The organism is Amycolatopsis sp. NPDC026612 (assembly GCF_040638285.1).
GTDB lineage: Bacteria > Actinomycetota > Actinomycetes > Mycobacteriales > Pseudonocardiaceae > Amycolatopsis.
Genome location: NZ_JBEZYB010000015.1, coordinates 1 through 115,343 on the forward strand (window position 1 = coordinate 1; position 115,343 = coordinate 115,343).

Genomic DNA, 115,343 nt, shown 5'->3' on the forward strand with positions numbered 1-115,343 from the left:
CCTGTGCCGGCGAAGCGACGGCGAACGTGGCCGTGCCGTCTTCGGTTCCCATGGGTCGGACTCCCGTCACAGTGCGGTCGCGTCGAGGGCGGTGTCCGGCGCGATGTCGGTCCGGAACAGGCCGCCGGGGTCGACCCGCGCGCGCACCCGGTCGACCGCCGCGCGGTCGGTCTCGCTCAGGTGGCCCTGCGGCTGGCGGTGGCTGTCCACGAAGGTGGGCACCGTCCGGCCGGTGTCCCACGGGCCGAGCGCGGCCCGCACCACCGCGCAGTGCGCGGTGATCGCCTCTTCGGTGACCGGCCCGGCCAGCGCCGCGGAGCCGGAGTAGGCGTAGTGGGCGGCGACGCGGTCGAACGCGCCACCGGCCCGGTCCGGGTCGGCGAGCGCGCCGCCGAGCTGCCGGAGCCCGGCCATCACCAGCGGCGACCCGGAGCCTTCGCCGAGCACCCGGACGAACTCGGTGACGCCCGCGTCGTCCAGTTCCCGCAGCAGCAGGTGGTCCCCCACGTACGGCAGGGGGTCGCTGGGGTCCATGTGCGTCTCCAGCACCGCACCGGCCGCGGTGACCTGCCAGTCGTCGATCAGCGGCTCCGCGACCGACCGCAGCGGCGCGAGCAGGTCCTCGGTCTGCCGCCGGGCCCGCTCGACGTCGCCGCCCGCGGCCAGCACCACTCCGTCCACCCCGACGACCGGACCGTCCCGCAACTGCGGCGGCACCTCCGGCACCGGCGGGAGGTTCAGGACCCGCAGCGACGTCGAGGCCTCGTTCGGCGCGTCGAGCGTCCACTTCTGCCAGGTCCGCAGGAGCGCCTCGGCGTGCGCCGCGGGCCAGAAGGTCGTTCCGGTGACGACCGTCGTGACCGGGAACAGCGCGACCTCGATCGCCGTGACCACCCCGAAACCGCCGCCACCGCCGCGCAGCGCCCAGAACAGGTCCGGGTCCCGGTCGGCGGACACGCGGTGGAACTCGCCGTCGGCGGTCACCAGCTCGATCGCGCGCACGCTGTTCGCGGCGACCCCCACGGCACGGCCGTAGAAGCTGATCCCGCCGCGCAGCAGGTAGCCCACGGCGCCGACGGTGGCCGCCGAGCCGTGCGGGGGCACCAGGCCGTGGGGTGCGGTGGCCGCGACCACCGCACCCCACCGGACGCCGGCGGGGATCCGCGCCACCCGCTCGTCCGCGTCGACCTCGACCGGCCCGGCGAAGGCGGTCCTGATCAACAGCGCCTCGTCCATCGGCGCGGCACTGCCCGCCGCGTGGCCGGTGCTGTGCACCCGCACCGGGAGGCCGCCGCTCCTCGCGTAGCGCAGCGCGGCGCGCACCTCCTCGACCGTCCGCGCCGTCACCGCGACGGTGGGCCGCGCGGGCGCGGCGAGGTTGAACACCCGCGTGGCCTCGTCGTAGGCCGGCTCCCCCGGCACGGCGACGGCAATGTTCATGACGCCCTTTCCCTCCTGCTGTCAGGCGGCGCGTGCGCCCGGCACGTCTTCTCCACCGGCCGCGGGCGGCGGAGTCGCCGGGGCGCCCGCGTTCGCGTTGCGGAAGACGCGGAGCATCGTGCTGGGCCGCATGATCGCGGTCGGCGGGTCGACCAGACCCGCGACCCGCATGAACCGCCGGGTCAGCTCGCCGTCGCGGGTGGCGGCGGCGTGCAGCTTGCCGAGGTAGGCGTTGCCGATCCGGATCTTCGCCGTGCGGACGCCCTCGACCGCGGGGTAGCCGAGGTCACCGCTGACCGCCATGTCCCAGCACACGTCGATGACCTTCGCGATCGCGCGGTGGAAGACCGCCGCGTCCGGCGCGCCGGACGCGAGGTGGTCCCGCAGCGTGATCGCCTCGATCGCGGCGACCGTCATGCCCTGCCCGTACAGGGGGTTGAAGCTGCAGGCGGCGTCGCCGAGCACGAGGAAGCCGCCGGGGAACCGCGCCAGCCGCTCGTAGCGGCGCCGGATGCTGGCCAGGTAGCGGTAGACGACCGGGTCGGTGAGCGGGTCCGCTTCCTGGAGCACGTCGTGGATGTCGGGCACGCGCAGCGACTTCGCGAACTCGAGGAACCCTTCGGGGTCGATCGGCGCCCGGTCGCCGAGCACGCCGTAGAGCGACACCGCCACCTTGCCGTCCTCGATGCGGGAGAGGAACGCACCCCGCGGCGCCTCGGGGACCGCCACCGGGTTGATCGACAGGTCACCGTTCATCGCGGACTCGTCACGCAGGCGGTAGATCCGCGACGTGTAGCTGACATTGATCTTGACGCTGTCCTCGGCGGGCCGCTCGTAGCCCAGCTCCTCGAGCCAGACCGGCGTCCGCGAGCCGCGGCCGGTGGCGTCGATGACGAGTTCGGCCTCGAGCTCCTCCGGGCCGTCCGCGCCGCGGCGGTGGATGCGCGCCCCGGTCACGTGGGTGGCGTCGCGGGACGTGGTGATGCCGACGATGTCGGTCTGCTCGACCAGCGTCACGTTGGGCAGCGCGGCCACCCTGGCCCGCACGTGCGACTCCAGCACCGGCCGGGTCGCCGACACGCAGATGAGCCCCGTGGTGGCCGGCTGCAGCCGTCCCGAGCCGAAGAACCAGCGGAGCTCGCCGAGGTCGCCGGTCGGGATGCCGGCGGCGATCGCGCCCGCGGTGAAGCTGGGGAACAGCTCCTCCAGGATCTGCTGACCGCGGGCCAGCAGACCGTGCACGTGCCTGCCCTGCGGCGCACCGCGCCGGGGCACGGTCACGCCGGTCAGCTCGTCGCGGTCGACGACCAGCACTTCGTCGAACGACTCGGCGAGCACCCTGGCCGCGAGCAGCCCGGCCATGCTTCCCCCGAGCACGATCGCGCGGCGTCCTACGTCGTGTCCCATCGGGGGACCTCCTCGCTGTCCGGGTGTCACAACTACCTGCACGAAATTCACGACGGGACGGCGGTGGGGGCCCAGCTTCACAGCCGGCCACCGCCGCCCGCATCTTCCGGAATGCCGGCGCCCGGGAGGCGCCGGCACGGTCATCGGCGCGGTTTGCGCGCCGAGACGATGACATAACCGATCTGGTCCTTGCGCGGAGCGAAGAAGCCGTGGTGCAGCCGGGAAAACTCGTCGACGGCGGCCGCGCCGAACTTGGCCGTCACCGTGTCGCGCACCTTCAGCGCGGCCTCCAGGTACTTGCCCTTCCGGCCGAAGACCCGCGCCCCGCACTCGGTGTGTTCCTCGATCTCGAAACCCGCGTCCCGCGCGTGCTCGAGCCACCTCGCCACGGTGGGCAGCCGCGGCAGCTTCAGGGTCTCCATGAAGGTGGCCAGGCGCGCCGGGTCGCCTTCGGCCCCGAGGCTGAAGTCGGAGAACGAGATCCGGCCACCCGGGCGCAGCACCCGGTAGAGCTCCGCGAGCACCGCGTCGAGGTCCGGCGCGTTCTGCAGCGACTCGAGGGCCAGCACGGCGTCGAACACACCGTCCGGATAGGACAGTGCGGTGAAGTCGCCGTACTCGAACGCGACCGCGTCCCCCGCTCCGCTGTCGAGCGCCCGCTTGCGCGCCCGCTCGATCTCGAACTCGCTGACGGTGATCCCGGTGACGCGCACCCCGAACCGGGTCGCGAGGTGGATCGCGGTCTCCCCCGGGCCGCAACCCGCGTCCAGGACGTGCTCACCCGCACGCAGGCCGAGGGTGTCGGTCACCTTGCGGGTCATCCGGTGGACGGCCTCGGTCAGTGACGCGTCGTCTTCACGGTCGTACCAGTACCACATGTGCAGCTGGCCGTCGCGCAACTCGTCGCCGATCGGCGAGCGCTTGTCGTAGTGCTCGCCGATCGTGGCTGGCTCAATCATGTACTCACCCGATTCCGGTGTCGACGGGAATCATCGTCACCGCCCGGCCGCGGTCGCCACGTCTTGCAGATTGCGCTGCCCCCGCCCGCGCATTCCCGAAGACGTCCCGCGCTCGTGCGGCGATGCACCATTCTTCTCGGCCATCCCCGCTTATCCGCCTTCACTGGGAGGAATCCCGTATGAGTGCCTCCGATACCGGCTCGACAGCCACCGGGCTGGTGCGTGCGTTCACCGCCGCACCCCCCGACGGCCTGGACGCGGCTTACCAGCAACTCGTCGGTGCGTTGTGGAGCGAGGGGAAAGCCACCGACCTCGCGCTCGACACGGTGCCCGCCGTGGTGGCCGCGCTCGACGAGACCGGTCCGGACCGTCAGGGGTACCTCGCGATCCTGCTCGGCCTGCTCGCCGAGACCGAGTACCCGCGTCTGGACGGCGAGCTCGCCACCGCGGTGCGCGCCGGGCTCGACCGCTACCTCGAGGTGGTGCGCGGTGGTGCGAGCGGGCAGCCATTGACCCTCGCGCTCATCTACCTGCTCGCCCACTTCCCCGGCGACCGCGACCGCATCCTCGCCGTCACCGGCGAGCTCGCCCTCTCCCCCGAGGAGCGGACGAGGCTGGAGCGCGGTCTCACCGAGCTCGACCCGGCGCACCCGGTGCTCGGCCAGGTGTGGCCGGCGCCGTCGGTGTGGACGATGGACGAGGAGAACGCGGCCCACGCCGAGGCCGCGGTGCGCGGGCTGTCCGCGGAGCAGATCCGCACCAACTGGGACAACGACACCCTGACGGTGTGGGCGTTCAGCGGTCACATCGCCTACTGGGCGGTGCGCAACGGTCCGCCCGCGCAGGTGCCGATCCCCGCCGTGCCCGACTGGACCATCGAGCACGGCGAAACCCGCCCGACCGAAGAACTGTTCGGTTCACGGGCCGCGCTGCTGCGCTGCCCGACCTGCCACGGCTCCATCGAGCTGCAGCACAGCGGCGCCCGGTGCACCCCGTGTGCGACCACCTACCCGAGCGCCAACGGCATCCTCGACCTGTCCGCCGGCGTCCGTGACGGCGCCGAGGCCCACGACGCCACGGCGGACCTGCTGCAGAAGCTCTCCGAGATGCCCAAGATGGGCCTGTACTACGAGACCTTCCTGCGCCCGAACTACCTGCGGCTCGCGGGCACCAACATCGGCCACGAGATCACCCCGGCCGACGAGGACGCCTATCTCCTGGAACACCTCCGCGACACCGAGGGCCCGGTCGTGGACCTGGCCGCGGGCGCGGGCCGCTGGACCGAAGTCGTGGCCAAGGCCGTCGGCGCGGAGCGGCTGACCGCCGTGGACATGCTGCTGCCGATGCTCAACGTGCTGCGCAGCAGGCTGCCCGAGGTGCCCGCGGTCATGGGCAGCGCGCTCAACCTGCCGTTCGCCGACGGCACCGTCGGCGCGCTCAACCTGTGGAACGCGCTGCAGGCGTTCCCCGACGACGCCGAGCAGGCCATCGCCGAGATCGGCCGGGTCCTGCGGCCGGGGGGCATCCTCACGATGATGACCTTCCGGTGGAGCGAGGACCCGATCGCCCGCTACCTCCAGGCTTCCCACTTCTTCCCCAGCCGCCCGGAAGGCCACCTGCTGTTCGAACTCGAGCAGCTGCGCCAGTGGCTCACCGCGGCGGGCCTGGAGGTGCGCGAAGAGAAGGTCGATACCGGGACCTTCGTGTTCGTGACGGCCGAGCGCACGGCCTGAGCTGTACTTCGACCACAGGAGCCGTCAGATGGACAACCGTTGCCCCGCCCTGGACCCGACCGGCCAGGACATCCACCGGCAAGCCGACGAGCTGCGCACCCAGGGTTCCGCCGTTCAGGTGGAACTGCCCGGTGGCGTGGTCGTCTGGTCGGTCAACAGCTACGAGGTCATCAAGAAGCTGCTGACCAACCCGAACGTCACCAAGAGCGCCCGCAACCACTGGCCCGCCTTCTTCAACGGCGAGCTGCGGCCGGACTGGGAACTGATCAGCTGGGTGGCGATGGACAACGTGTCCACCACCTACGGCCGCGACCACCACCGGCTGCGCCGGCTGATCGGCAAGGCGTTCACCTCGCGCCGCACCGAGGAGATCCGCCCCCACGTGGAGGGGCTGGCCACCATGCTGCTCGACGCGCTGGGCGCCACGCCTGCCGGCGAGGTGGTCGACCTCAAGGAGCGGTTCGCCTACCCGCTGCCCGGCATGCTCGTCGCGGACCTCATCGGCATGTCCGAGGAGGCCAGGATCGCCGCCGCGAAGGTCCTCGACGTCATGCTGGACACCACGATCACCCCGGAACAGGCGCAGGCGGTCCTGGTCGGGTGGCGCACCGCCATCTCCGACCTGGTCGCACTCAAGCGCGCCGAGCCGGGCACCGACATCACCAGCGACCTGATCGCCGCCCGCGACGAGGACGGTTCGCGCCTGTCCGAGCAGGAGCTCGCGGACACGATCTTCGCGATCCTCGGCGCCGGCTCGGAGACCACGATCAACTTCTTCGACAAGGCGATCACCGCGCTGCTGTCCAACCCCGAGCAGCTCGCGCTGGTGAAGTCGGGCGAGGCCGGCTGGGACGACGTCATCGACGAGGTGCTCCGGCTCGAGTCGCCGATCGCGAACCTGCCGCTGCGCTACGCCGTCGAGGACGTCGACCTCGGTGACGTGGTCATCCCGAAGGGCGACCCGATCCTGGTCAACTACGCCGCGATCGGCCGCGACCCGGCCCTGCACGGCGAGTCCCGCTGCACCTTCGACATCACCCGCGAGGACAAGGAGCACCTGTCGTTCGGCTTCGGCCCGCACTACTGCCTGGGCGCGGGTATCGCCCGGATGGTGGCCACGGTGGGCCTCTCCGCCCTCTTCGAGCGCTTCCCCGACCTGTCACTGGCCGTGCCGGCGGAGGAGCTGCAGCCACTGCCGACGTTCATCATGAACGGCCACCGGGGCCTCCCGGTCCGGCTGACCGCGGTCGAGGCCGCGGCGGCCGAAGCCGCCTGACCGTCACCGCACCCGGGTCCGCCAGGAACACACCCGACGTTTCGGGCGGACCCGGGTGCGGTACAGGCTCGGCGCTTTCCCCGTCCGCACGCACAGGATTCCGGCAGGAGGCACATTCGTGTAACCACGGGAAAGACAAGTGCCTTCTTCCGTCGCCGTGATCGTCGGCAGCACACGACCGGGCCGGATCGCCGGAAACGTGGCGGAATGGGTGCACCGGGTCGCTTCGAAGCGGCCGGAGGTCGAGTACGAGGTGGTCGATCTCGCCGAGTGGAACCTGCCCCTCTACGACGAAGAGATCCCCGCCGCGGTCGGGCAGTACGCGGGCGAGCACACCCGCCGGTGGGCGGAAAAGATCGCGTCCTTCGACGGTTTCGTCGTGGTGACGCCGGAATACAACCACGCACCGTCGGCCGCGGTGAAGAACGCGTTCGACTTCGTCTACGCCGAGTGGCGCGACAAGGCCATCGGTTTCGTCAGCTACGGCGGGGCAGGCGGGGTCCGCGCCGTCGAACAGCTGAAGCTGGTCGCGGTCGAGGTCGGCCTCGCCCCGGTGTCCGCGCAGCTGGCCCTGCCGATCGCCGCGGACTTCCCGGGCTACCCCGCGTTCACGCCGCAACCGTCCCGTGAGGACGAACTCACCCGCGTGCTGGACCAGGTCGAATCCTGGTCGCAGGCGCTCGCGACGGTGCGGGCCTGACCGGCGCACCCGGACGGCGTCCATCCCCCGCCGTCCGGGTGCTCCCTCCCCGCGCACCGGGCTCGTGGAGCCTGACCAGTGCGTGGGACACGTTGTCCCCGCGGCGGAGCCGTGTGATGCTGCCGGCTCCCCTGGGGAAAGGGAGCTCGATGGCAGCAGCAGGCCTGCCCGACGTCGATGCCGGGACGTGCGCGGCCTTCCGCACCGCGCTCGACCGCGTCGGCAGCAAGTGGGGCATCGCGATCATCGCGGTCACCGGCGACGGGCCGGTCCGGTTCGCGGACCTGCACCGCGCCGTGCCCGGGATCAGCAGGCGGATGCTGACCCTCACCTTGCGCACGCTCGAACGCGACGGGCTGCTGGTGCGCACGGTGTACCCGACGGTACCTCCGCAGGTCGAGTACGCGGCGACCGACCTGGCCAAGGACCTGTTCGCGTCCACGCGCGCGCTGTCGGACTGGGCCGAGCACAACCACGAACGCCTCGAGGCCGCCCGCCAGGCCTACGACACCGGCGAAATCACGCGCCCGTACCGATGACAGTGGCGTAGCGGGCCGGTTTCACCCGGCACGACCACGTTCGAGAAGAAGAATCAGGTCTTGAGGAATGCGGTGACCAGGGAAGCGAATTCGTCCTGCCGCTCGATCTGCACCCAATGGCCGCAGTCGCCGAACACGTGCAGCTGTGACGGCCTGATGAGGTGGTGGAGGCGCAGGGAGGTCTCGAGCGGGATGACCCGGTCGTCGCGTCCGTGCAGGATCAGGGTCGGGCGGGTCAGCGCGGCGATGTCCCGTTCGGCCACGGCGAGGGGCTCGGAGCCGCTCCTGGTGAGGGGCCGGGAACATGGCCGCGAAGGCCTCCTGGACTCCCGGCTGGGTTGCCGCGGCGAGCCGGAGATCGGCGAGGTCGTCGGTGACCCGCGTGCGGTCGTGGGCGAACAGATCTCGCATGTTCTTCAGCGGCGGCGTGAATCCCCAGACCTGTTCCAGCCCCGGCGATGCTTACGTACACCGAACTGTGTACGTAACGTACCCGACGCCGACAGGGGGATGCAAGCTAGGTACACCGATCAGTACCGAACGCCCTATACTGGAGGGATGACAGAGTTCGAGAAGGGCCCCCAGGGCCGGCGCCGCGGCCGGGGCGCCCGCGAGCGCATCCTCGGCGCGTCACAGCAGCTGTTCCGCGATCAGGGCATCAACAGCACCGGCATGGACCAGCTCTGCGCCGCGGCCCAGGTGTCCAAGCGCACGGCCTACCAGCACTTCACCAGCAAGGACGAGCTCGTCGCCGAATACCTGCGCCGCTTCGATCCCGACGTCATGCCCGGGGTGTTCGACCGCACCGACCTGACACCCCGCGAACGGCTCCTCGCCGCCTTCGAGATCCCCGCGTCCACGCCCCTGTGCCCCTACATCGGGGCAGCCGTCGAACTCCACGACCCCCAGCACCCCGCGTCGCAGTACGCCCGCGAGTACAAGACGGCCATCGCCGCGCGGCTCACCGAAACCGCCCGCGAAGCCGGCGCCACCGACCCCGAACAACTCGGCGAACAGCTGGCGCTGCTCATCGACGGCGCCTCGGCCCGCACCCGGGTCCTCAACCGCGACTCCTTCCCCACCGCCGCCGCCATCGCCGCCGTCCTCATCGACAACGCCATCCCCGCGTCCCCTCCACGGCAGCCCAGCGAATCTTTCGCCTGACCCGCCACGAAGCCCTGATCGCCCGGCCTGCGCCCACACCGCCACCCACGCGGCGGAACTACGGCTCGCCCGGGCGGAGCACGACCACTCGCATACAGACCCCTTCGATCTATTGTGTGATCCAACTCACACCTCTAACCTGGGTTGGCTCCCACCACCGAGCAGCAGCCCCCTGAGGAAGTGCCGCGATGTCGTGGTCACCGAATCACCCGGACTCCGTCGACGCCCTCTTCGAGCGCCGGAGGGCACCGGTGCTCGCCCTGGCCGACGACGCCAGGGCGGTCGCCGAGGCGTGCCACGGCATGGCCCGCCGCTTCCACCGCGGCGGCAAGCTCGTGGTGTTCGGCAACGGCGGGCCCAGCACCGACGCCCAGCACGTCGCGGTGGAGTTCGTCCACCCGGTGATCGTCGGCAAGCGCGCGCTGCCGGCGCTCTCACTGACCGCCGACGTCGCGACGGTCACCGGCATCGCCAACCGCGTGGGTCTGGAAGACGTCTTCGCCCACCAGCTGCGGATCATCGGCGAACCGGCCGACATCGCGCTGGGCATCTCCACCGACGGCGACTGCGCCAACGTCCGCCGCGCCCTCGAAACGGCTCGTGACCTGGGAATGCTCACCGTTGCGCTGACCGGTCGTAACGGTGGCGCGATTGCCGCGACTACTGGGCTGGACCACGTCTTCATCGCCCACTCGGATGACCCCCGGGTCGTCAAGGAGGTACACGTGACCACTTACCACGTGCTGTGGGAGCTGGTGCACGTCTTCCTGGAGCAACCGGGCCTGCTGACCCCGGAGGTGGCGTCGTGAACGCCGATGGCGCCGACAGACCGGCCGGCCCCGTCTGTCACGACGGGGTGTGCATCACCTGCTCCGACACCGCGGTCGAAGTGACCGTAGTCGAACTCCTGGACCTCGGGTTCGCCGTCGTGGATACCGGCTCGGGCCGGGAAGAGGTGAGCGTGGCGCTGGTCTCGGCCGGCGTCGGCGACCGAATCCTGGTGCACGCCGGGGAAGCCATCGCCCGTCTGGAGAATCCCTAGCCAAGGGAGTTGACGCGCCATGGCACGGGAACAGTCCCCCGTGGGCGCGGACGGTCTCGAAGCGCTGTACCCGTTCCTCTACGCGGGTGCCGGCGACGTCGACGCCGTCCTCGATCAGGTCGAACAGTCCACTGTGGACAAAGTGCGCGAGATCGTCGCCCTGCGCGGCGAGGTGCTCGCGGCCGACCGCGACCGGTTGTTCGCGTGCGCGCAGGATCTGGCGCGCGCGTTCGCCGGCGGCGGACGGCTGCTCGCGTTCGGCAACGGCGGGAGCTCGACCGACGCGCAGGACCTCGCCAGCCTGTTCCTCAGCCCGGCGGGCGATGCGAAGCCGTTGCCCGCCTTCGGGCTGACGAACGACATCGCCGTGGTGACCGCGCTGTCGAACGACATCGGGTTCGACGTCGTGTTCGCCCGGCAGATCGGCGCGTTCGGGCGGCCCGGCGACATCGCGGTCGGCCTGTCCACCAGCGGGAACTCCGCGAACCTGGTGCGCGCCTTCGACGAAGCCGCCCGGCGCGGCCTGGTGACCGTCGGCATCGCCGGCTACGACGGGGGGAAGATGGCCGAGCTGGACAGCATCGACCACCTCTTCGTCGTCCCGTCACCGTCCGTGCACCGCATCCAGGAAGCCCAGACGACCCTTTACCACGCGCTGTGGGAGCTGACCCTCGGCGCACTCGACGAATTCGGGGTTGATCAGCCGTGACGCATGCCGTGGAGCAAACCGAAGAACAGCCCATCCACATCCTCTGGATCAACGCGGGCCTGTCCTGTGACGGCGATTCCGTCGCACTGACCGCCGCCACGCAACCGAGCATCGAGGAAATCGTCCTCGGCGCTTTGCCCGGGCTACCCAAGATCGCGGTCCACTGGCCGTTGATCGACTTCGAATGCGGCCCCGACAAGGGCGCCGACACGTTCATCGAGTGGTTCTACAAAGCCGACCGCGGCGAACTGGAGCCGTTCGTGCTGGTCGTCGAGGGTTCGATCCCGAACGAGTCGATCAAGGAGGAGGGCTACTGGTGCGGCTTCGGGAACAACCCCGAGACCGGCCAGCCGATGACGACCAGCGAGTGGCTGGACCGCCTGACGCCCAAGGCCCTGGCGGTCATGGCCGTCGGCACCTGCGCCACCTACGGCGGCATCCACGCGATGGAGGGCAACCCGACCGGCGCCATGGGCGTGCCCGACTACCTGGGCTGGGACTGGAAGTCCGGCGCCGGCATCCCGATCGTCTGCGTGCCCGGCTGCCCGACCCACCCGGACAACCTGTCCGAGACCATCACCTACCTGCTCTACCAGGCCGCCGGGCAGGCGCCCATGATCCCGCTCGACGACCACCTGCGGCCGCAGTGGCTCTTCGGCGCGACCGTGCACGAGGGCTGCGACCGCGGCGGCTACTACGAACAGGGCCAGTTCGCCACCGAGTACGGCTCCCCGAAGTGCCTGGTGAAGCTGGGCTGCTGGGGCCCGGTCGTGAAGTGCAACGTGCCGAAGCGCGGCTGGATCAACGGCATCGGCGGCTGCCCGAACGTCGGCGGCATCTGCATCGGCTGCACCATGCCGGGCTTCCCGGACAAGTTCATGCCGTTCATGGACGAGCCGCCGGGCGCGCAGGTGTCGTCGCTGGCCAGCGGCGCGTACGGGTCGGTGATCCGGCGGCTGCGGAAGATCACCGAGCGCAAGCTCGACAAGGAGCCCAAGTGGCGGCACACGGGCAAGAAGCTCAACACCGGCTACAAGTCCTCGTGGCGCTGAAAGGGACCGGACGATGACGGACAAGGGTGTCAGCACCAAGGGCCGGACCGACCTCGTCGAGATGGCGTGGGACCCGATCACGCGGATCGTCGGCAGCCTCGGCATCTACACGAAGATCGACTGGGCCGCCAAGCGCGTCGTCGAGTGCCACAGCACTTCGTCGGTGTTCCGCGGCTACAGCATCTTCATGAAGGGCAAGGACCCGCGCGACGCGCACTTCATCACCAGCCGGATCTGCGGGATCTGCGGCGACAACCACGCGACGTGCTCGGTGTACGCGCAGAACATGGCCTACGGCGTCCGCCCGCCGCACCTCGGCGAGTGGATCCTCAACCTCGGCGAGGCCGCCGAGTACATGTTCGACCACAACATCTTCCAGGAGAACCTGGTCGGGGTCGACTACTGCGAGCGGATGGTCCGCGAGACCAACCCCGGCGTCCTGGAGCTGGCCAACCGCACCGAGGCGCCGCACGCGGGCGACCACGGCTACAGGACCATCGGCGACATCATGCGCTCGCTGAACCCGCTGGAAGGCGAGTTCTACCGCGAAGCCCTGCAGGTTTCCCGCAGCACGCGCGAGATGTTCTGCCTGATGGAGGGCAGGCACGTCCACCCGTCCACGTTGTACCCCGGCGGTGTCGGCACGGTCGCGACCGTGCAGCTGTTCACCGACTACCTGACCCGGCTGATGCGCTACGTCGAGTTCATGAAGCGCTGCCTGCCGATGCACGACGACCTGTTCGACTTCTTCTACGAAGCCCTGCCCGGTTACGAAGAAGTCGGGCGGCGGCGCGTCCTGCTCGGCTGCTGGGGCAGCCTCAACGACCCCGAGTACTGCGACTTCAGCTACGAGAACATGGAGTCCTGGGGCCGGAAGATGTTCGTGACACCGGGCATCGTCGTCGACGGCAAGCTCGTCACCACCAGCCTGCTCGACATCAACCTCGGCATCCGGATCCTGCTCGGCAGCTCGTTCTACGAAGACTGGGCCGACCAGCCGATGTTCGTCACGCACGACCCGCTGGGCAACCCGGTCGACCAGCGGCACCCGTGGAACCAGCACACCATCCCGCGGCCGGCCAAGCGCGACTTCGACGGCAAGTACTCGTGGACGATGTCGCCGCGCTGGTTCGACGGCAAGGACCACCTGGCCCTCGACACCGGCGGCGGCCCGATCGCCCGGCTGTGGGTGACGGCGCTCGCCGGGCTCGTCGACACGCCGTACGTCAAGTCGACCGGGCACAGCGTGACGATCACCCTGCCGCGCACGGCGACCAAACCCGAGGTCGCCTTCGAGTGGAAGATCCCGCAGTGGAGCAACGCGCTCGAGCGCAACCGCGCCCGGACGTACTTCCAGGCGTACGCGGCCGCGATGGCCCTGCACTTCGCCGAGCAGGCCCTGGGCGAGGTCCGCCAGGGCCGCACCAAGACGTGGGAGCCGTTCAAGGTCCCCGACGAGGGCGTGAGCTGCGGCTTCACCGAAGCGGTCCGCGGCGTGCTCTCGCACCACATGGTGATCAAGGGCGGCAAGATCGCGAACTACCACCCGTACCCGCCGACGCCGTGGAACGGCAGCGTGCGCGACAGCTTCGGCACGCCGGGGCCGTACGAGGACGCTGTGCAGAACACGCCGATCTTCGAGGAGAACACGCAGGAGAACTTCAAGGGCATCGACATCATGCGCGCGGTCCGCAGCTTCGACCCGTGCCTGCCCTGCGGCGTCCACATGTACACCGGCAACGGCAAGGTGATCGAACGGCTGCACACCCCGCACGCGTTCGGCGGGGAGATCGGCTGATGTCCGAGGTCGAGCGGGTCGGCGAGCGCATCGAGCAGCTGCTGGGCGAGTTCGGCGGCGCCGACGCCGAACTCGCCGAGGACCTCGTGCACACGCTGCTCGAGTTCTACGGCGCCGGCCTGGCCCGGATCGTGGAGATCGTCGGCCCGGACCGTGCCCTGCTCGACCGGCTCGCCGAAGACGACCACGTCCGCGGCCTGCTCGTGCTGCACGACCTGCACCCTCGGTCGACGCAGGAACGGGTCACCGAAGCGCTCGACAAGGTCCGGCCGTACCTGGGTTCGCACGCCGGCGACGTCGAGTTCGTCGAGATAGCCGACGGTGTCCTGCGGTTGCGCCTGCAGGGCACCTGCGACGGCTGCCCGTCGTCGACGGTCACCGCGAAGTACGCCATCGAGCGCGTGGTCCGGGAAGCGGCGCCGGAGATCTCCGACGTCGTCGTGGAAGGGGTCGTGCCGGAAGAGACCGGGCCCGGCGGGCGGCAGCTGCTGCCGCTGGTGCCGTGTCCCGTGGAGGTCCCGTGACGGGCGGCCTGCGCAGGTTCCGCACTCCCGCCCAGCGCGCCGCGCCGGGCGAGAAGTGCGAGATGTGCGCGGAACCGATCGGCGGCGAGCACGGGCACGTGATCGACCTCGAATCCCGGGGGATCCTGTGCACCTGCCGGGGCTGCTACCTGCTCTTCACCCACCGCGGGGCGGGCGGGAAGCGGCACCGGGCGGTGCCGGACCGCTTCCGGCACGCACCGCGGTTCGGGCCCGGCATGGCGCTGTGGGAGTCGGCCGGGATCCCGGTGAAGACGGCGTTCCTGTTCCGCAACTCGGTGCAGGAGCGCCCGGTCGCGTTCTACCCGAGCCCGGCGGGCGCGACCGAGTCCCTGCTGCCGCTCAGCACGTGGGCCGAGCTGCTGGCGGACACGCCCGCGTTCGCCGACATCGCCGACGACGTCGAAGCCCTGCTGCTGAACCAGCTCGACCTGGGCTTCGAGTGCTTCCTGGTGCCGATCGACGTCTGCTACGAGCTGGTCGGGCTCGTCCGGACGACGTGGCGCGGCTTCGACGGCGGCACCGAGGCGCACGAGGCGATCGACGGGTTCTTCGCACGCCTGCGGGAGCGCAGCGAGGTCGTGGCCGATGGCTGAGCTGACCTTCGACTGCATCGACGTCCGGCCGCTGAAGTACGCCGCGTCGCCGACGTTGGCGTTCAAGCTGCGGATCTCCGAGCTGACCGGGCAGCCCGTGCACGCCATGGTGCTGCGTGTCCAGATCCGCATCGAGCCGCAGCGCCGCCGGTACGCCGACGACGAGTCCGAGCTGCTCACCCACCTCTTCGGCGAGCGGTCCCGGTGGGGCGAGACGCTGAAGCCGTTCCAGTTCACGACGGTGTCGGTGGCCGTACCCGGCTTCACCGGCGCCACCGAGATCGACGTCGAGGTGCCGTGCACCTACGACCTCGAAGTCGCCGCCGGCAAGTACTTCCACGCGCTGTCCGAGGGTGTCGTGCCGATGGTGCTGCTCTTCAGCGGGACGGTGTTCGGCAAGGGCGGCCCGGGCTTCTGGGTCGAGCAGGTGCCGTGGCACACCCAGGCCGAGTGCCGGATGCCGGTGGCCGTCTGGGACGAGCTGATGTCCCGCTACTTCCCGAACGTCGCGTGGATCAAGCTGCCGCGCGAGACGGTGGACGCGCTGCTCAAGTACAAGGCGGCGAACGCCATCCCGACCTGGGAAGCGGCGATCGAGCAGCTGCTGGCCGGTGCGCCGTGAACGCCGGAGAGCAGGCCCGCGCGGTCGGCGACGCCGTGCTCTACGAGGGCTACCTCCTCTACCCCTACCGGGCGTCGGCGGGCAAGAACCGCGTGCGCTGGCAGTGGGGCGTGCTGATGCCGCCGTCGTACGCGTCGGCGGAGATCGGCGAGCACGCGTCCGCCCGCGTCGAGTGCCTCCTCGAACCGCCCGCGCACACGATCCTGCACGTCAAACTGCGGTTCCTGCAGACCAGGACGCAGGACTCCACGTGGGACGAAGCCGTCGAGCACGAGATCGACTTCGAGCTGCCCCTTGCGGACCTCCCGGCCGAGAGGCCGTTCCAGGTGCCGGGCGACGGGCAGCGGACGCACGAGCTGGCCGGCGTCGTCACCGTCCGGGCCGACCCGCTCGACGGGCCCTTCGGCGGCACCCGGCTGCGGCTCGACCTGCACAACACGACGTCGTGGCCCGCCGACGGCATCCGCGAGCACGCCCTGCGGCACGCGCTGCTCGCCGCCCACCTCGTGCTCAGCGTCGACACCGGGCACTTCCTGTCGATGCTGGACCCGCCGGAGTGGGCGAAACCGGCGGTCGAAGCCTGCCGGCAGGAGCGGCTGTGGCCGGTGCTGATCGGCGACACCGCGCGCAGCACGGTGGTGCTCGCGTCGCCGATCATCCTCTACGACGACCCGGCGATCGCGCCGGAAAGCCCGGGTGACCTCTTCGACGGCACCGAGATCGACGAGATCCTCACGCTGCGCACGATGACGCTGACCGACGAGGAGAAGCGCGAGGCCCGGGCCACCGACCCGCGTGCGGCAGCCATCGTCGACCGCGTCGACGCGATGCCGCCCGAACTGCTGGAGCGGCTGCACGGCGCGGTCCGGTCCCTGCGGCCGGTCAAGCCTTCGGTGCTCGTCGCCGGGGTGCGGGTCGCCGAAGGGTCGAAGGTGCGCTTGCGGCCGAACCTGCGTGGCGCCGACGCGCAGGACATGTTCCTCATCGGCAAGACCGCCACCGTCCGGGTCGTCCTGTCCGATGTGGATGGTGTCGAGTACGTCGCGGTGACCCTCGACGACGACCCCGGCGCCGACCTGCAGCACACGCACGGCCGCTACCGGTACTTCTCCCCCGACGAGATCGAACCCCTGGAGGTTCCGGAATGAGGCCACGAGTCCTGGTCGCCGGCATCGGCAACATCTTCCTGAGCGACGACGGCTTCGGCGTCGAGGTCATCAAGGAGCTGGAAGGCACCGACCTGCCGGAATGGGTGCAGATCGCCGACTACGGGATCGCCGGCATGCACCTCGCCTACGACCTGCTGGGCGGCTACGACACGACGATCCTGCTCGACGCGACCCCGCACGGCCGGCCGCCCGGCACGCTCTCGCTCATCGAGGCGGACACCGAAGACAACGCCGCTGTGACACAGATCGACGCGCACGGCATGCAGCCGGACGCGGTGTTCCGGCTGCTCAGGTTGCTCGGCGGCGACGCCGGGCGGGTCCTGCTCGTCGGCTGCGAACCGGCCTGCCTCGACGAAGGGATCGGACTGTCCCCCGAAGTCACAGCGGCCGTCCCGGCCGCGGTCCGCGCCGTCACCGAACTCGCGTGGGGCACCCGCCCCGAGCTGCCGGTCAAGGAAAAGACGGAGGTCTGAGCCATGTGCCTCGGCATACCGGGCGAGATCATCGAAATCAGTGAGGATCGGCCGGACCTCGCGAAGGTCTCGGTCAGCGGCGTCAAGCGGCTCATCAACATCGGCCTGCTCGAAGACGACCCGCCGAAGCCCGGCGAGTGGATCCTCATCCACGTCGGCTTCGCACTGTCCAAAATAGACGAAGCGGAGGCGGCAGCGGCGCTGGACTTCCTCGAAAGCATCGGGAAGGCGTACGAGGACGAGATGGCCGCACTGCTGCAATCGCAGATCGAGTAGAGGAGTCGTCATGCGTTTCGTCGACGAGTTCCGCGACGCGGAGAAGGCGCGGGCGCTGTCCGCGAAGATCACGTCGTTGTGCGAGCCGGGCCGCCACTACAAGTTCATGGAGGTCTGCGGCGGGCACACGCACACGATCTACAAGCACGGCCTCGAGGACTACCTGCCCGAGAGCATCACGCTGGTGCACGGGCCGGGCTGCCCGGTGTGCGTGATCCCGATGGGCCGCATCGACGACGCCATCCACATCGCCCGGCAGCCCGGCGTGCTCATGACGTCGTTCGGCGACATGATGCGCGTGCCCGGCTCCGGCGGGAACTTCTTCGACTCCAACGCCGAGGGCACCAACATCCGCATGGTGTATTCGCCGCTGGACTCGCTGAAGATCGCGCGGCAGAACCCGGACCTGCGCGTGGTGTTCATGGCGATCGGGTTCGAGACGACCACGCCGTCCACCGCGATGACGCTGCTGCGCGCGGCTTCCGAAGGCATCGAGAACTTCTCCGTGTTCGCCAACCACGTCACGATCATCCCGGCGATCAAGGCCATCCTCGACTCCCCCGACCTGCGGCTCGACGGCTTCATCGGGCCGGGACACGTCTCCACGGTGATCGGCTGCCGGCCGTACGAGTTCATCGCGCGCGACTACGGCAAGCCCGTCGTCGTCGCCGGGTTCGAGCCCCTGGACATCCTGCAGTCGATCTACCTGCTGATGGTCCAGCTCTCCGAGAAGCGGGCCGAGGTCGAGAACCAGTACTCCCGGGTCGTGCCGTGGAACGGCAATCTCGTCGCGCTGAAGGCCATCAACGAGGTGATGCAGCTGCGACCGTACTTCGAGTGGCGTGGCCTCGGGTTCATCACGCACTCGGCGATGGCGATCCGCGAGAAGTACGCGAAGTTCGACGCCGAACGGATCTTCGAGATCCCCGGCGTGCGCGTCGCCGACCCGAAGGCGTGCCAGTGCGGCGAGGTGCTCAAGGGCGTGCTGAAGCCGTGGGAGTGCAAGGTGTTCGGCACGGCGTGCACCCCGGAGACACCGATCGGGACGTGCATGGTCTCGCCCGAAGGCGCCTGCGCGGCGTACTACAACTTCGGCCGGTTCAGCCGCCAGCGCGTCCGGGAGGCGAGCCGCGCATGACGACCACCGAGCGCGAGCAGCAGGTCCTCGACCGCATCGAGCGGGCCCGGCGCCGGCGGGCGAAGGTGCGTGAAGAGCGCATCACGCTGTCGCACGGCGCGGGCGGCAAGTCGACACACACGCTCATCGAGGCCGTGTTCCTCGACGCGTTCCGCAACCCGCTGCTCGAGCCGCTGGAAGACGCGGCGTCGCTCACCATCGGCGACGCCCGCCTGGCTCTGACGACGGACTCCTACGTGGTCTCGCCGCTGTTCTTCCCCGGCGGGAACATCGGCGACCTGGCGGTCAACGGCACGGTGAACGACCTCGCCGTCTCCGGCGCGCGGCCGCTGTACCTGACCGCCGGGTTCATCCTCGAGGAGGGCTTTCCCGTCGAGGACCTGCTGAAGATCGTCGGGTCGATGAAGGCGGCCGCCGAAGCGGCCGGCGTCCAGATCGTCACCGGCGACACGAAGGTCGTGCAGCGCGGCAAGGCCGACGGCGTCTACATCAACACCGCCGGGGTCGGGGTCCTCACCCGCACCGGGCTCGGCGTCGCCACCGTGAAACCCGGAGACGCCGTCCTCGTCTCCGGGGCGATCGGCGACCACGGCGTCACGATCATGCTGGCCCGCGGCGAGCTGGACATCGACGCCGACCTCGAGTCCGACACCGCACCGGTGCACGACCTGGTGGCTGGGCTGCTGGCCGCGGTGCCCGGCGTGCGCGCGATGCGCGACGCGACCCGCGGCGGCGTCGCGACGATCCTCAACGAGATCGCGAAGGCCGCGGAGGTCGCCGTGGTCGTCGACGAGAAGGCCGTCCCGGTCCGCGACGAGGTCCGCGGCGCGTCGGAACTGCTGGGCATCGACCCGCTGTACGTCGCCTGCGAAGGCCGGATCGTGGTCGTCGTCGACGGCTCGCAGGTCGACGCCGCACTGGCCGCGTTGCGCGCGCACCCGCTCGGCGCGGACGCCGCGGTGATCGGGCGCATCGCCGAAGACCCGCCGGGGATCGTGCTGCTGAACACCGCGTTCGGCGGCACCCGGATCGTGGACCTGCTGGTCGGGGACCCGCTGCCGAGGATCTGCTAGTGCACGAAATGGCGATCACGCAGTCGGTCGTCGACGCGATCGTCGCCAAGCTGGGCGACGCGACGGTGACGAGCGTGCGGCTGGAGATCGGCCGGCTGTCCGGCGTGGTGCCGGACAGCGTCCGGTTCTGCTTCGACGTCCTCTGCACGGGGACGTCCCTCGAAGGCGCCCGGCTGGACATCGCCGAGCCGTCCGGGCGGGCGCGCTGCCGCGACTGCGGCGCCGAGTTCACCCTCGACGATTTCATCCTGCTGTGTCCCTGCGGCAGCGCCGACGTCGCGGTGCTCGCCGGGCGCGAACTGCGCATCACCTCGGTGGAGGTCAGCCATGTGTGACACCTGCGGTTGCTCGGACGCGGACGTCCGGATCACCGACCACGCCCGGACGGTGGTCATGGAACAGGACATCCTGGCGAAGAACGACGAACTCGCGGCGCACAACCGCGCGCACCTGCGCGAGGGGGGTGTCTTCGCGATCAACCTGATGAGCTCGCCCGGCGCCGGGAAGACGACGCTGCTGGAGCGGACCATCCGGGACCTCGACGGGCCCTGCGCGGTGATCGAGGGCGACCAGGAGACGCTGCTCGACGCCGAGCGGATCAAGGCCACCGGCGCGCCGGTGGTGCAGATCAACACCGGCGCCGGCTGTCACCTGGACGCGGCCATGCTGCACCGGGCACTGCATTCGCTGTCGCCCGCGCCCGGCTCGACGCTGTTCATCGAGAACGTCGGCAACCTGGTCTGCCCGGCGTTGTTCGACCTCGGCGAGGCGGCGCGGGTCGTGGTCCTGTCGGTGACCGAGGGGCCGGGGAAGCCGCTGAAGTACCCGCACATGTTCGCGGCGACGGACCTCGTGCTGCTGAACAAGGTCGACCTGCTGCCCTACGTCGACTTCGACGTTTCCGAGTTCGAGCGGGACGTCCGCCGGGTGAACCCGTCGGCGGCGCTGTTCCAGGTCAGCGCGACCCGCGGCGACGGCCTCACCGAGTGGTACGACTGGCTACGGCGACCTGACCGAAGCTGATCCCGCCGTCGTTCGTCGGCACGTTCCGGTGGGTCAGGACGCGAAAGCCGTGCTGCTCCAGGCCTTCCACGGTCCGGTCGAGCAGCAGGACGTTCTGGAAGACCCCGCCCGACAGCGCGACCGTGGTGCTGTGGTCCCTCAGCCGGTCGCAGGTGTCCGCGATCGCCGCGGCGACCCCGTTGTGGAACCGGGCGGCTCGCTTCGCCTTCGTGGCGGTGTCGTCCAGGAGCGCGGCGATGAGGTCCTCGCCGTGGACGACGTCGTCGACGCGGGCCCGGTAGGCGGACCGTTCGGTGGGATCGGCCAGCTGTTCCAGCTCGATGGCGGCCTGGCCTTCGTAGGTGATGGTGTCCCGGACACCGAGCAACGCGGCCGCGGCGTCGAAGAGCCGTCCGGCGCTGGACGTCAGGGGTGAGTTGAGGCCGCTGCGTTTCAGCTTCACGATGGTTTCGTCGGCGGGCCGCCCGAGTTCGTCCACATAGGACGCGCCCATCCGCCACGGCTGCTTGATGGCCATGGCGCCGCCGGGCATGGCGACCGGCCGCAGGTGGCTCAGCCGCTGATAGCTCGTCAGGTCGGCGAGGAGGAACTCGCCGCCCCAGATGGTGCCGTCGGGCCCGAAACCGGTGCCGTCGAAGGCGACGCCGAGGACCGGGCCGTCCTCGCCGTTGTCGGCCAGGCAAGCGGCGATGTGCGCGTGGTGGTGCTGCACCCCCAGCAGTTCGACGTCCTGTTCGAGCGCGTACTTCGTGGACAGGTACTCGGGGTGCAGGTCGTGCGCGACGAGCACCGGGTCGACGTCGAAGAGGTGCTTGAAGTGCTCGATCCCCTCGGTGAACGCCTTCAGCGTCTCGTAGTTCTCGAGGTCGCCGATGTGGTGCGAGACGAAGGCGTGGCGGCCCTTGGCGAGGCAGAACGTGTTCTTGAGCTCCGCGCCGCAGCCGAGGAGGTGCTTCTTCGTGTCGAGCCGGACCGGCTCGGGCGCGTAGCCGCGCGAACGCCGCTGAAGCTGCTTTCGCCCGCGGACGATGCGCACCACGGAGTCGTCGGTGCGAATGTGGATGGGCCGGTCGTGGGTGAGGAAGGCGTCGGCGATGTGCGCCAGCCGTCCGAGGTCTTCGTCGCGGTACACGATCGGCTCGTCGGAGACGTTCGCGCTGGTCAGCACGATCGGCCCGGTCTGTTCCAGCAGCAGGTGGTGCAGCGGGGTGTAGGGCAGCATGAGCCCGATCCGCCGGTTCCCGGGCGCGACGGCGGCCGCGAGGTCCGCCTTCTTCGGCAGCAGCACGATGGGCCGTCGCCTGCTGCCGAGTGCTTCTTCGGCCGCCGCGTCGACGTCGGCCAGCTCCCGGGCCTGCGCGAGGTCGGCGACCATGACGGCGAACGGCTTGTCCTCGCGGTGCTTGCGCTGCCGGAGCCGTCGCGCGGCTTCCTCGTGCCGGGCGCCGACGGCGAGGTGGTAGCCACCCAGCCCTTTCACGGCCACGATGGCGCCGTCGCGCAGGGCTTCGACGGTCGCCGGGAGCGGATCCCCGACACCGGGCTCGAACCGCAGCGTGGGCCCGCAGGCCGGACAGCAGACGGGCTGTGCGTGGAACCGCCGGTCGGCCGGGTCCTCGTACTCCCGCCGGCACCCGTCGCACATCGCGAAGGCGGCCATGGTGGTGAGCGGCCGGTCGTAGGGCACGCCCTGGACGATGGTGAACCGCGGGCCGCAGTTCGTGCAGTTCACGAAGGGGTACCGGAACCGCCGGTCCGCGGGATCCCCCAGTTCGCGAAGGCAGTCGTCACAGGTGGCGGAATCGGCGGAGACGAGCGTATCGGCGTCGCCACCCCGAGGACTTTCGACGATCCTGAACCCGGCCCCACCCGCGGCGGGAACCTCCCGCACCCGCACGGCATCGACCAGCGCCAAGGGCGGCGCTTCGGCCTCGAGCGCGGCGACGAAGCGGTCAACTCCCGACGGCGCCCCTTCGACCTCGGCGAAGACACCGTGCCCGTCGTTCCCGACGAACCCGCTGAGCCCGAGCCGCACCGCCAGCTGGTGGACGAAGGGCCGGAACCCCACGCCCTGCACCACCCCGACGACCCGGACCGCGACCCGCACCCGCCCAGTCTGCGCCCGAGTCACCCGGAGTCGCTACCGCAGGGGCCGGGCCCGCTGGCCGATCTCCGCGAACAGCTCGCCGACGCGTTCGTGCATCTCGGGGCCGCCGTCGCCGCCGGTCCAGTACCGGCGGACCACGCCGGCCAGCCGATAGCACTCGTCGACGGGCACGAGGAAGCAGTCCGTGCCGCGCTCACCCCCGCGGAACACGATCCCCTCGACGTCCGGCTCGGCCGTGGCCAGCAGCGGGTGCGCCGCGGCGAGCTCCGCCCAGAGGCCGGGGGGCAGGGTCGTCTCGGCCGCGCCGGCCGGTCCGGGCTGGAACGCGGTGACGCGGGTGCCGAAGTGGACGAAGAACGCGAAGCGGGCCGGGATCCCGAGCCCGCGCCACCCGAGGCGGGCGAGCGGGCGCCGGGGGTCCCACAGGTAGCGCTCCGGTACCGCCCGGTACCGCACTTCTCCCGTCGGGCACCGGGTGAACAGCAGGAAGCACGCACGGCACGAGCACAGCAGGCCACGGCGGCCGGTGTCGACCACGTGGCCGTGCCGCGCGGCCACCGGTGTCCCGCACAGCTCACACCGCTCCTGCCGCGCCGAGCGGCGGTCCCGGACGAACGCGAGATGCGTGGATCCGGGGTGGACACTCATGACGCTCTCCCTTCCGCTGCGGCGCCGGGTGGTCCCATCCCGATCTGGTACAGCGCCGGGACGGCTTCGGCGACGATCTCGACGCCGGTGATCTCCGGAGCGGCGTCCCGGACGGCGGCTTCGACCGTCGCCCGAGCCGTGCGCGCCGCGGACGAGCAGCCACGGCTCGCGCCCAGGCTCAGCCGGACCACGCCGTCGTCGGTGTCCAGGTACCCGACCGCACCCACCTGCGGGCGGATCCGGTCCAGAGCCCGCAGGATCCGCGCCTGCGCGTCGAGGGGGTGCAGGTCGTGGAGCATCAGCAGGCTTGCGACGACTTCGTCGGCGGCGATCGCCCCCACCGACGCCGGGGCGTGCTCGCGCAGGGTGCCGACGATCCGGGTCAGGCCTTCGCCGTGCAGGTCCGTCAGCTGCCGGACGATCTCTTCGGCGGGCCGCCGGTTCGGCCCGGCGAGCAGAGCGTCCAGAAGTGTCTCGAGGCGTTCTCCGGGGCTCGGGACAGCGGGGTCGCCGGGCACGCTCACCGGTCCGCCGCCGTCCGGATCTCGCGCAGGATGCGGATCGCGGACCCGGACACGCTGCTCGCCGCCGTCGGGCCGCCGGTGGCGGCCGGGTCCTCCATGAACGGCATGAACTTGTCCGGGAAGCCCGGCATCGTGCAGCCGATGCAGATGCCCCCGACGTTCGGGCACCCGCCGACGCCGTTGATCCAGCCCCGCTTGGGCACGTTGCACTTGACCACCTGGCCCCAGCAGCCCAGCTTGACCAGGCACTTGGGCGAACCGTGCTGATCGGCGAACTCGTCCTGCTCGTAGTACCCGGCCCGATCGCACCCTTCGTGGACGGTGTTGGAGAACAGCCACTTCGGACGCAAGGCCTCGTCGACGTCGATCTCCGGTGCCTGCCCGGCCACCTGGAACAGCAGGTGCAGGATGGTCTCCGAGAGGTTGTCCGGCTGGACCGGGCACCCCGGCACGCACACGATGGGCAGCCCGGCCCACGACCGCCAGTCCCGGCCCAGGTACTCGGGCACGCCCATCGCTCCGGTGGGGTTGCCGGCCATGGCGTGCACGCCGCCGTAGCTCGCGCAGGTGCCGACGGCCAGGATCGCCATCGCCTTGGGGGCCAGCCGGTCGAGCCACTCGCTCGCCGTCACGGGCTGGCCGGTCGCGGGGTCGGTGCCGAACCCGCACCAGTAGCCCTCGGCCTTGTTCGTCTCGTCGGCGATCGAACCCTCGACGATCAGGATGAACGGCTCGAGCTCGCCACGGTCCGCGCGGTGCCACCATTCGATGAAGCTGTCGGAACCCCCGTCGGGTCCGCTGTGGAAATCGAGGAACGGCCAGTGCATGGCCACCTCGGGCAGCCCGGGGAGACCGCCGAGAACGATCTCTTCGATACTGGGCTGAGTGGCCGCGGTCAGCGCGACCGATTCTCCGTCACAGCTCAGCCCGCCATTCATCCACAGAATATGGACAGTCGGTGGATTGTTCCCGGAGTCGGCCGCCGGGCCGTTGCCGGTCTGCGGGGCCCTGACCATCGATGACACCTTCCCTGCGGCCGCCGGCCGCGCGCGAGGTCGGCAGTTCCTCCTCGGAGACGGGCCGTCCCCCGGGATGACCGGCCCGAAGGACGCCTACCGTAGACCCGTCCGGCAGCAGCGGCAAGACTGACGTGCCGGCGTCCCGGACACAGCTGCGCCCGGCCGGCGGACAATACGGGCCGCCGGCACTTCCGCGTTCGGAGGGCAGCCGGAAATCGCGCGGACGACTACACTGGCCTCCCAGCGGAAGGGGTATTGATCGTGATGGAATCGGCGGGCCGGTCAGCCGGCAATTCGATCGAGGTCGTCCCGGTCGAAATCATCACGAAGATCTTTCCTGCCCGCCCGTCCGCCGTTCCGGGAATCCGGGAATTCGTCCAGGAGTGCCTCGCGGGTGCGCCGCTCGCCGAAGCCGAAGAGCGCGACGTGGGCAACACGATCCTCCGGGCCCTGCTGACCGCGGCCGGCCCGGCCGGCGTGCTCGAGGTCTCCTGCCGGAGATATCCCCAGCGCGTCGAGTTCGACGTGCTCCCGTCCCGCGACAAAGCGCCGCCCCCGGTGCCGCCGCAGCCGGCCGGACCGGACGCGTCCGCCGCCAGCTTCGCCGAGTGGCTGGCCGAAGCACTGCGCAGCCGCGGGATCACGAAGGAGACCGCTGCCGAAGAACTGGAGGTGTCCCCGAAAACGATGAACCGCTGGCTCGGCGGCCAGACCGAGCCCCGGCTACGCGATCTGCGCCGCATCGAAGACCGCTTCGGCGACGTCCGGTTGCACTGACGGACAGATGTGTCCGGCCGGACAGCTGACTCGCGGCTTTGCCGGAACCCGGCCCTACCGGGGCCGGCTCTTCCCCAGCTCCACACCCTGCTCGCTAGCGCCGGGCCGGGTGCGCCCCACCGGCGGGCCGTTCCCGCATGGCCAGCTCGATGGTGCAGCCGGCCGTGTCGGAGCTGACGTCGAGCCACTCGCAGATCTGGTCGGTCATCCACAACGTGGTGCCGGGACGGGCAGCAGCCCGGGGCCCGTAGAACGCCGGGCCGTCGACGGGCCGTTCGCTGTGCAGCGTGCACACCACCCGGCCCGCCGCCGGCCGCACCCACACGGCTGCCCGTTCGATGCCGTGCTCGAGCAGGTAGACCATGGCCTCGCCGACGGCGATGCCGAACAGCGTCGCGGTGTCCTCGGACCGCAGCAGGGCGCTCGCCCGCTCCAGCACGTAGCGCCGCACGGCGACCAGGTCGCCCTCGAAGCGGAAGAGGTCCTCGGCGGTGCGCGACGGCGTGGCCACCACGGGTCCGGCCGCCTCCTCGGGGGCCCTGAACTGCGCGGACGGCCGGATGTCGCCGTCCACGACGTACTCGGGATGCGTGCGGCGCGCCACCTCGGCCACCCCGGGACCGGTGGTCCTGGTGTCGTAGGGACAGATCATCCAGATCCGGGTACCCGTCAGCGCCACGTTGAACTCCGCCTCGGCCAGCTGCCAGGCGGCTTCGTCGCCGGAGCCGCCGGCCCGGGCAGATTCGGCGAGGATGCGGACCGCGCCGGTCGGCGCGGTGGTCCGGTGGCGGTCCCAGTAGCGGTGCAGCGCGCCGGCCAGCTGCGAGGGCCGCCGGCCGAAGTAGTCCGACTCCGCGAAGGCGATCCGGTCGGCCTTCGCGCCCATCACCTCGTGCAGCAGTTCGAGGTTGGCCGCCGTCGTGGTGACCAGCACCGGCTCACCCCGGCACAGCCCGTCCTCCGCGAACGGAACGGCCATCGCGAGGAACTCGGCGTCGCTGCCGTAGAGGCAGCCCTGGTGCCGGAAGACCGGCTTCACCGCTCTTTCCGGGGCGGCAACAGCTACTGGGGTGTTACGCACACCGAGCCTCCTGAGGATTTCTTCACCGGTTGTCCATTCGATCGCGTTTCCGCAGGGAACGCGTGCAGACCGCTGGGAGCGTACCCGCAAAAGCTCGGCTCAGCTATCACGCGATGAATCTATTGCACCCGTTCGGAGCATTTGCCACCCCCTGCCCCGCGGCAGACACAACCGTCACCGCAAGGACTGGTCAGGGCCAGCCGAAACCCGTGTGCCACAGGGATCTCGGGCCAGATGTGTCCGGCCCGCCAGCGTGGCCGACAGTACTGTCCGAACCTCGACGAAAGTGGCCGGGAACAATCTCGCGCCCCCGGCGAGGAAACAATTAGTCACCATTCCGGACGGGGTATGCGGATTGCCGGAAAGTCAGCGCCGCCGGGCGGTGGAACCGGCGAAAACGATCGTCGCAGCGGACGGCCGGAAACCCGGCGGATTCCTCGGGGCAGCTGGAGGCGCCCGTGGCTTTCTTGCTACCGCTCAGGCAAGCCGGAGCCGATGGAGTCCATCGCGCGGTCGAGCAGCCGGCCCAGGGCCGCCTTCGCCGCGTACGAAAAGCAGCTGCGGCCCTCTGTCGCGGACAACCAGGCGAAGGGCCGGCAAACCGCAGCGATGCTCGGCGGCGCGACCTGACCAGCACAGTCCCGACCCGGCCGGCTCGTCGGTAGAGTTCCCGGCGATGACCACGGGTGACGACGACCACAGCGAGGGCGATCCGGAGTTCGGCGCGCGGGTCGCGGCGTTCGACGACGCGGTGACCCGGAGCACGGAAGGCTCGCGCGAAGCCCTCGCCGAGGTCGTCGAACTCGGCGGGGTGCTGGTGGAGAGGTTCGCCGAAGAAGGCGACTCGACCGCTTTCGCGCACGTGCGCTACCTCCAGGGTCTTGCGCACCTCGACCTCTTCGAGCACGCGGCGGCCGCGGAAGGGCCGGTCGGCGACCACCACCGCGAGCAGGCCATCACCGCGTTCCGGGAGGTCCGGGCGCTGCCCGTCGACGAGGCCGTCGGCTCGGACGCCGCACTGCGCCTGGGCCTGCTCGCGTCCCACCGCATCCTGCAGAACGGCGCGTGGTCGTCGTCCGAGCTGGACGACGCGCTCGAGGCGCTGGCCACCGGAAGCCCCGCCGCCGCGGCGTCGGGGCCGGACCTCGAGCGGCTGACGTCCTTCCGGCACGGCCTGCTGCGGGCGGCCCGCTACCTGGGTGCCGGCGGTGACGCCGAGGACCACGCCGAAGCGGTGCGGGAGCTCACGGCGATCACGGAGGATCCGGCGGCCGCGACGAACGCGAAGGACGTCGCCCGGCTGTTCCTCGCCCAGCTCGCGCTGGGCGCCGCGCTCCCGCGGGAGCTGCGCACCGGGCCGGCGGGCGTCAGCCCCGAAGCCGTCGAGGCCGCCCGGTCCGACGGCGTGCACGCGGCGGTCGGTGAGCGGCTCGGCGTGGCGCTGGCGCACCTGGACGCGGTGTCGCCCGAAACGACGGCGGGACCGATGGCGACGCTCATCGGCGGGATGCGCGCGATGGCCAAGTTCAGCGGGGCTTCCGCCACCGTGACCGCCGACGAGGTCCGGGCGGCGACCGAGTTCCTGGCGGAAGCGCAGCAGGACGAAGCGCCCGATTCGGCGAGCTCGGCTCTGCTGTCGGCGACCGGCGCCGCCCTCGACGTCGTGCGCGACCGGCTGACCGGCGCGGACCCGGCGCCGGTCACCCCCGTCGACGAAATGCTCGACGCCCTCGGCCGGCTCACCGGGCACCCGGTGGCCCCGATGCTCCGGGACCTGATCGGCGAAATCGCGCCGGTGCAGTCGCGGGAGTCGTTGTCGTCCGGGGAGGACCTGGAGTCGACCATCGCGCGGCTGGAACGGGTGCTGGCCGAGCTGCCCGACCACCCGGCCCGGACACGCAATCTCTGCTCCCTCGCGGTCGCGGGGGTCCACCACGCCGTGCGGGAAAAGTCCATGACCGGCCTGCACCGCGTCCGGGACGTGCTGGAGCGGGCCAGGGACCGGCCGGCGGCCTCGCCGTCCGATGCGGGCGTGCTGTCCCTGATCTCGGCCTGGGTCGAAGCGGTGCAGGCCATCTCCGCCCACGACACCGCGCTGATGAACAGCGCCATCGCCCGCGTCCAGCAGGCCTCGGCCCAGCTGCCTCCGGACCACGAACTGCATCCCCTGCTGGCCCCGCAGATCGGCGCCCTGCTCGCGCAGCGCTACCTCATCACGCGCGATCTCGGCGACCTGGAGGCCCTGCAGCTCTTCGCGGGCGAAGCGGGACCGGAGGGCTCCCCGGCGGGTGACGTACCCCCGGCGACGGCCTGGATGGCGCGCATCACGAGCATCGTCGGCGCGCTCGCCGGCCAAACCGGCCTGACCGCCGGGAAGCTCGACGAGCTGCTGGACGAGCTCGACGAGGTCGTGGAGTCGATTCCGGCGGACCAGTGGCGGGTCTACGACTGGAGCCGGCTGCGGCCGGTCTTGACGATGGTGCGCAGCTCCCTGACGGGCAAGGAGCCCGGCTTCCCCACAAGAGGCCCGGCCCTGGACGCGTTCCGGGCCGCGGCCGACGCCGTCGGAGCCCCGGGCGACGAGAGCCTGTTCGGCTCGCGGTCCGAGGCGGCCATGGCCCACCTCGGCGTCGGCATCGCCGAACGGGACGAAACCCGGATCAGCGCGGCGATCGCGTTGCTGACCGAAGAGTGCCGGCAGCCCTCGGAGTTCCTCGGGGAACGGCTCATGCACCTCGGGTCGCTCGGTTTCGCCCTGCGGGTCCGGTACGCCTACTGGCGGCGGCCGCGGGACATCGACGACTCGATCGTCTGGCTCGAAGAAGGCCGGCTGCTCGCCCTCGGCGAACCGGGGCTGAGCGACACCGCCGCGCTGTACAACACGCTCGGCGAGAGCTACCACGCCCGCGGGGACCGCGCGCGCCGCGACCACGTCCGCGCCGTCGAAGCCGGCCTCGACGGGCTGCGCGCGCGGATGCAGGACGTGCTGGTCCAGACCACTACGGCGCACGCGCTCAACACCGCCCTGCGCGCCGAGGGCGAAGCCGTCGCGGTCGCCCGCTGGTGCCTCGCCGCGGGCGACGTCCCGGCCGCGGCCCACGCCCTCGAACTGGGGCGGGCCATGGTGCTGCACTCGGCGACCGTCGAGGCCGACACGGCCGCGCTGCTGCGGGAGGCCGGTCACCCGGAGCTGGCCGAGCGCTGGGCGGCCCAGCCGGGCGAGGATTCCGCCGCCGCCGCGTTCGCCGGCCCGGTGGCGGCCATGAGCGTCCCCGACACCTTGCGCCGCGAAGTGCTGCAGGCCGTCGAAGGCACCGAAACCGAGCGCCGCCTGCTGGCCCCGCCCACCGTCGCGGACATCTCCGCCGCACTCCGCGGCGTCGGCGCCGCCGCGCTGGTCTACCTCGTCCCGAGGGACGCGGGTACCGGCTACGCCGTGATCGTGCCGGACCGGGGGCCGGCCCGCGAACTCGCGCTGCCGCACCTCGCCGTCACCCGCAACGGGCCGGTCGAGCAGTTCGAACGCGCGCAACGGGCCCTGCAGCGGTTCGACCGCACCGACGTCACCGGGGAGCGCGCCCGGCGCCGGTGGGACGACGCCGCGGGCGAGCTCGCCGGGTGGGCGTGGCGGGCGGCGATCGGGCCGATCCTCGACGCCGTTCCCCCGTCCGGACGCCGGGGCGTGCTGCGCCTGATCCTCGCCCCGGTGGGACGGCTGGGCGGGGTGCCCTGGCACGCGGCGCGGCGTGCGGCCGGCGACGGTGTCCGCTACGCCTGCCAGGACGCGATCATCACCTACGCCGCGTCCGCGCGGCAATTCGTCGACGCGTGCCGGCGGGGACCGCGCCGCTGGTCCGAGGCGCCCGCGCTCGTCGCCGCGGCCGACGACCTGGAGTGGAGCCGGCAGGAAGTCCGGGAGCTGCGGAACTTCTACCCGGACGCCGACTTCGGCGACGGCGAGCCGCCCACTCCCGCCCAGGTGCTCGACCGGCTTCCGCGGGCCGGCTCCGCCGGCGCGTCGCTGCTGCACCTGAGCTGCCACGCCCGCCGGACCGACCCGCCGATCGACTCCTACCTCCAGCTCGCCGGCGGCGCGCAGCTGTCCGTGCGCCGGATCCTGCGCCAGGCGGCCGCCCGCCCGCCCGGCCGGCCCGGGGCCCTCGTCGTCCTCGCCGCCTGCGCGAGCGACCTGACGGGCAGTTCCCCGGACGAGGCGCTGACACTGGCGACCGCGTTCCTCGCCGGCGGCGCGGGGGGCGTGGTCGGGACCCGGTGGCCGGTCGAAGACCGCCGGACCGCGCTGTTCATGGTGGTGTTCCACCACTACCTCAACTCGGGCTACCCCGAGCCGTCCACCGCGTTGCGCGCGGCGCAGCTGTGGATGCTGGACCCGGGCCGGCGGCTGCCCCGGCGGATCACCGGGCTGCCGTCCGGTGAGGAGCGGCGGCCCGGCCATGAAACGATCGGCGCCTGGGCCGCGTTCACATACCAGGGCCTGTGACCGGAAAGGTGGCGGAATGCCGGTGGAGACGACGTTCGGGATCGACCTCGGCACCACGCATTCGTGCATCGCGTCGGTGGACGAAGCGGGGAAGGCCGTCGTCATCCGGAACTCCCTCGGCGACGAGACCACCCCGTCGGTGGTGTACTTCGAGCCCGGAAAGCGCGTCACGGTGGGAACTTCGGCGAAGCACGCGGCCGTGCTCACCCCGCACCTGGTCGCCCAGCTGACGAAACGGCTGATCGGCGTCAGCGACGTCGCCGGGACCTACCACGGCCAGACCTACTCGCCGGAGGAGGTCGGCGCGCTGGTCCTGCGGGAGCTGGTCCGGTCCGTGCAGGAGAACACCGGGCAGCGGGTCGAGGACGTCGTGATCACCGTCCCCGCGTACTTCGGGGTGGCGCAGAAGGAAGCGACCCGGCAGGCCGGCAAGATCGCCGGGCTGCGGGTGCTCGACGTCCTGCCCGAGCCGGTCGCCGCCGCGCTGCACTACCAGACCCTGCACACCGGCACCGGCGTCCGCCACCTGCTGGTCTGCGACCTCGGCGGCGGCACCTTCGACACTTCGGTCATCCGCCTCGACGGCGACGACGTGCGCACGGTGTGCACCGGCGGCGACGGCCGGCTCGGCGGGGCGGACTGGGACCAGCGCGTCCGCGCGCACCTGTTGTCCTGCTTCACCGACGAGCACCCGGACCTCGACCCCACCCAGGACGAGGCGTTCCTGCAGGACCTCGCGACCACCGCCGAAAAACTGAAGAAGGACCTGAGCAGCGCCGAAGCCCGCCGGGCGGCGCTGCGGTTCGGGGGCGCGGTCACCCGCGTCGAACTGACCCGGGCGAAGCTGGAGGAGCTCACCGCCGACCTGCTGGACCGCGTCGTGGACGTCACCGAGCAGACCGTCGCCACCGCGAAGGCCCACGGGGTGACGACGTTCGACGACGTCATCCTGGTCGGCGGCATGGCGAAGATGCCGGCGGTGGCGGACCGGCTCGAGCGGAGACTGGGCCTGCGCGGCCGGCTGCACGAGCCCGAGGTCGCGGTCGCGAAGGGCGCGGCCCTCTACGCCGTGCTGCGCCGGGTCCAGGACGGCGTGACCGCGCACCGCGTCGCCGACCAGCTCGGGCTGAGCACCGACCAGGTGGAGAGCCTGGCCACGAAGAAGGTGACGGGCGTGGTGCCGAAGGCGTTCGGCGTGATGGCGGTCGACGCGAGCGACCCGCGTGCCCTCACCGACCCGCTGCGGGCGCGCAAGATGATCGCGCACCTGTTGCCGGCCAACACCCCGCTGCCCGCGGACTCGGGCCCGTACCCGTTCGCGGTGGCGGTCGACAAGCAGCGGATGGTCGAGATCGAAGTCTGGGAACAGACCGGCGAGTTCGAGTCGGAGGAACTGTCGGAGAACGTCCGCATCGGCCGCGGCCGCCTGCGCAACCTCCCGCCCCGCCCGGCGGGCTCCCCGTTCGAGGTGACGTTCTTCATGTCGGAGACGGGAACCCTGACGGTGCACGCGGTCGAGCCGACCTCGGGCGCCGAGGTCCGCTTCGACCTCCAGATCGGCGGCATGGACGCGGCCGCGGTCCAGAAGGCCCGCACGGACATCGCGCGGCACGAGGTCCAGGGCTAGGCGGTCACCAGAAGGATTCGAGCTTGCCGTCCCCGCCGTGTTCCGGCCAGCGCAGGACCATGTCGACCTTGGCTCGCCGATCGAGGTAGTCGGACAGCTTCGCCCCCTTGTGCCGGTCGTCGGCGGTGGACTTCGGCATCGGAAAGCCGACCGCGCGGTAGAGTGCGGGCCGGTTCGTCAGGACCGCCACCTCGAGCACCTCGCAATAGTCGGCGGAAGCCCGGCAGATCTCCCGGTAGGCCCAGTGCGCGGCCAGCACGCAGACGGCCACCCAGCCCGCCTTGGCCGCCGTGCCGGGCAGGAAGAACGCCCAGGCCGCAGTCAGCAGGAACCACTCCCAAGCGTGCACCCGGCGAAGAACCGCCCCCGAGAGCGCCTCCAACTCGGCTCGCTTCTCCGTCGGCATGACCGCCAGCAACAACCACTGGCAGCTGTCCACACGCAGGCCGTGCCGCAGCCGGATCCGGTGCTGCACGGCCGCGAAGACATTGGCCAGCCGCGTCGACTCGAGCGGAACGTCGTCCAGCTGGGCGAGCGCGGCGAAGGCCTTGCCGTGGGGAACACCTTGCGGGTACCAGCGGACGCGATTCGGCCGTCCACCCTTGGCCAGATCGGCGTGGTGGGTCCGCGCGATCCGCTGGAACTTCCCACCCGGTCTTCGCCACCACCAACCCCGGCCGCACAGCAGCCCGAGCGTCCAGCGCGGGAAGGAGAGGATGACCGCCGAGACGAGGAGCACGCCACCGAAGAACAGCAAACCGGGCAGCAGCGCCGAGGACCAGTGTCCGGAAAGGACACCACACAGGTCGCGGCCACCGCTCGGGCAGGCCGGCATCGGCTGGGGGTGGCACCGCCAGAAGATCACCAGTCCCACGATCCAGAACACCGTCGAAGCCAGGGAAACGGCCGCCAGCAGCCGGCCGGCGAACGGGCTGAGCAACTCCGTGAGGAACTTGGTCATCGGCCCTCCTGCGGCCTGCGCAAGCCGCGACCGCCCGGACCGGCGTCGCGATCGGTCGGGAGAACGAGCCGCCGCCGCGGATGCGCCGGTGTCGTCTTCTTCGGGCAGATGCCGTCGCCGAGCGGCGCGTCCGGGTAGCCCCGTTCCCGGTGCTCGCAGTGCTCGTGCGGGCACATCCAGACGGTCGTGGGCAAGGGAGACGGCGGCGGAAACGGAATCGGCAACATCAGCCCTCCGTTCCCCGCCGCGCGGCTTTGGTGAGGCCCGTGGCCATCGAGGCGATGCCCGTGCGGATCGACTTCTCGTCCGCGATCAGCCGGCGCTCGTCCCGCTGTCCCGGGCAGGCCAGTACCGACAACGCCGACGTCGCTCCCGTTCCGAGCCCGCGCACGATGATCCGGACGCCCGCCGCGCACAGTGCGCGGGCCAGCTCCTTCGCCCGCTCGGGGTTGCCCACGTCTCCGTCGCCGAAGACGCACAGCACCCGGTCGCCCGGCAACGGGGCCAGGTCACGGCCGGCCAGTTCGAGGGTGGGCACCAGGTCCGTCCCGCCGTGCGAGAACGCCTCGCCGAGGCGGTCGGTCAACGCCGCCCGGGACGCGCCCGGCGGCACGTACCCGGCGACGTCGTGGTGCCACAGCACCAGCCCGCAGTCGTACCGGGCCGCGAAGGCCTCGGCCAGGAACTGCTCGCCACCCGCGATCGCCTCCGTCAGCCGGGAACCCGCCATCGAGCCGCTGACGTCGAGGCACAGCAGCACCGTCGACCGGTACTTCGCCTGCAGCGCCGCGAAATGCGGTCCCGGCGGCGATTGCGTCAGCCCGGCGCCCTCGAACCGCTTGCGGACCCATTCGCTCATCGCGTCCTCTCCTCCCCGGCCGTCATTGCCGGACGGTGAGAGCGCCGAGGGAACCGGCCAGCCGCCGGGTCGACTCGGCGTCGACCACACCGTCGATGTACGCCTCGAGTTCGAGCACCCGGCCGCTTCCCGGGTCCTTCGCGGTGACGCCGAGCAGCCCGTCCTCGTCGACCCGCAGGGTGACTTCGATCCGGGAACCGGCCGCCAGCGGCGGCAGGCCGGTGAGCTCGCCGTCGAGCACGCGGCGGTTGTCGGCCACCTCGGCCGACGGCAAGCCGCCCGCCTGCTCGTAAACCTGCACGCGCACGGCGTCCTGCTGGTCGGCCACCGTGCAGAAGGCGGCCGTCGCCGTCGCCGGCAACGGCGAGTTGCGGTGCACCACGTGGACCACCGCCTGCCGCGTGCCGCTCGGGTCGTGGCTGTCCTCGACCAGGATGCCGAAGCTGCGCGGCACCACCGACCGCGTCGCGCGGCGGGTCCGGGCGTCGCCGGCCAGCTCGGCGGCCCGGATCGCCGCCCCGCGGACGACGGCGTGGTCGGGGTCCACGAGCCGGGGCCGCCGGCCCAGCCGGGCCTCGATCGCCGCCGCGACGGCCGGCATCCGGCTCGAGCCGCCGACCAGCACGACCTCGTGGACGCGGAGGACTCCCTTGTCCGCGGCGGCGGACAGCACCCGCTCGACGATCGCGAGCGTGCGCTCGACCAGGTCGGCGCCGAGCCGTTCCAGCGCCGCCCGGTCGAACGGCACCGTCACCCGCCGCCCCGCGCAGCACAGGGAAACCGGCCGGGCCGTCCGCTCGCTCAGGTCCTTCTTGACCTGCTCGGCGGTCGCGCGCACCTCGTGCGGGAAATCGTCGTCGTCGTACGGGTCGATGCCGGGCGCCGCCTTGGTGAAGCTTTCGACGAGGAAGTCCGCGATCCGGTCGTCCCAGTCGGCGCCGCCGAGCCGGCTGTCCCCGTCGGTCACCACGACCTGGGCGCCGTCCCGGCCGACGCGCAGCACCGTCGTGTCGAACGTGCCGCCGCCGAGGTCGTACACGAGCACGACACTGCCGGGCCGCGCGGTGACGCCGTAGTGCAGCGCGGCCGCGACCGGTTCGCTGAGCAGCTCCAGCACTTCGATCCCGGCCAGCCGCGCCGCTTGGAAGGTCGCTTCCCGTTCCCGCGCCCCGAAGTAGGCCGGGACCGTGACGACCGCCCGGACCGCTTCGCCCGCCCCGACGCCCAAGTGGCGGCGCGCGTCCTGGACCAGGCTCCGCAGGATCAGCGCCGACACGGACTCCGGCGTGTGCGCGACGTCGTGGAAGAGCAGCTCGAACTCCTCGCCCATCCGCCGTTTGACGAGCGCCACCGCGTTGTCCGGGTCGGCCGCCCCGGTGGTGCGGGCCGTGGCGCCGACGAGCGCCTCGGTGGCCGAGGCGAAGTACACCACCGACGGCGTCGCCGGTTCGCCCAGCAGGTTCGGCAGCACTTCCGGTTGCCCGTCCGCGCCCACCGCGGCGACGGCCGAGAACGTGGTGCCGAGGTCGATTCCGAGGATCACACCGGACTCCACCCCAGGTCGGTCCAGGCCTGGCGCAGCCGCCCGGCCCAGGACAGCACTTCCTGCCACCACTCGGGGAACGCGCCGGCGACGAGCAGGGCCGTCACGGCGAGCAGCGCCAGCACGACCACGATCAGCACCACGCGATAGGTCGCGTAGGCGGGCGGCAACGCCTTGAACGCCTTCATACCGCTTCCTCCGGTTCCTTGTCCGGTTCGCCGCGAGGCGAGGCGTCCGCCGGGTCGGCCCACAGCCGGAGCCCGGCGCCGGCCGAGAGCCACGCGAGCGGCGCGGCCGGCGACCGCGGGTCGCCGGCCCGCAGGTCGGCGAGGGAGGCGACCAGGAAGTAGCGGACCTCGCGGAAATCGCGTTCGGCCGCGAGGACGAGGTTGTCCAGGCCGGCCCGCTCCAGCCAGGCCCGGACGCGGTCCGGGGTGAGGTCGTCCGCCGGGGGAAGGCCGGCCAGCAGGTCCGCCTTGACCACCGTCACGGCGAGCCGCTGCCGGCGGGTGTCCACCCGGTAGTCCTGGAGGCGTTTCGCCGTCAGGTGGTAGACGTACTCGGGCGCCTCGGCGGCCGGGTTCGCCTCGGCCAGCACGGACGAGCCGCCGTCGAGCTGGTCGCGCACCCACGGCAGGGAGAACGGGTCCACCACGAACACCAGGCCCTGCGCGTGGTCGAGGAACTCGAGTTCGGTGTTGTCGTCGCGGTCGGCGTAGAACTCCCCCGCAGCGTCGAACAGGTGCAGCAGCGCGCGCCGCCGTCCGGCGGTGTACCGGACGGTGACCGCCGGCGGCAGCTCCCCCGCCGGCGTCTTCACCGTGTCGCCGCCGGCACCGAGGAGCGACACCGCGTTGTCGAACGTCTGACGGCTGTCTTCGTCGACGAACTCGATCTCCCCGCCGTCCGCGGCAACCCGGTCGCGCACCGCGAGCAGACCGGTGTAGACGAGCCGGGTCTTGCCCGCCGAAACCGGCCCGAACACCGGCAGCCGGACGTCGGTGACCAACGCCGCCCCGTCACGCAGGAGCTCGAGGCAGCGCGGGCAACGCGGCGGGATCTTCCGCGCGGCGCGCACGACCGACGTCGGGAGCACGTGCCCGCAGCCGCACCGCCGCCAGAGCCCGCCCAGCCGGCCCGGCCGGACGTCGCGGTGGATCTCCCCGCAGCCCGGGCAGGCGAACACCGGCAGCTGGGTGACGTGGTAGCACGCCGGGCAGCTCCCGCTCGCCCCGCGCGCCCGGCGGACGAGCTGGTCGGCCGTGCGCAGCAGGCCCGTCGGCACCGCCCACAGGGCCCACAGGACGAACAGCAGCGCCACCCCCACCCCGACGATCACCGCGGTGGCGGCCAGCGCGCCCGCGCTCACGGCGAGCCATCCGGGGGCGAGGACGAACGCCACCGCCGCCCGGCCGGGCCACGAGCGCCGGAAGACGTCGCCGATCCAGCGCCAGCCGTCCGAGAGGAGGGTGGCGTCGGACCGCCAGACCTGCCCGAGGTCGGCGTGCGCCTGCGCGCTGAAGTACGCGGGCCACGCGCGGTCCCGCGCGAACGGGCTGTTCCCCCGGGGCCGGCGCAGGCGGGTCGCGCCGGCGGTGACGCGGTCCGGGGTGACGGTCTCGGGCGGCGTCCGCCGGCCGGTGAGCGTCAGCAGGGCCGAGCCGCACGCCAGCAGCGCCCCCGCCGCGGCGGCCACGGGCAGCACGATCGACAGGGCGGGCAGGAAGAACCACAGCAGGCCGGCGACGAGCAGCCACACCACGAAGTACAACGCGATGATCGCCGCGACGAACCCGAGGATGTACGGCACCGCTCACCGTCCCTTGTTGAAGCCGGGGAGCCGCCAGCCGGGCTTCGCCGGCCCGTCGTCTTCGGCCCGCTTTTCGGCGCGCTTTTCGGCCCGGGCGGCGCCGTCGCGCGCGGCCCGCTTGGCGCGTTCGGTCTGGCCGGTGCCGCCCCGGCCCCCGCGGCTGCCGAGCAGCTGGTGCCAGCGGGTGGCGTGGTCCTCGCCGGCCGCCCGCAGCACCTGCGCGATCCGCGGCTGCCGGTCCCGGCCGGCCCCGTTCAGCCAGCTCAGCAGCACCCGCTCGGCCTTGCCCGCCGCCGCGTCGGGTGTCGCGGACAGGCCGGTCGCGACGAAGCTGAGCGCCACGGCCACGTCGGCCCGGCGCGACCGCTCGCGGTCGTCCCAGTGCCGGGGCAGCTCCCGCAGCAGCACCTCCAGCAGGTCCGGGCCGGCTCGCTCGACGACGCCGGCCGCCTCGGCCGGCGGCACGCGGTCCAGCAGGACCGCCGCGATGTCCGCGGCCCGTGCGGTGAGCACCGGCCGGGTGACCTGCGCGAGAGCGTTCGGCCGCACCGGTTTCCCAGCGCCGAGCGCCGCCAGCCAACGGCGCACCCCCGCGTCCTCTTTGGACAGATCGGCCAGCCGGCTGCGGCCGGGCAGCGCGCTGCGGTCGTACACCTCGGCCAGGACATCCAGCTCGGCCGCGGTCGGGCGGTCCCCGACGATCCGGTCCAGCACCGCCGCGACGACGTCCTCGAGCTGCCCGGCCAGCGGGCCCGGCGGCAGGGTGCGCAGCAACGCTTTCAGTTCCTCGGCGGTCGGTGCCGACTCCCTGAACAGCGCGTGCCACGCCCACTCGCCGCGGTGCTCGGCGGGCAAGGCGGACGTCCGCACGAGCACCTCCGTGATCGTCTCGCGGCGGACGTCCCAGCTGCCGGACGCCACGGCCGCCGCGGTGACGGCGGCGTCCAGGTCGGCGGTCGGGTCCGTCGCCGCCGGCAGCAGCCGCCGCCACCAGTGCTCGCCGATGGCGGCCCGGCACTTCTCGGCGTCGGGCCCGTTCAAGCGCGCGGTGAGCTCGTCCCGCACCAGGTCGACCACATCACCGCCGCAGGACCACTGCTCGGGCCGGACGGGGGCGTCCGGGTGGTCGGCCCACCACCGGGCGAACCGATGCGCGCCCGCGGTGAACTCGGCGATCCGGGGCGTCGCGTCGAAGCGGGTCGCCAGCAGCAGGACGTCGCCGAGCCGTTCGGGCGGCACGGCGTCGGCGGCCCGCGCGGCCAGCTCCGCCTTCGACGCGTCCGGCGCGGTGACCGGCGCGCCGGTCAGCGCGGCCAGCTCCGCGGCGAACAACGCCCGCTCGACCTGGACACCGAGCTCCGGCCCGACCCCGTGGCGCCGCGCCGCCTCGTGGAGACCGCGCAGCGCACCGAGGTCGAGGCCGGTGCGCAACGCGGCCTCCGCGATCGGCTGGGCGACCTCCTCCGGCTCGGGAGCCGCCCGGCAGCGCAGCCACTCGACCAGCTCGGCGGCGTGCACGGGATGCTCGACGGGCTCGCCGAGCAGGGCCACCGCGGCCACGCGGCGGTCCACCGCGTCCGGGCGGTCCCGCTCCCCCGCGAACCGCTGGGCGAGCTCGATCGCGTCGACGACGTCGTAGGGGTCCTCCCGCAGGAACCGCGGCACCCAGAGCCGCGCGCCCTCGGTCGGCTCGACCGCCGAGTGCCGCCCGGTGGTGAGGTTGAAGACGAGGAAACCGTGGTCCCGCTCGGGATTGGCGAGCGGACCGGCCCAATCGCCGTGCACCGCCAGGACGTCGTGGCGGCTCTGGCGCGGGTTCGCCGCGAAGACGCGGAACCCGACGCGCAGGGCACGGGACTGGGCGAGCAGCACGGTGCCGGCGGCGAGCCAGCCGAGCACCGCCGAAGCGTCGTCGGACACGAACAGCACCCGCCGCCCTTCCGGCGTGTGGATGCGGTCCAGCGCCGAATGCACCGCCAGCAGCCATTCCTCGCCGCCGGGGCGGCCGAGCACCCACTCGCGGACGGTGTCGAGCCCCCACGGGCCGGGCGGCGGGTCGGCGGGCAGCGGGTCGCATCCGGTCGTCGGCGCCGGGCTTTCGGCCCACCACGGCGCGTCCCAGAGCTGCGCGGGCCGGATCAGGCCGTAGGCCTCCGGGTCGGCGGTCACCACGGCGTGGGTGAACTGGTTGCCTTCGCGCACCCCGTTGGCCTCGGCGCCCAGGTACCGGCCGCGGGCGGTCACGTAGACGCCCTCGTCGAACACGTGCGTCAGCGACGGCGGGTACTCGGCCACGTCGCGCTGCTCCCGCATCCAGGCGACCGGGGGCTCGTACAGCGAAGTGCGCTGCACCAGCGACATCGTGTCGTGGGCGATGCCCGGCGACACGGCCTGGAACTGGAACCCGGCCCCGCCGCGGGTGCCTTGCCCCGGCACGCAGTCGGTGTAGTACAGCGAGCCGAACTCCGGCGGCCCGCTCAAGACGCGCTCCGGTCGATGACCTTGAACAGGCCGAGCAGCCACAGCAGCGGTTCGTCGACCCGGAACGGGCGCACGCCGCCGGGGTCGACCCGCCCTTCGTCGTAGTCGGGCTCGGCGCCCAGCGAGGACACCGGGAAGTAGCGGAACTTCTTGTAGTGGGAACGCAGGTGTGCGTCGATGTCGTCGGCCCCCAGGTCGGTGAGGAACGCGCGCAGGTGCTCGTCGGTGTCGCGGCCGTGGCCCTCGTCGTAGCGCGGGCCGGCCGGCGCCGGCCGCAGCAGGGGGTGCCCGTCGCCCAGCATCGGGAAGAAGGCGTCGAACTTCGAGAACACCACGGCGATCGGCGTGGTGATCTTCCGGCGCGCGCTGACTCCGCCGCTGCTGCGCAGCAGCTCGGTGATCCGGGTCAGCACGTTGATCGGCGGGTCCGCGTCCTGCCGGCTCCGGCCCGGCACGGTGATCCTGTCGAGCGATCCCTTCAGCTGGAACGGGTCCAGCAGCACGATGAGCCCGTCGGCCGAGGTGAGGTAGGCCTGCGCGTTGACGAACTCCTGGGTCGTCATGTCCTCGCCGGCGGCGTCGTAGAACGACAGGGTCGTCGTGCTGTGCACCTCACGGCCCAGGCTGCGGCGGGGCTGCCGCCACTGCAGCACCAGCGGCACCTTGAGCCCGTCGGCGGAGCTCGCCGTCGACTCGAACAGCCTGCGGTCGCTGAACAACGCCTGCTCGTAGCCGGCCAGCCAGTCGCTGACCGACCCGCTGCCACCCTGCTGGTCGCCGGCGAACCAGATGTCGGCGGCGAACCGGCGGCGGATGTTGGTGCGCAGCTCGTGGGCGAGCACCGTCGTGTAGACGGTCTTGCCCGCGCTCTTGCCGCCCACCATGCCGATCAGCGGGCTGCGGCTTTCGGCGAAGTTCGCCGGCAGCGGCGTGTGGCACACCGGGCAGGCCCGGATCCCCGTCGACGTCCCGCAGTCCGGGCACGGCGCGGTGCGCACCGGGATCGGGTTGCGCGACTCCGCCGGCGGGAACGTCGGCAGCGAGTCGGAGTTGTACCCGGTGAGCCGCTGCCGGACCTCGTCCAGGGTGCGCTTGCACCGGTCGCGTCCCGGCGAAGCCCGCCCGGTGCACTGGAACCGCAGCTTGCTCCCGTCGATCCGGTGGTAGCAGTAGGGACAGGCCACTTTGGACATCAGGACACCTTCAGCTGCTTGACGGACGGATCGGTGACACGGACTCCCTCGGTCTCCACGAAGCACCGCACCCAGTAGGGCTTGCGCAGCCGCGGGAGCTCCGCGGCCAGCTCGACCTGGTGGCCCGGCCGGAGGGTGCGCTCGCCGCGGAAGAGCTCGACGCCGTCACCCGGGCTGCGCGGCATCACCGGCCCCTGCGCGGCGACGACGACGACCGCGCACCGCGCGATCTCCTGGTCGGTGTCGAGCCGGACGCGCACGGTCCCGCCGCCGACCAGCGGACGGCGCGTCATCTCGACGACGTACCCGACGGTCGGCGGCCGGTCCGCGACGACGACGTCGACGAACGGGGAAACGCACTCGCCGCCGTTCGTCTGCACCTTCGTCCGCACCTTGACCGTCGCGGCCCCCGGCCCGCACGGGATCCGGCAGCCCCCGGCGGTCTGGTACTGCTGCCGGGTCAGCAGCAGCCGGTCGGAGCCGCGCGCGCCGGTCCAGTGGATCTCGGCGGTGCCGACCTGCTCCGGCCACTCCCACGCCAGCAGGAGGTCGTCGCCGAACCGCTGGTGGCGCACGCCGGACACCGGAAGGGCGATGCCGAAGGACTCGTCGTGCCCGCGGATCGCGCCGTCGGGCCCCATCGTGAAGGCGACGTAGCGGTAGCTCCCGGTCGGCACGTCCGCCTCGAGGACCTGCCAGCCGTCGCGCTCGTCGCGCCGTCCGGTGACTTCCTCGCCGTAGCCGGCGATCTCGGCGGCCGGCACGACCGCGCCGAACTCCCACGGGCACGGCTCGCTCGCCCGGCGGATGACGACCTCGGCGTCGGGCTGGGCCTTCCACGACAGCCGGATCCGCGGTACCGCCGCGCCGTCGGCCGGGCGCAGGCTGAGCACCCGCACCGGCTGCGGCCGCCCGGCCGCGGTGATCCGCGCCCGCACCGGCGCGGACTCCGCTTCGGTGCCGTCGGCGCGGCGGTACCGCGCGACGAAGCCGTAGACGTGTTCGGTGCCCTCCCTCGCGGTCCGGTCGCGGAACCGGGTGCGGTCGTGCACGCGGACCGCGAGGCCGTCACCGCGGCGCACGTCGACCGCGATCGCGTCGGGGTGCACCGACCACACGCCTTCCACGGCGCCGTCCGCGAAGGAGAGACGGACGTCGGCCACGCCGGGCAGCACCTCCACGACCGTGCCGGCCGGCCGCGACCAGGGAGCGCCCTCGCCGGAAGCGAACACGGCGTACCCGAGCTTCGTCCCGGCCGGCGCCTTCGGGTCGACGCCGACCGTCCGGCCGGACTCGACGGCGATGACGACGCCGTCGTCGGCGTCGGCCGGCGCCCGGCCCTCCCGCCGGACCAGCCGGTACCGCGTCGCGTCGTCGTGGCTGGGCGCCGGGCGCCACGAAAGCCGCACGGCGACGCCCTCTTCCTGCGCCACGAGCGCCAAGGCCGGTTCGGGCGGGATGCGGCGCACCTCCGCGCGCAGGTCCTCGTCGTCGGCCGCGAGCGCCGCAGCCTGGCGGTAGCGGTGGCCGGCATCGGCCTCGGCGCCGTCGCGCAGGGCGCGCCGCGCGCCCTCGACCAGCTCGTTCACCAGCGCCCGCTGGCGCTCGACCAGCTGCGCCGCCGCGGCGGCGTCCTCCGCGCCGCTGATCGACGAGACGAGCTGCCGGGCGGCCACCAGCCGGCCCGCTTCCAGCAGCTCGCGCACCGCCGCGAGGCTCCCCATCGGCGTCCCGGCGGACTCGTTGAGCACGCTGAAGACGGCGAGCCGCGCCTCGTCCGCTTCCCACGGGGTGGCCAGCAGCTGCTTCAGCAGCGCGCTCGCCGGCACCCCAGCGTCGTGCTGCTTGCGGACGTCGTCGAGGAGGTGGAAGAGCGCCAGCTTCCCGAGATCGGTGCCCGCTTTGGCGGCGGTGGCCAGGATGCCGAGCGCCTGGCGCGCCCCCTGGTTGCCCGCCCGCCGGTTCTCCCGGGCGACCGCCCGCTCCACGGCCACCGCCGAGACCCCGGCCGCCGCGCCCTCGTCGAGCAGCCGGAACGGCGCCGGCTCGCCCCGGAGCAGCTCGACGACGCTCGAACAGCCCGCGTCGATCAGGTGGTCGCGCAGGTGCCGGTAGGTGGTGTCGAGCAGGCCGCTGGACTTCGGCAGCTCGACCGGGGCGCTGCGGCTGACCCCCGCCCCGGCCAGCGCCTCGTCGACCTCGTCCGGCGACAGCGCACCGTAGGCCGCCCGGACCGTCGCGTCGAGCTGACCGGGCGCGATCAGCCCGAGCGCGCCGAAATTCTGCCGGAGCGTCTTGGCGAGGTCTTCGATCCGCTGCCGGTTGGCGTCCTTCCGGTCGGTGGCGTACGCGCGCCAAAAGGCGATCCGGGCCAGCTCGCCGCCGTGCTCCTGCTGCAGTGCCTCGTCGGCCTTGAGGAACGCCCGGTAGACCTTTTGCGCGAACCCGGGACTGGTCAGGCCCTTGTTCCAGCGCGAGCGGACCTCGCGCAGCCGGCGCTCGACCTCCTGGTCGGTCATCGCGAGGTCGACGGCGTACCGGGCGAGCAGGTTGTCCGGCAGCTCGCGGCCGTTCCAGCCCCGCAGCGGTTTCACCACCGCCTGTTCGTAGGCCTTCGGATCGAAGGGTGGGACCATGTCAGCTCGACACCGTCAGCGCGGAGACGGTCTTCGTCGCTTCCTCGATCTGCTCCTCGGACAGGACGCTGACCCGGACCTCGATCCGCAGCGAATTCCCGGTGCTCGGTTCGGTGGCCTCGACGCGCAGCAGTCCTTCGTCGTCGACCTCCATGCCGATCTTCAGCGGCGAGCCCTTCGGCAGCGGCGGCAGGCCGGTGATGCTGCCCTTGCCCTCGTTGAGGAACTTGTTCTCGCTCATCTCGGGCCCGGCCACGGCGCCGGACTGCTCGAAGAGCTCGATCTCGATCTCCCGCTGGCCTTCGTACACGGTTCGCGCGTCGAGGACCTGGACTCCCGTCGGCAGTGCGTCGTTGGCGTGCACCAGGTGCTCGACGTAGTACCGCTCCGGCTTGCGCTCCCAGTCCGGGTCGCCGGTGTCCAGCAGCTTGACGCCGAAGGCCTTCGGCAGCACGTTGCGCGTCTGCTTCGCGGCGAGGCTGCGGAGCGTTCCGGCCGCGATGCCGGTGCGGGTTTCGAGGTCGCCGACCGCCTCGGCGACGCGGGTTTCGGCGTCGCCGGCGGAGCTCGCCTGCTCCCGCGCTTCCTCCTGCTCCTTGTGGACGACCCGGCCGAGCGCGTACAGCGCCGCGCCCTTGGCCACCGCCAGGTGCGGGTCGTGCAGCTTCGGTTCCCAGCCGAATTCGGCGCGCAGGCGGGTGGCGACGGCGGGCATGCTCGTCGATCCGCCGACCAGCAGGACCTCGTCGATCGCGGTGCCCGGTGCCTTCTCCTCCAGGGTGGCGAGGGTGCGGCGGACGATGTCGATCGTCTTGTCGAGCAGGTCCTCGGTCATCTCCTCGAACTGCGTCCGGGTGACGTCGATGCGGGCGCTCGCGCCGGCGCCGCGCAGCGCGACCGGCCTGGAGTCCACTTTGGACAGCTGCTTCTTGGTGTTCTCCGCCAGGGTCGCGAGCGACTGCAGGAACTCCTCGTCGTCCTCGGGGTCGGTCCCCGGCGGGACCTGCGCGGCGAACGCGGCGAGCAGGTGCTCGCGCAGCCGGTCGTCCCAGTCCGCGCCGCCGAGGCGGTCGTCGCCGTCGGTGCAGACCACCTCGATCTCCTCGGCCGACACCCGGATGACCGTCGTGTCGAAGGTCCCGCCGCCGAGGTCGTAGACGAGCACGGTCTTGTTGTCGGCGCCGGTGGTCGCCTCGTAGTGCAGGGCGGCGGCGACCGGCTCGGGCACGATGCCGATCACGTCCAGCCCGGCGATCTTCCCGGCGTTCTTGGTGGCGTCGCGTTCGAGCATGCCGAAGTACGCCGGGACGGTGACGACCACCTTCGCGACTTCGCCGCCGCTGTATTCGGCGGCGTCCTTGGCCAGCTGCTTGAGGATCAGCGCCGAGATCGACTCCGGGGTGTGCGCGTGGCCGTCGAAGTCGAACACCGCCTTGGTGCCCATTTCGCGCTTGACGCGCGAAACGACCCGGTCCGGCTGGGTGACCGCGGACTCCTTCGCGACCGAACCGACCACCACGTTCGACTCGTTCTCGAAGTACACCACCGACGGGGTGGTCTCCTGGTTGTCGGTGTTCCGGCACACCGTGGTCCGGCCGCTCTCGTCCACGTAGGCGATCGCCGAGTAGGTCGTGCCCAGGTCGATGCCGAAGACGCGGAGCGTATCGTCAGCCATCCGTGCGTTCCTCCAGTTCGTGCTCGTTGCCCTGCGCCGGCTGGACCGCCGGCGCCGTCCACCGGCGGACGTGGACCTTCGCCGCCGCCACCTGCCGTCCCGACGCGGCGTCCTGGTAGCCGTCGGCGAGAACGTCCGCGATCGTCCCGTCCTCTTCGGCGCCGGCCGCTTCCACGACTTTCACCGCCCGGTGTTCCCGGCCGGAGAACTTTTCCCCCGGACGCGGCCGGACCGGGACGACACCGCACCTTTCCAGTGCCAGTTCGACGTCCAGCGCAAATGATTCCAAGAGGCGGACGACCTGCGCACGGTCCATCCCGTCGGGCAGCGTCCGCACTTGCCGGAGAATTTCGCCGCGCAGGTTCTGCAGATCGGTGACGACCGGGCGCAGGACGACCCCCTGCTCCCCCGCGCGCAGCCGGAGGACCTCCGCGTGCAGCTGGTCGATGACGCGTTCGCGGGCTTCGGCGCGGGCGTGGTGGGCGCGGATCTGCTCGGTCAGCGCGGCAATCGCCTCGGCCACGGCCGGCTCGGGCGCGGCTTCCGGCGCCGGAGCGGGGCCGGGCGGCTCGGCGGCCGGCGGTGGTTCCCCGAGCACGCGGTCCGCCGGATCGGCCTGCTGCGCTTCGCTCACGCCACAACTCCTCGAATTCACTGATGATTGGGTCACCCGGCCCCCGGTAAGTCGCGGGTGGCGGGTCGTCACGTTACTGCGTCCGGCCGCGTCCTTGCGAGCGTTTCCGGGGAATGGCGGGGAGACCGTTTGGCGCCGTCGGGGTACTGTCCATCGTTCAACGGATTTGGCGGGACGTTGACCGGGAATTGTCCTTTTGTGCTCGCCCGGTGTGTGGTAGGCGCGTCAGTCCTCCGCGATCACCGCCGGAGCGTGCAGCGCACGGAGGAGGCGCACCCGCATGGCCCGGGCGGGCGGGTGGCCCGGCCAGCGCACCAGCAGCCGGTCGAACAGCCGGACGTCGTGCCGGATGGTGGCGGAATCCAGCTGCGGCAGCTGGTCGACGACCGTCCCCATCAGCTCGCACGCGCGCTCCAGCTCCCCGGCGGTCGCGTGCGCGAGGGCGGCCCGGGTGGCGTAGCGGGTCCGGTTGCGCCGGGCCCGCGGGGCGAACCGGGCGACGGCCGGGTCGAGGATCTCCGCCGCCCGGCCGGGGTCCCCGAGGTCGTGCAGGCACCAGCCGACGATCAGCGAGTGCAGGTCGGGGGCGGTCGTGGTGCCCAGCACCGGTTCCCCGGCGGTGTCCGCCGCCTCGGCGAGCAGTGCCGCCGAGCGGTCCAGTGCGCGCTCGCACGCGCTCCGATCCCCGGCCAAGGCGTGCCCCTGCGCTTCGCGTTGCGCCGCGAGCCCGCGGATCCGGGCGGGCACGCGCTCGTCGGCCTGGCCGCGCCGGCCCCACGCGATCGTCGCCAGCGCGTCGGCGGCGTGCAGGGTCACGTCGGCTCGCCGGACCATCGCGTACGACGCCATCGCGGTGTCACCGCCGAGCGCGGCCATCCGCACCGCGACGTCCGTCCACTGCAGCGACGCCGGATCATCGCCCGTCTCCTGGGTCATCCAGCCGGTGAACTCGGCGAACCGCGCGGCGAGGAGCCAGAGGTCCGGCTGCCCGCACGGGTCGGCGGCGGCCGCCATCCGGCGCACCGCCCGGGTGTCGGCGATCAGGCCGGGCAGCACCTTCGACGCCCCCATCAGCTGCGCGAGCCCGCGGGCCGACTCGAGGCGGTCCCGGAACAACGGCACCAGCGCGGCGGTGTCGCCGTCGGCGACGGCGGCCTCCCCGGGTTCCGGCGGTGCCCCGGCCCCCGGCAGCTCGTCTTCGTGCCGCGGCCGGAACACGCCGGCGTCGGCCGGGGTGACGTCGAGGGACCGGGCGGCGGGCGGTTCCCCGGTGAGCCGGACCAGCTCGCCGCGGGCACCGACCGCGCTGTCGCACAACCGGGCCAGCTGCGACGTCGGCGCCTTGAGGCCGTTCTCCACCTTGCTCAGGTGGCCCTTGCTGTAGTGCACGCGCTCACTCAGCCCCACCAGCGAAAGTCCCGCGGCCTCCCGGCGTTTCCGGAGCTCCGCGCCGAACCGGGCGGCGGACACCATGACGCTCACCTCCCCAGGTGCGGTCGTCCCTTCAGCTTGACACGTCGCTGCCCACCGCGTCGCCGTTTCCCGACGACACCCGATCGTGCCCGTCCCGCCGCCGCAGCGCGGTCGCCAGCACGGCGTGCGCGCTGCCGGCGTGCGGGACCTCGCCCGCCCGCACCAGGTCCAGCAGCTCCCCGAACGGCAGGCGCACGACCTTCAGGTCCGCCTCCCCCGGTTCGAGGGCCGCGGCGTGGCTGCTGAGCCCGGTGGCCAGGAACATCCAGTCGACGTGGTTGCTCACCGAGTCCGCACCGTGGACGCGGCCGAGCGGCTCCCACCGCCGCGCGTGCAGGCCGGTCTCTTCCGCGAGTTCCCGCCGGGCCGCGGCCGCCGGGCCGGCGTCGTGCGGGTCGATGCCGCCGCCCGGCAGGCGCCACTGGACCGCGCCGTGCGTGTAGATCCACTGCCGCGTCACCACCGCGCGGCCGGCGTCGTCGATCGCGAGCACGGTGACCGAGCCGGGCACGACGACGTGGTCGTAGGCGCCCCGGCTGCCGTCCGGGCGGACGACGTCGTCGCGCCGGACCTCGAACCAGCGGTTCCGGTGCACGACCTCCGTGGCCAGCCGTCGCCAGGCGGGTTCGGCGCGGTCTTCGTTCAGCGGCATCGGGCGAGCCTATCGCCGAAGCGCCGCCCTTCCGCGCCCTTCGGTCCGCTTGCGTCCCGGCTTCGCGCGACGCAATACTCCACTCGTGTCTTCCGATCCCGGTTTCGTCCCTTCGGCCCTGCCGTCACTCGTCGCCGTCCCGGCATCGCTCGTCCCCCGGCTGACCGCGGAGTGCGACGCCATCCCGCTGCCGGGCCACCGCAGCCCGCTGACGGACGCGGCCCTGATCATCGGCACCAACGCGACGACGGCCATCGCCCTGGTGTGGAACCGGAAGACGATCGCCGCGCTGTCCCGCACGATCGCCGAGCTGACGGCGACGGTCGGGGAGCTGAAGGTCCAGGGCCGGTTCGGCACGCGCAGCGCATCCCTCGACGTGGGTGCCGAGACAGCGGGCCAGGAGATCGCGGACTTCGTGTCGTCGGCGGAGGCACCGGCGGAGATCGACCCGGACGCCGCGGCCGGGGATTTCACGGTGTTCATTTCCTACGCGCACGACAGCCCGGAGCACATCGACCTGGTCCGCCGGTTCTGGCGCCTGCTGCGCGAAAACGGGATCGACGCGCAGATCGACCTGCGGGCCGCCGGCGAGCCCCGTGACTGGCCCCAGTGGACGCACCAGCAGATCCGGCGGGCGAAGTACGTGCTGATGATCGCGTCCCCGGCGTTCAAGGAGCGCGCGGAAGGCGAGGCACCGCAGGGGGAAGGCCGCGGCGTCCGCTGGGAAGCCCAGCTGCTGCGCGAAATGCGGTACAAGGACTACGAGGCGGCGCTGCGCAAGCAGTTGTCCGTCGTCCTGCCGGGCCGCTCCGCCGAGGAGCTTCCGGACTGGGCGGGCCCGACCGGCAACACCCACTACGAAGTCGAAGAACTGTCTCCGGTCGGCGCGAGGAAGCTGTTCGAATACCTCACCTGAGGCTGCTTCGTCGCGAAGGTGCGCACGGGCCGCGAACCGGTGCCTGGATGGGCAACCCCGAGGCTACCTCCCGCGCATCAAGGTGGTGGTCAGGTAGGGAACCGATTCGACCGACCAGGCCTGCTGGTCATCGGCGAAGAGGCCGGCCAGCTCGTTCTGGCAGACGAATTCACCGGCGAGGTCGAGGTTCGCGGCCAACCAGGACAAGCATCGACCGTAAGCCACCGGCAGCGCGGACTGGCGGTACTCCTCGTCCGGCACGTTGTAGCACAGGCACTCGATGAAGTAGGACGACAGCGCACTGGCCCGATCGTCGGCCTCGACGTCCATCAGGTGGAGCCGCGCGTTCTTCACGGCTCGCACCACCTGCTTGAAGCGCCCTCCGGTGGCGGCGTCTTTCCGATTGCCGTTCCTGAGGTGCTGCTTCGGGAAGCTGAGCACGACCCGGCCGCGGTGATCTTCGAAATAGATCCCTTCGTCGAACGTTTCCCCACCACCCGAGGCGAAGGTCCGATACCGGCGGAATTCGATGGCGGGAACGATGTCGGCCGGGATGCGCAAGAGCGAGTCCCAGTCCTGGATGTCGATGCACTTGTGGCCCACCGTCACGAAGTAGCTCTTCCGCAGCGCGGATATCACGTCCTGACGAAACTCGTGCCAGCCGATCGCGGCGTTCACGTACTTCGCGGCAAACCGCCGCTTCTCCGCGGGGCCGAGGTCATCCAGCTGCTCTTCGAAGGGCATCCTCATCTGCACCACGAGATCGACGTCGCTGTGCGCGCGGATGTTCGTCTTGTTGGCGTAGGACCCCTGAACGACGATCTCGTACGAGTACTCACGCAGGCGAGACGACCTTTCCAGCGCGTCGCCGACCATTTGCTTCGTCCACGCGGGCCACGGCGACCCCGGCCGTTCGGACCACTCCTCCACCTGGTCACGAACCATTTCCGCGCCTCCTTCGTGCGGCCCGAGGCGGCCCTCCGGGTCCGGGACCGGGGTCCGGGAAGAAGAGTTCGACGTGTGTTTCGGGCCGGCCCGCTCCGTCCAGCCACCGAGCCCACTTCTCCTGGTTCCCGCCGGCGATCAGCAGGACCGCCGGTGCGTCGTTCCTGGTGAGCCCGGCCATGGCGGTCCGGTCGATGGTGCTCGGTGTCGCCTGGTGCCGCGGGTGTGTGTGCCACATGCCGAGGTAGCCGACCAGGCCCCGGCTCCGGCGTCGTCTTTCCGCGGTGCGCCCGCGCTGCTCCGCGGCATCCAGTACCAGCCCCTCGGCCCAGGCCGCGCTTCCCGGCGGCAGGCCACTCACCTCCGTGATCCAGACGATCTTGGCGGCGTGGTCGACCTGACCGAGCAGAAGACCGCCGGTTTCGCACTCCGGCCCGCGCAGTTCCCGGCTTCGGAGCACTTCCTGCCGGATGGCGGCGAAGGCGGTGGCGGCTATTCGCGCCTGGTAACCGTGGCCTGCTTCCGGCCGCACCACGTCGGTGGTCCACTGGTGCCGATGTGCTTGCACGCCGGGCGAATCACCGCTGGGAGACCGCACGACCGTCGCGTATTTCCGGGGTGTCAGGACACCTTCCGGAGACGGCAGGCCGAGAAGCGCGAGGGCGTCGGTGAACAGCTGCCCCGCGAACCCGGCCAGATCCGCCGCCGACCCGGCGAAAGTGGGATCGGAACAGCCGGGTTCCGGCTGGAACACTTCGGTCCGGGCCACGTCCGGGAGCAGGTCGTCCAGCAGATCGCGCAGGCCGTCGTCCTCGCTCGCCGCCAGGAGCAACTGCCGCAGGACGTCCACGCCTGCCACTCCTGACCCGGGCAGGGCGAGGGTGGCGACACCGATCTCGCAGGTGCGGCTGACCATGACGGACAGCAGCGGCGGGCGCTCGGCGTGGTCTCGCCACGTCAGCTCGAGTGCCGCGGCCACCGCGCGATTGGCCGTGGCGTCGATGACCAGATCGACCTCGGGCAACCCCGCTTCACCGCGGACGAGCTGGACCGCGTCGACCACCGAGTCCTCGATCGACACGTCGGGGGACGTCTGGCGCAGCCGCTCGCCGAGGACCTCGGCCTTGGGATACCCGATGTCGTCATACCGGTACGGCTGGCGGACGAGCAAACCGTGGTGCACGACCCCCTGGTCGACCAGCTGCACGCGCCGGGCGCCCCCGCGCACGCAGAACTCGGCTATCGGCGCGCCGAGGGCCCCGCAGCCCAGGACGAGCACCCGCTTGCCGTGGAGCCAGCGGGCCGGGCGCCGGTGGTCCCGGCGGAGCGTGATACTCGGACGCTGGTCTTCGACGCGCATCCACCGCACGGCGCCCTGCTCGACCCCGAAGTCCGCCCACCAGGCCGCGAAGTGCGCGATACGTCCCCGGATCGGCGAGTCGGGCCGGGCCCGGCTGCCCAGCAGAATCAGGCCCAGGGGCGCCACGTCCGGCTGCCCGGCGCCGTCCGTCGCCGCGGTGGCGGACGCTCGTGCCCAGTCGATCAGCGAAGCGCACGCCGACGAGTCGAGCCCCTGGGTTCCGAGCCCCGCCAGCAGCCCCGCCAGCTGCGTGGGGTAGGTGAAGGCGACCGGCCCCGGCAGCGCGACGACCGGGGCGAGGAAGGTGCGGCCGGGCTCCCCGCCCCGGTTCGCCGGCGCCGCTCTGACCCATTGCCCGGCCTGCCTCAGGTCGAGCCACCGCCTGACTTCGTACTTCCGCCGGCCGACGCTTTCGATGACGGCACCGCCCAGCCAGATCGACTCGTCGTCCTCGAGGGCGTTCGGCAGGTTCCGCCGGACGAGCAGCCGGCCCGGCGAACCGGCCAGGTTGGTGATCGGCGGGTCCCACGGCACTTCGGGGCCGGTGATCGTACCTGCGGCGACGTGCTCGAACCACGTCACCAACCGGGCGATCACATCGGTCATGCCGACGCCGGGGTTCCACTCGTACTGGGCCACGTACAGGCAGATCGACACGCCCCAAACCACGTGCGGCAACCCGGCGAACCGGCGATGGGCGACCCGGACCCGAGGTTGCTGGAGCGGGTACAGCGCGGGCACCGCGATCGTCACGCGCTCGCGCTCGCCGAGGGGAACGCTCGACCGGCCGGACACCGCACCGGCGCAGTTGATGTCCAGTTCGACCAGCAGCGGCCCCTCGTCCGAGGCCGGTTCACTCACCTCGGCAACGGCGAGATCGCCCGCTGACGCCCGGGCGAGCACCAGAAGCTGGTCGAAGGCCTCGGCCTGCCCCGGTGTCCGGGAGAAGGATTTGCGGGTCATGAGCCGAAGACGGCCGGTGCACCGGAAGGCTCACCTCGGCGGGCCAGCCGCTCCAGTTCGCGGGACAGGGCGTTGCGGGGCTCCGGCGGCGGTTCGACGTGTGCCGGGCCGAGCCCGGACGGGAGGAGTCTCGGCTTCGCCAGCTCGAGCGCATCCGCCGCCGGCAGTGGGCTGGGACCTTCGATCCTGGTCCGCACCCGCACGAAGTCCGGCCGGTCGAGGAGCACCCGATCGACGGCGGCCGGTGCCCGGCCGAGTTCGGCGCGCACCGCACCGCACCCGGAGATCCGCCCGGTACCGGCGCACAGGAGGATGCCCAGGCGGTGGAGCAGGCCATCCAAGGCGTGGAAGTGCTGCCCGGCCTCGGAGTCGAAGCACCGCGCCAGCAGGTCGGAGACGAGTGCCGCGGTCAGCGCGGGCACGTGGGCCAGCCGGATCACCAGCTCCGCCGCCGGGCCGGACCGGACGGCCGGCCAGAACTTCTCGAGCACAGCCGCCAGCGAGCCGAAGATCGCACAGCTCTCCGGTCGCCAAGCCGCCGCGATGACGCCCCACTCCAACGGGCTGAAGGAGTTTTTCGGCGAGCCGGCGGCCAGCCACTCCGCGTCCACAGCGGCGTCTCGGGCCCGGGGCCGGAGCCGCGTCTGCTCGCCGCCTGTAGGCGATGGGCCGCCGGGCAGCCCGGACGTCTCCCACCGCGGCGTTTCCCCATTGGGAGCGTCCCACCACACCTTGACCACCAGCGCCGTTTCGCCGGCGGCGGCGCCACCGTCCCGGGCCGGATTGCACGTGGGGCAGGTGGCACCCGACACCCGCAGCACCACGAGTTCCCGCGGAACGATCTCCGCGGTGTGCTCGGTGCCGCACGCCGTGCACCGGCCGGCGAATCCGGCCGTCGGCCTGCGACCGGACCCCGTCAGCTGCCCCATCGCGGTGCGGTACGTCATCGCCATGATCGGAAACTCCCGTGTCCGGTGCGGAATACGGCAGGGTGCGCCGGTCAGCTGTCCGGCGGCCGACCGCGTTCGAAGGCCGGAGCCGGCCCACCCCGATACGGCGGCAGCTCGTCCTCGTCGGTCATCCCGCTCCTCGTCTCGCCCGGGGACTTCGGACCTTACCGTGACGGGAATGGGGTGTCCGGCGCGAAAAAGACTGTCCTCGAACTGTCAAGTCTTTCGCGGTTCACCCGGCGCTGTCGTCGGCGAGGGGCAGTACCAGCCTCGGCAGGGTGCCGCGCCCGGTCTCCCGGGACCGGACGCGGATGTCGTCGTGGATCTGCTGCTCCACACCGGACGGCAGCTCCTCGCGGGCCAGCTCGGCCAACCGGGGCCGAAGCTGGGCGAAGTTCTCCTGAGCGGCTGCGGAGACGAGGATCCGCGCGAGAGTCCGGGGCAGCCCCGGGACCCGGCGCAGCACCTCCTGCTGGACGTCGAGCGGGCTCCAGCGGAAGAGCATGCGCAGGGGCGAACGCAGCTTGTTGGCCAGCGCGTTCTCCTGCTTCTCCGACAGCTGGGCTTCGGCGGCGGCCGCGATGCGCAGCAGCACTTCGACCGCGGAGCCCGGCTCTCCCTGCCGCGCGAACCTCGTGATCAGCGTGCCGAGGACCGCGAAGCTGTCGACATCGGCGGGCGCGGCCCCCGCGGCGGTGAACACTTCGTCGAGGTCCAGCCCGGCCGTCGAACCACCCCGGCAGGTCAGCCTCAGCCAAGCGGAGCGGGCGATCCTGGCGACGTGCCCGGCCCGCGCCCCACCCGGTCCGGTCACGGCGGCGGACGCCGGATCCACTTCGAACAGCTGCCGCAGCATCCCGTCGACCGCACCGAACCCGGCCTTCCCGTCCAGTGCCACGTCGACGGCGAGTTCGAGGACGTTGCCGCGGGCCGCCGGCACGGCGGTCGCCCGGAAGCGTGCGGCGAGCATCGGCGGGTCCGGGGCGCCGGCCGCGCCGGCCCGGTAGAGGCGACGCCAGAGGCTGGCCGCCTCCTTCTGCTTCGTCCCGCTGCCGGCGAACAGCAGCTCGACGAGTTCACCGAGCGTCGCGGAGTAGCGGCGGAGCTCCGCGGCCAGTTCGCCGTCCAGGTCGTGGACGACCTCCGCCAACGGCTGCGCGGCCTGCCGGCGCACCGAGAGCTCGACGAGCAGCCGGAGCAGGTCCGGGAAGCGGCCGAGGTGGGGCACGAGGTCGTAGCTGACGTTCTGCCGTCCGATCGGCGAGAGCACGCCGGCGTCGGCTTTCACGCGCTCGAGCGCAGCTCGGGCGATGGGATGGCCGCCGACGGCGGCCGGGATCAGCAGGACCACCAGGCCGTCGTCGTCGAGCCAGTCGGCCACGCGCCCGGCGGGCCGAACGCCGTCGAGCAGCATCGCCAGCTGCCGGGGCTCGAGCTTGGCGTCCCGGAGCGCCTGCCGTGCGGCGTGCGCCAGCCGTTGCGAGCCCTCGACCAGGTTGTTCCCCGGCGCGGGAAGGCCGTTGAGCAGCTCGGTGATCATCGGGACGGCGGCCGTGGCCGGGGCACTGCCACCGGCCGCGGCGCGCAGCAGCGGCAGGAAGAGCCAGCCGAGCGCGAACGGGGCCGCTCCGCCGAGACCGTGCAGCCGCGCCATCGTCCTCGTGACGAGCTCCCGGTCGAGCGCACCCGTCGTGATGAGCTCGGCCATCGCCTGCAGCTGTGCGTCGGCGAGGACGTCCCGGCTGTCCCGTTCCAGGCGCGCGCAGACGTCCTCGAGCGTCGTCGTCCACCAGTCGTCCGGGCTCGGCGCGCGCTCGTCGAGCCGGGTCCGCCACTCGAGAGCCTCGATGCGCCCGAGGGCTCGCCGCATCTCCGAAGCCGCCGCGTCGTAATCTTCCTGCGAACGCACGATCCGGCCCCGGATCGCCGACGCGGTGGCGGGCGATCCCAGCACCGGCCAGTTTTCGGCGACGAGTTCGACAACGCGGCAAGGCACGGCGCGGTGCGTCTTCCGGTCGATCGTGGCGTCGAACAGCGCGAGCAGTTCCTCTCCCGCCCACGCGGGGTTCGCCGGTGCGGCGGCGACCAGCACCCGGGCGAGCAGCAACACCATCGCGGCGGGATCGTTCTTCCAGGCCAGCACCACCGCGACGCAGTCCAGCCGGCGCACCGCCGCGACGACGAGGGCCGGGCTGCGCGCGCTCAGGCGTTCCAGGGCTTCCAGCACCGACTTGCGCACGGACTCGTCCCGTCGCCAGACCCGTTCCAGCATCGCGATCTGCAGACCGGCGTCCGCCTTGGCCACCGTCGGTATCGTCTGCGCGTAACGCCGGAGGGCAGCGGTGTCGGCGATCTCGATCAGCCGCTCGGTGGTGTCGGCGAGTGTGGGCCGGTGCGCGAGAACGCCGAGCGCGATCCGCTGCAGCAGCGGCACGCCGGCCTCCGCCAGGCCGGCCAGGATCCCCGCAGCGGCGTCCGCGCAGAGCGGGTCGTCGACCGCGAGGATCAGGGCCTGCTCGGCCACCGCGCCGACGAACAGATCGTCCGCGTGCTCCCGGAGGTGGCCGGTGAGGAAGTCCAGCGCGCGTACGCCGTCCCGCGCCAGCAGGCCTCGGGAGGCCGCGTACTCGAACATCGTCTGGTGGAAGAACCGGACGGCGTCACCGGACCGGGCCAGCACCCCGCGGTGCGCGAGGGTGGTGACCTCGGCTCGGACGATCGACCGGTCGGCTTCGCCCCGAGGGTCCCGGCCGGCCGCCACCGCGGCGGCCGAGCGGACCAGCGACAGCTCGCCGAGTTCGACCAGTCCGGCCGCGAGCAGCGCGATCCCGGCGTTCTCGGCCGTCGAGGAGAGATCCGCACCGTCCGCGACCGCGAGCTCCCCCCGTCGGTCCGTGTGGACCCGGCGCTCCCAGTAGGTCTCGTACAGGCTGGACACATCGTGTTCCAGCACCGGGAAGTCCGGGGTGTACAGCTCGAACAACAGGCGCAGCTTCAACGGGTTCACCACGACCTCGCGGACGGTCAAGCCGCGAGCGGACGCGCGGACGATCGTGTCGACCTTCTCCTCGAGGGAACCGGGCGGTGCGTCCGGGCAGAAGACCGCCACGTGCGCGGCTACGGCGGCCGGCAGTTCTTCGTCGTCGTAGGGCCCGAGGGTGACGGTGCGGAACGCCGCTCCCGGCAGTGTCCGCGCCTCCTCCGGGCGACAGGTGACGACGAGTTCGGCGCCCGCGCCGGCGATCGCGTCACAGAGGTCGAGGAAGTCCTGGCGCTGCCGCTCGTCGTGGAGGAGCAGGTCCACCGTGTCGACGAGGTACACGGGAACGTGGCCGTGGGAGCGCGCCGGCTCCGCGGCCGCGACCAGCGTGTCGATCGTGATCCGCGGCTGCTGCCCGGCACCGGAGGTCAGCCAGGAAGAGTCGAACAGGTAGGCGTCGACGCCCGTGCCGGCGGTGAATTCCGCGTACAACGCCCACAGGAGGCTGCTCTTCCCCTCGCCGGCCGCCCCCTGGACGAGCACGGGCTTGTCGTAAGCACCGTCGCGGAGCAGCGCTACGACCCGGGAGTGCTCGGTTCTCCGCACGTGGAGCCCGGTGCTGAGCCGGTGGCGATCACCGTCGAGACCCTGCCCCGCCGCGACGTCGAGTTCGGTCGCCAGCCGGCCGGAAAGCAGGCGCAGGCTGCGCGCCGCGGACAGGCCGGCCGCCGCCGCGAGCTCGCCCGCCTTCAGCCGTGCCCGCACCTGCGCGGCGTTCGGGTCGCCGAGCTCGTCGAAGATTTCGAGCGCCTCGAGGTACTTGAGCCGCGCTTCGCCGTCGTTCGGGTCCTGGGCGAGCACGTCGCCCAGACCCAGCAGCGTGAAGGCGAGCCCGTACCGGTCGACCACGCGGCGAGCCGCTTCCGCCACCCGGAACGCGGCCACGGCTTCGTCGCGCTCCCCCAGCCTCGCGAGCACGCCCGCCAGGTTGTTGACCGCCCACGCGCGACCGTGGTCGTCACCCAGGTCTTCGAACGTGGCCACGGACTGCCGGGCCTGCTCCAACGCCGACGGCAGGTCGTCCAACGCCAGGTGCAGACCACCCAGGAGGTTCGCGGCCTTGGCTCGGCCGTGGTGCAGCCCGGTCGACTCGAACAGCGAGAGCGCGGTGGTGGCGCACTGCAGCGCGGGTCCGAGTTCTCCGGCCTCGCGGTGGGCCTGGGCGAGGTGCAGGTGCGCCTGCGCCTCCCCGGCCGCGTCCCCCGACTCTTGGAAAGCCGTCAACGCCTCACGGAGGGACCGGAAAGCGTCGTCGGTGCGCCGTCGTTCCCGGTAGGCGACCCCGAGCCCGTCGCACAACCAGGCCACGGCTTCGCGTTCGCCGGACGCCCGCGCGGCCCGCAGGCCCACTTCCTGGACCTCGATCCAGGTGGCCCACGGTTTGCGGCTGAAGAAGTACGCCGACGGCGCGAGCGCCAGCCGCCACGTCAGCTCCCGTTCGTCGTGCTCCCAGGCGGCGCGCGTCACCGCGGCGAGGTTCACGAGTTCGGTCCGGAACCACGTCTCCGCGGCGGCGGCATCCCCCGGCTCGTCCGGCTCGTCCGGTAGAGGCCCGGAACCCGGAATCCGCGGGCGCCAGGCGTCGAGGACCCGATCATGGGCCTCGGCGGTCTCGCGGAACCAGCCGAGCACGCGGCGCAGCGCGGCGTACCGTTCTTCGGCGGGTTCATCCCGACCGGCGCACTCCGCCGCGTAGGTCCGGACGAGGTCGTGGAACCGATAACGGCCGGGTCCCGCCGGTTCCAGGAGATGCGCGTCGAGCAACGTCCGGATGCCCGCCCGGTCGCCCGCGAGCACGCCGGCGACCGCGCGCGAAAGCGTCGGCCCCGGGTAGGTGCCCAGCAGCCGGAACGTCTTCCGCGCATCGGCCGGCAACGCGTCGTAGGAAAGCTTGAAGGCGGCCGCCACCGACGCCGCGGAATCGTTCGCCTCGCTCAAGGTGCCGAGCAGCTCGGCTTCGAGTTCGGCGATGAAGTCCGCGAACTCGTCGGGCGAAGAACCCTCGACCCGCGCGGCCGCGATGCACAGGGCAAGCGGGTGGTACCCGCAGAGCCGGGCCAGCTCCGCCACCAGCGGGCCGGCGGTGTCGTCCGCGGCGGTGTGGAGCAGGGTGATCGCGTCACCGGGCGGCAACACGTCGAGCGCGAGCCGATGCGCCCCCACCTGGCCCACCAGGCTCGGCATCTCCGATCGGCTCGTCGCCAGCACGCCGCACGTCGACGACCCGGGAACCAGGGGACGGACCTGGCCGGCGTTCCGCGCGTTGTCCAGCACCACGAGGTACCGGCGGCCGTGCAGGCAGGACCGGTAGCGCCGCACCGCGCCGTCGAGGTCCTTGGGGATCGACGATTCCGGCACGCCGAGATCGCGCAGGAGCCCGCAGAGCACCTCGGCCGGATCGGCCGGCGGCCCGGCCGGATCGAAACCCCGGAGGTCGGTGTAGAGGACACCGTCGGGGAACCGGTCGGCGACCACGCGCGCGCACCGCGCGACGAGCGCGGTCTTGCCGATCCCCGCCGCGCCGGTGACCAGCGCGATCTTCGGCGTCTCGTCGTCGCCCGAAAGGATCGCGTCGAGCTCGGCCAGTTCCCTCTCACGCCCGGTGAAACGCGCGTGCGCGGGCGGGAGCTGCCGGGGAGGCACCATCGCCGGCTGCCGGTCGTGGATGTGGAGGGTGCCGATCGAGCCGGCCTGCACCACGGTGCCCGCGGTCCCGGAGACTTCGTTCCGCACCGACGGGGACGGCAGGCCGGCTACCGGAACGAGGGCCGCCCGGCCTTCGGCGACGGCGGGAAGACGCCGGCTCGGCTGCGACCACGCGAGCCCGAGGGTCGTCGCGATGAGGGCGCACTCGATCCCCAGCCCGCGACCCGAGGCACCCAGTTCGGCGAGGTGTCCTCGCAGCTCGGAGAGGGCATCCTTCGCCAACCCGAGCCGGACGTCCTTCGCCGGATCGCTCGCGTCCGCGTCGGCGGTCAGCTTCCCGACCTGACGGAGGGCGACCATCAGATCGTCGACCTGCTGACGCAGCTCGGTTCTCGACCGCAGGGTGTACTCGCCGTCGCCGACGTACAAGGTGACGCACTTCCGCTCCTCGCTCACCGCGAGCACCGGCTTGCCGGTCTCCTTCGCGTACCGCGCGGAGGCGACGTGCCGCGTCCCCCCGGCGGTCACGGCGCTCATCGAGCGCGGCCGCAGGAACGCGCGTTCCCGGAGCACCAAGGTCAGATCCGCGGTGACCACGGTGGCGCCGTCGTTGAGCGCGGCGCGCCCGATCTCCTCCGCGGTGAGCGCGGTGCCGACCCGGTGCCCGCCTTCGAGAAGGGGGTCATCCTGTTCGTCGTACCCCACCACGACGATCGTCCCGCGTCCCTGTTCCCGGACGAACTCGATGCCGTCACGCAGCAGAGTCCCGAAGGCGAGCACAGCACGCAGCTCCGCGGGCGGCTCCTCGCTGGTGGTCACGTCACCTCCGAGCCGACTGCGGGTGGCCGGATTCTATGCCACGATCCACCGGGTCATCGAGTCTGCTCGCCGCCCACGCAACGGCCGTCGGCCATCAGCGGAATCCACTCGTGGAACCGGACGCGGACGACAGCGCAAGCCCGTACCGGGCACCATCCGAAGGGACTTACGGGCAAACTTCGATCACCTCTCGTCATCGCCCGACGGTGTGGTGTTAACTGCCTGGACAGACAGGAAGCGTTTCCCGACCTCGGTCGCGACGGCACGACGCAGTACCGGTTCGCCCGCCCCGCCTGGAAAGGCCGTCCTCGATGCGAGTGTCCGCGCCGCTTTCGTCCGGTCAACAGCGACTTTGGACCGTTTCCCAGCTCGACGGGGCCGGCCCCGCCTACAACGAGACCATGGCCTTCGCCCTGCGGGGTCCCCTTGACCGTGACGCGCTGCAGCGGGCGTTCGACGCTCTCGCCGACCGGCACGAAGCCCTGCGCACCCGGATCGTGGTCGACGACGGCCGGCCCGTGCAGGTCGTCGAACCCGCCGGACACGGGCTTCCCTGCCCCGTCACCGACGTCGCCGGGCGGCCGGGCGAAGCGGCCGAGCTGCGGCGGAGCGACCCGTTCGAGCCGTTCGACCTCGCGCGGGCTCCGCTGGCCAGGGCCCGGCTGCTCGCCGACGGCGACGAGCACCACGTCCTGCTGATCACCGTTCACCACGTCGTCTTCGACGGCTGGTCCCGCACCCTCCTGCTGCGCGAGCTGGGTGTCCTCTACGCCGCTCAGCTGAGCGGCACCGCCGCGGACCTCCCACCCGCGTGCCCCTACCGGGAACACGCCCACGCGCAGCAGGATTGGCTGGCCGGCGAAGGCCCGGCGCCGCACGAGACGTACTGGCGGGACCGGCTCGACGGCGTGCCGCCCGTGCTGGAGCTGCCCGCCGACCGGCCGCGCCCGGTCCGCCAGGACTTCCGCGGCGCGCGGGTGCCGGTCTCCCTCGGCCCGGACCTCACGGCGAGGCTCAAGGCGGTGGCGAGCGAACACGGCGTCACGCTGTACTCCACCATCCTGGCCTGCTGGTTCATCCTGTTGTCCCGGCTTTCCGCGCAGTCTGACATCGTTGTCGGCGTTCCCACCGCCAACCGCGGCGCCGGCGGCGAGCACCCCGGCACGATCGGCTTCTTCGTCAACACCTTGGCCGTGCGCGCCGAACTGACCGCCGCCGGCACCGGCGCCGTGCTGCTCAAGCAGGTCCGCGCCGCCCTGCGGGGCGCCATCGACCACGCCGAGCTGCCGTTCGAACGGGTCGTCGAGCTGGTCAACCCGCCGCGCAGCCCGGCGCACACCCCGCTCTTCCAGACGATGTTCGCCTGGGTGCCGACGCTGCACGACGTCCTGACGCTGCCGGGCGTGGCCGTCGAACCCCTCGAAGCCGAGTACGCGCCCGCGAAGTTCGACCTCGCGCTCAACCTCGCCGACGAGAACGGCGACGTCTTCGGGCACCTCGACTACGCCGTCGCCCTCTTCGACCGCGACACCGCCGAGCGGTACGGCCGGTACCTCGTCCGGCTGCTGGACCAGCTGGCCACGCGTCCCGAAGCGGACCTCACGAGCTACGAGCTGCTGGACGCCGCCGAGCGCCACGAGATCCTCCGCGCGTGGAGCACCGGTCCGCGCCCGCGCCGGCGCCCGGGCGGGCTGGTCGACCGGTTCACCGCCCACGCCGACGCCACCCCGGACGCCCCCGCGCTCGTCTGCGACGACCGGACCCTCACCTACGGTCAGCTGGACCGCCGAGCCACGAAGCTGGCGAACGCCCTGCGCCGGCGCGGGGCCGGGCGCGGCCGGGTCGTTGCGATCCACAGTGGACGGTCGGCCGAGCTGGTGGTCGCGGTCCTCGGCGTGCTGAAGACCGGCGCCGCCTACCTCCCGCTCGACCCGGCCCAGCCGGCCGCCCGGCGAGCGGCGATGGTCGAGGACGCGCGCCCGGTGCTGGTCCTCGGCGACGACGTCGGCGACCTCGAGGCCGAAGGCGACGAGACCCGGAGACCGATCGCGCCCGAGCGCGGCGACACGGCTTACGTGATCTACACGTCGGGGTCGACCGGGCGCCCGAAGGGGGTCGCCGTCACCCACCACAGCGTTCTCGCCCTCTTCGACCAATGGCTGGACCGCTTCGGCGCGACATCCGGCGAAGCGACGTCGGCGTGGTCGAGCATCGGGTTCGACGCCTCGGTGCACGAACTGCTGCTCCCCCTGACCACCGGCGCCGTGCTGCACGTCGTGCCCGAGGACGTCCGGCCCGACCCGGCCGCGCTGATGGCGTGGCTGCGGGACCACCGCATCGTGCAGGCGTTCCTGCCGCCCGCGTACGTCCGGTGGATCGACGAGGACCCGGCGCGCGTGCACGGGCTCGCCCTGCGGCAGGTCCTCACCGGTGTCGAACCACTCCCGGAGGCCGCGCTCGCCCGGTTCGCCGCGGCCCTGCCCGGTCTCCGGATCTGCTTCGGCTACGGACCGACGGAAGCCACGCTCTACGCCACCGCTCACTTCGACCCGCTGCCGGTGGACCGGCCGGCCCCGATCGGACGGCCGCTGCCCGGATCGCGGCTGTACCTGCTGGACGAGCGGTTCCGCCCGGTGCCGCCGGGGGTGGTCGGCGAGGTCTTCCTGGCCGGCGACTGCCTGGCCCGCGGCTACCTGCACCGGCCGGGCCTGACCGCCGAGCGGTTCGTGGCGGACCCGTTCGTGCCCGGCGAGCGCATGTACCGCACCGGGGACCTGGCCCGGTGGCGGCCCGGCGGCGACGCCGAGTACGCCGGCCGCCGCGACGACCAGATCAAGCTGCGCGGCTTCCGCATCGAGCCCGGCGAGGTGACGGCCGCGCTCCTGGCCGTCTCCGGCGTCCGGGAGGCCGCGGTGCTGGTGGACCGCGAAGGCGAGCCCCGGCTCCTCGCCGGTGTCGCGGGCGGTGGCGGCCGGACCCCGCACGAATGGCGGGCCGCGCTGGCCGGCCGGCTGCCGGACTACATGATCCCGTCCGTGTTCGCCGAGTTCGACCGCTTGCCGTCGAGCCGCAGCGGCAAGCTCGACCGCGACGCCGTGCTGGCCCACGCCCGGGCGAGCGCGCCCGCCGCCGTCAACACCGCCGCCCCGCGCGACCAGGTCGAGCTGGCCCTGCTGCGCCTCTGGCAGGACCTGTTGCTGCAGCCCGGGATCGGCGTCTCGGACGACTTCTTCGACGTCGGCGGCACGTCGATTTCGGCGATCAAGCTGGCCCACGCCATCGGTGCGGAGTTCGGCCGCGAGCTGCCGATCCGGGACGTCATCCTGCACCCGACGATCGAGGCGCAGGCCGCGCTGCTGCGCGCGGACCGGCCGCCGGACGGGGGCAGCCTGATCGAGTTCCGCCGCGGCACCGGCGGGGTCCGCGTCGTGTGCGTGCACCCGGCGGGCGGGACCGCGTTCTGCTACCTGCCGCTCAGCGCCCTGCTGCCCGAAGACGCCGGGGTCGTCGGGATCCAGTCCCCCGGGCTCAACCCCGGCGAAGAGCCGCTGCCGACCGTCGAGGCGATGGCCGAGGAGTACCTGCGGCTCGTCGATCCGCGTCCGGACGAGACCCTCGTCCTTTGTGGACTGTCCTATGGCGGTCTGGTCGCCTACGAAATGGGCAGGCGGCTGGCCGGGCGGCACCCACGGGTGAGCGTCGTCCTGCTCGACACCACCGCCACCGACGACCCGGCCGCGCGGGCGGCCATCGGTCCGGTTCCGGCGGCCGAGTTCCGCGAGAAGCTGGTGCGGTTCAACGGGATGTACCCCGGGATCGAGGACGCGCAGATCGAGCGCTACCACCGGACGTACAACCACAACCGGCTGACCGCGCGCGAGCACGACCCGGGCGAGACGGCGGCGCGGGTGGTGTTCGTGCAGGCGGTCGGCGAGGACACCGTCCCCGGCACCGCGGAGTTCTGGCGCCGCAGAGCACGCGGCGAGTTCGAGGTGGTCCCCGCGGACTGCGGGCACTGGGACATGCTGGAAAGCGACGCCCTGCCGCTGGTGGCCAAGCTCATCACCGCCGAGCTGGCGGCCCGATGACGTCGATCGCGCGCCGCATCCACGATCGCGCGCTGCGGCATCCGGACGCCATCGCCGTGTCCGACGGCGACCGTCGCCTCACCTACGCCGGGCTGAACGCGGGCGCGGCCACGGTCGCGGAAGCGTTGTCCCGCCGAGGAATCCACCCGGGGGACGCGGTCGCCGTCGCCTTGCCGCGGTCCGCGGAGCTGGTGCAGGTGATGCTGGGCGTCCTGCGGCTGGGCGGCCAGGTCGTGCCCCTGGACCGGCAGAGCCCGCCCGCGCGCCGCGACGTCATCCTCGCCGACGCGGGCGCGGCCACCGTCGTCAGCGACGAACTGCCCGGCGTCACACCGGCCGAACTCCTGGCCGAGCCGGCCGAGGCCGGTCCGCCCGCCGAACCGGCGCCGGCGTCGTTCCTCTTCTCCACCTCGGGCACGACCGGGCGACCCAAGGGCGTCGAGGTCCGCGACGCCGGGATCCTGCGCCTCGCCGAACCCGGCTGGCTCGACATCGGCGCGCGCTTCGCCTGCCTGGCCAACCCGGCGTTCGACGCGATCAGCTTCGAGGTGTGGGTGCCGCTGCTGACCGGCGGTACGTGCGTGGTCCTCGACGACGACACCGTCCGCGACCCGCAGGCCTTCGCCGACGCCCTGGTCCGCGAGCGCATCGACACGATGTTCGTGACCGCGACGCTGTTCAACGCCGTCGCCGAGACCGTGCCGGGCAGCTTCGCCACCGTGCGCCGGGTCGTCATCGGCGGCGAGCAGCTCAACGCCCCGCTGATCCGACGCTGGTACCACGCCAACCCGGAGTCGCCGACCCGGCTGCAGAACGGCTACGGCCCGACCGAAACGACGACGTTCGCGCTCAGCTACGCCATCCCGCGCGGCTTCGACGGCGACGTCGTGCCGATCGGGCGGCCGCTCCCGGGCACCGGCGCGGTCGCGGTGACGCCGGACGAGCGCGTGGCCGCCGAAGGCGAGGTCGCCGAGCTGTACCTCTCGGGGGCCGGGGTCGCCCTCGGCTACCGCGGCCTGCCCGCGGAGACCGGGCGGCGGTTCGTCCGGCTGCCGTGGCTGGACGAGGGCCGCGCGCGGTTCTACCGCACCGGCGACCTGGTCCGCGTGCTGCCGGGCGGCCGGTTCGCCTACGTCGGGCGCACCGACCGGCAGGTCAAGGTCCGCGGGTTCCGGATCGAGCCGGGCGAGCTGGAGCAACGGCTCCTCGCGCACCCGGAGATCCGGCAGGTGCACGTGGCCGTGCGCCGCGCGGCCACCGCCGAACTGCTCGCCTTCGTCGTCGCGGGCGAGCTGTCCTTCGACGCGTTCGAAGCGCACCTGGCCGAAACCGTGCCCGCCTACATGCGGCCGCACCACGTGTTCCGCGTCGGCGAGCTGCCCCGGAACGCGAACGGGAAGGTCGACGAAGCCGCGCTCCTGGCCGGCGGGTCCGCGCCGTGGCGGCCGGACACCGGCGGCGAGGCGACCGCGTGGGAGCGCGAAGTCCTGGCCGTCGTCACGGAGACTCTCGACGTCCCGGATCTTCATCCCGGCGACACGTGGCTGCGGTCCGGCGGCGACTCGCTCAAGGCGCTGCGGCTGCGGTTCGCGCTCCGGGAACGCTGGGGTGCGGACCTCGCGCCGTCGGTCGTGCAGCGCGGGACCTTCGCCGATCTCGCCGCGGCGGTCTCGGGGGCGGGTGGGGCGGCCTACCCGGAGCCGGGCGCACCGACCACCGCGACCACCGCCCCCGCCACCAGTGAACAACAGCGGCTTTGGCTGCTGCAGCAACGGCATCCGGCGTCGACGGCCTACCACGTGCCGCTCGCGTTCCGGGTCGCCGGCGCACCCGACGTCGACGCGCTGCGCCGAGCTGTGCAGGCTCTCGTGGAGCGGCACCCCGCGCTGCGCACGGCGTTCGAGGCCACCCCCGACGGCCTGCGGCAGGTGGCGAAACCGGCGTACGACCCGTGGACCGAGCCTTCCGACGACTTCTTCACCGCGCCGTTCGACCTCGCGTCGGGACGGCTGCTGCGCGCGGCCTGGCGGCCCGACGGCACCTTTTTGCTGTGCCTGCACCACATCGCGGTCGACGGCTGGTCGCTCAACATCCTGTTCCGGGAGCTGTCCGGCGCCGCGCCACGGGACGCGCACACACCGTTCGACTTCGCCACGTGGCAGTCCCGCTGGTTCGCCTCCCCCGGCTACCGCGCCCAGCTGACCGAGCGGTCCGACGACGCCGAGCCGCTCGGCGAAGCATCCCTGGCCGGACGGCTGCACACGACTCGCATCGACCGCGAGCGCGTCGACGAATGGGCCGCCGAGCTGGGCCTCACCCGGTTTCAGCTCCTCCTGGGCGTGTTCGCCTGGAGCCTGTACGCGGTGACCGGGCGGACCCGGCCGCGGATCGCCGCGCCGGTGGCGAACCGGCCGGTGCGGGAGTTCGAGGACAGCGTCGGCATGTTCGCCAACACCGTGCGGCTGCCGCTGACCGTGGACCCGGACGAAGACCTGGACACCCAGCTCCGGCGGCTCGGCACGGCGGCGGGGGCAGCCCTGGACCACCAGGATGTCGCCTTCGCCGACCTCGACCCCGGCTACGCGGCCTTCGATTACCTGTTCGTGCTGGAGAACACCGACTTCGAGGCGCTGCGGCTCCCCGGCTGCCCGGTCAGTCCACAGTGGATCGAGGCGGGCGAGGCGAAGTGCGCGCTCACGCTGTCGGTGGTGGAACGGCCGGACGGCTTCGACTGCCTGTGGGAGTACGGCGAAGGCCACTTCACCGAAGCCGAGGCGACGGCCCTCGGCGAAGTCTTCGACCGGACCTTGCACGGCGACGCCCGGACTCCGGACCGCCACGACCACGGCCGTGGCGCCGTGGCCGAGCTGACGTGGGAGACCGTGGCCGAAGGCTTCGCGCGGCAGGTCGCGCGGACACCCGATGCCCCGGCGCTGATCGGTGGCACGACGCTGACCTACGCCGAACTGGACGCGCACGCGGCCCGGCTCGCCGCCACCCTGCCCGAGGACGCCACCGACATCGCCCTGTACTTCCGGCCGTCGGCCGAGCACGTCGTCGCGCTCCTCGCGCTGGCCCGGCGGAACATCACCGCCGTGCCCCTGGATCCGGCGTACCCGCCGGAGCTGGTGCGCGCCATGCTCGACCGCGTCCGGCCTCGCTGCGTCCTGCTCGCCCCCGGCGAATCCTTCGAGACCGGCTTCGAGCAGCGGATCGTCAGGCTGACCGAGGGCCCGGTACCGGGCGTCGCCGCACGGCACGCCGGACGGCCGCTCTACACGTTGTTCACCTCGGGTTCGACCGGCGCGCCCAAGGGCGTGCGCGTCCCGGATCGCACCCTGGCCAACCTGGTCCAGTGGCAGGACCTCCCGCCCGCGGCGACGCAGCAGTTCTCGATGCTCTCGTTCGACGTGTCGTTCCAGGAGATCTTCACGACCCTCTGCGGCGGCGGACGGCTGCACCTGGTCCGCCCGGAATGGCGCCACGACGTCCCGGCGCTGCTCGCGCAGCTGGAAACCGCGTCGATCGAACGGATCTTCCTGCCGTACGTGGCCCTGCAGCTGCTCGCGGAGCACGGCGTCCGGCTCGGCCGGTACCCCTCGCGGCTGCGCGACGTGATCACCGCCGGCGAGCAGCTGGTGTGCACGCCGTCGATCCGCCGCTGGTTCGCCGGGCTGCCCGGCGCGCGCCTGCACAACCACTACGGCCCGACCGAAACCCACGTCGTCAGCGCCCTGACCCTCGACGGCGATCCCGCGGAGTGGCCCGAGCGCCCGGCCATCGGCCGGCCGGTGGCGAACGCGGTCCTGCGGGTCACCGACGCGTCGGGCACTCCCGTGCCACCCGGGCAGGTCGGCGAGCTGCTGATCGGCGGTCTCGCGGCGAACCGCTGCTACCTCGGTGACGCGGCCGACGACAAGTTCGCCGAGCTGCCGGAGCTGTACTACCGCAGCGGCGACCTCGCGCACTTCGACCGCGCCGGCCTGCTGCACTTCGACGGCCGCGCCGACCGGCAGGTCAAGCTCAGCGGGCACCGCCTCGAACTCGGGCAGGTGGAAGCGGCGCTGCTGCGGCACCCGGACGTCGTCAACGCGGTCGTCACGGCCGAAGACGGGCGGCTGACGGCGGTCCTGGAGTGCGGCCGGACGCCGTCGGCGGCGGAGCTGGCGGACCACCTCGGGCCGCTGCTGCCGCCGCACGCGCGGGTCGACCGCTTCCGCGTCGTGGCCGCCCTGCCGCGCACGCCCAGCGGGAAGCTCGACCGCGACGCCGCGGCCGGCACGCCGGGCACGGAGCTGCACCGGACGTCGGTGGCTCCGTCGGGCGAGCTGGCCGCGCTGTTCGAGGAGGTGGCGGGGGCGCCGATCGGCCCGGACGAGCCGTTCTTCGCCGCCGGCGCCACCAGCCTCACGCTGATGCGGTTCCACCTGCGCTGCGCGGAAGCGGGCTACCGGTTCACCGTGGCCGACCTCTTCGAGCACGTCACCCTCCGGGACCTGACGCGGCACCTCGACCACGGTCCAGCCGCGGCCTCGATGCCTTCGCAGGGCGTGAGCGACGAACCGGTGGCGGTCGTCGGCATGGCGGTGCGGCTGCCCGGCGCCCCGGATCTGGCCGCGTTCTGGGACCTGGTCGTCTCCGGGCGCCGGGGGATCGAGGAGTTCCCGGCCGCCGAGGGCCTGGTCGGCGCGCGCAGTCTCCTGGAGCGGCCCCTGGCGTTCGATCCGGAGCACTTCGGGATCAGCCACCGCGACGCGGCCCTGATGGATCCCCAGCAGCGGCAGCTGCTGATGGCCTGCGTCGAAGCCCTCGCCCACGCCGGGCTCACCACGTCCGGTGGCCGGGTCGGGCTCATCGCGGGCTGCGGCGAGAACACGTACTTCCAGCAGCTGCTGCGCGAAGCCGACCCGGCCGCGCTGCCGGACGGCTTCCAGCTGGCCCTGCACCACGAAAAGGACTTCCTGGCCACGAAGGTCGCCTACCACCTCGACCTGACCGGTCCCGCGCTGACGACCCAGACGGCGTGCTCGAGTTCGCTGGTCGCCGTCCACCAGGCCGCCGCGATGCTGCGCGGCGGCGAGGCGGACGTGATGCTGGCGGGCGGGGTGCTCGTCGACGTGACGCTGGCCGAGGGCTACCGGTACCGGCCGCAGCACATCTTCTCGGCCGACGGGCACTGCCGCCCGTTCAGCGACGACGCGGACGGCACGGTGGGCGCCAGCGGCGTCGGTGTCGTCGTGCTGAAGCCGCTGAGCGCGGCCCGCCGCGACGGCGACACGGTGTACTCGGTGATCACGGGCTCGGCGCTGACCAACGACGGCGCGGTGAAGCAGGGCTACAGCGCCCCCTCCCCGGCCGGGCAGCGGGCGGCGATCCGGGCGGCCCTGCGCCGGGCGGGGCGGTCCGGCGCGGACGTCGGATACGTGGAGACGCACGGGACCGGCACGCGCCTGGGCGACCCGATCGAGGTCGCGGCGCTGCGCGAGGCGATGCCCGAAGCGTCGGCGTGCGCGTTGTCGTCGGTGAAGAGCCAGCTCGGCCACCTGGGCGCGGCCGCCGGGGTGGTGGGCCTGATCCGCGCGACCCTGGCCGTCCACCACGGCGTGCTCCCGCCGACGGTGGACTTCCGCGCCCCCAACCCGGCCCTGGACCTGGGCCCGTTCCGGGTGCCGACGCGGGCCGAGCCGTGGCCGGCGGGACCGCGGGTGGCCGGGGTGAGCAGCTTCGGCATCGGCGGCACGAACGCGCACGTGGTGCTGGAGCAGGTCCGCCCGGTGCCGGTGCCACGCCCGGAGCCCGTGCGGTGCCTGGTGCTTTCGGCTCGCAGCGCCGCGGCGTTGCGGATCGAGGCCACCCGGGTGGCTTCCTACCTGACGGCGCACCCGGAGTCCTATGTGGACGTTCTCCGGCACCTGCAGTCGGGCCGCCCACCGGGCCGCTGGCGCCTGGCCGCCGCCTGCGAGGACGCGGCCACAGCGGTCTCCTGGCTGCACACAGCCGAGCCCCAAGCGGCACTTTCACGACCAGCGCAAGCGGCACTTTCACGTGAAAGTGCCGCTTGGGCGGCTGCCGCGTGGCTGGCCGGGGCGTCCGTCGACTGGGGTCGGTCCGCCGCTCCCGCGCCGTGGGACTTCCCGCCGCCCGCCTTCGCCGCCCGGGACTTCGACTTCCCGCGGCGCGCCGACGTCGCGCGGCGGCCCGAAGGCGAGTGGCTGCACCAGCCGGTCTGGGTCCGGCTGCGCCGGGCCGCGAAAGCTCGGCCCACCGGCCGGGTCCTCGTCATCTCCGGTACGGGGCCGCTGACCGCTCCCGCGCTCGACGCCGCCTACCCCCGCGTCGTCCGGGTCCACGCCGCCGCGCACCTCGCCCGCCTGGGCCCCGACACCTTCGAAGCCGACCCCGCCGACACCGCCCAGCTCCGCCAGGTCCTCGACACGCTGGCCCCGGCGGACATCGACTGGCTCCACACCCTGCCCCTCACCATCACCGGGCCGGTCGCCGAAGAGTCACTCGCCCAGGCGAAACGGGCCTGCCTCGACGCTCCCGCCGCGCTGCTGCGCGCCGGCCACGACCGTCCACTGAGGACTTGGTGGGTGTCCGCCGGGGCCGCGCCCGCGAACACCACCGTCACGCGCCCCGAAGCCGGGCTGCTCGCCGGGGTGACCGCCGTCGGCCCGCAGGAAAGCGGCGTCCCCGGCCACTGGGCCGACCTCCCCACCCCGGACCTGGACCCGCTCGCCGACCTGCTCACCGGCCCGACCCCGCCCGGGCGCGTCGCGCTCCGGAACGGGTTCTGGTGGGTCCAGGACACCGCCGCGGTCACCGACGGCGAACCGGTCACCGCCGACGGCGCCCACCTGATCCTCGGCGGCACCGGCGGCCTCGGCACCGCCATCGCCGAAGAACTGCTGACCCGCACCACCGGCCGCGTCATCCTGCTGGCACGCCACCCCTTCCTGCCCGAGGCGCTCAAGCCGTGGGCGGACCGCGTCGACCTCCTCGCCGCCGACGTCACCACCGTCACCGCCGGCGAGATCACCACTCCCCTGGCCGGGATCGTGCACGCGGCCGGGAACCCGGACGGTGGCCTGATCGCCACCCGCGGCGAAGGCACCCAGTCGGTCAAGCTCGCCGGCGCCCTCCTCACCGAACAGCTCATCGAACGCCACCGGCCCGCCTACGTCGTCTACTGCTCGTCCCTGTCGGCTCAGTTCGGCGGCACCGGCCAGCTGGACTACGCCGCCGCCAACGGGTTCCTCGACGCGCTCGCCCACCTCGACGGCCCGACCGCCCGGCTCGCCATCGGCTGGGACGTCTGGCGCGACAGCGGCATGGCCGTCACTGCGCTGGACACCGACGCGCGCCACCAGGCGCACCTGGCCGTCGGCCTCACCGACGACGAGGGCCGCCGCACCTTCGCCCGCGCGCTCGGGTCGGGCCTGCCCCAGCTGCTGGTCGCGACGACCGGCCTCGACACCGCCCGCACGTTCCACGAACGCGACACCACGCCCCCGGCCGCACCGACGTCCGTGGCCGGCGCGGACCTGGCCGAGGAGGTGCGCGCCCTCCTGGGCATCGCCGAACTCGACCCGGATGTGCCGCTGTACGACCTGGGTGCCGACTCCCTGACCCTGCTGGACGTCGTCGACTCGGTGAAACGGCTCTACGGTGTCGACCTCGACCTCGCCTGGCTCGGCCCGGAGGTGACGATGACCGCGTTGCTGGCCAAGCTCTCCGAAGCCGCCGACACCGGCGAAGTCGTCGTGCAGGTCTGGCGCGAAGGAACGACGCAAGAGGCCGTGTGTCTCGTGCACCCCGTCGGCGGGGACGTGCACGCCTACCGGCCGCTCGTCGAAGCCCTCGACCCCGCACTCGGCGTGTGCGTGATCGCCGACCCCGCGCTCGGCCGGCCGGAACCGCCCGGGTGGTCCGTCGCGGACCGGGCCCGCCGCTACCACGCGGCCCTGCGGGCGAAACGGCCCGGCCGCACCTGGCAGCTGGCCGGGTGGTCGTTCGGCGCCTGGGTCGCCGCGGGCATGGCCGCCGAGGCCGAGACCGCCGGGCAGCCGGTGCGGGCGCTGCACCTGATCGACCCGCCGCCGCCCGGCGCGAGCGCGGCGGACTACAGCGACGCCCAGCTGGCCGCGGTGTTCGAGCGCGAGCTGGGTGCTTCCGGCGGCGCCGCGGGCGAGCACGCCCGGCGGCTGGCGAGCGCGTGCCGCGCGAACCTGCGCAGCATGGCCGGGCACGAACTGCCCCGCCTGACCACGACACCCAGCCACGTCTGGCTGGCCGGCGAACCCGAGCCCGGCCTGCCGGTGGCCGATCGTCGCGGCTGGCGCGCCCTGCTGCCCGAGCCGAGCCACTGGCACGCCCTGCCCGCCACCCACTACGGCATCGTGCGCGCCCCGCACGTCACCGCGGTGGCCGCGGCCATCGGACTGTGAGACCCACGGAGGAGAGGAAACCATGGAGCAGTACGAACTCGACGCCGTCAAGGCGATCACGACGCGGCCGGCGCGTGACTACCGGACGCTGGCGGTGCGGGGCCTGACCCCGGTGATCGGCGCCGAGGTCACCGGCCTCGACCTGACCCGGGAGCTCACCGAAGAGCAGCTCACCGAGCTGAAGACGGCGTTCCTCGACCACCACGTGCTCGTGTTCCGCGACCAGGACATCACGCCGGACGACCACCAGCGCCTGGCGGCGAGCTTCGGCGAGCTGCGCCCGGTGAACCCGCCGCCCGAGCACGGCAACCCGTACATCCTCGAGGTCGCGACCGCGCCGGAGTCGGCCACCGTGTTCGGCAACGGCTGGCACGCCGACGGCACCGCCGACGCCGAGCCGTCGCTGGGCTCGATGCTGCACATCACGCGGCTGCCCGAGCCGGGCAGTGGCGGCGACACGCTCTTCGCGAACATGCACCTCGCCTACGACATGCTGTCTCCGAAGCTGAAGGAACTGCTGACCGGGCTGACCGCGATCCACGACGGCGCGCACGCCTTCCGCGGGCACAAGATCCCCGAGGGCTACGAACCCCCGGTCAGCGAGCACCCGGTGGTGGTGCGGCACCCGGAGACCGACCGGCCGCTGCTGTACGTCAACCCGGCCTACACCTCGCGCATCCCGCAGCTGTCGGCCGACGAAAGCCAGGCGGTGCTCGACCTGCTGTTCTCGGTGGTGCCGAACCGGCCGATGCTGGCCTGCCGCGTGCGCTGGGAGTCGGACACGCTGGTGTTCTGGGACAACCGCTGCGTCCAGCACCACGCGGTCTACGACTACTACCCGCACACCCGCTTCGGGCACCGCGTCGCCATCAACGGCGGCCCGCTCAAAGGCTGATCCCGCCTTTCTCGAGGAGCTGAGCCCCATGTCGCCCGAACCCGTGGTGGACGTCCGCGATCCGGCCGTCCTCGACGACCCGATGCGCGGGTACGACCGGATCCTCGCCGAGTCGCCGGTCTGCTGGGCCCGGCTGCCCGGCGGCGAAGAAGGCTGGCTCGTCACCGGCAGCGCCGAGGTCCGCGCCGTCCTGACCGATCCGGCCGTGCGCAACGATCCCGCCGGCCTGCCCGGGCGGGGCGCGCAGACGCAGGAGGAGGCGTTCCTCGCGCTGGGCACGCCCCCTGAGCACCTGCCCTACCTGCGAGCGAGCCTGCTGAGCCTCGACGGCGCGGAGCACACGCGGCTGCGCCGCAGCATCAGCCACGCGTTCAGCGCGTCGCGCGTCGCTGTGCTGCGCCCGCGGGTGCAGCAGATCGTCGACGAGCTGCTCGACGGCCTGGGCGCGACGGCGAACCTGCTCGACGAGTACGCCTACCCGCTGGCCATGGCCGTCGTCTGCGAGCTCGTCGGCGTCCCCGAAGCGGACTGGGCGGACTGGTACCGCTGGGGCAAGGTGCTGGTCGACGGCGACCCGGCGCGGATCACGCCGACGTTGGGCGAGATGTTCGCCTACTGCCACGATCTGGTCGACCGGCGCCGGGCCGGGCCGCGCGAGGACCTGCTCAGCGAGGCCGTCGCCCAGGACGACCTGACCGACGTCGACGCTGTGGCCCTCGTGGTGTTCCTGGTGCTCGCCGGGCACGAAACGATGGCGCACCTGCTGTCCAACGCGGCGCTCGCGCTGATGCGCGACCCCGCCCAGCTGAAGCTGCTGCACGCCGAGCCGCAGCTGTGGCCGGCCGCGGTGCGCGAACTGGTCCGCACCGACGGCCCGGTGCAGCTGGCCCGCTTGCGTTATGCGGCAACGGATATCGAGGTCGGTGGGGCGCGGATCCGCGCGGGCGACCCGGTGCAGGCGGTGCTCGGCGCCGCCAACCGCGACCCGGCCCGGTTCGCCTGCCCGCACCACGCCGACGTGCGCCGGCAGGCCGAGCACGGCGCCCGCGAGGGCAGCGTCGGGTTCGGCTGGGGACCGCACTTCTGCCTCGGCGTCGCCCTGGCGAAGGTGGAGGCCGAGGTGGCGCTGCGCAGCCTGTTCGAGCGCTTTCCCGCGGTGACGCCGGTGGGCGAGCCGGCGTGGGTGCCGCTGCCGCGCGCCCGGCACCGGGTCGCGTTGGCGGTGCGGCTGCGGTGACCACCCCCATTCCCGATGTTTCGGTCATCCTGCCCTGCGCCGGCCTCGGCACGCGGTTCGGAGCGCCGTACGCGAAAGAGCTGCACTGCCTGGCTCCCGGCGTCACCGTGCTGGACCGCAGCCTGGAAGCCGTGGTGGAGCTGGCGAAGAGCGGGCTCAGCGTGCGCGTGGTCGTCGTGTTCGGCCCGCACAAGCTGGACACGGTGAAGTACCTGGCGCGCTACGCCGGGATGTTCCAGCTGGTCTTCGTCTACCAGGACGACGTGGCTCAGCCGGGGCTCGACGGGGCGATCCGGTGCGCACTGCCGCTGACGCGGGGACCCGTGGCGCTCGTGCTCCCCGACATCGTGGTCAGCGGCGTGGACAGCCTGCTCACCGCCCTGCGGGCGACGGCGGTCGCGGGCTGGAGCGTGGTGGCCGCCGAAGAGCGGGACCCCGGCGTCCTGCGGCAGATGGGCGCGTTGACCGTGGCCTGCGGGAGCGGCGTCGTGACCGTCGAGGCCGCCGCGGAGAAGCCCGCCGATCCATCGGGCTTCAACGCGCTCTGGGGCATGGTGGCGGTCACGGAGGACCAGGCCCACCTGCTCCCGGACGTCGCCAGGCGGGACGCGGACAGCCCGCTGGCCGGTGCGCGCGCCCACATGGTGGCGCGGATCGTCAACTACAACACCACCGAGGGGTGAGCGTGCTCGACGACGTGATGGCGGCGCTGGACACCGTCCTGCCCCGGCTGGCCGCGGTCACCGGCACGCCCGGGGTCGCCGTCGCGGTGGCGACGAGCGACGACCTGCGGACGGCCGCGACCGGGTTCGCGGACCTGGCCGCGCGCACGCCGATGACCGCCGAGACGGTCGCGCCGGCGGGCTCGCTCACCAAACCCGTCACCGGCCTGGCCTTCATGCAGCTCGTCGAGGCGGGGGCGGCCGGGCTGGACACGCCGGTCGACCAGGTGCTGCCCGCGGGACTGCGCGGTCCCGATGCGCCGCCCGCCACCACCGCCATGCTGGCCGCCCACCAGGGCGGCTACTACAGCGACATCGTCACCGCCGTCGCACCCACGGCGCCGGCGGAGCCGATCCTGGACTACGTCCGGCGCCGGCACGAGCTCGGCCGCGCCGTCGAGTACGGCGGAGTGCTGCCCCTGGTCACGGCGCCCGGCCTCTACTCGTACTCGAGCTTCGGGGTCGGGGTGCTCGGCGGCGTCGTCGAGCACCTGGCCGGCGAACCGTACGGGGCTCGCGTCCACCGGGACGTGTTCACCGCGGCCGGGATGCGCGCCACGACCATCGACGACGGCACGCGGACCGCGGCGGAGCGCGGGAGCGCCACCGGGTACCTCGCGTTCGGCGACTGGTGCCTGCCGAGCCCGCCGCTGCGGACGTCGGCCTACCCGGGGGTCGGGATGCACACCAGCGCGGCGGATTTCGCGCGGCTGCTGCAATCCCTGTTGCGCACCGCCCGGGGCGACCGGGGTCTGGTCGGACCGGACGCGCTCGCGGCGATGACGGCCCCGCGGGTGCCGCGCCCGAGCCCGCACGGTGTCCGCTCGTTCTCCGGCCTGACCCTCGAGCTCGCCGACCCGGAGCTGGGCGAGGACTGGTGGTGGGGGCACACCGCGGCGTTCCCGTGGGGGTTCTGGTGGGAGGCCAGGGTCTGGCCGCACCGCGACCTGGCCGCGGTCGCGGTGGGCAACCGGTGGGACATGGCCCGGTTCCACAACCCCGCCACCCGCAGCGCCCCGGGCTTGGCCGTGGAGTGGGCGGGCCGCTGGGCGAGCTCCGGTGCTCCGGCGAAGCTCCCGGACATGGACGGGCGGCCGCGGTGGACCGGTCCCCGGCCGACCCCGGAAAGCTCGGGCTGGATGGGGGTGCTGGTGGGCGAGCGCACCCACGGCCTGCTCGGCGTGCCCGAACCGCTGCCGGTGCCGGCGCTGGCCGCCGGCGCGCGGTCCCTCGGCGACGGCGAATCGGACGGCTGGGACCCCGGCGCGTTCGCCCGCGGGGTCGAGCAGGCCCGGGCGGTGGCCCCGGACCCGGATGCGCTCGGGGCGCTGGGCCGGGAGCTGGGTCCGGCCGCCGCGCTGTGGATGCTGGAGTGCGGCGCGGCGGGCGCGGACGTCACGATGCCGGTCGGCTTCTACGCCCGCGCACCACGGTGAACGAAGGGACGCGCATGCGGGTACTGCTCTCGACGTACGGGACGCGGGGCGACGTCGAACCGCTGGTGGCACTGGCGGTGGAGCTGCGGGCACGGGGCGCCGAGGTGCGGCTGTGCACGCCGCCGGACGAGGAGTTCGCGGACCGGCTGGGCGGCCTCGGGATCCCGTGGGTGCCGCTCGGGCTCCCGGTGCGGGCGCTGATGCGCGGCACGGCCCCGCCGTCGGCGGCGGAGCTGTCCCGCTACCGCACCGAGCTGGTCGACGCGCAGTTCGACGTCCTCCCCTCGGCGGCCGACGGGTGCGACGCACTGGTGGTGGCCGGCCTGGCGCAGGTCGCCGCGCGGTCGGTGGCCGAGGCCGCGGGCCTGCCCTACGTGTACGTGACCTATGCGGCGGTCAACCTGCCGTCACCGCACCACGGGCCGCCCCCGCGGCCGGGCTGGCCCGAGCCGGCGGCGGCCGACCACGCGACGCGGTGGGAAATCGACGCCCGCCGGGTCGACGCGCAGTTCCGCGAGCCGCTCAACGACCACCGCGCCGCCCTCGGCCTGCCCCCGGTGGAGAATGTGCGCGACCACGTCTACTCGGACCGGCCGTGGCTCGCGGCGGACCCGGTCCTGGGACCGTGGCCGGGCGGCGACGGCCTCGAAGTGGTCCAGACCGGCGCGTGGACCCGGCCGGACGACCGCCCGCTGCCGCCCGACCTGCCGGCGTTCCTGCGGGCGGGGCCACCGCCGGTGTACGTCGGCTTCGGCAGCATCGGTCCGGCCCCGGACATCCCCCGCTGGGCCGTCGAGATCGCCCGCGACCGCGGTCACCGCGTCCTTGTTTCCCGCGGCTGGGCCGACCTCGACGTGCCCGGCTGCTTCGCGATCGGGGACGTCAACCACCAGCGCCTGTTCCCCGAGCTGGCGGCGGTGGTCCACCACGGCGGCGCGGGCACCACGCAGACGGCGGCCCGGGCGGGCGTCCCGCAGGTGGCGGTCCCGATCCCGTTGGCGGACAACCCGTACTGGGCGGGCCAGGTGGCGGCCCACCGGATCGGCACCACCCTCGACGGCCCGACGGCAACCCGCGAGTCGCTGAGCGCCGCCTTCGACACGGCACTGACTCCCGCAACCCGGGAGCGGGCGAAGGCGCTGAGCGCCGAGATCCGCACCGACGGGGCGGCGGTGGCCGCGCAGCGGTTGCTCGACGCTCTCGGCTGAGCGACGCTCAGCCCGAGCGAGCTCAGGTTCCGGCCCCGCACCGAATCGACGACAGCCGTCAGCCCGCCGCCGCACTGAGCATCGTTTCGGCCACCACATCCGGGTGCACCAGCGGAACGGCGTGCGTGGACTCGACCTCCACGACGGTGGAGCCGGCTCGCTCGGCCATCCACCGCTGGGCCTCCGTGGGAATGGAATTGTCCCGGGTGGACACGACGGCCCACGACGGCAGTTCGTGCCAGCTGGCGGCGTCCGCGAAGCTGCCTTCCAGGGTGACCGGGTCGAAGGGCTTCTGGGCGGCGGCGAGGATCTTCCGGTCCCGCGCGCCGGCGTCGCCGGCGTAGACCTCACCGAACTTGTCCGGCCGGAGGTAGACCTCCGCGCCGCCGGGGTACTCCCGCACGACCAGGTTTTCGGGGATGAGCAGGCTGCCCGGGAACTTCCCGTTGAGCCCGCCCGCCGTCTCCCCCGCGTCCTGCTGGAACGCCGTGACGAACACGAGCGATCGGACGGCGTCGGTCAAGGCACCGGGAGCCGAGATGACCGACCCGGCGTAGGAGTGGGCGGCGACCACGAGCGGGCCGGTGAGCGTGCCCAGGAACCGTGCGAGGTAGGCGATGTCGCCGTCGAAGTCGCGCATCGGGAGCGACGGCGCGATGACGGTGTGCCCGGCGTCCTGCAGGCGGACGGACACCCGGCGCCAGACCGAAGCATCGGACAGGGCGCCGTGGACGAGAACGAAGGTCGGCTGGTTCATGCCTTCAGTCTCGGCTCGGCTCGCAGGGCGGGGACAGTGGCAGTCCTGCCGACTATCGAAAGCTTCCCGCCAACGGTCTCAGCCGCCGTCGAAGGTGAAAGACCTCCGGTGTTCGCGGGGCGAAACGTTGGTCGCGCGCCGGAACTGCACCCGCAGGTTGGTTGCCGTGCCGAAGCCGACGCGACGCGCGATGTCCTCTATGGACAGTTCCGAGTTCTCCAGGAATTCCTTGGCCCGGGCGATGCGCTGGTCGCGCAGCCAGGTCAACGGCGGCACACCGGCCTTCTCGCGGAAGCGCCGGTGGAACGTCCGCTCCGACATGGCGAACCGGGTGGCCACGTCCTTCACCGACAGGGTTTGCGCCAGCGACACGAGCATCCACTGCTGGGCCCGCGCGATGACGTCGTCGCCGGGCGGCACGACCCCCTTTTCCACGAACTGCCGCTGCCCGTCCACCGGGCGCGGCGCCATCACGATGCGCCGCGCGACGTGCCGCGCGGCCGCCGGTCCCAGGTCGGCGTTCAGGAGGTGCAGGCACAGATCCACCCCGGCGGTCACGCCGCCGGAGGTGAGCACCGACCCGGTGCCGGCGACGAGCACCGACTGGTCGACCGTGAGCTCCGGAAACCGTTCGGCGAGCTCGGCGCACAAGGACCAGTGGGTGGTCACGGTCAGGCCGTCGAGCACCTTGGCCCGCGCCAGGGCGAACGCCCCGGAGCAGATGGACACCATCCGGACACCCCGCCGGTGGGCCCCGGCGAGGGCCCGCAGCAGCGACCCGGGCAGCTCACGCTCCACGGCGTCGGCGTAGCCCGGCACGACGATCGTGTCCGCCCGGCGCAGCAGCTCCAGCCCGCCGTCCGGGAGCACCGTCGTTCCCCCGGCCACCGGCACGGGCCCGCCTCCCACGGACACGGTCACGAGCTCGTACGCCTCCGGCGCCTCCCGGCCGAACACGTGCACCGGGATCGCGTAGTCGAGGGGCAGGACGTGCTCGAGCAGGACGACGACCATCCGGTGCCGGGTCACCGCAGGGCCCGGAAGAAGCCGGTGACGTCGCGGGCGAGCAGTTCGGGTTCCTCGTGGGCGGCGAAGTGGCCGCCACGGGGCATGGTCGTGTACCTCGTGACGTGGTACGTGCGCTCCGCCCAGCTGCGCGGCGGCTGGGTGAGGTCGGCCGGGAACAGGGCGACGGCGGTCGGCACGTCGACCCGCTCGACCCGGCGGGTCAGCTTCTCGTTGTACTCGTAGTACGGCCGGAACGACGTCGAAATGGTGTTGGTGAACCAGTAGAGCGACGCCTGCGTCAGCAGGAAGTCGTCGCTGAACCGCGAGGACAGGTCACCTCCGCAGTCACTCCACGCGCGGTACTTCTCCATGATCCAGGCGAGCAGGCCGGCCGGCGAGTCGGCCAGGCCGTAGGCCAGGGTGAGTGGCCGGGTGCTCTGCTGGTGCTGGTAGGCCCCTTCCTGCGCCGACCAGGTCGCCACCGAGTCGAGGTAGGCCCGCTCCTGCTCGGTGAGGCTCTCGTCGTCGTAGGCGACCGGACCGGCGACGGCCATCAGGTGAATCCCGATCAGGGCCTCGGGATGGGCTTCGGCCAGCCGGGAGGTGATGCCCGCGCCCAGGTCTCCGCCGTGTGCCGCGTACCGGGTGAAGCCCAGTTCCTCGCGCATGAGCCGGTGCCACAGCTCGTGGGTCTGCACGGGATCCGCGAGCGAAGGACGTTGCGGGGAGAAGGCGAAGCCGGGCAGCGACGGGACGATGACGGTGAACGCGTCCGCCGCGGAACCCCCGTGCTGCGACGGCGTGGCCAGCCGCCGCGCGAAGCCGGTCAGCTCCAGGAACGAGCTGGGCCACCCGTTGGTCAGGACGATCGGCAAGGCGTCCGGGGTTTCGCCGTCGAAGCGCAGGTAGTGCACCGCCGTCCCGGCGATGTCCACGACGTTGTGGGGCAGCGCGTTGATGGCGGCTTCGTGCGCACGCCAGTCGTAGCCGGACGCCCAGTGGGCGACCAGCCGCCGCAGCTCGGCGGGATCGGTTCCCGCCGACCAGCCGGTCACCGGCCACGGCGCCGGCCACCGCGTGCCGGCCAGCCGGGTTCGCAGCTCGCCGAGTTCGGCATCGGTGACAGCGAGCACAGGCCTGTCGGACATGGATTCTCCTTGAGGTCAAGCGATCGGGTCGGGACCGAGAGCGCTGTCCAGCAACTCACCCAGCTGGTCGAGCTGGCCGGCGGACAGCCCCCGGAACGACGATTCGACGACGGCGTCCACGAGGTCCTGACCCTCGACCCGCAGGCGCGCACCTTCTTCGGTCAGCCGGTGCCGCACGGCCCGACCCGGCCCGGGAACCCGTTCGATCAGACCACGCTCGGCCATCCGCGTGGCCAGCGAACCGAAGGACTGATCGGTCTGGAACGTCAGCACCGCCAGGTCGTGGAGCGAGGCATCCGGCTCGCGGTGCAGGTGGCGCAGCGTGTCCCACTGCACGATGGAAAGCCCCAGCGGCGCCAGCGCGCGGCTCAGCGCGCGATGGTGGCGGTACTGCAGGCGCTTGACGGCCAACGCGACATCACCGGGGCGGTACTTCATGCCCACACCCTAACCGACCGGACGCAGCTTGCTTATCTAAGGAACCTTATATAAGGTTCCTTATGTACCGAGTTCCCGACGGAGAAGGACCCATGACGACTCTCCCCGCGGCCGGCTCACTCCGGCCCACCCGCACCGCAACCCACACCCTCGGCCCGGTCGAAGTCACCGTCCAGGACCGCGACCGCACCCGCCCCTTCCTGCTCCTGCACGGCGGTGGCGGCATCGCGACGATGACCGGCTTCGCCGACCTGCTCGCCGAACGCACCCACTCCCGCGTGCTGCTGCCCACCCACCCCGGCTTCGGCGGCACCCCCAAGCCCGAAACCCTGACCGGCGTCACCGAACTGGCCCGGCTGTACGTCGCCCTGCTGGAAGAACTGGACCTCACCGACGTCACCGTGATCGGCAACTCCTTCGGCGGCTGGCTGGCCGCCGAGATCGGCCTGCAGAAGAGCCCGCGGGTCAGCGGCGCGGTGATCATCGACGGCGTCGGCATCGAGGTCCACGGGCACCCGCCGACCGACATCAGCGGCATGACCCTGGAGGAAATCCGGGCGCACTCGTTCCACGACCCGGCCAAGGCGCCCGTCCCGCCGAGCGCCGGCGGCACCGGGCCGAGCCCCGACGTGCGCGCCCTGATCGGCTACACCGGCCCCACGATGACCGACCCGACGCTCGCCGGGCGGCTCGGCGAGCTCGACCTCCCCGTGCACGTCGTCTGGGGCGAAAGCGACGGCATCGTCGACCCCGAGTACGGAAAGGCCTACGCCGCCGCAATCCCGCTGTCGACGTTCACCCTGCTCCCCCGCACCGGACACCTGCCGCAGGTCGAAACGCCCGAAGAACTGCTCGGCGCGTTGCTCGACCTCGGCAACTGAGCCCCTCGAGGAGAACCCGCATGCGCACTTCCCTGAGCGTGACCCGGATCGGGCACGCCTGCCAGCTGATCGAGCTCGGCGGGATCCGGGTCCTGACCGACCCGTGGTTCACCCAGAGCGCCACCTACTACCAGGGCGAACCGGTCGCTTCGACCGTCGGCGGCCTGGGCCGGATCGACGCGGTCGTCGTCAGCCACGAGCACTACGACCACTGCGATCTCGACGCTCTCGTCACCGGGGGCTTCGACCTCGGCACGCCGCTGATCGGGCCCGGCACGGTCGCGGCCATCGCGCGGGACAAGGGTTTCCGCGACGTGCGCGTCGTCGAGGCGTGGGAAGCCGCGACGGTCGGCGACCTCACCGTGACGGCGGCGCCGGGCAAGCACGGCGTCCACGAGGTCACCTTCGTCATCCAGGCCGGCGGCCGCACGGTCTTCTTCGGCGGCGACTCGCTGCGGGTCCCGGAACTGGACACCATCCCCGACCGGTTCGGGCCCGTCGACCTGGCCATCCTGCCGACCAACGGGCTGTGCATCCGGCCGATGCACCTCGAGCAGGTGGTCATGGACGCCGAGGACGCGGCCGGGTTGACCGCCGCGTTGAAGCCGGCCCTGGCCGTGCCGCACCACTACGCCTTCCACAGCGGCCGCCTGGGCGACCGGATGATCACCCGAGGCGACCAGGACCCCCGGCACTACGCCGACGCGGTAGCCCGGCTCGCCCCGGAGATCACCGTCCGCCTGGCGCTGCCCGGAACCACGGTGCTGGTCCCGTGAGCGACCTGGCCGGCTGACTCCTCGCGATGGTCCTCGGCAGACAGTGGACTGTGGAGCCCGCTCCGATCCGGACAGATGTGACAACGGGGACGGGAAGGCCTTTTCCCTTTGCCGGAAGGGAAACTGACTGGGAGCCGAGTTGGGAAAACACCATCAGGCGAGTGGTTCGCGCGATAAAGTGCGGCAATGAGCACGACGACGCAGACCACGATCGGCGCAGTGCGGTGAAGCTCGCCGAGATCGCTCCCGAACTCCGTCTCCCGGCCGACCGGCTCCCGCGCGTGCCGCTGGAGGAAGCCGGGGTGTTGCAGCAGATCCGCGCGGCGACCGCGCAGATCCGGCCCGTCGAGGTGCCGGGCGTGGACATCGAGAGCACGCCCGGGTGGCGGATCCACCGCCCGCGTGCCGCACGGCCCGGTCGCACCCTCCTGTGGATCCACGGCGGCGGCTTCGTCGTCGGCCGCGCGGCCCAGGACGACCGGCTCTGCGCGGAAACGGCGCGGGAGCTGGGCATCACGGTGGTGTCGGTGGAGTACCGGCTCGCCCCGGACGCCCAGTACCCGGCCGCGCTCGACGACTGCCACGCGGCCTGGACCTGGGCCCGCGACCAGGCCGGGGGCCCGGACGGCGTCATCGTCGGCGGCCAGAGCGCCGGTGGCGCGCTCGCGGCCGCGCTGGTCCAGCGCCTCTGCGACAGCGGCGAGCGGCCGCACGCGCAGTGGCTGTTCTGCCCGATGCTCGACGACCGCACCGCCGCCCGCCGCGAGCTCGACGACCGCAACCACCGCGGCTGGGACAACCGCCTCAACCGCTTCGGCTGGCGTTCCTACCTCGGCGTCGAACCGGGTGCGCCGGATGTGCCGTCCTATGCCGTGCCCGCCCGCCGCGAAGACCTCGCCGGGCTGCCCCCGGCGTGGATCGGCGTGGGCGACATCGACCTGCTCCACGACGAGTCCGCCGCGTACGCCCGCCGGCTGCGCGAGGCGGGCGTCGACGCCACGCTGCACGTGGTGTCCGGCGCACCCCACGGCTTCGAGGCGTGGGCGCCCGACACCACCGTGACGCGGGACTACCTGGCCACCGCACGGGCGTGGCTGGGCAGCCGCACCTCGGCGCCGTAAACCGGGCGGTGCCGACGCGGACCGCCGATGGACGCGTGGCCGGGGAAGCTGTTCCCCGGCCACGCTCCGGCTGCCGGACCCGAGCGGCCACGCCGGGTGGCGCGGACGTCCCGGCTTCCGGTCACCGGATCAGTTCCGCGTCCACTTCTGGTTGCTCCCGCCGGTGCAGGTGGCCAGGTCGATCGGCGTGCCGTTGCCGGTTCCGTTGCCGATGGCTTCCAGGCACAGGCCGGACTGGGTGCCGGTGATCGTGCCGTCGGACTTGAGCGTCCACTTCTGGTTGGCGCTGCTCGTGCAGGTCCAGATGATCGCCTTGGTACCGGGGGTGGTGCCCTGCCCGCTGGCGTCGAGGCAGCTGTTGCCGTAGACCCGCAGCTCACCGGCGGCGGTGGAGGTCCACTGCTGGTTGGCGCCCCCGTTGCAGTCCCACAGTTCCACCTGGGTGCCCGACGTCTGCGACGCGTTGGGCACGTCCAGGCAGCGGCCCGAACCGGCGCCGACGACCGTCGACGTCGTGCCACCGTTCCCGCCGGTGCCCGGGGTGATGGACAGGTTGTCGAACTGCGCCGTCTCGCCCTGGCTCGTGGCGTAGCCGACCTGGCCGGCGCCCCAGGTCGAATCGTTCGCGGAGCCGACGGTCGCACCGTCGACCACGGCGGTGATGGAGCTGCCGGAGAAGGTGAGCGCCAGGGTGTGCCACCGGTTGGTCCCCAGCGCCGCGACCGTGCCGTGCGCCAGGGTGGCGACGTTGCCGTTGGTGTTCGAGTTCAGGATCGACCAGTTCCCGGTGTCGCTCACGCGCAGGTGGTACGCGTTGAGCCCGGCGGCTCCGGTGTAGCTCTGGCTGCCGGCGCGGCCGATCACCTCGGCGTACCCGGACTTTTCGAGCATGACGTCGGAGGAAACGGTGTAGTTGCTCCACCCGAGCTCGCCGAGCAGGGTGTGCGGGTCGGTCAGCGGGTCCCACGTGATCGGCGCCTGCGCGCTCATCTGGCGCACGCACCGGCCCGCGCGGCCGCCGCCACAGGCCGCCACCTCGAAGGCACCCTGCCAGTCCATCAGGTACTTCGCCTCGGTGCCGATCGCGTTGCTGTCGAAGGAATCGCTGTAGGGCAGGCTCAGTGCACCCGACGCCGGGCCGGCCGCGGTGCCCTTGCCCTGCCCGGTCGTGGTGGTGAGGCTGTAGACGTACCCGGGCTGCACGGTCAGGCTGAAGCTGGCGCCGGCCGGGGTGAGGTCGGTGGTGTGCACGAAGTAGTCGGCCGCGTTGCCGGAGTTGACGTTGGTGGCCCACACGTGCACGGCGCCCGTCGACAGGCCACCGGTCGCGGTGAAGTTCAGCGTCTGCGGCCCGCCCGCGTCCACCGTCTCGATGACCGTGCTGTAGTCCCGGCTGTTCGGCGACTTCAGCGAAACGTAGCTGCCGTTGTTCCGGTTGCCGCCGAGGTAGCCGCTGGAACCGTCGAGGTACTGCCAGCCGGGCGCGGTGAACTGGCTCGTCTGCGCCATCACCCAGGCGTTCTTGCCGATCGAGTAGTGGCCGGACCACGGCTGCGCGGCCAGCGCGACCCCCATGGTCGGGTACGGCAGGTTCGGGGTGATCGCGGCGATCACCGGCCAGTTGAGGTAGGCGGTCATCTTCCCGTCGATGTAACCGCGGTTGAGGCCGCGAGCCATCGCCTGCGCGCCGCCGTTGTAGTCGTCGGAGCCGTTTTCGCTGGCCCACAACGGCTTGCCGGACGAAAGGGCGGCCGAAGGCACCCCGCAGTTCGCCTGGGACGAGCGGTAGCCGCACGGGTAGTGCGCGCCGATGATGCCGATGGCCGAAGCGAAAGCGGGGTTGGAGTTGACGTCGTTGGCGATCGACCAGTCGGAGTCGGCGCCCACGATCTTCACCGCCGGGTAGCCTGCCGAGTTGAGCGTGGAACGCAGGTTCTGGTACCAGCCGACGTTGTAGCCGCGCTCGTTCCACCCGCCGAGGTAGTCGATCGCCAGGGCGTGCTGCTTGGCGCAGCCCAGCCACGTGGTCAGGTAGCCGAGCATGTCGGTGGACCAGAAGTTGCCGCCGCCGATCCAGCCGGGCGCTCCCCAGGCCAGCCCGTAGAGCTTGATGTTCGGGTTCCGGGCCTTGGCCTGCTCCGCGAGCCAGAACTCGTAGCCGGCATCGCAGTTGACGGTGCCCCGGGTGTGCTCGACGCTCGGCTCGGCACCGGACGTGGAGTTGGTGTCCCCGCCGATCTCGATCTTGAGGATCTGCACCGAAGCGCCGTAGCCGGGCTTGAACAGGTAGTCCAGGATCTGGCCGCGTTCGGGCTCCGGGTAGTCGATCAGCAGGCGGGAATTGCCGCCACCGCCGCTGATCGCCCCCACGCCGTCGAACGTGCGGCCGCCGGACGAACCGTTGATCGTGATCGAAGTCGCGGCTTCGGCCGGCGGGGCGGCGACAGCGACGACGCCACTGGTGGTCAGGGCGAGGCAGCCGACCACCACCGCCGGGGCCCGCAAGCGCCGGACCAGCCTGCTGAACCTTGACATGGCGAGTTCCTTTCCCAGCGAAGTGGGGGTTACGCGGCTAGCCGAGAGTCCATTGCTGGTTGTTCCGGCCGTTGCAGGTCCACAGTTCGACGAGGGCGCCGTTGGCGGTGGACGCTCCGGTGACGTCGAGGCAGAGCCCGGACTGCACGCCGGTGACCGTCCCGTCGGAGTGGACGGTCCACTGCTGGTTGGCCTGGCCGGTGCAGGGCCAGATGATCACCTTGGTGCCGGGGCTGGTGCCCCGGCCGCCGGCATCGAGGCAGTCGCCGCCGCTGTACACGCTGAGCGCGCCCGAGGAGGTCAGGGTGAAGCTCTGGTTCGACCCGCCCGAGCAGTCCCGGATCTGCAGCTGCGTGCCGGCCGTGGTGGTCGAGTTCGGCACGTCCAGGCACTTGCCCGCGCCCACCGCGTGCAACGGCCCGGTCCCGCCGCCGGTGGGAGGCGAGCCACCCAGAGCCGTCGCGGTGGCGGTGTAAGCGGGCTTGGGCTGGTAGTTGTTGTCGTACATGCTCGCGGCGCCGTAGCCGGGGAAGGTCCCGGGAATCCAGGAATCGGCGTCGCCGACGCCCCACTGCGAGACACCGGGGCAGCGGGTGACCGCCAAGCAGTCCTTCACCACGGTCGCGTAGTCGGCCGCCTGCTGCTGAAGGCTGCTGCCGGAGGCCGGCAGCGGGACGCGGTCGTCGAGCTCGGTGATGGCGACGTCCAGTCCCAGCGCCGCGAAGCGCTGCATGTTCGCGAGCATGGACGACGGGACCTGGCCGGCGATGAAGTGGCTTTCCAGGCCGATGCCGCCGAGCGGCACGCCTTGGGACAGCAGGGACTGCGCGAGACTGTAGAGCGCGTTGCTCTTGGCGTTCTGGCCTTCGATGTTGTAGTCGTTGATGTACAGCACGGCGTTCGGGTCCGCGTTGTGCGCGGTGCGGATCGCGTCGGCGAGGTAGCCGGTGCCCATGGCGTTGGTGAAGGCGTCCTGGCGCAGGCTGCCGTCTTCGTTGAAGGGTTCGTTGATCACGTCCCAGGCGTAGATCTTGCCCTTGTAGTGGTTCACCTCGGCGGTGATGTGGGCTTCCATCGCGCCCTGCACCTGGTTGCGCGGCAAGCTGTTGACCCACCCGGGCAGCTGGGCGTGCCAGACGAGGTTGTGCCCGCGCACGCGCATGGTGTGCGCCTGCGCGAAGGACACGACGTTGTCGCCGGGGCCGAAGTGGTACGAACCGTTGGCCGGCTCGGTGGTGTCCCACTTCATCTCGTTGCCGGGGGTCACCATGTCGAACTGGGCACCGGCGAGCGAAGTGATCGTCGCGTTGGACACCATGCCGCCGGTCAGCTCGGTGCCGATGTACTTGTTCTGGGCCTCGGCCAGCGAACGCAGGGTCGCCGCCGCGTCCGCGGGCGGTGCCGTGGCCACAGCGAAGACCGGAGCGACGGCGAGCGCCCACGCGGCGGCGAGCGCGCCGCGCCGGGAGCGGGGTGATCGACGCAGCTTGCGGGTGAAGGGGCGCATGCGACCTCCGATGGCGTCTTCGACATCTCTGAGCGGCGCAGTCCGGAACGCGGCGACTGCCGGGTGGCAGCGGCGTCGAACCGGTTCGCACGATACCGGAAATCCCGGCGGGGCCAACCGGACGTGAAACTTACCCGGACGAGCGCCCGATAACGGACGAATTCCGTTTGTCCGCAGCGGAGATCGAGCACCGCCCACGACGTTCCGCCCGCTCGGCCCGGCCGGTCGAACCGATTCGATTCGTCGAGTTCCCCGCCCTCACCTCGCACCGATCGCTGCCGGAGAGCAGGACCGGTGAGGCCGTCCGGACGGGGTGGCGGTCGCTCACGCCGGTGTCAGTTGCCATTGCTGGTTGGGTCCGTTGTTGGCCGACCACTGGACGACTTGCGCGCCGTCGGTGGTCGCTTGGCCGTACACGTCGGCGACCAGGCCGCTGTCGTGGCCGGTGATGGTGTAGTAGCCGTCGCCGGTGGGGCGCAGGTACCACTGCTGGTTGGTGCCGCCGTTGGCGGCCCACTGCTGCAACTGCAGGCCGGCGGTGGTGGCGGAACCGTTGACGTCGAGGGCTTTGCCGCTGGCGGTGTAACGCAGGGTGTAGGCGCCGCCTTGGGCGGTGCCGACGGTCCAGGTCGCGGTCCCGGTCTGCTGGATCGCCTTGGCGCCGTCGGCCGTGGAGTTGCCGGCAATGGCCAGCGGCTTGCCGCTGTTGCGGTTGACGATGCGGTAGGTGCCCGGCGCCGGACCGGTGCTCGAGCCACCCAGCGTGAAGTACTCGACTGCGTCGCTGAACACGGCCGTGCCGGCCTTGGCGGTCGACAGGACGAGGTACACGCGCGAGCCTGCAGCCGGGGCGGTGAACGACACGGGCTGGGCCACCCGCGAGCCCAGCGGAACCGCAAGGGTCGCGCCGCCGGACGCGATCACCGCCCCGGTCGGGCTGTCGAGCCGGGCGCTCCAGGCGAAGTCCACGGCGGTACCGGTGAGGTCGTCGTTGAAGACGGTGACCGAGCGGGTCACCGTCGAGTTGGCGGCGTAGCTCGGCACGGCCTGCGGCAGGGGGAAGGTGCCATTGGCGTCGGAGACACCGGACGCCGACCAGTACGGCAGGTCGAGCGCGGCGACCGGGTCGAACGCGGCCTGGACCCGCTGGAACTGCGGGTTGCTCCACGGGTCGGTCAGGTTGTCCGCGCCGTAGATCGGGTGGCCGCCCTCCTCGGGCGTGAAGTCCGTGGAGCGCACGCCCGGGATGACGCCCGCCCAGGCGGACAGCAGCGTGTAGGGCCGCAGGTCGTTGGCGCCCTTGCCGCGTTTGGCGGCCGTCGCCGTGGCGAACCACTCGAAGCCCTGCTTGGTGTTGCACTTCGGCCAGATGTACTCGCCCTCGCCGTCGGGCCGGCCGGTGACGGACGGCACCCGCTCGCCGTACTGGCCGGTGCCGTCGAGGTAGTGCGCGAAGATCGCGAAGTTGGCTTGGTTCATGTTCGGGTACCGGCTGGGCGAGTCGGCGCCGGGCGCGGCGTCCACGCTGATCGGGCGGGTACCGTCCGCGCCGTTCACCGCCGCGTAGAGGTCCTGTTCGAACTGCTCCGAATCGTTGCTGAAGCTGGGTTCGTTCGCCTGGCTCCAGCGGACGACCGCCGGGTGGTCGCGATCCCGCAGGGTCAACGCCCGGACGTGGTCGACCATGTTGTCGTGCCCGCCGGCGAAGTCCTCCGCGCCGCCGCGGACCCCGCTCTCGTCGATGACCATCAGACCCATTTCGTCGGCCACGTCCAGCATGTACGGGCTGGCCGGTTCCTGGTGGACCCGCACGACGTTGAAGTTCAGCCGCTGGTAGTTGTCGACCGCCTGGGGCCAGCCGGGATTTCCCGATGACGGCGGGAGGAAGCCGGGCAGCGTGTCGTAGGCGTCGCCCTTCCCGCCGCTGGTGATCCGGTCGTAGTCGGCGCCCTGGAGGTTGTCGCCGCGGTAGTTCACGCGCACGCCGTTGAGCTCGAAGTACTCGCCGTTCTGCGTGCTTTCGCGGAACCCGAACCGGTACGCGGCGTCACTGGTGCGCCCGTCGTCGGTGGTCGCGTGCACCGAAAGCCGGTGCAGCTGGGCCCGGTACCCGGCGCGGTAGGGGACGTTCGGCCACCAGTACGAGGTCGTGCCGAGGTTCCACGCGATCGGACCGACGGTCACCTTTGCGGTCGAGTGCGCGGCCACGGTGACCGTGCGGTCGGGCAGCGCCGGGTAGCTGAACGAGGTGCCGTTGTCCGAAGCAAGCGTGCCGGTCAGCGTCACCGACCGCGAACTGCCGGAGGTGTTCGTCACGGAGACGTCGTAGGTGAGGGACTGGTTCGCCACGGACGTGCGGACGAACGTGTCGCTGACGTACACCGCCGGGTAGGTCCGCAGGAACGCCGACCGGAAGATGCCCTGCGGCACGGCCTCCGACCAGTCGGCGGCCACCGGGACCAGGTACTTGCCCGCACTGGTGCGCAGCGCGCCGCGGCCCTTCACCGCCACGCTGATCGTGTGCGTGGTGCCGGGGGCCGCGTACGCGGTGATGTCGAAGTTCGACGGGGTGAAGGCCGTGGTCCGGGTGGCGACCACCCGCCCGTCCACCGACAGCGTCGCCTGGTGGTTCACCGCACCGAACTCGATCCACACCGACTGCGGCTGACCCGAGTCCGGCACCGTCACGCTGCGCGAATACACCGCCTCGTTCACGTCGGTGAAACCCTGCTTGTACCAGCCACCACCGGGCACGGTGATCGACGTCGTCGATCGGCCCGCCGGGGTGAAACTCCACGTCCCGGCCAGGTCGACCGACCCGATCGCGCCGTTGCCCGCGGAGGCTCCGTCCACATGCGACATCGACGTGGCGGGAACCGGCGCCGCGGTCGGCGGACCCGCCGCCGTGGCCGGGCCCGTTCCCGCAACCGCGACGAGAAGCGCCGTGAGCACCGGCGTGAAGCCTCGGCGGAGCGCCCGCCGGGGGTGTCGTCGCATGTCACGAGCCCTTTCGCCGGAGTCGGAGTCGCCACCACGAACCGAGCGGAGTTCGCAGCACCGGTAACGGCGCCCTCTCGGCGTAAGCGGGGATCAATGACAGCACTCCGTCGTGCACGACGTCAAGAAACACGTTTTGTTTTCACAGCGCATTCCGGCATTCGATGCTCCATCGGCCATCCGGCCGAGGCTGTTCGAAACTTTCATCGGCATTGCCCGGAATTGAAAGTTTCACCGTCCCCCGGGTCTGCGCGATCGCGTCCTTCTCCGCCTCGGCCTGGCCCGCGGCGCCGGTGCGCAGCATGACCGCCGCGCACACCAGCCCCACGAACACGAAGCCGGCCGCGATCAGGAAGGCGATGTGGTAGCCGCCGAGCAGCGAGTCCGTCTCCGAGGCACCCGAGTCGGTCAGGCCGCTCGTCCGCGCGCTGACGAACGCGCTCAGCACGGTCAGGCCGATCGCGCCGCCGATCTGCTGCGTCGTGTTGAACAGCCCCGAAGCGACGCCCGGCTCGTTCGCCGGGACCGCCGACATGCCGAGGCCCATCATCGCCGGTGCCGCCAGGCCGAACCCGATGCCCATCACCAACGTCGCCGGCAGGAAGTCGACGACGTAGCTGACCTTCGCCCGGGCGAAGGTCAGCAGGACGAACGCGACGATGATGAGCACCAGGCCGGTGCACAGCATCGACCGCCGGCCGAACTTCATGATGAGCCGCGTCGAGAGGCCGAGCGAGATCGCCGCGATCACCACCGCGATCGGCACGAACCCCAGACCGGCCTGCAGCGACGGGTAACCCAGCACCCGCTGGACGTACAGCGTGCCGAAGTACAGCAGACCGAACATGCCGGCGATCATCAGGAACTGCACGATGTTGGCCGCCGTCAACGGGCGCGATCGGAAGATCTTCAGCGGCAGCAACGGCTGCGCCGCGGTGGCCTCGCGAACCACGAACCCGACCAGCAGCAGGATCGCCACCGGGCCCATGACGAGCGTCTGCGTGGAACCCCAGCCCGCCTGCTCGGCGTTGACGATCGTGAACACGAACAGCATCAGCCCCGCGGTCACCAGCAGCGCGCCCAGGAAATCCGCGCCCTTGCCGAGGCCGAGACCGCGGTCCTTCGGGACGACCCGCGACGCCACCAGCACGACGACCGCGCCGATCGGGGCGTTGATGAAGAAGATCCAGTTCCAGCTGACCAGGTCGGTGAGCACGCCGCCGAGCAGCGGGCCGATCGCGCCGCCGCCCGCCGAGGCGAAGCTGTAGGCCGCGATGGCCTGCGCCTGCTTGCGGCGCTCGGTGAACGTGGTCGCGACCATGCCGAGGATGCACGCGGACGCGATCGCGCCGCCCACCCCCTGCACGAAGCGGAACGCGATCAGCGTGAATTCGTTGCCGGCGAAACCGCACAACAGCGACGCCGCGCTGAACAGCGTGATCCCGGTGATGAACACGCTCTTGCGGCTGATCAGGTCACCCAGCCGGCCGGCCAGCATCAGCAACCCGCCGAACGGGATCACGTAGGCGTTGACGACCCAGACCAGGTTCTCCGGAGAGAACCCGAGACTTTTCTGCACGGTCGGCAGGGCGACGTTGACGATGTTCTGGTCGATGACGATCATCATCTGGCCGGCGCAGAGCACGATGAGTGACAGCAAGAGCGATCGGCTCGGTTGCTGAGCAGGCCGGCCCATGAGACAGGTCCCCTCCATTGGTGCATCGTTTGTCACAGCCGCCATTGTGCGTGCCTGTCCTGAGTCGCGAAAGAAGGCACTTCCTTGTGACACCGTCACATCCGTGTGACCTATGCCGGTCCGCCGCGGTACCCCGCGTCGACTCCATCAAAGCCGACTGGGCGAATCCCTTATTGCCGCCCACAAAGGCGGGTCATTGACTTGGCGACCGCGCAGACGGCGGCCTTGTGCGGCACGGTCACGAGCGCTGCCGTCCCCATAGGGCACCGGTTGTAACAGAGGGCACCAGAGTGGCACTATGGCCGGGAGGGGAAGGAGCGCCACCATGGCCCAGGCCCAGCCCGCGACCGAACAGGACATCGTCGTCGAAGCGTGCCCGGTGCGCGAGGTGCTCGACCGGGTGGCCGGGAAGTGGAGCATCCTCATCATCGTGGCCGCGGCGCGCGGCCCGGTGCGCTTCACCGAGCTGGAACGCTCGATCGACGGCATCAGCCGCCGGATGCTCACCCTCACCCTGCGCAACCTCGAACGCGACGGACTGCTGACGCGGACGGTCTACGCCATGGTGCCGCCCAAGGTCGAGTACGAGCTCACGGACATCGCCCGGGAGCTGCATCGGTCGCTCCTCCTGCTGACGGACTGGGCCGAGCGGAACCGGGCGGCCATCTCGGCCGCCCGGCACGCCTACGACACCGACCGGGCCGCCGAGGCCCGCTGAAACCGCCGGGGTCCGCGGCCGCACGGCCGTCGTCCCGAGTTCGGCCGGCAGGTCCTTGCGGCGCTTGACGTCGAGCTTCCGGAAGACCCGTGTGAGGTGCTGCACGACCGTGCTCGAGCCCCTCGCCGCAGCAGGCTTTCCTTGACTTCAGTCTCGACGGTGTTCGACCGCCCGGCCGTCAGGGGGTCCGGGCACGGAATCGTCGACCGGCTGGGGGCGACCGCCGGGGCGGTCCGCCGGCTCATCAGACGTCACGACCGGAGCAGCGTAACTGTCATCGAGCAGATACCTGCCGACCATCGAGGTCGGATGCATGGCCCGCAGGGAGTTGAGGTCCTGGAGGGGTTTGCGCAGCTCGTCGAGTTCCGGGCCCAGCTCCGACCGGATCTTCTCTCGCGCGCCCCCGGCGAATGCGCGGACCTCCCGGATCGCCTGCGCCAGCCACGCGGCGGCCTCCGGCAGACGCTGCGGGCCGAGGATGAACATCCCGGCGACGAGCAAGATCAGCAGGTGTTCCAGGCTCAGCCCGAACATGTCGGCTCCTGGGTGCTCAGCGAGGTGGCGTCGGCGTCGTCCAACACGTCCTGGTCGTGCCGGCGACCGGCGAGCTTGCGATCGTGCACCCTGGCCAGTTGGACGGCGAACTCGAACAGCACGGTCAGCGCACCGGCAAGTCCCAGCATCGAGAACGGGTCACTACCGGGTGTGACGAGACCGGCGAAGGCGAACAGCACGAAGATGATGCCACGCCGCCACTTGCGCAACCTCGTATAAGGCAGGACTCCGACGCGGTTGAGCATCACGACGAACAGCGGCAACTCGAAACTTACGCCGAACACGAGCAACAAGGCAAGAACGAAAGCCACGTAGTCGTTGCCTGCCAACGCCGCCACGAACTGGTCTCCGCCGACAGCCAGCAACGCGTTCAACGCGACCGGCACGATCAGGTAAGCGAGCGCCGCACCGCAGACGAAGAGCGTGACCGCGCAGAACACGAAGATCCGGGTGAGCTTCTGTTCGTCCCGGTGAAGTGCCGGTGTGATGAAGGCCCACACGTGGTACAGCCACACCGGGCTGGTCAGGACCGTGCCGGCGGCGATCCCGACCTTGATGCGGACGAGAAAGGCTTCGAACGGCTGAGTCTGCAACAGCCTGCACTCGCTGGACCCGTTGACGTTGAGCCGGAGCTGGGGATCGAGGCGACAGTAGGGTTCTGTGAGCAGACTCCCCAACGAGGGGATCGGGCCCACCCGGTACTGGAACCACAGGAAACCCACCACGGTGCCGGCGACAACGGCCAGCAACGCCAGGGTCATCCGGCGACGCAGCTCCAGGATGTGCTCGAGCAGCGCCATCTGACCGTCGGGATTTCTTCGCCTGCTACGGCGGCGACGTAGCTCTCGGCGGCCGGCACCAGTGGTACCGGACTGCGTTGCTCCCACCGTGTGGACCGTCCTTACTGTTCAGCGACGCCCGGCTGCCGGCCCGGCCATCGATCAGGCGGAGCTGGTGGATCCGTTCGAAGACGCGGTCGTGTCGGGCGGCGCCGAACTGACCGTCGCGGCCGGCTTCGCCGCCGGTTGCGCCGGAACAGAAGCCGCGTCCGGACGGGACGCCTCGACGTTCGGCCACGGCAGCGGCTGCGGCTGCGGCTGCTCACCACCCGAGGCCTGCTGCCGGGCCTTGGTGGCGTCGTCGTCGGCGATCTCCGACTTGAAGATCCGCAGCGAGCGAGCCAGGCCCCGCGCGGTATCCGGCAGCCTTCGAGCTCCGAAAAGCAGAACGACCACGAGGAGCACGATCAACCAGTGTGAGATGCTGAGTCCGCCCATGCATCGAACGATAGGCGCCACGAGTAAGGACCGCGAGTCCGTATCCGCCGTCACCACTATCGTGAACTCGCATTCTCCCCTGAAATCCACTGGCCCCACGAAGTAATGCGCAGGTCGAATAAACCACTCGACCTGATGAAGTTCGATCGGTCGCCGCCATGCAATCCGCCGGTCGACCTTAAAGTGACAACGCGATCACGCACCCGCGGCGGCCCGACTGCCGTCCCAGCTCATTTCCTGTCACGCCGAGGAGACCGTCCATGAGAGTCCGGGCCGATGACGCAGGCGCCACGGTCACCGCGCCCGGGTTTCCCACGGCAAGCCCGAAGGACGTGGGCGGGCGAGCCGTCAGGATCGCCGGCGTGCTCGGCGCACGGGCGCTGCGGCGCGGGTGGTCTTCGGCCAAGGCGGTGGTCACCGGACGTCCGGCGGCTGATCGGGACACGTGGCTGGCCGACACCATCACCGACCTCGGACCCGCGTTCGTGAAGGTCGCGCAGATGCTGAGCACGCGACCCGACCTGGTCTCGCCGCGGGTGTGCCGTGCACTCGGCGACCTGTACGACGACGTCCGTCCGATCGACACGGCGGAACTGCTGCCGTTGCTGGAGCAGCGTCTCGGCCACGGAGTCGCCAGGACGATCGCCTCCCGTCCGGTGGCTTCGGGGAGCATCGCCTGTGTCTACCGGGCGACGCTGGCCGATGGTCGCGAGGTCGCCGTCAAGGTTCGCCGGCCGGGCATCGAACGGGTCCTCGGCACCGATCTGGCGATCATCCGGCTGGTGACGCGGCTGGTGGCCCGGGTGCCGATGCTGCGGGGTGTGCCGGTCGTCGAGATCGTTTCCCAGCTGACCGGATCCGTCTACGAGCAACTCGACTTCGCGATGGAACGCACCAACCTCGACAGGTTGCACCGCAACCTCAGCATGTTCCCCGATGTCCGGGTTCCCCGTGTGCACCACGAGATGTGCGGCGAGGACGTCGTCGTGATGGAGTTCATCCACGACCTGCGCAGGCTGCAGCCCGCCGACCTCACCGAGGAAGACCGGAAGCGCGCGGTGACTTCGGCACTGCACGCGGTCTACCAGATGCTGTTCCACGACGGTCTGGTGCACTGCGACCTGCACCCCGGCAACCTGTACCTGCGCCAGGACGGGCGAGTCGTGATCGTCGACGCAGGGTTCACCGTGACCTTGCGTCCCCAGGCGCAGGACAAGTTCGCGTCGTTCTTCCACCAGATGACGAAGGGAGACGGGCAGCGCTGCGCGGAGATCGTCCTCTCCACCGCGACTCCCGGCCCCCGTACCGACACCGAGGGCTTCTGCCGGGAGCTGCGGGCGCTGGTCGAGGCCGGCACCGGCGTCCGGGCAGCCGATTTCGATCTGGTGAGCTTCGCGACCAAGCTGTTCGACATCCAGCGGCGGTACGGGTTGTACGCCGATCCGCAGTTCGTCTTCCCCATCCTCTCGTTGCTGGTGCTCGAGGGTACGGTCCGGGAGTTCGCTCCGGACATAGACTTCCAGGACGAGGCCGTGCCGTTCCTGGTCCAGGGGACGCTCGAGCGTGCGGTCCGGGCCTGGCAGGCGTCGCTGGCCGAAGACGAGCAGAGCGCTCGGACACCCTCGGCACCCGAGGTCGGCTAGCGAGCGACAGCAGAGCGCGTGAATCACTCGGATGGCTGACTCTGTCGGTCAGGCCCGTTCGAGTGAGTGCCGGCAACCTATGCTCCATGGGATGCGGCGCAAGGAGGACGACCAGAAAGCAGCGGTCGGGTCGGGCAAGCCGGTCATGCGGGAGCGCAACTACCGGCAGTACTGCGGCTTGGCCACCGCGCTGGACACCGTGGGTGAACGATGGACCCTGCTGGTCGTGCGCGAACTGTTGCTGGGGCCCCGGCGATACTCGGAACTCTTGGCGGACCTGCCCGGGATGGGGACCAACCTGCTCGCGACCCGGCTGAAAACGCTGTGCGCCTTGGGGTTGGCGCGACGGGTGGACGCTTTCCCGGGGCATTCCTACCACCTGACCGAACGTGGGGAGCAGCTGCGGGCACCTGTGCTCGCCCTCTCCCGCTGGGGGATGGCCCTGCTGGGCGACCCGACCGCGGACGTGGTCGTCCGCCCGCACTGGGGTTTCCTGGCGATCGAGGCCATGGCGGACGCGGCACGGCTGCCCACGGCGGACGAAGAGTACGAGTTCCGGGTCGACGACGAGGTGTTTCACCTCGTGGTGCGACACGGTAAGACGGTGCCGGCGAAGGGGCCCGCCGCGAATCCCGCCATGGTGGCCGCCACCGATGCCACCACGTTCGTCCAACTCGGCGCTGGTGTGGTGACTCCGGCGCAGGCGATCACCGACGGACGGCTGACCCTGTCCGGAGACCCGGCCGCGGTGCTGCGGTGTTCGGTGGTGCTCGGCCTGATGGAGAACGCAGCTACCGAGTGACGACAACGGGCCCACCACGAGGTTCTCGTGGCGGGCCCGTGCGGCAACGTCGCCGTCGAGGAGCGGTCAGACCAGGCTTCCGACGTTGATGTTCATGCCCTGCAACTGCGCGAACTGCGGGCTGCTGGAGTCGCCGCCCGGCAGCCCCAGCTTGATCGGGGACTGCAACTGGTACAGCTGACCACCGGACGGGCTGCCGTCAGGGTTCGTGCCCTGTGCGGGTGGCGGGAACTGCAGCAGGTTCGCGACGAGCTTGGCAGGCTCGAGGGTCGCGAAGTTGAACGGCCCCTCACAGTCGCCGCACCGTTCGAACGTGATGTTGAACGACAGCAGCATGGTCTGCACCAGCTGACCGAGACCGGAAAGCTTCAGAATGCTGGCCGCGTTCACGTCGATGTCGGGAAGCTTGATGGTGACCTTCCCGAACAGCGGGTGAGCAGCTTCGACGGTGTGGTCGAGAACCTGCAGGCGAACGTAGTCAGCTCCACCGACAACGACCTTGACGACAATGCTGCCGATGAAGTTCAGCGTCGGCAGGGGCGGCGGCAGATTGACGAGAAGGGTCGCACCGAATGCGTTGCAGCTGCAGTTGATCGTCTGACCGATCTCCGGCAAGAAGCTCCGCGCGTCTTTCGCCCCCGCCGGAAGCTGAATTTCACCACCGGGTGCGGCGAATGCGGCCGGCGTAGCGAGAAGCGGCCCGCCGACGGCCGCGGCGGCAACCGCGGCACCGGCCATTCCTGCCTTCCGGAGAAATCCGCGCCGATCGTTGTCCGGATCGGGCGGAAACTCAATCGGAGGCAGAAAATTCTCATAGGGATCAGGCATAGCTATTCCTTTTCGGTCTGCCCGGCCGAAGCCGGTGATGTATGACGCCTGGGGCGCCTACGACCTCCTGGAGACGGCGGCCCGGCGAACCAGCCCGCCGGTCGATCTGACCTCGGCGCTACCGCTTCCGCACTTGAATTTAGGGTAGTTCGCGGTGCTCAGCAGCGAAAACAGACTGCTTTCATCCGTTCGTGGGGGCAGTTCGACGGTGACAAGGTGGCGAACCCGCAGGTGGGGCGCCCATTTGCGCGACGCCCCACCTTGTCACGGGCGTGCCTGGCGGCGGATCAGCCGCCCAGGATCCCGTTCGGCAGAAGACCGTTGACGATGCCGCCGAGGCCACCGCCGAGAAGGCCACCGCTGGGTGCCGGAGCCGGGCTCGGCGCCGGGCTCGGGCTCTGGGCCGGGCCGGACGAGGTGCCCTGGTCAGGCAACGGCTTGCTGAGCGAGCAAGACGAGCACGGCGGGTTCGGGTTGGTCGGCGTCGGCGTCGGCGCCGGGGTCGGGGTCGGCGTCGGACTCGGAGTCGGAGTCGGCGCCGGGGTCGGCGTCGGGCTCGGAGTCGGCGTCGGGCTCGGAGTCGGCGCCGGGGTCGGAGTCGGAGTCGGGCTCGGAGTCGGAGTCGGCGCCGGGGTCGGCGTCGGGCTCGGAGTCGGCGTCGGGCTCGGAGTCGGCGTCGGGCTCGGAGTCGGCGTCGGGCTCGGGGTCGGCGCAGGGGTCGGCGTCGGCGTCGGGCTCGGCGTAGGAGTCGGCGTCGGTGCCGGAGTCGGCGTCGGCGTCGGCGTCGGCGTCGGTGCCGGAGTCGGCGTCGGCGTCGGGCTCGGAGTCGGGCTCGGTGCCGGAGTCGGAGTCGGGCTCGGAGTCGGAGTCGGTGCCGGCGTCGGCGTCGGAGTCGGCGCCGGGGTCGGGGTCGGGGTCGGGCTCGGAGTCGGAGTCGGAGTCGGCGCCGGGCTCGGCGTCGGTACCGGAGTCGAGCCAGGCGACGGGATCACCACGACGGTTGTCTGCTCCACCACGACGGTCGTCATCGTGGTGTGGTCGTAGAGCACGGTGCCGGGGGGCAGCACGACTGCCTGCCCGGACGGCAGCGTGACCGTGACCGCCGTCGTGCCGCCGTCACTCGAGGGGGGAGCCACAGCCACGGTGGTGTGCTCCACGACGATGGTGGTCATCGTCGTGTGGTTGTAGATCACCGTGCCGGGGACCAGCACCACCCCGACCTGCGGCAGCCCCGGCGCCGGCATCGGGTCCGGGCTCGGGGGAGGCTCCGGCGCCGGTGCCGGGTCGGGCGGCGGGTCGGTGCACGGCGCACACGGCGGGCAAGCCCGTGCGAAAGGTTCGAAGATGCACCGGTAGGCGTCTGCGCCGACGTCGGCGGCCGGCGCGGACGCCGAACCCGAGGCCGGCGGAGTCGAACCGCCCTCAGGAGATTCAGCACCGTACGCCGTGGCGACTGCCGGCCCGGCCGCCAGACAACCCCAAGCCAATACGACGCTCATCACGCGTATCATTCTGGACACTTCAGATACTCCCGGTCTCTCTAGTCGCCGCGCCGTGGCGCATTAATACACCGGGCGTCAGCGATACCATTGAAGACACCTGGTACTGTGGGCTTCCGGATCGGAAGATTCCAGGCAGAGCGGTGAGGTGAACCCGATTAGGGTGATCTTTTAGCTCGTTCGATATCAAGTGCCACGAACCCACACCAGGTCCGTCTAGGCCACAAATTATCAATAGAGCACCCACCGTCGACGGCGTCTTTTCCGGCCCGAACCGGAGCATTTCTCGACACCCTCATGAATTCACCAAAGTGGTACACACCTGACCCGATCCGGTAGCGTCCTCGACGACTCCGGCGCCCAATCGGGTCGTTTTTCGGCGGGTCACCGGCCATCATGCTGTGATGAGCCGGTTCCACCAGGAAACGTTCCCGGGAGCACCCATGACCCAGCTTTTGCCTCGGCATCGGGCCGTCCGCGCGACAATCATCGCGACGCTGGCCCTGGTCGCCTCACCTGCGGCGGCCTTCGCCGCTCCCAACCCGATCGACGACCGTCCGAGCGTCCAGGTGACCGGCACGGGCAACGCAACGGCAACGGCCGACACGGCCCGGGCGAGCCTGTCGGTGGAGAGCACCGCACCGACCGCCACTGCCGCGACGGCAGCAAACGCGGTCGCGGCAGAGCGGGTGACCGAAGCCCTGGCGTCGGCAGGCGTGGCCGCCAAGGACGTCCAGACCGCCGGGCTCTCGCTCTACCCCCCAAACGAGCCAGTCCCCCGACCCGAACACGATCACCGGCTATCAGGCTGTGCTGGGCCTGAACGTGGTGCTGCGGGACCTGACCAAGGCCGGCGCGGTGCTCGACGCGGCGGTCGCGGCCGGCGCGAACGCGGTCCGGATCAACCGGGTCTCCTTCGAGCTGTCGGACAACGACGCGCTGCTCGCCGCTGCTCGCGAGGCCGCGGTCGCCGATGCCCGGAAGAAGGCCGTTCAGTACGCGGCGCTCACCGGCTCGGCCCTGGGGAACGTGCTGCGGATCACCGAACAGTCGGCGTCCGGGCCGGTTCTGCCCCCAGGCCTGCCAGCGGCTGCCGGCTCCCCCACGTCGGCGACGACGCCGATCCAGCCCGGTGACATCGAAGTGACGGTGACCGTCGAGATCGTTTGGGCCCTTCGGTCCGCCGCGCCGGCGCGAGCCTCGTAGCCACGCTACGGAGAGCTCACCAGACGTGCGGGTGAAGACGGTGTCGCTCCCCCGCCTTCACCCGCACCTCCATCAGGATCGACCGCGCCGGGCGGCCTGCGTCCTCACACCCCGAGGGCTTGCTCCGCCAGCCGGGTCCCTTCGACCCGGGCGGTGATCTTCGCGAAGGCGAGGTCCCGTGAGGTCGAGACGTCGTCGCTGAACGGGGAGAAGCCGCAGTCGTCGCAGGTGCCCAGCCGGTCGAGCGGGATGTACTTCGCGGCCTCGAGCACCTGGTCGCGCACCTGTTCCGGCGTCTCCACCACGGGATTGATCGGATCGATCACGCCGACGAAGACGCGCTGGCTGTCCTGCCGGTACCGCTCGATGAGCTTGAGCACCGACTCCCGGCCGGCTTCGCTGGAGAGCTGGAGGTAGAAGGAGCCCGCCGCCAGCCGGAACAGATCCGGCAGCAGCTCCAGGTAGTCGACGTCCAGGCTGTGCGCGGAGTCCTGGTCCCCGCCAGGGCAGGTGTGCACCCCGATCCGGCTCCGCTCCTGATCGCTGAACTGCTCCAGCACCCGGTTGTTCAGATCGACGAAGCTGCGCAGCAGCCCCTTGGACGGGTCCAGCTTCAGCGACAGCCGCCCTTCGGTGAAGTCCACCTGCACCGAGGCGGCGCCACCGTCCAGAGCTTTGCGGATGTCGCTGACGCTCTCGTTGACCACATCGTTCAGGAACGCCTCGCGTGAGTAGCCCGCCACTCCCTCGGCGGGGTAGAGCAGGCTCACCGCGGACGGGGCGATCACCGCTTGCTTGATCGGCCGGTCGGTGTACCGCCGGGCGCCGGCGAGGTAGCTGGCGGCGTAGGTGCTGTATCGGAACGGGCCGCCGGTCAGCCGGGGCAACTGCCTGGTGTGGCCGTCCTGGAACGGAATGGTCACGCCGTCGGCCGCGAGCTGGTTGGCACCGGCGAGCGGGTAGGTCACGAAGCTGGGCTTGGTCTGCTCCCCATCGGTGATCACCGGCGATCCGGTGTCCTCGAACCGGCGGATCGTGTCGGCCAACGCCGTCTCGTAGAGAGCGTCGAGCGCTGTGCGGTCGATCCGGCCGTCGCGGTGATCCGCGATTCCGTCGAGGAGCTCCTTCGGCCGGGGGACACTGCCGATCGGCTCGGTGGGAATGGTCATGGCAGATGAACACCTTTCGGTGGGCTGTGGCCGGAATTCATGCTCTAATTTCCACTGGCGAAATCAACCGCGTACGGCTCCAACGCGGCACGAAGCTCGGCAGGCACCGGCACCGGCTGCGTCCCCGCTGGATCCCGCCTCATACAGGCGACGACCTGGCTTCCCCTCGCCACCAGCTGGGACACGGTATCGCCGACGCGGTAGTAGTCGAACGCCATCGTCACCCGGTTGCCCTCGGCGCAGCTCAGCGCCATCCGCAATTCGACGGTTTCCGCCGCGAACAGCTCGGCGAAGTAGTCGCAGTGACAGGACACCGTGACCAGGGCCAGGTCCTCGCGCAACCCGAGCAGCACGCCGGGCGCATGGTCCATGAGGAACCTTTCCCGGCAATGCCCCTGCCACCGGAGATAGTTGGTGAAGTAGACATTGCCGACGAGATTGCTTTCTTCCAGGGTGATCACGTGGCGGTAGTCGTACGTCTTATTCATCCTCGTCCGCCTGCGCATCCGTGGTGAGGACGGCGACCGCGACCGGGGCGGCGCCGGCCGGAGAGAGGACTCCGGACGCGATCTTCGCCGCGCCGGCCCGGAAAACGACCCAACCGTCTTCGTACGCGCCCGCGAACACCGGGGTCACACTGGGCGGATACCCGATCTTGGACAGGCACTGCACCGCGGTCCGGATCCGGGCCGAGACCGTCGACACCGGTTCGCCCAGCACGGTCCGCACCTGGTCCACCACCGCGTCGGACCGGGCACCGATCGCCTGGCGCCACTCGTCATCGGACCGCGGCCCGACGGCCTCCCAATCGCAGGCGGTCCGGCCCCGGGCCCACACGCTGAGGACCAGTCCGCCCTGGTAGCTGCGGGAGACCTCGGCGGCCGGATCCCCGAACCGATCGGCGGCAGCGGACTTCCCCGCCCCGAAACGGTCACCGGAGGTGATGGTCACGCGCAGGCCGGGGTTGAGGCCCAGCACCAGCGCGGACCGCTCCAGGTAGACCGCCAGCAGTGGCGCCGGCAACGAACAGCTGTCGAGCAGCGGACCGGCATCGCGCAGCCGCAGTCCTCCCCAGGTGATCGCCCGTTTGCCGTTGCGGTCGAGTCCCACGACATCCCACACGTACTCGCCGTTGCTCGCATGGCGCTCGATCGCGTACACCTCCCGCGGGGCACCGGTGCCGGGCACCACGGTCACCTTTTCACAGCCCGACGGCAGCAATCGCCGATGCGGCACGCAGGCCTGTAGCGCGTGCACGGTGGCGTCGTTGCTGGTCAGCTCGCCGAGCAGCGGGGCATCCACCACATCGGGATAGTCCCGTTCCCCGTCCGGAGCACGCAACCGGACGTGACAGTGCCGGGCGCCCAATGCCCGGAACTCCTCCACCAGCCGGAACCGCCCGGTGTGGAAGTACACCGGGCCGTACAGCTCGTCCCCGCCCAACGCGATGTCCTCCTCGGGCATGCTGGGCCGGGTGAAGGTCTCGCTGGGCTGCGCCAGCGGGAACACCGCTCGGACGTGGTCGACCTGGTACCCGCTTTCGTCGCTGCGCAACGCGACGTCGATGACATCTCCCCGGCGCAACGCACAGACCCGGACAGTGCGGGTGCCGCGATCGGGCACCACGATCGGCCGGTTCACGGACACCTCGGCCGCGTGCCGCAACAGGCGTCCGGACAACGCGGTGGCCGCCTGCGCCATCGCCTCCAGGCCGACCACGGCGGGCAGGACGATCAGGCCGTCGATGCGGTGATCGCCGAGGTAGGTGTCGTGGGCGGCGTCGAGATCGGTGTCGGCCACCAGCTCGACTCCCGGGTGGTGCACCGCCACCCGGTCCAGGAAGCGGCCCACTGGTTGCGTCGTGGTGTCGTGCGTCAGGCCGCCGATCCGGCCGTAGACCGCCACCGTTGTCGGTAGGTCCCGTGCCCGCAGCAAACCGAGGAACAGCTGGACCCCTTCGCTCGCGGGGATGGGCGTGACGTCGAGGCGCAGCAACGCATCGAGCACCCCCAGCTGCTCCCCCATGCCCACCCCGGACCAGATCGACCAGTCCAGGTTGAGCACGCGGCAGCCCCGGTTGGACTCGGCGACGCGTTCGGCCTCACCGCGCAACGCACCGTTGGCCAGGGCGTAGTGGCATTCCCCGGCCAGCCCGAACCGGCCGATCACCGAGCCGAAGGTCACCAGCAGCCGAAGCCGCCGCTGATCCAGCACCGCGAGGAGGTTGCGCAGTCCCCCGACTTTGGGAGCCAGGTGGGCACGCACCTGTGCCTCGTCGAGCCCGGCCAGCGCGGCGGGCTCGTTGATCCCGCTGGCGTGCAGCAACCCCGTGATCGGCCCGAGGTGGGCGGCCAGGCGTCGTACGCCTGTTGCCACCGCCGAGGCGTCGGTGACGTCCGCCACCTCGTAGGCGACGCGGACGCCGGCCTCGCGCAACCGGCCGAGGTTCGCCCGAAGAACCTTGTCGTGCTCGGGACTGGACCGGCCCAGCAGGGCAAGCGACACGCCACTGGCTTGTGCCAGCGCGGCCGCGCATTCGTATCCGATCCCTTTGCCGCCACCGCTGACGAGCACCACGTCCTGACGTCCCAGTGGCAGGTCGCCTTCGGTCAGCTGCCACAGCGCCCGATCCACCGGCTCGCTGACCGCGCCCTGCTCATCGAGCACCAGCTCGCGCCAGCTCGCCGGTTCGGCCGTGGCGTGCCTGGCCGCGACCCGCAGTGCTTCGACGTTCGCGGGCACCCGCAGCAGGGTGACGCCGACTTCCGGGTGTTCCTGCCGCAGGGAACGCAGAAAACCACTCAGCGCCGAACTGTGCGTGATCGCGACCAGCCGCCGGGACCGGACTGCCGCGCGAGCCGCGGCCAGCAGCGTGGTCACGGCGTCCGGCGCCGCGGGATCCGGGATGTAGACGAGATCGACCGTGCCGTCGCCAGCGCCGTGACCGGCAGCCTTGGTGCCGAACAGGCTGCGGGCCTTGCCGCTCAACCGATGCCCCGGAGCGACGTGCGTCCGCCAGTGCCGGTCCCGGTGGTCATCGGTGCGGAGGATGCGGCGCTGGGGTTGCTCGGTGAAACAGTGGATCCACGGGGCCAGACCGGAGGCGACGGTGGTCGCCGGCCGGTCACCCGCCGGCGGCAGGGCCTCGGTCGCCGAGATCAACTCGGCGACGGACGAGTCCGCCATCGACAACGGCGCGACCGGGTGCTCGCGGCCGGTGGACTCGGCGGCGGCGACGACGAGCTGAGTGACCCGCAGGGAGGTCAGGTGCAGATCGCTGAGCAGCCGAGCCTGGGGATCGATCATCGCCGCGTCCAGTTCGCTGGCCGCCGCGACCAGGCCGAGCACCGTGGTCGCCACGGTCCTGGCCTCGGTACCGCCGGCCTGCGGTGGCACCGCCACGATCCGAGCTGCCGTCGAGCTCTCCGCCGGAAGTGCCGGAGGGGCGGTCGAACACGGACTGGCGAGGAAGACCCGATCGCGCCAGATGTCGATCGGACGCGCCGGCCGGTCCGCGAAGGCGACAGCCGGATCCGGCAGCGCATCCGCGACGAACAGGGCCGCCATGGTGTCCGCCAGGCCCCGGTCTTCCCGCGCTCCCACGTCGACCGCGACGACGGCCTTCGAGGAGCCTGCGGTGATCAGTGCGGACAGCGAGTGCCCCGGGCCCATCTCGCAGAACAAGTCGGTGTCCGGGGCGATCCCGGTGACCGCGTCCCAGAACCGCACCGGAGCGGTGAGCTGGTCGCCGAGCAACTCGGCGAGGTCGTCGCGGCCGGTGAGCGTGCGCCCCCGCACCGAGGACACCACACGTGCGGCCGGCGGACGGAACGCCGTGGAGCGCAGGCAGGACTTGAACTCGTCGACGCAGCCGGCCATCGCAGCCGAGTGGAAGGCGTGGGACACCGGCAGGACCACCGCAGAGATGCCCTGCTTCGTCGCCCGAGCCGAAGCCTCGTGAACCTCCGGCAGTGGTCCGGCCAGGACGTGCGACCGAGGTCCGTTGTACCCGGCGATGACCAATCGGGTGCCTGCACACAGCCGGTCGGCACCCGCGGCATCGACGGCGACACTGACCATTCCGGTGCCGGATCGGCCGAACGTGCCCATGACCCGGCCTCGCTCCTTGACCAGCAGGGCGCCGTCGTCCTCGGACAGGCAGCCGGCCCAGACCAGTCCGGCGATCTCGCCGAGGCTGTGGCCGATCGCGGCCTGCGGAGTGACGCCCAGCCCCTGCAGCCAGTGCAGCGCCGCCATCGTGCCGCGGTAGATCGCGGGCTGTGCTTCGGAGGTGTTGGCCACCCCAGCCGACGCGGTCGCATCGTGGTGCGGCAGGACCGGATTCGTCAGCCCGCCCAAGGCACCGAGATCCGTGCGCACCGGGGCTCCCTGACCGGGCAACAGGACCGTGACCCTGCCCGCGACGGCCATCCCGAGGAAGATCCCGTCAGCCGCGATCACCGTTCCGCGGGGCAGGTCCACCAGCCGCGCGGAGGCGAGCGCGGCCCGCTCCGCAAGCTGGTGGGGCGTAGCGGCCACGAGAGCGGCCCGGCACGGCGCAGTGCGGACTGTGCGACCGAGTTCGCAGGCGAGGTCGTGCAGCTCCGCTTCGGAGAAGCGCGGCGCCACCGCGGCAAGCCGGTCCAGGGTGGAGCGCAGCTCGGCCACGGTGTCCGCGGCGAGGATGATCGCCTCGTGCCGGGGAGTCGGACGTCGGGATGCGGGTGTTCGCACCTCCCGCGACGGCACCGAAATCGCCGAGCGCAGTGCGATGTGGGCGTTGATGCCACCGAAGCCCATCGAACTCACGCCGGCCAGGCGCGGTCCCTCGGGCCAGGGTTCGGGCCGGGACAGCACCCGCAGCCGGTCCGAGGCGGCACGCAGCACCGGGTGCGGCTGCTCGCACCCCGTCGTCGGGGGAAGCACTCCGGCGGCAACGCTGAGGCTGGTCTTGATCAGGCCGGCCATTCCGGACGCGGCTTTGGTGTGCCCGATGTTGGCCTTGATCGACCCGAGCACCGCCGGGTGGCTCGCGCCCCGCCGCAGCTCCGCGAGGGCCGACAGTTCGGTCTCGTCCCCGACCGCGGTCCCCGTCCCGTGCCCCTCGATCAGCCGCACCTCGGCCGGGTCCACCCCGGCCAGTTCGTAGGCCCGGTGGAGGGCCAGCAGCTGACCCGACCGCTCGGGCCGGGTGATACCGCCGCTTCCGTCGGAGGACAACCCCCAGCCGATGATCTCCGAGTAGGCCCGCAGGCCCGCCGCGCGGGCGTCGGCGGCGCGCATCAGGACGACCACCCCGCACCCCTCGCCCGGGATGAACCCGGCGGACCGCTCGTCGTAGATCCGCATCCGGTCGGCGGTCAGCGCTCCGGCCTTGGCGAAGCCGACCAGTTCGAAGGGATCGATGCTGAGGTCGACACCGCCCGCGATCACCATGTCGGCGCTGCGGTCCCGAAGGGAACGACAGGCGGTGACGACGGCCAGCAACGAGGACGAGCAGGCGCCGTCCACGGTGTAGCCACCGCCGTGGAAGTCGAAGTGGTTGCAGATCCGGCCGGCGATCGTGTTGGCCAGGCCGCCGGCGAGTGTCTCGTCGCCCACCGGCGGGAACGGCGCGAGATAGTGCTCCTCGGCCCGGTCGAGCAGGGCCGTGCGTTGCTGCTCGGACAGTCCCGATTCGGTGATCGCCGAGGTGAGCACCCGGCGCACATAAGGCCATCGCAGCCGCATGGTCGCCGCGCGGGTCGTGTCCCCGGTGAGGCTGTTGCCCACGACGACGGCGACCTTGTCCCGATCCAGCCCGGCACCGCCGGGGAAGCCCGCGTCCGCAAGGGCACGGGCGGCCGTCTCCAGGGCCAGCCAGTGCGCGGGATCGGTGGCCCGGTAGGACGGCCCGGGGATGCGGAAGGCCGCACGGTCGAACGTCCAGCCCTCGATCAGCGCCGCCATCGAGCCGTAGGTCTTGTCCGGGGCGGCGCGGTCGCGGTCGAAGTAGTCGTCGAGATCCAGCCGCTCCGGAGGCAGCCGCCGAAAGGCCTGCCGCTGGTCCAGCACCAGCTGCCACAGCTGGGTCAAGTCGTCCGCGTCCGGGTACCGGCACGCCATGCCCACCACCGCGACCGGTTCCTGCTCCGTACCGCCCCCAGCGGTTCCGCTTTCCGGGTACCCGTTCACACTCGCTCGCTTCCGACCGAAGCGGCCAGGCCGGCATCCTCCGCGGAACTCGTCTGTTCGGGGATGCTCGGGACGGGCACGGTGCTGGGCACCGCGAGCGCGACCGGTTCGTTCGCGGTCTTCGGCAGCCAGGACTGCACGGCGAGGAAGGCACCGCGCAGCGCACACACTCCCACCAGCGCGAAGAACAGCCCGAACACGACGTGGAACTGCACCAGCAAGCCGTAGGTGGCCGCGGTCGCGAGCCCGAACAACGCCTGGTTCCGCGGCTTCGACGGCGACGTGGACGGATCGGTGATCATGTAGTTGGTGAAGAGGATGAACGCCGTTCCCGTCACCGGCAGCAGGGCGCTGACCAAGGAGATATCGGTGATTGCCGCCCGGGCCACCGCCTGCACGAGGAATCCACCGACCCAGCCCGCGATGAGCGGCAGCTTCTTGGTCAGCTTCCCGTTGAGCATCGTGCCCGCGCCGAGCAGCAGCAGCGGGATCAGACCGTCGACGAATCCACCGGTCCACTCGGTGAACTGGTAGGGCGGGGCGATGCTCACCCACGGGAACAGCAGCAGCACCGCGACGATACCGGTGTTGCTCGGGTTGAGCACGTGGCGCAGCCGGCCCTTGACGCGGACCCTGACGAGGTACTTGCTCGCGACGGCGATCACCACGGCGAGCACGGTGGGCATCAGCTCGCTGTTGGCGTACAACAGCATGGCGCAGGCCAGGCCGCCGATGTAGGCGGGCAGCAGGAAGTCGACGACCTCGCCGGCCGATGCCCGATAACGGGGGCGTCGCCGCTGAGCGAGCGCGTCGAGGGTCTCGAGGAACAGTTCCGTGCTCAACGCGACGAGTACCGCCGTCACCGGCGTCAGGTAGGCCTGTTCGAAGCCGAGCAGGGTGTGGCCGACGACGGTGAGCACCGTGATCGACAACCCGAATCGCCGAAGTGCGGCGCTGCGTGGGTCCTTGGGCTTGTGGCGCCGGGTGCTCACTTTTCCTCCCGTGTCGTGCCGTCCGAGTCGAGGCGAATCTGGTGCCATCCCGGCGTCAGCGTCATCGTGGCCGAATGACCGCCACCGCAGGCGTCTCGCCAGGAGACCGAGACCGGCAGCGAGGCGGCGTCGGTCCGGCCGAGCCCGAAGTGGAGGTCGGGTGCGTTGACGCCGTTGTGGCCGTTGGCGGGATAGAGCTGCTGGGTGGCCTTGGTGCCGTCGGGAAGTGTCACGGTGGCGGCGGCGCCGACCGCGGGCCGGGTGGGACCGCTCGCACCGGCCGTGCAGCCGCCGGCTTCCGCGGGCTGGCGCAGGCGCAGCCCGAGGAACTTGCCCGGTGCCGGGGCCGCGTTGGCGTAGAAGGTGGACTGGGTCCACTGGTTGGCGACCACGAAGTCCAGCCGTCCGTCGCCGTCGACGTCACCGACCGCGAAGCTGCGGCTCACCGCGTCGGTGCCGACGCCGATGTCCTCCGCGAGGTCGGTGAACCGTCCACCGCTGTCACGCACGAAGAAGGTGTTGCGGTCGTGACCGGACAGGTCGTCTCCCGGGCCGATCTGCGGCCACAGCGACGGATGCGCCAGGATCAGGTCGTTGGACATCGCCGCTTCCTGCAGCTGCGGCCACCGGTTGGTGGTTCCCCGCACGAAGCCGGTCGCCTGCATCACCTGCACCGAACCGCTGTTGTCGAAGTCGGCCGCCTTGACGTCCCAGCTCCACCCGCTGCGGGACAGGCCCAGTTCCTCGCTGTGATCGTCGAAGCGGGCGGTACCGCCGTGCAGTTCGGCCGGGTTGCCCTCGCTGAGGAACGCGAAGTTGCTCTCCTGCAATGCGTACGGCTCGGTGATGTTGTCGACGAGGATGTCGGGGACACCGTCGTGGTTGAGGTCGGTGAACGCCACCCCCATGCCCTTGAAGGAGTCGTTGCCGACCACCTTGGACTTCGGCGTGAGCGGATGCCGGACGCCGCCCGCTTCGCGGAAGTGGATGTGTCCCGGGGTCGACTCGTTCACCAGCAGCTGGTCGGGGCCGAAGTCGTTGGCGACGTAGAGTTCGGGGAACCCGTCGCCGTCGAGGTCCTGTGCGCCCGCCGCGAGGGTCCAGCCGGTTTTCCCGGTCACTGCGAAGGCATCGGTGGCCTCGACGAACCGCGCGTCCGGCTCGGGCCCTGAACCGGCTGAGCCGAACCGGTAGATGTGGTGCGAACCGCCGTTGTAGCCGGCGGACAACGAGTCGGTCATGACCAGTTCCCGCTGGTGCGCTGTGGGGTCGAGCACCCGGGCGCCGTCGGGGAAGTAGTTGCCGAAGAACAGGTCGAGGTGGCCGTCACCGTCGAAGTCGGCCACCGTCGAGGCATTGGTGTTCCACACCTGCGGTGGCGTGACCAGCTCCCGGGGGCGGAACGCCGACGCGGACGGGGGGCCTCCGGGACTGCGCAGGAACTCCACCGGGGAGCGGCCCCAGTAGTAGACGACAACGTCCTGCCAGCCGTCCTCGTTGAGGTCGACGGGCAGACACCCCATCGGCGCGACGGAGGAGGCGTAGGGCAGCCCGGCCGGGGTGAGCGTGAACGGCTGGTACCGGGCGCCGGTGGTGGGGGCCGGCCGGACTGTCACGGTGTCGGTTCGCGGATCCACCAAGCAGATGTCGTGGGAGAGCGAGCCACCGTCGGCGGCGAACAGGCCGACGCCCGCCCCCACCGACGACACCCAGCCGCTGATCTTGTCGTAGGCGGGAGCCGTGGTGCGGATGTGCCGGTCGTCCGGGCGATCGGCGGGGCTCACCGGGTGCTGGTCGAACCGGAACTGTGCCGCGAGCCCGGTCCGCGCGACCGCGGACGACGAGACCGGCTGGGTCAGGCCCCACACCAGGAGGCAACACCCCACCGCGGCGATTTTCGGCAGGATTCCGCGGAAAGCTGCGGAGGTGCGGCTCATTGCTGGGACCTTTCCCTGTGACTGGACCACTGTTGCCTGATACCGGCTCGCCATTGCTGGTAGTGCTCGACGGTCACGGCGATGGACCCGGGTGTGGTGAGCGCCATCCTGGCCCAGGAACCCGCCAGTTCGGCCGAGGCGCCGGCCAGGACCGCCGCGGCGATCTCGGTGTGGCCGGGCACGATTCCCGAAGTCCGTCGGGCTTCGCAGGCGAACGAGCAACCCTGCGCGAGATCGGCCTGGTACTCGCCCGACAGCGTGCGCAGCGATTCCAATTCGGACTGTTGCGCACCACCTGCGTAGGTGGCGGCGAGACCGATCCCGCTCCACAGATCGCACCGGCGCCGGGTCTGGAACTCCCCGATCCGCAGCGCGATGCCTTCGGGGTCGGCGCACTCGTGGAACCACAGTGACCGGCCGAGCCCTTGGTCGCGGATGGACCGCTGGTTGGCGGTCAGTCCGAGTTCGACACCTTGGCCGCCGACCACCCGGTCGGAGTGGAAAAAGCCCTGGTGGAAACCGAAGCCGTCCCAGGCAAGCCATTTCAGCATCGGATCACGCAGCAGGGGCTTGCCCCAGTCGGGACGCAATCTCAGCCGGGCGTAGGCCCAGCCCACCCCGACGTGCACCAGGTGCGGGTAGAGGGTCGCCGGGCCCGCCAGCAGTGCGCGCACATTGCGGCCACCCGTCCACCCCAGCAGGTCCAGCAGTCCGCAGGCCATGCCCGCGCCTTCGTAGGCGAACCCCCGGAATTCCCGGCCGACGTCATCGATCGCGTCGGCCAGGCGATCGCCGACGGGACGGGCGAGCGCGGCGTTGAAGCCTTCCAGGAAGGCCTGCCCCGAGTGCTCGAGCACCTCGCGGGCCGGACCGTTCCTCAGCCGGAACCGGCGCAGTCCGAAGTCGACCTGGCCGAGGTCCTGGCGAAGGGTCCTCGCCAGGGCACGCCGGACGGTACCGGCTGTTTGTGCTCGGTCTTCGGTTCCGGCACGGGTATTCCGGGCACCCACAGTCAAGCTTGCTGGCATTGGCGTTCCATTGCTCGCAGCGGAAATGGCAGAGGTCGGCCCGCACCGGACCGGCGATCACAGGAGGAACGGCATTACTCAGCCTGGGCGATCGAGGCGCCCTGAGCAGCGGAAGAATCCGGATCGACCGAAAGTATTGGTGGAAACAGCGGAAGCCGGTTCAGGCCCACACGGCCGGACAGTTACACCACGCGTGCGGCCCGCATCTCTGGCGAATTCCATTTCTCGTCGTCCACCCGTTCACCACAGTTGATAAGGCAGGAAACTCGACCGCACACAGGTGCCTGCTCCGGCCCCTCCTTCGCAGTACCACATCGGAACCAACTGCATCAACGGGCACAGTCAACTACAGGCGACGGGACCACGCCTGGTGATCATCACAGCTTCACCCAATGATGTGACCCGGACCGAAACCACCCGTCCGGCAATGCCGACGGCCGCGAGTTCGTGCTGGTGGTTGCCGACTTCCGGTCCGCAATCATGCCGCGCATCGCTTACATGACGGCCTTGCCGGCCTTCTTCCGCGAGCCGAAACAGACGCGTCCGGCGGTCGGGTCACGGAGCTGGACGATTCCCGTGATGTGCGGTATCCGCTCGATTCTTCGGGTGCCGACGCGGGACAAACAGCGTTCGCCAGCCAGCCGGGGCGGGACCGGGAGCACCCGGTCGACCGGGCCGAGCCCGAGCAGGCCGGAAAGCTTGACGCCCACGTTGGGCAGCTTGGCGAGCGCCGCCGGCCGGCGCTTCCACGGCCCGAGTTCGCCGCCGATCGGCGGGGTGCCCGCGTGGTCGACGACCATGTCCACTTCGGACAGTCACGGGCCGGCCGCGGGGCCGCGCCCCACTGTGGCGGCTTCACGAGCAGGTCGTAGGCCAGCCCGGCGCGGCCGGTCTCGGCGATGCCGGGCCGGACGGCGGGCCGGTCCAGCCAGTCCGGGTCCGGCTCGGCCCGGACGGCGTGCCGCACCCCGCACAGGTGCGCGCCGCCGCACGCCTGGCGGAGGGCGGCGAGCCTGCCGGGCACGTCCGGTCCGGCGAGGTCGACCCAGCCCACGACGCCCGCCACCAGTCCCCCGCTGTCCGCAGCCAGGTCGAGGAAGTCTTCGACCGTCCCGAACGTGACGGTCGAAGCCTGGCCGGGATCTCCGTCCGGTAGCCACCCGGCAGCTGCCACACCGGCTGGGCCACGACCTTGGCCGCCAGGTCCCACAGCGCCACGTCGACCAGGCCCAGGACGTACAGCGGCATTTCCTCGACGCGATCCAGCTCCCAGAGCCGGTGCCAGAGCCATTCACGCTGGTACGGGTCGGCGCCGGGTGGCCTTACCGAGCCCGGCTCAGCTCATGGCCCCCGTCAACGTGTCCATCTTCGTGCCCACCGGCGGGAACCCCGGCAGGAAGTTCTTCTCCTTCGCGAAGGCGATGTACTGCTGCAGTTCCGGGGTCAGCCCCTTGTACTCGGCGTTGAGCACGACGTGGTCGCGGATGGACCGTTCGAACGGGTTGGGCGAATTGGGGAACTTGACGTTCGGGCTCGCCTCCACCGAGTACTCGACGTGCAGGTTCTGGATGTCCTGCCGCACCTTGTTGTACTGGCTCGGGTCGAAGCCGGCGCGGTTGAGCGCCGCGTCGTTCGGCATGCTGGACTTCAGCTGGTCGAGACGCACGTTGGCGTTCTTCAACGGTCCTTCGAAGGTGCCCGACATGTTCTTGTTCGCCGTCGACGTCAGCGGCGTCATGTTCTCCGAAACGCCCGGGCCACCGAGGTTGTCGTTCTGCAGGTGCCCGCGGATCCACCGGTTGCTGCCGTTGGGGTCGTAGCCCTTGACGTTGGCGAGCTCGTTCTTGAGCTCGTTGCTGTAATTGGCGTGCGGCGTGTCTTCGAGGTTCTTGACGTCGGTGAGCTCACCCGGCTGCGGCTTCGAACCACCCGGCCGCGGGCTGCCGTCCAGGGTCTGGGTACCCGAGCTCGTGCCGCCGCCCTGTGACGTGGTCCGCCCGCTGGCCGGGTCCTTCGGACCGCGGGGCGGTGCCGACGGACCCGGCGT

General features: G+C 71.7%; 83 protein-coding genes and 3 pseudogenes (1 of these 86 running past the window's edge). 41 read left to right on the forward strand and 45 right to left on the reverse strand.

Going from position 1 to position 115,343, the window contains the following annotated elements; genetic code table 11:
• Positions 1–66 precede the first annotated feature (66 nt).
• From AB0F15_RS16535 to AB0F15_RS16545, 3 genes are all read right to left on the reverse strand, one after another.
• A complete protein-coding gene (locus tag AB0F15_RS16535) occupies positions 67–1,440 on the reverse strand; it encodes an FAD-binding protein (RefSeq protein ID WP_360270710.1) in 1,374 nt (457 codons plus the stop codon).
• Between the two features lie 21 nt (positions 1,441–1,461).
• Positions 1,462–2,847 (reverse strand): FAD-dependent monooxygenase, encoded by a 1,386-nt coding sequence (locus AB0F15_RS16540; RefSeq protein ID WP_360270712.1) that lies wholly within the window; start codon positions 2,845–2,847, stop codon positions 1,462–1,464.
• Positions 2,848–2,987: 140 nt separating this feature from the next.
• A complete protein-coding gene (locus tag AB0F15_RS16545; protein WP_360270713.1) occupies positions 2,988–3,806 on the reverse strand; it encodes a methyltransferase domain-containing protein in 819 nt (272 codons plus the stop codon).
• A 179-nt stretch (positions 3,807–3,985) separates the two neighbouring features.
• Between AB0F15_RS16545 and AB0F15_RS16550 the strand changes: the two genes are divergently transcribed.
• The 4 genes from AB0F15_RS16550 (at position 3,986) to AB0F15_RS16565 (ending at position 8,054) form a co-directional block, all read left to right on the forward strand.
• A complete protein-coding gene (locus tag AB0F15_RS16550; protein ID WP_360270715.1) occupies positions 3,986–5,539 on the forward strand; it encodes a class I SAM-dependent methyltransferase in 1,554 nt (517 codons plus the stop codon).
• 28 nt (positions 5,540–5,567) lie between these two features.
• The gene (locus AB0F15_RS16555) at positions 5,568–6,815 is read left to right on the forward strand and encodes a cytochrome P450 (RefSeq protein ID WP_360270717.1); all 1,248 of its coding nucleotides are present in this window, start codon (positions 5,568–5,570) and stop codon (positions 6,813–6,815) included.
• Positions 6,816–6,954: 139 nt separating this feature from the next.
• Positions 6,955–7,515, forward strand: coding sequence for an NAD(P)H-dependent oxidoreductase (locus AB0F15_RS16560; RefSeq protein ID WP_360270719.1), 561 nt, complete (start codon positions 6,955–6,957; stop codon positions 7,513–7,515).
• Positions 7,516–7,664: 149 nt separating this feature from the next.
• Positions 7,665–8,054, forward strand: coding sequence for a helix-turn-helix domain-containing protein (locus tag AB0F15_RS16565; protein WP_360270721.1), 390 nt, complete (start codon positions 7,665–7,667; stop codon positions 8,052–8,054).
• Positions 8,055–8,107: 53 nt separating this feature from the next.
• Here AB0F15_RS16565 and AB0F15_RS16570 read toward each other — a convergent pair whose 3' ends face one another.
• Positions 8,108–8,317: an alpha/beta hydrolase gene (locus AB0F15_RS16570; protein ID WP_360270723.1), complete on the reverse strand. Its 210-nt coding sequence runs from the start codon at positions 8,315–8,317 to the stop codon at positions 8,108–8,110.
• A 295-nt stretch (positions 8,318–8,612) separates the two neighbouring features.
• Between AB0F15_RS16570 and AB0F15_RS16575 the strand changes: the two genes are divergently transcribed.
• The 16 genes from AB0F15_RS16575 to hypB all read left to right on the forward strand — a co-directional run bounded on the left by AB0F15_RS16575 (position 8,613) and on the right by hypB (position 20,731).
• A complete protein-coding gene (locus AB0F15_RS16575; protein WP_360270724.1) occupies positions 8,613–9,218 on the forward strand; it encodes a TetR/AcrR family transcriptional regulator in 606 nt (201 codons plus the stop codon).
• A gap of 188 nt (positions 9,219–9,406) precedes the next feature.
• On the forward strand, positions 9,407–10,027 hold the full coding sequence (locus AB0F15_RS16580; RefSeq protein ID WP_360270725.1) for an SIS domain-containing protein: 621 nt from the start codon (positions 9,407–9,409) through the stop codon (positions 10,025–10,027).
• Between the two features lie 47 nt (positions 10,028–10,074).
• Positions 10,075–10,260, forward strand: coding sequence for a HypC/HybG/HupF family hydrogenase formation chaperone (locus AB0F15_RS16585; RefSeq protein ID WP_091621794.1), 186 nt, complete (start codon positions 10,075–10,077; stop codon positions 10,258–10,260).
• Between the two features lie 19 nt (positions 10,261–10,279).
• Positions 10,280–10,969 (forward strand): SIS domain-containing protein, encoded by a 690-nt coding sequence (locus tag AB0F15_RS16590; RefSeq protein ID WP_360270727.1) that lies wholly within the window; start codon positions 10,280–10,282, stop codon positions 10,967–10,969.
• Positions 10,966–12,021, forward strand: a complete 1,056-nt coding sequence (locus AB0F15_RS16595; RefSeq protein ID WP_360270729.1) for a hydrogenase expression protein HypE — start codon at positions 10,966–10,968, stop codon at positions 12,019–12,021. Before AB0F15_RS16590 ends, AB0F15_RS16595 begins: the two co-directional genes overlap by 4 nt.
• 13 nt (positions 12,022–12,034) lie before the next feature.
• The gene (locus AB0F15_RS16600) at positions 12,035–13,819 is read left to right on the forward strand and encodes a nickel-dependent hydrogenase large subunit (RefSeq protein WP_360270731.1); all 1,785 of its coding nucleotides are present in this window, start codon (positions 12,035–12,037) and stop codon (positions 13,817–13,819) included.
• Entirely contained in the window at positions 13,819–14,343 is a 525-nt protein-coding gene (locus AB0F15_RS16605; RefSeq protein ID WP_360270732.1) for a NifU family protein, read from the forward strand. Before AB0F15_RS16600 ends, AB0F15_RS16605 begins: the two co-directional genes overlap by 1 nt.
• Complete coding sequence (locus AB0F15_RS16610) at positions 14,340–14,957, forward strand: DUF5947 family protein (protein ID WP_360270734.1); 618 nt, start codon at positions 14,340–14,342, stop codon at positions 14,955–14,957. The genes AB0F15_RS16605 and AB0F15_RS16610 overlap by 4 nt, the downstream gene beginning before the upstream one ends.
• Complete coding sequence (locus AB0F15_RS16615; RefSeq protein ID WP_360270736.1) at positions 14,950–15,579, forward strand: DUF6084 family protein; 630 nt, start codon at positions 14,950–14,952, stop codon at positions 15,577–15,579. The genes AB0F15_RS16610 and AB0F15_RS16615 overlap by 8 nt, the downstream gene beginning before the upstream one ends.
• A complete protein-coding gene (locus tag AB0F15_RS16620; protein ID WP_360270737.1) occupies positions 15,576–16,727 on the forward strand; it encodes a hypothetical protein in 1,152 nt (383 codons plus the stop codon). The genes AB0F15_RS16615 and AB0F15_RS16620 overlap by 4 nt, the downstream gene beginning before the upstream one ends.
• Positions 16,724–17,221 carry a hydrogenase maturation protease gene (locus tag AB0F15_RS16625; protein WP_360270739.1) on the forward strand — a complete coding sequence of 166 codons (498 nt, stop codon included), beginning with the start codon at positions 16,724–16,726 and terminating at the stop codon, positions 17,219–17,221. The genes AB0F15_RS16620 and AB0F15_RS16625 overlap by 4 nt, the downstream gene beginning before the upstream one ends.
• A gap of 3 nt (positions 17,222–17,224) precedes the next feature.
• A complete protein-coding gene (locus AB0F15_RS16630) occupies positions 17,225–17,497 on the forward strand; it encodes a HypC/HybG/HupF family hydrogenase formation chaperone (RefSeq protein ID WP_360270741.1) in 273 nt (90 codons plus the stop codon).
• 10 nt (positions 17,498–17,507) lie between these two features.
• Positions 17,508–18,635, forward strand: a complete 1,128-nt coding sequence (gene hypD, locus AB0F15_RS16635) for a hydrogenase formation protein HypD (protein ID WP_360270743.1) — start codon at positions 17,508–17,510, stop codon at positions 18,633–18,635.
• Positions 18,632–19,708, forward strand: coding sequence for a hydrogenase expression/formation protein HypE (gene hypE, locus AB0F15_RS16640; RefSeq protein WP_360270745.1), 1,077 nt, complete (start codon positions 18,632–18,634; stop codon positions 19,706–19,708). The genes hypD and hypE overlap by 4 nt, the downstream gene beginning before the upstream one ends.
• Positions 19,708–20,043, forward strand: coding sequence for a hydrogenase maturation nickel metallochaperone HypA (locus AB0F15_RS16645; protein WP_360270747.1), 336 nt, complete (start codon positions 19,708–19,710; stop codon positions 20,041–20,043). The genes hypE and AB0F15_RS16645 overlap by 1 nt, the downstream gene beginning before the upstream one ends.
• Positions 20,036–20,731, forward strand: a complete 696-nt coding sequence (gene hypB / locus AB0F15_RS16650) for a hydrogenase nickel incorporation protein HypB (protein ID WP_360270748.1) — start codon at positions 20,036–20,038, stop codon at positions 20,729–20,731. Before AB0F15_RS16645 ends, hypB begins: the two co-directional genes overlap by 8 nt.
• Here the strand turns inward: hypB and hypF are convergent.
• Genes hypF through AB0F15_RS16670 form a run of 4 tightly spaced genes read right to left on the reverse strand, consistent with a single transcriptional unit; the run spans position 20,688 to position 25,026 of the window.
• Entirely contained in the window at positions 20,688–22,838 is a 2,151-nt protein-coding gene (hypF, locus tag AB0F15_RS16655; protein ID WP_360270750.1) for a carbamoyltransferase HypF, read from the reverse strand. The genes hypB and hypF overlap by 44 nt on opposite strands.
• A gap of 33 nt (positions 22,839–22,871) precedes the next feature.
• On the reverse strand, positions 22,872–23,486 hold the full coding sequence (locus AB0F15_RS16660; protein ID WP_360270752.1) for a DUF5947 family protein: 615 nt from the start codon (positions 23,484–23,486) through the stop codon (positions 22,872–22,874).
• Complete coding sequence (locus tag AB0F15_RS16665) at positions 23,483–24,010, reverse strand: NifU family protein (RefSeq protein WP_360270754.1); 528 nt, start codon at positions 24,008–24,010, stop codon at positions 23,483–23,485. The genes AB0F15_RS16660 and AB0F15_RS16665 overlap by 4 nt, the downstream gene beginning before the upstream one ends.
• Positions 24,007–25,026, reverse strand: coding sequence for a hydrogenase expression protein HypE (locus AB0F15_RS16670; protein ID WP_360270755.1), 1,020 nt, complete (start codon positions 25,024–25,026; stop codon positions 24,007–24,009). The genes AB0F15_RS16665 and AB0F15_RS16670 overlap by 4 nt, the downstream gene beginning before the upstream one ends.
• 267 nt (positions 25,027–25,293) lie before the next feature.
• Here AB0F15_RS16670 and AB0F15_RS16675 point away from each other — a divergent pair, with 267 nt between their 5' ends.
• Complete coding sequence (locus tag AB0F15_RS16675; RefSeq protein WP_360270892.1) at positions 25,294–25,806, forward strand: helix-turn-helix transcriptional regulator; 513 nt, start codon at positions 25,294–25,296, stop codon at positions 25,804–25,806.
• A gap of 94 nt (positions 25,807–25,900) precedes the next feature.
• Here AB0F15_RS16675 and AB0F15_RS16680 read toward each other — a convergent pair whose 3' ends face one another.
• Positions 25,901–26,845, reverse strand: coding sequence for an MEDS domain-containing protein (locus AB0F15_RS16680; RefSeq protein ID WP_360270757.1), 945 nt, complete (start codon positions 26,843–26,845; stop codon positions 25,901–25,903).
• 537 nt (positions 26,846–27,382) lie between these two features.
• Between AB0F15_RS16680 and AB0F15_RS16685 the strand changes: the two genes are divergently transcribed.
• Genes AB0F15_RS16685 through AB0F15_RS16695 form a run of 3 tightly spaced genes read left to right on the forward strand, consistent with a single transcriptional unit; the run spans position 27,383 to position 33,015 of the window.
• Entirely contained in the window at positions 27,383–27,517 is a 135-nt protein-coding gene (locus AB0F15_RS16685) for a hypothetical protein (RefSeq protein WP_360270759.1), read from the forward strand.
• Positions 27,518–27,563: 46 nt separating this feature from the next.
• Positions 27,564–31,388, forward strand: a complete 3,825-nt coding sequence (locus tag AB0F15_RS16690) for a CHAT domain-containing protein (RefSeq protein WP_360270761.1) — start codon at positions 27,564–27,566, stop codon at positions 31,386–31,388.
• A gap of 16 nt (positions 31,389–31,404) precedes the next feature.
• Positions 31,405–33,015, forward strand: coding sequence for an Hsp70 family protein (locus AB0F15_RS16695; protein ID WP_360270762.1), 1,611 nt, complete (start codon positions 31,405–31,407; stop codon positions 33,013–33,015).
• A gap of 4 nt (positions 33,016–33,019) precedes the next feature.
• Here the strand turns inward: AB0F15_RS16695 and AB0F15_RS16700 are convergent, their stop codons facing one another.
• The 12 genes from AB0F15_RS16700 to AB0F15_RS16755 form a co-directional block, all read right to left on the reverse strand.
• Entirely contained in the window at positions 33,020–33,976 is a 957-nt protein-coding gene (locus tag AB0F15_RS16700; RefSeq protein WP_360270763.1) for a hypothetical protein, read from the reverse strand.
• A gap of 226 nt (positions 33,977–34,202) precedes the next feature.
• A complete protein-coding gene (locus tag AB0F15_RS16705; protein WP_360270765.1) occupies positions 34,203–34,835 on the reverse strand; it encodes a vWA domain-containing protein in 633 nt (210 codons plus the stop codon).
• 22 nt (positions 34,836–34,857) lie between these two features.
• Positions 34,858–36,378: an Hsp70 family protein gene (locus AB0F15_RS16710; RefSeq protein WP_360270767.1), complete on the reverse strand. Its 1,521-nt coding sequence runs from the start codon at positions 36,376–36,378 to the stop codon at positions 34,858–34,860.
• A complete protein-coding gene (locus tag AB0F15_RS16715; protein ID WP_360270768.1) occupies positions 36,375–36,566 on the reverse strand; it encodes a hypothetical protein in 192 nt (63 codons plus the stop codon). The genes AB0F15_RS16710 and AB0F15_RS16715 overlap by 4 nt, the downstream gene beginning before the upstream one ends.
• Positions 36,563–38,188 (reverse strand): hypothetical protein, encoded by a 1,626-nt coding sequence (locus AB0F15_RS16720; RefSeq protein ID WP_360270770.1) that lies wholly within the window; start codon positions 38,186–38,188, stop codon positions 36,563–36,565. Before AB0F15_RS16720 ends, AB0F15_RS16715 begins: the two co-directional genes overlap by 4 nt.
• A gap of 3 nt (positions 38,189–38,191) precedes the next feature.
• Positions 38,192–40,669: a GTPase-associated protein 1-related protein gene (locus AB0F15_RS16725; protein WP_360270772.1), complete on the reverse strand. Its 2,478-nt coding sequence runs from the start codon at positions 40,667–40,669 to the stop codon at positions 38,192–38,194.
• On the reverse strand, positions 40,666–41,862 hold the full coding sequence (locus AB0F15_RS16730) for a zinc ribbon domain-containing protein (RefSeq protein ID WP_360270774.1): 1,197 nt from the start codon (positions 41,860–41,862) through the stop codon (positions 40,666–40,668). Before AB0F15_RS16730 ends, AB0F15_RS16725 begins: the two co-directional genes overlap by 4 nt.
• Entirely contained in the window at positions 41,862–44,498 is a 2,637-nt protein-coding gene (locus tag AB0F15_RS16735; protein ID WP_360270776.1) for a hypothetical protein, read from the reverse strand. The genes AB0F15_RS16730 and AB0F15_RS16735 overlap by 1 nt, the downstream gene beginning before the upstream one ends.
• Position 44,499: 1 nt before the next feature.
• Positions 44,500–46,173 (reverse strand): Hsp70 family protein, encoded by a 1,674-nt coding sequence (locus AB0F15_RS16740; RefSeq protein WP_360270777.1) that lies wholly within the window; start codon positions 46,171–46,173, stop codon positions 44,500–44,502.
• Positions 46,166–46,807 carry a nucleotide exchange factor GrpE gene (gene grpE, locus AB0F15_RS16745; protein WP_360270779.1) on the reverse strand — a complete coding sequence of 214 codons (642 nt, stop codon included), beginning with the start codon at positions 46,805–46,807 and terminating at the stop codon, positions 46,166–46,168. The genes AB0F15_RS16740 and grpE overlap by 8 nt, the downstream gene beginning before the upstream one ends.
• Before the next feature lie 225 nt (positions 46,808–47,032).
• Positions 47,033–48,280 carry a helix-turn-helix transcriptional regulator gene (locus AB0F15_RS16750; protein ID WP_360270781.1) on the reverse strand — a complete coding sequence of 416 codons (1,248 nt, stop codon included), beginning with the start codon at positions 48,278–48,280 and terminating at the stop codon, positions 47,033–47,035.
• Positions 48,281–48,311: 31 nt separating this feature from the next.
• Positions 48,312–48,932 (reverse strand): NUDIX hydrolase, encoded by a 621-nt coding sequence (locus tag AB0F15_RS16755; protein WP_360270783.1) that lies wholly within the window; start codon positions 48,930–48,932, stop codon positions 48,312–48,314.
• 85 nt (positions 48,933–49,017) lie between these two features.
• Here AB0F15_RS16755 and AB0F15_RS16760 point away from each other — a divergent pair, with 85 nt between their 5' ends.
• Positions 49,018–49,848, forward strand: coding sequence for an SEFIR domain-containing protein (locus AB0F15_RS16760; RefSeq protein WP_360270785.1), 831 nt, complete (start codon positions 49,018–49,020; stop codon positions 49,846–49,848).
• 63 nt (positions 49,849–49,911) lie between these two features.
• Here AB0F15_RS16760 and AB0F15_RS16765 read toward each other — a convergent pair whose 3' ends face one another.
• From AB0F15_RS16765 to AB0F15_RS16780, 4 genes are all read right to left on the reverse strand, one after another.
• Positions 49,912–50,793 carry a nucleotidyltransferase gene (locus tag AB0F15_RS16765; RefSeq protein ID WP_360270787.1) on the reverse strand — a complete coding sequence of 294 codons (882 nt, stop codon included), beginning with the start codon at positions 50,791–50,793 and terminating at the stop codon, positions 49,912–49,914.
• A complete protein-coding gene (locus tag AB0F15_RS16770) occupies positions 50,783–53,116 on the reverse strand; it encodes a ThiF family adenylyltransferase (RefSeq protein ID WP_360270788.1) in 2,334 nt (777 codons plus the stop codon). Before AB0F15_RS16770 ends, AB0F15_RS16765 begins: the two co-directional genes overlap by 11 nt.
• A complete protein-coding gene (locus AB0F15_RS16775) occupies positions 53,113–54,063 on the reverse strand; it encodes a hypothetical protein (RefSeq protein ID WP_360270790.1) in 951 nt (316 codons plus the stop codon). Before AB0F15_RS16775 ends, AB0F15_RS16770 begins: the two co-directional genes overlap by 4 nt.
• Positions 54,064–54,298: 235 nt before the next feature.
• Entirely contained in the window at positions 54,299–60,571 is a 6,273-nt protein-coding gene (locus AB0F15_RS16780; RefSeq protein ID WP_360270792.1) for a tetratricopeptide repeat protein, read from the reverse strand.
• Positions 60,572–60,882: 311 nt separating this feature from the next.
• On the opposite strand from AB0F15_RS16780, the gene AB0F15_RS16785 reads away from it, so the two are divergent.
• Genes AB0F15_RS16785 through AB0F15_RS16815 form a run of 7 tightly spaced genes read left to right on the forward strand, consistent with a single transcriptional unit; the run spans position 60,883 to position 78,604 of the window.
• Positions 60,883–64,659 carry an amino acid adenylation domain-containing protein gene (locus tag AB0F15_RS16785; RefSeq protein ID WP_360270794.1) on the forward strand — a complete coding sequence of 1,259 codons (3,777 nt, stop codon included), beginning with the start codon at positions 60,883–60,885 and terminating at the stop codon, positions 64,657–64,659.
• The gene (locus AB0F15_RS16790) at positions 64,656–73,106 is read left to right on the forward strand and encodes an amino acid adenylation domain-containing protein (protein WP_360270796.1); all 8,451 of its coding nucleotides are present in this window, start codon (positions 64,656–64,658) and stop codon (positions 73,104–73,106) included. Before AB0F15_RS16785 ends, AB0F15_RS16790 begins: the two co-directional genes overlap by 4 nt.
• A 22-nt stretch (positions 73,107–73,128) precedes the next feature.
• The gene (locus tag AB0F15_RS16795) at positions 73,129–74,001 is read left to right on the forward strand and encodes a TauD/TfdA family dioxygenase (protein ID WP_360270797.1); all 873 of its coding nucleotides are present in this window, start codon (positions 73,129–73,131) and stop codon (positions 73,999–74,001) included.
• A gap of 28 nt (positions 74,002–74,029) precedes the next feature.
• On the forward strand, positions 74,030–75,238 hold the full coding sequence (locus AB0F15_RS16800) for a cytochrome P450 (RefSeq protein ID WP_360270799.1): 1,209 nt from the start codon (positions 74,030–74,032) through the stop codon (positions 75,236–75,238).
• A complete protein-coding gene (locus AB0F15_RS16805) occupies positions 75,235–75,921 on the forward strand; it encodes a hypothetical protein (RefSeq protein ID WP_360270801.1) in 687 nt (228 codons plus the stop codon). Before AB0F15_RS16800 ends, AB0F15_RS16805 begins: the two co-directional genes overlap by 4 nt.
• A gap of 2 nt (positions 75,922–75,923) precedes the next feature.
• Positions 75,924–77,396: a serine hydrolase domain-containing protein gene (locus AB0F15_RS16810; RefSeq protein WP_360270894.1), complete on the forward strand. Its 1,473-nt coding sequence runs from the start codon at positions 75,924–75,926 to the stop codon at positions 77,394–77,396.
• Between the two features lie 14 nt (positions 77,397–77,410).
• Positions 77,411–78,604 (forward strand): glycosyltransferase, encoded by a 1,194-nt coding sequence (locus tag AB0F15_RS16815; RefSeq protein WP_360270803.1) that lies wholly within the window; start codon positions 77,411–77,413, stop codon positions 78,602–78,604.
• A gap of 58 nt (positions 78,605–78,662) precedes the next feature.
• On the opposite strand, the gene AB0F15_RS16820 is transcribed toward AB0F15_RS16815, so the two are convergent.
• The 4 genes from AB0F15_RS16820 to AB0F15_RS16835 all read right to left on the reverse strand — a co-directional run bounded on the left by AB0F15_RS16820 (position 78,663) and on the right by AB0F15_RS16835 (position 81,955).
• On the reverse strand, positions 78,663–79,361 hold the full coding sequence (locus AB0F15_RS16820) for an alpha/beta hydrolase (RefSeq protein WP_360270804.1): 699 nt from the start codon (positions 79,359–79,361) through the stop codon (positions 78,663–78,665).
• Positions 79,362–79,439: 78 nt separating this feature from the next.
• Positions 79,440–80,390, reverse strand: a complete 951-nt coding sequence (locus tag AB0F15_RS16825; protein WP_360270806.1) for a helix-turn-helix domain-containing protein — start codon at positions 80,388–80,390, stop codon at positions 79,440–79,442.
• Entirely contained in the window at positions 80,387–81,517 is a 1,131-nt protein-coding gene (locus AB0F15_RS16830) for an epoxide hydrolase family protein (protein WP_360270808.1), read from the reverse strand. Before AB0F15_RS16830 ends, AB0F15_RS16825 begins: the two co-directional genes overlap by 4 nt.
• Positions 81,518–81,532: 15 nt before the next feature.
• Positions 81,533–81,955, reverse strand: a complete 423-nt coding sequence (locus tag AB0F15_RS16835) for a MarR family transcriptional regulator (protein WP_360270896.1) — start codon at positions 81,953–81,955, stop codon at positions 81,533–81,535.
• A gap of 92 nt (positions 81,956–82,047) precedes the next feature.
• On the opposite strand from AB0F15_RS16835, the gene AB0F15_RS16840 reads away from it, so the two are divergent.
• The 3 genes from AB0F15_RS16840 (at position 82,048) to AB0F15_RS16850 (ending at position 84,733) form a co-directional block, all read left to right on the forward strand.
• A complete protein-coding gene (locus AB0F15_RS16840; protein ID WP_360270810.1) occupies positions 82,048–82,836 on the forward strand; it encodes an alpha/beta hydrolase in 789 nt (262 codons plus the stop codon).
• A gap of 20 nt (positions 82,837–82,856) precedes the next feature.
• Positions 82,857–83,612, forward strand: a complete 756-nt coding sequence (locus tag AB0F15_RS16845) for an MBL fold metallo-hydrolase (protein WP_360270812.1) — start codon at positions 82,857–82,859, stop codon at positions 83,610–83,612.
• 161 nt (positions 83,613–83,773) lie between these two features.
• Positions 83,774–84,733, forward strand: coding sequence for an alpha/beta hydrolase (locus AB0F15_RS16850; RefSeq protein WP_360270814.1), 960 nt, complete (start codon positions 83,774–83,776; stop codon positions 84,731–84,733).
• Positions 84,734–84,862: 129 nt separating this feature from the next.
• Here AB0F15_RS16850 and AB0F15_RS16855 read toward each other — a convergent pair whose 3' ends face one another.
• The 4 genes from AB0F15_RS16855 to AB0F15_RS16870 all read right to left on the reverse strand — a co-directional run bounded on the left by AB0F15_RS16855 (position 84,863) and on the right by AB0F15_RS16870 (position 93,432).
• Entirely contained in the window at positions 84,863–87,268 is a 2,406-nt protein-coding gene (locus AB0F15_RS16855; protein ID WP_360270816.1) for a ricin-type beta-trefoil lectin domain protein, read from the reverse strand.
• A gap of 37 nt (positions 87,269–87,305) precedes the next feature.
• Positions 87,306–88,775, reverse strand: a complete 1,470-nt coding sequence (locus tag AB0F15_RS16860) for an endo-1,4-beta-xylanase (protein WP_360270818.1) — start codon at positions 88,773–88,775, stop codon at positions 87,306–87,308.
• Positions 88,776–89,099: 324 nt separating this feature from the next.
• Positions 89,100–91,637, reverse strand: a complete 2,538-nt coding sequence (locus tag AB0F15_RS16865; protein ID WP_360270898.1) for an RICIN domain-containing protein — start codon at positions 91,635–91,637, stop codon at positions 89,100–89,102.
• 277 nt (positions 91,638–91,914) lie between these two features.
• The gene (locus AB0F15_RS16870; protein WP_360270820.1) at positions 91,915–93,432 is read right to left on the reverse strand and encodes an MFS transporter; all 1,518 of its coding nucleotides are present in this window, start codon (positions 93,430–93,432) and stop codon (positions 91,915–91,917) included.
• A gap of 361 nt (positions 93,433–93,793) precedes the next feature.
• Between AB0F15_RS16870 and AB0F15_RS16875 the strand changes: the two genes are divergently transcribed.
• Positions 93,794–94,186: a helix-turn-helix domain-containing protein gene (locus AB0F15_RS16875; RefSeq protein WP_360270822.1), complete on the forward strand. Its 393-nt coding sequence runs from the start codon at positions 93,794–93,796 to the stop codon at positions 94,184–94,186.
• A 147-nt stretch (positions 94,187–94,333) separates the two neighbouring features.
• Here AB0F15_RS16875 and AB0F15_RS16880 read toward each other — a convergent pair whose 3' ends face one another.
• From AB0F15_RS16880 to tatA, 3 genes are all read right to left on the reverse strand, one after another.
• Positions 94,334–94,720 (reverse strand): twin-arginine translocase TatA/TatE family subunit, encoded by a 387-nt coding sequence (locus tag AB0F15_RS16880; RefSeq protein ID WP_360270824.1) that lies wholly within the window; start codon positions 94,718–94,720, stop codon positions 94,334–94,336.
• Positions 94,708–95,541, reverse strand: a complete 834-nt coding sequence (gene tatC, locus AB0F15_RS16885; protein ID WP_360270826.1) for a twin-arginine translocase subunit TatC — start codon at positions 95,539–95,541, stop codon at positions 94,708–94,710. The genes AB0F15_RS16880 and tatC overlap by 13 nt, the downstream gene beginning before the upstream one ends.
• 141 nt (positions 95,542–95,682) lie before the next feature.
• A complete protein-coding gene (tatA, locus tag AB0F15_RS16890) occupies positions 95,683–96,018 on the reverse strand; it encodes a Sec-independent protein translocase subunit TatA (RefSeq protein ID WP_360270828.1) in 336 nt (111 codons plus the stop codon).
• A 260-nt stretch (positions 96,019–96,278) separates the two neighbouring features.
• Here tatA and AB0F15_RS16895 point away from each other — a divergent pair, with 260 nt between their 5' ends.
• Complete coding sequence (locus tag AB0F15_RS16895) at positions 96,279–97,661, forward strand: AarF/UbiB family protein (RefSeq protein WP_360270830.1); 1,383 nt, start codon at positions 96,279–96,281, stop codon at positions 97,659–97,661.
• 91 nt (positions 97,662–97,752) lie between these two features.
• Entirely contained in the window at positions 97,753–98,463 is a 711-nt protein-coding gene (locus tag AB0F15_RS16900; protein WP_360270831.1) for a winged helix-turn-helix transcriptional regulator, read from the forward strand.
• A 66-nt stretch (positions 98,464–98,529) separates the two neighbouring features.
• On the opposite strand, the gene AB0F15_RS16905 is transcribed toward AB0F15_RS16900, so the two are convergent.
• Positions 98,530–99,291 carry a twin-arginine translocation signal domain-containing protein gene (locus tag AB0F15_RS16905; RefSeq protein ID WP_360270833.1) on the reverse strand — a complete coding sequence of 254 codons (762 nt, stop codon included), beginning with the start codon at positions 99,289–99,291 and terminating at the stop codon, positions 98,530–98,532.
• A gap of 327 nt (positions 99,292–99,618) precedes the next feature.
• Between AB0F15_RS16905 and AB0F15_RS16910 the strand changes: the two genes are divergently transcribed.
• The 3 genes and pseudogenes from AB0F15_RS16910 to AB0F15_RS16920 all read left to right on the forward strand — a co-directional run.
• A complete protein-coding gene (locus tag AB0F15_RS16910) occupies positions 99,619–100,335 on the forward strand; it encodes a hypothetical protein (RefSeq protein ID WP_360270834.1) in 717 nt (238 codons plus the stop codon).
• A gap of 898 nt (positions 100,336–101,233) precedes the next feature.
• A pseudogene (locus AB0F15_RS16915) lies at positions 101,234–101,524 on the forward strand (SIMPL domain-containing protein); the annotation flags it as partial.
• Positions 101,525–101,552: 28 nt separating this feature from the next.
• Positions 101,553–101,996 (forward strand): annotated as a pseudogene (locus tag AB0F15_RS16920) (SIMPL domain-containing protein); the annotation flags it as partial.
• A 104-nt stretch (positions 101,997–102,100) separates the two neighbouring features.
• Here AB0F15_RS16920 and AB0F15_RS16925 read toward each other — a convergent pair.
• The 8 genes and pseudogenes from AB0F15_RS16925 to AB0F15_RS16960 all read right to left on the reverse strand — a co-directional run.
• On the reverse strand, positions 102,101–103,165 hold the full coding sequence (locus tag AB0F15_RS16925; protein ID WP_360270836.1) for a cobalamin-independent methionine synthase II family protein: 1,065 nt from the start codon (positions 103,163–103,165) through the stop codon (positions 102,101–102,103).
• A 44-nt stretch (positions 103,166–103,209) separates the two neighbouring features.
• Complete coding sequence (locus AB0F15_RS16930) at positions 103,210–103,653, reverse strand: acyl-CoA thioesterase (protein WP_360270838.1); 444 nt, start codon at positions 103,651–103,653, stop codon at positions 103,210–103,212.
• Positions 103,646–109,339 carry a type I polyketide synthase gene (locus AB0F15_RS16935; RefSeq protein WP_360270840.1) on the reverse strand — a complete coding sequence of 1,898 codons (5,694 nt, stop codon included), beginning with the start codon at positions 109,337–109,339 and terminating at the stop codon, positions 103,646–103,648. Before AB0F15_RS16935 ends, AB0F15_RS16930 begins: the two co-directional genes overlap by 8 nt.
• Positions 109,336–110,331, reverse strand: a complete 996-nt coding sequence (locus AB0F15_RS16940; RefSeq protein WP_360270842.1) for an enediyne biosynthesis protein UnbU — start codon at positions 110,329–110,331, stop codon at positions 109,336–109,338. Before AB0F15_RS16940 ends, AB0F15_RS16935 begins: the two co-directional genes overlap by 4 nt.
• Positions 110,328–112,268 carry a CRTAC1 family protein gene (locus tag AB0F15_RS16945; protein WP_360270844.1) on the reverse strand — a complete coding sequence of 647 codons (1,941 nt, stop codon included), beginning with the start codon at positions 112,266–112,268 and terminating at the stop codon, positions 110,328–110,330. Before AB0F15_RS16945 ends, AB0F15_RS16940 begins: the two co-directional genes overlap by 4 nt.
• Positions 112,265–113,296 (reverse strand): DUF1702 family protein, encoded by a 1,032-nt coding sequence (locus tag AB0F15_RS16950; protein ID WP_360270846.1) that lies wholly within the window; start codon positions 113,294–113,296, stop codon positions 112,265–112,267. The genes AB0F15_RS16945 and AB0F15_RS16950 overlap by 4 nt, the downstream gene beginning before the upstream one ends.
• Positions 113,297–113,790: 494 nt before the next feature.
• Positions 113,791–114,587, reverse strand: a pseudogene (locus tag AB0F15_RS16955) (amidohydrolase family protein).
• Positions 114,588–114,632: 45 nt separating this feature from the next.
• Positions 114,633–115,343, reverse strand: partial view of an RHS repeat-associated core domain-containing protein gene (locus AB0F15_RS16960; protein ID WP_360270848.1) — the final stretch only. The gene runs 4,224 nt beyond the window's last position; only the last 711 of its 4,935 coding nucleotides appear in the window; the start codon falls outside the window, past its right edge; the stop codon is at positions 114,633–114,635.

What these genes read in the sequence shown, in the direction of transcription:
- AB0F15_RS16535 (WP_360270710.1), bottom strand. Translation starts at nt 1,440, where the DNA reads ATGAACATTGCCGTCGCCGTGCCGGGGGAGCCGGCCTACGACGAGGCC.
- AB0F15_RS16540 (WP_360270712.1), bottom strand. Translation starts at nt 2,847, where the DNA reads ATGGGACACGACGTAGGACGCCGCGCGATCGTGCTCGGGGGAAGCATG.
- AB0F15_RS16545 (WP_360270713.1), bottom strand. Translation starts at nt 3,806, where the DNA reads ATGATTGAGCCAGCCACGATCGGCGAGCACTACGACAAGCGCTCGCCG.
- AB0F15_RS16550 (WP_360270715.1), top strand. Translation starts at nt 3,986, where the DNA reads ATGAGTGCCTCCGATACCGGCTCGACAGCCACCGGGCTGGTGCGTGCG.
- AB0F15_RS16555 (WP_360270717.1), top strand. Translation starts at nt 5,568, where the DNA reads ATGGACAACCGTTGCCCCGCCCTGGACCCGACCGGCCAGGACATCCAC.
- AB0F15_RS16565 (WP_360270721.1), top strand. Translation starts at nt 7,665, where the DNA reads ATGGCAGCAGCAGGCCTGCCCGACGTCGATGCCGGGACGTGCGCGGCC.
- AB0F15_RS16575 (WP_360270724.1), top strand. Translation starts at nt 8,613, where the DNA reads ATGACAGAGTTCGAGAAGGGCCCCCAGGGCCGGCGCCGCGGCCGGGGC.
- AB0F15_RS16580 (WP_360270725.1), top strand. Translation starts at nt 9,407, where the DNA reads ATGTCGTGGTCACCGAATCACCCGGACTCCGTCGACGCCCTCTTCGAG.
- AB0F15_RS16590 (WP_360270727.1), top strand. Translation starts at nt 10,280, where the DNA reads ATGGCACGGGAACAGTCCCCCGTGGGCGCGGACGGTCTCGAAGCGCTG.
- AB0F15_RS16600 (WP_360270731.1), top strand. Translation starts at nt 12,035, where the DNA reads ATGACGGACAAGGGTGTCAGCACCAAGGGCCGGACCGACCTCGTCGAG.
- AB0F15_RS16605 (WP_360270732.1), top strand. Translation starts at nt 13,819, where the DNA reads ATGTCCGAGGTCGAGCGGGTCGGCGAGCGCATCGAGCAGCTGCTGGGC.
- AB0F15_RS16615 (WP_360270736.1), top strand. Translation starts at nt 14,950, where the DNA reads ATGGCTGAGCTGACCTTCGACTGCATCGACGTCCGGCCGCTGAAGTAC.
- AB0F15_RS16625 (WP_360270739.1), top strand. Translation starts at nt 16,724, where the DNA reads ATGAGGCCACGAGTCCTGGTCGCCGGCATCGGCAACATCTTCCTGAGC.
- AB0F15_RS16630 (WP_360270741.1), top strand. Translation starts at nt 17,225, where the DNA reads ATGTGCCTCGGCATACCGGGCGAGATCATCGAAATCAGTGAGGATCGG.
- hypD (WP_360270743.1), top strand. Translation starts at nt 17,508, where the DNA reads ATGCGTTTCGTCGACGAGTTCCGCGACGCGGAGAAGGCGCGGGCGCTG.
- hypE (WP_360270745.1), top strand. Translation starts at nt 18,632, where the DNA reads ATGACGACCACCGAGCGCGAGCAGCAGGTCCTCGACCGCATCGAGCGG.
- hypB (WP_360270748.1), top strand. Translation starts at nt 20,036, where the DNA reads ATGTGTGACACCTGCGGTTGCTCGGACGCGGACGTCCGGATCACCGAC.
- AB0F15_RS16660 (WP_360270752.1), bottom strand. Translation starts at nt 23,486, where the DNA reads ATGAGTGTCCACCCCGGATCCACGCATCTCGCGTTCGTCCGGGACCGC.
- AB0F15_RS16670 (WP_360270755.1), bottom strand. Translation starts at nt 25,026, where the DNA reads ATGGTCAGGGCCCCGCAGACCGGCAACGGCCCGGCGGCCGACTCCGGG.
- AB0F15_RS16675 (WP_360270892.1), top strand. Translation starts at nt 25,294, where the DNA reads ATGGAATCGGCGGGCCGGTCAGCCGGCAATTCGATCGAGGTCGTCCCG.
- AB0F15_RS16685 (WP_360270759.1), top strand. Translation starts at nt 27,383, where the DNA reads ATGGAGTCCATCGCGCGGTCGAGCAGCCGGCCCAGGGCCGCCTTCGCC.
- AB0F15_RS16690 (WP_360270761.1), top strand. Translation starts at nt 27,564, where the DNA reads ATGACCACGGGTGACGACGACCACAGCGAGGGCGATCCGGAGTTCGGC.
- AB0F15_RS16695 (WP_360270762.1), top strand. Translation starts at nt 31,405, where the DNA reads ATGCCGGTGGAGACGACGTTCGGGATCGACCTCGGCACCACGCATTCG.
- AB0F15_RS16700 (WP_360270763.1), bottom strand. Translation starts at nt 33,976, where the DNA reads ATGACCAAGTTCCTCACGGAGTTGCTCAGCCCGTTCGCCGGCCGGCTG.
- AB0F15_RS16705 (WP_360270765.1), bottom strand. Translation starts at nt 34,835, where the DNA reads ATGAGCGAATGGGTCCGCAAGCGGTTCGAGGGCGCCGGGCTGACGCAA.
- AB0F15_RS16715 (WP_360270768.1), bottom strand. Translation starts at nt 36,566, where the DNA reads ATGAAGGCGTTCAAGGCGTTGCCGCCCGCCTACGCGACCTATCGCGTG.
- AB0F15_RS16730 (WP_360270774.1), bottom strand. Translation starts at nt 41,862, where the DNA reads ATGTCCAAAGTGGCCTGTCCCTACTGCTACCACCGGATCGACGGGAGC.
- AB0F15_RS16735 (WP_360270776.1), bottom strand. Translation starts at nt 44,498, where the DNA reads ATGGTCCCACCCTTCGATCCGAAGGCCTACGAACAGGCGGTGGTGAAA.
- AB0F15_RS16740 (WP_360270777.1), bottom strand. Translation starts at nt 46,173, where the DNA reads ATGGCTGACGATACGCTCCGCGTCTTCGGCATCGACCTGGGCACGACC.
- AB0F15_RS16750 (WP_360270781.1), bottom strand. Translation starts at nt 48,280, where the DNA reads ATGGTGTCCGCCGCCCGGTTCGGCGCGGAGCTCCGGAAACGCCGGGAG.
- AB0F15_RS16755 (WP_360270783.1), bottom strand. Translation starts at nt 48,932, where the DNA reads ATGCCGCTGAACGAAGACCGCGCCGAACCCGCCTGGCGACGGCTGGCC.
- AB0F15_RS16765 (WP_360270787.1), bottom strand. Translation starts at nt 50,793, where the DNA reads ATGGTTCGTGACCAGGTGGAGGAGTGGTCCGAACGGCCGGGGTCGCCG.
- AB0F15_RS16770 (WP_360270788.1), bottom strand. Translation starts at nt 53,116, where the DNA reads ATGACCCGCAAATCCTTCTCCCGGACACCGGGGCAGGCCGAGGCCTTC.
- AB0F15_RS16775 (WP_360270790.1), bottom strand. Translation starts at nt 54,063, where the DNA reads ATGACGTACCGCACCGCGATGGGGCAGCTGACGGGGTCCGGTCGCAGG.
- AB0F15_RS16785 (WP_360270794.1), top strand. Translation starts at nt 60,883, where the DNA reads ATGCGAGTGTCCGCGCCGCTTTCGTCCGGTCAACAGCGACTTTGGACC.
- AB0F15_RS16790 (WP_360270796.1), top strand. Translation starts at nt 64,656, where the DNA reads ATGACGTCGATCGCGCGCCGCATCCACGATCGCGCGCTGCGGCATCCG.
- AB0F15_RS16795 (WP_360270797.1), top strand. Translation starts at nt 73,129, where the DNA reads ATGGAGCAGTACGAACTCGACGCCGTCAAGGCGATCACGACGCGGCCG.
- AB0F15_RS16800 (WP_360270799.1), top strand. Translation starts at nt 74,030, where the DNA reads ATGTCGCCCGAACCCGTGGTGGACGTCCGCGATCCGGCCGTCCTCGAC.
- AB0F15_RS16815 (WP_360270803.1), top strand. Translation starts at nt 77,411, where the DNA reads ATGCGGGTACTGCTCTCGACGTACGGGACGCGGGGCGACGTCGAACCG.
- AB0F15_RS16820 (WP_360270804.1), bottom strand. Translation starts at nt 79,361, where the DNA reads ATGAACCAGCCGACCTTCGTTCTCGTCCACGGCGCCCTGTCCGATGCT.
- AB0F15_RS16830 (WP_360270808.1), bottom strand. Translation starts at nt 81,517, where the DNA reads ATGTCCGACAGGCCTGTGCTCGCTGTCACCGATGCCGAACTCGGCGAG.
- AB0F15_RS16835 (WP_360270896.1), bottom strand. Translation starts at nt 81,955, where the DNA reads ATGAAGTACCGCCCCGGTGATGTCGCGTTGGCCGTCAAGCGCCTGCAG.
- AB0F15_RS16840 (WP_360270810.1), top strand. Translation starts at nt 82,048, where the DNA reads ATGACGACTCTCCCCGCGGCCGGCTCACTCCGGCCCACCCGCACCGCA.
- AB0F15_RS16845 (WP_360270812.1), top strand. Translation starts at nt 82,857, where the DNA reads ATGCGCACTTCCCTGAGCGTGACCCGGATCGGGCACGCCTGCCAGCTG.
- AB0F15_RS16855 (WP_360270816.1), bottom strand. Translation starts at nt 87,268, where the DNA reads ATGTCAAGGTTCAGCAGGCTGGTCCGGCGCTTGCGGGCCCCGGCGGTG.
- AB0F15_RS16860 (WP_360270818.1), bottom strand. Translation starts at nt 88,775, where the DNA reads ATGCGCCCCTTCACCCGCAAGCTGCGTCGATCACCCCGCTCCCGGCGC.
- AB0F15_RS16865 (WP_360270898.1), bottom strand. Translation starts at nt 91,637, where the DNA reads ATGTCGCATGTGGACGGAGCCTCCGCGGGCAACGGCGCGATCGGGTCG.
- AB0F15_RS16875 (WP_360270822.1), top strand. Translation starts at nt 93,794, where the DNA reads ATGGCCCAGGCCCAGCCCGCGACCGAACAGGACATCGTCGTCGAAGCG.
- AB0F15_RS16880 (WP_360270824.1), bottom strand. Translation starts at nt 94,720, where the DNA reads ATGTTCGGGCTGAGCCTGGAACACCTGCTGATCTTGCTCGTCGCCGGG.
- tatC (WP_360270826.1), bottom strand. Translation starts at nt 95,541, where the DNA reads ATGGCGCTGCTCGAGCACATCCTGGAGCTGCGTCGCCGGATGACCCTG.
- tatA (WP_360270828.1), bottom strand. Translation starts at nt 96,018, where the DNA reads ATGGGCGGACTCAGCATCTCACACTGGTTGATCGTGCTCCTCGTGGTC.
- AB0F15_RS16895 (WP_360270830.1), top strand. Translation starts at nt 96,279, where the DNA reads ATGAGAGTCCGGGCCGATGACGCAGGCGCCACGGTCACCGCGCCCGGG.
- AB0F15_RS16900 (WP_360270831.1), top strand. Translation starts at nt 97,753, where the DNA reads ATGCGGCGCAAGGAGGACGACCAGAAAGCAGCGGTCGGGTCGGGCAAG.
- AB0F15_RS16905 (WP_360270833.1), bottom strand. Translation starts at nt 99,291, where the DNA reads ATGCCTGATCCCTATGAGAATTTTCTGCCTCCGATTGAGTTTCCGCCC.
- AB0F15_RS16910 (WP_360270834.1), top strand. Translation starts at nt 99,619, where the DNA reads ATGCCGCCGAGGCCACCGCCGAGAAGGCCACCGCTGGGTGCCGGAGCC.
- AB0F15_RS16925 (WP_360270836.1), bottom strand. Translation starts at nt 103,165, where the DNA reads ATGACCATTCCCACCGAGCCGATCGGCAGTGTCCCCCGGCCGAAGGAG.
- AB0F15_RS16930 (WP_360270838.1), bottom strand. Translation starts at nt 103,653, where the DNA reads ATGAATAAGACGTACGACTACCGCCACGTGATCACCCTGGAAGAAAGC.
- AB0F15_RS16945 (WP_360270844.1), bottom strand. Translation starts at nt 112,268, where the DNA reads ATGAGCCGCACCTCCGCAGCTTTCCGCGGAATCCTGCCGAAAATCGCC.
- AB0F15_RS16950 (WP_360270846.1), bottom strand. Translation starts at nt 113,296, where the DNA reads ATGCCAGCAAGCTTGACTGTGGGTGCCCGGAATACCCGTGCCGGAACC.